Source organism: Acinetobacter sp. YH12252 (genome assembly GCF_013417365.1).
Taxonomy (GTDB): domain Bacteria; phylum Pseudomonadota; class Gammaproteobacteria; order Pseudomonadales; family Moraxellaceae; genus Acinetobacter; species Acinetobacter towneri.
Genome location: NZ_VPEA01000002.1, coordinates 1 through 115,343, shown reverse-complemented (window position 1 = coordinate 115,343; position 115,343 = coordinate 1). Strand labels below are relative to the sequence as shown.

The following is a 115,343-nucleotide window of genomic DNA, read 5'->3' as shown; positions in this document are numbered from 1 at the left end:
AATGGCTTAAAAATCAAAACACTTTTGCCAAATAGTCCAAGACACCCAAATATTTAAAATATTACAATTTGTGTCATTTATTACAGGCTTCAATCTATCAAGTTATGACGTTTATTAAAATCAGTTTTCCCGAATAAGAAATCACAATTAATCATAATTACAGATTCAAACAATTAAACCATATAAAATTCAACACCTTAAATAGGTTGATTATTCAAGTATTTACACCACCATTAGACTATTGTATATATTTCAGTTCTGTTAAAAAGCCCGATTTTTTCGAAAAAAATCACCATTTGAAAAAGTATTGACCCCAACTCAATCTGATTGAGGTTGCAAAATATGAAAAACGGCAAACATCCCAAACCCAATAAATAGCAGCATTAATACAGCCATATTCAGCAAAGCACTGCCTGTTAAAAAGTTGAGTAACACTCCACCAATCAAGCCACAAAAGAATTGCACACTGCCCATGACCGCACTGGCTGTTCCTGCACGTGCGCCTTGTTTTGCCATAGCTAGTGCCATGGCATTCGGGCCTGTAAAACCAATCCCAGACACGGCAAGAAATAAACCGATCATCACCAATGCCAAAGGTGCATACCCCAAACTACCTGCAAGCAGTAGAATGACCGCACCACTCAGTTGAATCATGCTGCCCAATTTTAAGCGTTGTAACACACCCAATTTGCCACTGATTTTTTTATTCAGGGTCGAAAACAGCATAATACCAATCGCATTGGCACCAAACACATAAGCAAAAGCTGTTTCACTCAAGCCATATTGATCCATCATGACTGCACTTGAACCGCTGATATAGCAAAACAATGCCCCACCAGTCAGACAGCCTGCCAACATTGGAAAACGAAAATCACGATCTTTTAAAATGGCAAAATATAAGGTCAGTACTTGCTGAAAGTTCAAATTTAAACGACGCTCTTTCGCCAAAGTTTCTTTAAAAAAGAAGTGCACACATAAACAGCAAATAATTCCAACGCAGGTCAGCACTACAAAAATAGCTTGCCAATTCATCCATCTAAGTACCCATGCACCCAGCGTAGGTGCAATAATGGGCGCAATGGTCATCACAATCATCATGCTCGAAAAAGCTTGAGCGGATGTTTGCAAATCCAAGCGATCACGAATAGCTGCTCGTGCAATTACCACACCCACACAGCCACCCAAAGCCTGCAAAATACGTGCAGCAATCAGTCCCCATTCATTTTGTGCAAACACACACAACATACTGGCGAGTGAAAATAGTGCCAAGCCAAAATATAAAGGCGGCTTACGTCCAATCCGATCACTCAGCGGCCCGTAAATCAGTTGACCCAATGCCAAACCTAAAAAGTAGGCAGGCAAACTGTTTGCGACCATTTGGGTCGATACGCCAAACTCGCTTGCCATAACGGGCAAGGCAGGCAAATACATATCAATCGATAAAGGTCCAAGCGAAGTCAATAACGCCAACAATAAAATCCACGCAGTCGAATATTGCCGCATGTTGGGTTGTTGCCTAGATGGTGGCGTACTGCTTGAACTTGGCAGCGTTTTCGATATGCTCATATTTTATGATGAAATGACAGATGTACAGACAAGCTTACACGCTCCATAGTATGATTTGTTGTGATCAAAGATGAATTTTCACATATTAGGCACTCTAAACATCTCATCTACAGTTACAATGTACGCAAACCTTCATCTTGCAGCATAAATCTCTGTTTAGACAGAAAAGTTTACTTAAAGGAATGATGTTGAAACCTTGGCTGATAAAGCTCAAACAAGCGACCTATAACACCACATTTATGTATAACATCCGCATGCTCATTGCATTTGCGGGAACTGCTTTTGTTCCCTATTTTATGGGGATGCAGCTTGCCACTATTCCTTTAACTTTAGGTGTGCTTGCCGCAGGTTTGAGTGATATTGATGACCGTTTTTCGGTGCGTATTGTCAATCAGCTCTATACCTATATTGGTTTCTTTGTTACCGCCACATCAATTCAGTTTTTATTTCCGCATCCTATTTTATTTGCTACAGGCTTAATCCTGTCGTGTATTGTCTTAATTTTGCTCGGTTCGCTCGGACGACGTTATGCCACCATTTCTTATGGCTGTTTGGTGGTGTCAGTCTATTCCATGCTTGGCGTCAACCTATTTGATGACTGGTACATGCAGCCGCTGCTTTTGGTTTCGGGCGCAATTTGGTACGGCTTAATTTCGACCATCAGCTTTTTACTGTTCCCTGTTCGTGCCTTACAAGACAAACTTTCACTCAGTTATTCTTCTTTGGGTGATTTTTTATTTGCCAAATCAAATCTATTTGATGTGGATATGACTGCACCGAGTTATCAACAAAGTATCATTGATTTATCACTTGAAAATGGCAAATTAATTGCGATTTTTAACGACTTAAAAACCGCTTTACTGACCCGTTTAAAAGGTGACCGCGGGCAAAAAGATACCCGACGTAGCTTACAGTATTACTTTGTCGCACAAGACATTCACGAACGTGCCGACTCTGCACATATTGATTATCAAAAACTGGCGAAAATATTTCAGCACAGCGATATTTTATTTCGTTTCCAACGCATTTTGTCGATTCAGGGCAAAGCCTGTAAAGATTTAAGCGAAAGCATTTTGCACCGTAAACCTTATGTGCATAACAAGCGTTTTAAACATGCTTTTGAAAATCTTAAACAGTCTTTAGAAAAACTGCGCAGTGAACAGCAATATGACCAAGTCTGGATTAATGCATTGTTTGCCCTATACCAAAACCTGAAATCTATTGATGCTCAATTGCGTAACCTTGAAACCGAACGCAATATTAAACTGGATAAATCAAAACATATTGAACAACAACTGAAAGATGACGACTTAAAAAGTTGGGATGATATTGTCATTCGGATTAAGCAGCATTTAACCCCCGAATCGGTTTTGTTCCGCCACGCCATTCGTTTGTCGATTGTGCTGTTGATTGGCTATATTTTTGTGCAAGTCACCAACATTCAATATGGCTACTGGATTTTACTGACCGCCCTGTTTGTGATGCAGCCTAACTTTAACACCACCAAACGGCGTTTACGTTTGCGTATTATTGGGACGTTAGCAGGGATTGTAGTCGGCTACACCATTTTATATTTTGTACCGTCCGTTGAAGGGCAATTACTGGTTTTAGTGATTAGTGGCATGTTGTTCTTTGAATTGCGCAGTAAACAATATGCACAAGCCACTGCCTTTATGACCATTTTGGCGCTGATGAATTTTAACCTAGAAGGTTTGGGCTATGCCGCAGCTGTGCCACGTATGGTCGATACCTTAATTGGTTGTGCGCTAGCATGGTTTGGCGTGAGTTTTATCTTCCCCGATTGGAAATTCCGTCGTTTATCACGCACGATTCGCCGCTCACTCACCGCGCAATGTGGCTATTTGGCAGAAGTGATTGAGCAATATAAAAATGGACGCAACAACGGTTTGAATTATCGTGTCGTGCGCCGTGCTGCTCATAATACCGATGCAGAAGTTGCTTCACTGATTTCAACACTCGCCACCGAACCTGATTTTGACCCCAATCAAAAAGCTCAAGCCTTTGAGTTCTTGTGTCTAAATCACACCTTTATTAGCTATATTGCTGCACTTGGTGCGCATCGTGACAAAATTGACGATCAGGAAGTCTTGCAACTGCTCGATCAAGCAATGGACGATATTCAAGGTGCTTTACTGAAAGATGAAACGCCAGATTTAAGTGCACACAACATGTTGCAAACCATTCGTCAGCGTTTAAGCCAAAACAAAGAAGAAGATCAAAAATCATTAATTATTTTGCAGCAATTATCTTTGATGATGAGTATCTTGCAACAATTAAGTCGCTTAAAACAAAGTTTAAGCCACGAACATGATCAGGACGCAACTGAACTGGCGTCTTTATAAACAATCCTGCAAACGGTCAGTGCCTACTTATTCGCCCTAAGCTGCACAAGTATTCACCGACCTTAGCATGATTTTGCGACAATATACTCACTGCATGACAGCAATTAATGCTAAACTTTTTATAGTTTTAAATTTGTTAGTTTCACTATGACCGCGAAAAGTTTATACGCCTATACCCTACAGCCTGTGATCTACGAAGTTTCTGAAGAAGAACAACGTCACGCACAACTGGTAATTTGGCGCAGTACCAATAAAATTGGCATGAAAGCATGGATTATTATGGGTGTGATTGTTGCCCTTTCCATTTTAGGCATTCTGCTATTAAAAAATTATTCGACAATTTTCTGCTGGGTTGCCATTGTCTGTGTGGTGCTCTACCTGCTCGTGCGTAAATACGGCTTGGAATGGTACGTTAAGCGAAAAATGAATGAATTTCCTGTTCAAGAAATTAAAGGGATTCGTTTAGGCGTACAGCCGCACGGTATCGTGATGCGTCAGCAAATGGGCGCTCAAGAAGGCGTGGGTGCAATTGGCTGGAAAGATGTGTATGAATGGTACAATACCCCTGAGTTTATCTTGATGAACTTCAAAGTAAAAGGTCAGCAAGGTGCTTATATTCTGCCTAAGCGTATGGACAGCAAGAACTTTTCGTTCAACACCATTCGCAAGCATTTGACTGAAGCTGCAGGCGAAGCCAAGCAAATCTAAATATCCCTATTTAAAAATAAACCTCTATCCCCTGTGATGGAGGTTTTTTTTGCTTAAAATTAAAACAATGAACGATAATGAGAATAAATAGCATTTGCATTAACTTCATCTCTGCATTATTCTGCATCACAATTCATACTCAACAACCAACGCTTATGCTGAAGAAAGCCTTTTTCCAAATTCACTGGTTCCTTGGTATTACTGCAGGACTGATCTTGTCACTCATGGGCGTGACAGGTGCGATTTATTCCTACGAACAAGAAATTCTAAAATGGATGAATCCGAACAGTTATCAGGTACAAGTTGAGCAGAAAGCCAAACTAAGCCCTGCAGAAATTTATCAACATTTTCAGCGTACCCAACCTGACTATAAAATTAATAGCATCACCGTTGCAAAAGACCCAGCTGCATCTTCAACCATCAATATTGCGAAAGAAGGTGCAAAACGTGGACAAAATATCCTGATTAATCCTTACTCGGCAGCAGTGTTGCCTGAAATTCGGGGACGTGAATTTTTCCAGTTTATTCAGCAATTACACCGCAACTTAACCGTAGGGCCTATTGGTAAACAAATTACAGCCGCATGTACCCTCATGTTGTTGTTCTTTGTGTTAAGTGGCATTTACCTACGCTGGCCGAAACGCCATTCATTTAAACAATGGTTTGCGCTCAAACCTCAATTAAAAGGACGTAATTTTATTTGGGACTTACATGCCGTAGTGGGCACGTGGGTCGTGATTTTCTATCTAGTTTTGGCATGCACAGGACTGTATTGGTCGTATGAGTGGTGGCGCAATGGCATGTTTAAAGTCATGGGTGTGGAAAGACCACAAGCGCAATTGCAAGCAGATGGACGCAATAAAACTGTAAATCCAAATGCTCAAGCACTCCATCAAGCTGCGCAAATGCAGACTGCGGAACATCGCCCAAATACCACAAAACCAGCCAAACAAAATACACTGGATCAGGCACAAATCAATCTTGCATTGACTCAGGCATGGCAGCATTTCCCGCAGCAATTGGGACAGGATTATTCCAGCATCACTTTTAATGTGCCTAAACCTGCCAATAGTGAAATTGAAATTAACTTTGTCGATGTCATTCCACAACATGAACGTGCCCGCAATAACGCAACTTTTGATTATCAACAAGCACGTATTACTCAACTTGAATTATATGTAGACAAACGGCTTAATGAAAAAATCATGAGCAGTATGCTGCCTGTGCATCGCGGTAGTTTCTTTGGGCCTGTTTATCAATTTTTAGCCATGCTTTCTGCATTGATGATGCCGCTGTTTTTCGTCACAGGTTGGATGTTGTATTTAAAACGTCGTAAACAAAAGCGTTTGACTCTTGCTGCACGTCAAAACCAGACTCAATTTCAGATCGACCCAAATGCTGCACACTGGCTCATTGTCTATGCCAGCCAAACAGGTACTGCCGAACAATTGGCATGGCGCACCGCTACTAGTCTGCAAGAAGCACATCAGCCTGTCACAGTCAAAGCCCTGCAACATCTCAGCCTTGAAGATCTTAAAAACACCACCCAACTGTTATGTATTGCTAGCACTTATGGCACAGGTGATGCACCCGATTTGACCTCAAGTTTTGTGAAAAAAATCCTACCGCAAACCTGTGACCTGAGTCATTTGCGTTATGCAGTACTGGCTTTAGGTTCACGTGAATATGCAGATCATTACTGCCGTTTTGGACATACGATTGCTGCATGGCTGCAACGTAATCAAGCACATGCCTTGTTCAATACCATTGAAGTAAATAATGCCAATCCTGCAGACATACAGCGTTGGAATCAGGCTTTGGTACAGGTCACACAACTTGACTTACCAAGTATGCATATCGAAAAAACTTTTGATACATGGACCTTACAGCAACGTGACTTGCTAAATCCCAACAGTTTAGGCGCACCCGCCTTCAATATTGAACTGTTAGCACAACATGATGTGCATTGGTCTGCAGGTGATATTGCAGAAATTCAGCCTGAAAACAGCACTGCACGGATTCACGCCTTTTTAAAACAGCATCAACTCGATGCCAATACAATTCTTGCTGATGGTCAGCAAACCTTAGTACAGGCTTTGGCAGATAAAGACCTCACCGCGCCAATTCAGACATTTAAAACTGCGGATGAATTATTGGCACAACTTTCACCCTTGCCTAGTCGTGAATATTCAATTGCCAGTATTCCTTCACAACAGGTTTTAAGACTTGTGGTGCGTCAAAAATTCGATGCTCAAGGCGAGCTTGGCTTAGGTTCAGGTTGGTTAACTGCACATGCTGCACTTGGGCAAAATATCGCATTACGCATTCGCAATAATCCATCTTTCCATTTAATTGATGATGACCGCCCAATTATTTGTATTGGCAACGGTACAGGGCTTGCAGGATTAATGAGCTTATTGCATGCACGTACCCGCCTGAATTACACCCAAAACTGGTTGTTTTTTGGTGAACGTCAGCAAGCGCACGATTACTTTTATCAGCACACCATCGAGGCTTGGCAAAGCACAGGTATGCTACAACGCCTTGATTTGGCCTTTTCCCGTGATCAAGCCGAAAAAGTCTATGTACACCATAAGTTACGCGAACAGGCTGAAGAATTAAAACGCTGGATTGAACAAAATGCCGTGATTTATGTCTGCGGTAGCATTCAAGGCATGGCCAGTGATGTCGACCAAGCCTTAAAAGATATTTTGGGTGAGACTCAACTGGAACAATTACGTCAGCAAGGACGTTATCGCCGAGATGTGTATTAGGATTTGTTGACACTTTTTAAATGGCTTGCGCTGTAGCTCTATAGCTAAAACTTGGCAATTCACCCAAGTTTTATCCATAGCCTCAGCCGAAACATAATTCAGTTGAGGCAAAATTTTTCAGCAGCTTCGGCTATACTGTTTGTACAGCATCACAGTACAATAAAATTATGCAAGGCATGCAAGCAAGTCACGTACAAACACAATTTAGTCTATTTAAAAGAATATTGAGTAGCCTAATTGGATTAATTTTAGTATTGGATGGTGCCTATCTCATCAGCTTAAAGAAAATTCATTTCGGCACCGTTTTACCTGTTTTAATAGGCATGATGCTGCTGTGTTATGCCATTTTCTATACTTGGATTCAAAGCTACTTAAAACAACATACACGCTTAGATTGGCTGTGGAAATTCGGTTGGGGCGTATTTTGGCTGTGGTGCATCAGCCTGCTGATCTTTTTTACTTATATTCATTTCAGTACACAGCAGCAAAATACTGTAACCAACAATGCTAAAGTGGTGATTGTACTCGGCAGTGGCATTGAAAATGGACAACCATCGCCCACGCTCGCCAAACGACTGGATACTGCAGCCGCGTATGCCTTGGAGCATCCTCAAAGTTATTTCATTGTTAGTGGTGGCCCTGCATTTGCGGAACAACTCACTGAAGCACAGGTGATGTCTAATTATTTGCAACAACGTTATGCAATTGCAGCATCACACATTATCTTGGAAACCCAAAGCACCAGTACGGCATTTAATTTGAAAAACAGTCAGCCCTTGCTGCATACATTAGGCACAGATAAAACCCAACCGATTATAATTGTCACCAGCGACTTTCACACACCACGTGCAGCAGCCATTGCCAAACGACAAGGATACACACAGTTCAGCATGCTCAGTGCAACGACACCACTCTATACCCGCTATAACGCATGGTTACGCGAGTATTTTGCTTATATCAGTGGTTGGCTGCTGAATGAGTATTAAAAATAAAATCTAGCAAGCAGATCGCTTAATTCAAACGTATCGAGCGTGGTAAAGGAATTTGCATATCTTTAAAAAATTCGGGTTTTTGCATATACACCTGATACAAATAATTTTTTAGATCAAGCAATAACTTTTCAGGGGCAACCAATACATTCTGCCCTTCTGGGCTTAGATTCATCGAAATATTGGTGGCTTCCTGACGTAAAAATGGAATCACTTTTTCAATAAAATCTTTCAGTGAAATTTCTTCGACTTGATAATTGGCCCAATTGTCTTTAATTAACAGTTTTGCCAGACTTTTATTTTGCCACATTGCAAAAGCACGTTGCCCTGTAGGCGTGGCACAGAGCGCCCAGCCATCTTCATACAATGCAAAAACATGCCCCTGAGACACAATGGTCTCAATAAATTGCTTGTAAATATCTTGTGCATTATAAGTTTGCGTTGCTTGCTTAGATGCAGCTTTACGTTGATAAGGATTTCGCATAAGTCACGGATATTAGTATTATTATTAAATAAAAATTTTAGGCGAATTTATTGCAATACGCAAGTAATATAAGATAAATGAGGATGAAAGGATATGGTGGGCGCTGACGGGATCGAACCGCCGACATTCTGCTTGTAAGGCAGACGCTCTACCAACTGAGCTAAGCGCCCTGAAGATTAAAAAATAACATCGTTATTTTTTATGATGCAAGACAAGCAAAGAACGTCGTCTTGAACTTTGAAATACATTTTTCACATCAGGGAATGAAAAATGGCGCAGCGGACGGGGCTCGAACCCGCGACCCCCGGCGTGACAGGCCGGTATTCTAACCAACTGAACTACCGCTGCAACGGTAATTGCGTAAGCAATTAAGGTCTTTTTTGTATGTATGCCAAGCATAAATACTAAAATATGGTGGGCGCTGACGGGATCGAACCGCCGACATTCTGCTTGTAAGGCAGACGCTCTACCAACTGAGCTAAGCGCCCTGATAAGATCAAAACAATATTTTGTTCTGATTTTGCAAAACTGTCAAACTTTGCATCATTTCAGTTTAAGTCTATCAGGCAACCTAAACTTTTCTTTTGAATGGCGCAGCGGACGGGGCTCGAACCCGCGACCCCCGGCGTGACAGGCCGGTATTCTAACCAACTGAACTACCGCTGCATCGCAAAAGAATCTGGTGGGCGCTGACGGGATCGAACCGCCGACATTCTGCTTGTAAGGCAGACGCTCTACCAACTGAGCTAAGCGCCCTCAAAAGCAATTTTATGTAAATGGCGCAGCGGACGGGGCTCGAACCCGCGACCCCCGGCGTGACAGGCCGGTATTCTAACCAACTGAACTACCGCTGCACTTACACAAAGTCACTATTGTGGTACAAACAATGTTTAAAGAATCTTAAGTGGCGCAGCGGACGGGGCTCGAACCCGCGACCCCCGGCGTGACAGGCCGGTATTCTAACCAACTGAACTACCGCTGCACGTAAGAATCTATAACGTAAAGGCTTGGTGGGCGCTGACGGGATCGAACCGCCGACATTCTGCTTGTAAGGCAGACGCTCTACCAACTGAGCTAAGCGCCCTTAACGTCTTTATCGTTTGTGAGGTGCATTATAGAGAATCTTTACCGCCTGTCAAACGCTTTTCGGCTTGTTTTCAGTTTTTTGTGACTGAGTGATTAAAAAATAGGTGATCAGCTATAAAAACAAACAAATTCTGCAAGTTATTTTAGTTTTCAAGCAAAATTAATGTGCTTTTCAACTTGTTAGCGTTGCACTCTACCTGCTCAATGTATTGGTTTTTTATGTTGCGATGAATACAACTTTATTCAATTGACTCGCACCATCAACGCACCATCAACCAAGCAACCCTAAGCTATTTAAATCTAGCTTGTGTTCAGAAATATAAACCAAGGCTTTTTCTGGAATCAGTTCAAACAATTCTAAAATATCGTGGTTACGCATCCGAATACAGCCATGCGATGCAGGAATGCCCATCGGTTCTGTGTCTGGTGTGCCATGTATATAGATATAGCGCTGAAAAGTATCGCAGCCAATGCCTTGATTAAAACCTTCTTGCAAACCACTGAGCCATAAAATGCGGCTTAAAATCCAGTCCCGTTCAGGAAATTGTTCAGCTAAATCTAAATTGTAAATTTCACCTGTCGGTTGACGCGCAATAAATACTGCATTTTCAGGTTCATTTTCACCAAATTTTAAAGCGACTTCATGCCAGCCACGTGGTGTTTTACCACTATTTTCAGTTTCACCAATGCCATTCACACCACTCGAGATGACGTAGAGTTTCTGATGCTTCGGCAAATATAAAGTTTGCTCGGCTAAATCAATCAAAATATCTGCTTGTGTGTATAAAAAAGACATTGCGCTACCCTATTCTTCTTCTTTCGTGGGCGGCTGTGGTTCAGGACGTAACCACAACCAAATACACACCACCAACATGGTGGTATTGGTAAAAATTTTGACCGCAACGGGCGCAGTTGTGAACAGCATGATCACGGCACTAATACTCATCATGATCGTTGCAAACCATTTGGCTTTACGCGGTACAGTACCATTGGCGCGCCAATCTCTGAGTGTACTGCCATATTTAGGATGATTCAGTAACCAGTTGTCCATTTGCGGCCAACCGCGTGACGATGCCCAAGCTGCTAAAATCAAAAAAACTGTAGTAGGCATACCCGGCAACAATGCACCAATAAAGCCAAGGAGGACAAAGATCACCACTAAACTTCGCCATAACAAGCTTTGCATACCACTGTCCTAAACTACGAATTGCGGTAGTATAAAGCGTTTTTTAATTTTCCGTTGTAATTCTGCATTTTTCAGCATGGATTCATAATGATTGAGTTGCATCAACCCGAGCTTCTGCCCGAAGTATGGCTGACCTACAAAACCCCGCTTATCCGTCAGTTGGCTTCTAGTGTGGCAAGTCCGAATATTTTATGTGCTGTGCCTGAGCAATTGCCCATTCAACATACTTTTGAATTCCATTCAGATACTTTTTGGCAACACCATTATCACGCTTATCAATCACGTTTAGCTTATTTAGATTCACATCCCGAAGCGGTGTACGATTTTTTAAATCAACTGAAAAGTACCCGTTTAGGCTTACGCTTTGAAATGTTGATGTGGTTTTGGCTGCGTGATCGTGACTATCATCCCTTCGAATTATTGGGGCACAGTATTCAAATTATTGATGGTGCTAAAACTGTGGGTGAACTGGATTTTTTACTGCACAACCATGACACGCAGCAGGTTGAACACTGGGAAGTCGCATTAAAATACTACTTAGCCGAAGCGGATTGCTCTTTGGCACACTGGTATGGTTTAAACCGCTCCGATACTTTGGCGCGTAAACTGAATCATTTTAGTCAAAAGCAATTTCAATTTAAGCAAGCCTTGGATGTGCCGATTCAACGCCGTTTTGCTGTACTCAAAGGACAATTGTATTTCGCCATACATCACTTGGCACAATCATCTACAACACTTGTGCCATACTGGGTTAATCGCGCTCGTCGTTTAGGTCTTTGGGGGAGTGATATTCCTGCACAAACAGAACAGTTTTATCGCCTGCAACGTCATGAATGGATTTGTCAAAATGCTCAAGCCAGTAGCCATCCTAATCAATGGTGGGGAGATGGCTTGTATTATCGGGCGGCACATTCACAATTTTATATGTATCGTGCTGCACCGCTGATTAGCTATCCACCATTAACACGCTGAATACCAGTTTCAACATTTTATTACGTAAGCACCATAAAAGTTGCCTATTTATTATTCTGTTTATTTCCTAAGCTAAAAAATACATCAAAATAATCTATCTAGAACATATTGGAGATGATCATGAAAAAAATTCTAGTGACTTCACTGCTATTAACCTTTGTTTTAACGGGTTGTAATACAATTAAAGGCGTGGGCGAAGACGTATCTTCTGCAGGTCATGCGGTGAGTAACACTGCTGAAAAAACCCAACAAGAAATTCGCAAATAATTCTGAGTATTTCAGGAATATCTTCACAAAAACCACAAAAAACCTTGTTCTCGGACAAGGTTTTTTCACGCTAAAATTTCACTTTTGTTGCATTATTCCCCTATTATTAGCACTTACTCTTGATAAACGTCTGAAACTCTCATGACCTCTTCTGCTACTCTGGATTTAAGCCTTCAGCTTTTACGCCAACCGTCTGTCACTCCTGTCGATCACAACTGTCAAAACCTCATGGCAGAACGCTTAGAAAAAATTGGATTTAAGATTGAATCTATGCGTTTTGACGATGTAGATAACCTCTGGGCGCGTAAAGGTACAGAAGCACCTGTCTTTTGCTTTGCAGGTCATACAGATGTTGTACCGACAGGCAATTTAGACGCATGGAATACCGATCCATTTGTACCTGAAATTCGTGATGGCAAACTTTATGGTCGTGGCAGTGCCGACATGAAAACAGCATTGGCAGCCATGGTGGTTGCCTCTGAACGCTTTGTCGCCAAACATCCTGACCACAAAGGCTCAATTGCCTTTTTAATCACCTCAGATGAAGAAGGCCCCTCTATTAACGGCACCGTAAAAGTTGTAGAAACGTTGGAAGCACGTCATGAAAAAATGACTTGGTGTTTGGTGGGTGAACCTTCAAGTACCCATAAATTAGGCGATATTATTAAAAATGGGCGTCGCGGTTCGCTTAATGGTATCTTAACGGTAAAGGGTAAACAAGGTCATGTGGCTTATCCACACTTGGCAATTAACCCGATTCATACCGCGTCTAAAGCGATTTCGGAACTTTGTGAAACGGTGTGGGATCATGGCAATGAATACTTCCCTGCCACCTCATTTCAAATTTCAAATATTCAAGCAGGAACAGGCGCGACCAATGTTGTCCCTGGCAATATGACGGTGACCTTTAACTTCCGTTATTCGACTGAAGTGACTGCAGATGAACTAAAAGCTCGCGTCTTGGAAATTTTAGATCGCCATCAAGTGGATTATGAAATCGAGTGGACGCTTTCAGGTTTGCCATTTTTAACCCCTGTAGGTGAATTGGTTAATGCTGCACGTCAAGCCATTCGCAATGTCACAGGTGTTGAAACAGAATTATCGACCAGTGGCGGTACATCTGATGGTCGCTTTATTGCGCCGACAGGTGCACAAGTGTTGGAGTTAGGCGTACTCAATGCCACCATTCACCAAATTAACGAGCATGTTGATGTGGCTGATTTAGAGCCATTGGCAGAAATTTATGAACAGATTTTGGAAGGATTACTAACTTAAATCCAATAAGATTAGTTGCATGAAGCAGAAAAGGAACTCTATTTGAGTTCCTTTTCTATTTTACAACGGAGAAAATTGCGTTTAGATCGTCAAATTTTCTTGAATGTATTTCAAATTAGGCACATGAAAGACCTGCTCACCCATACGGACATATTGGAATACCGCAGGATCAGTCGTGGTTTGCTGGTCATCATCTACCACTTCAGAAATACGCAAGCGCAGGGTTTTAGGCATTTCATTGCACATCAAAGCAAAACGCTGCTCCATTTCATCGCCTTCAATAACCAGTGCCACGCCCATTTTTTTCTCTGGGTCATTGACCGCATAAACAGGCAATTGCGATTCGTGCCATTCCACAGTTTTAACTTGAGTGGCGTTATCCAGCGCTGACAACACAATATTTTGAGGTATCAGCATCGGTTGTTTACCATGACATTCAACAATATAAGCATCAATAAAACCGGTAGATACGGTAATTAAATGTTGCAGCTCTTGCTGACTGATTTGCCCGAGTAAATTTGGACTATTCGTCTGACTCATCGTTTACCCCTGACTAACTGCTAATAATTGTTCAATATTGGCAAGCAATTCTGCCTCTTGGAACGGTTTACCCATGTAGTGCGTCACACCCAAGCTAAACGCTCGTTCGCGGTGTTTTTCACCTGTACGTGACGTAATCATGATGATCGGCAGATTGCTATGCATGTCGTGGTGGCGTACAAGGTTAGTCACCTCAAAACCATCCATACGTGGCATTTCAATATCCAGTAACATCAAGTCAGGTTTGACGTTTTCAAGCTGCTCCATGGCATCGACACCATCTTTGGCAGTCACGATGTCATAACCTTGACGCTCAAGCATACGTGAAGTTACTTTACGTACGGTGACTGAGTCATCCACAATCATAATTAAGCGGCGTGTATCACGACGTTGGCTATCACGTTGATCGCTGGCTTGTTTAGTACGTTGCGTTGCAAGAATTTGACGGGCAATGTTCTGACCATCCAAAATCAAACAAACTTGACCATCACCCAAAATAGTTGCGCCTGCAATTGCACCAATGCTTGAGAACTGTTGTCCAATTGGTTTCACAACAATTTGACCACGCGAACCAATCAACTGATCGACTAGTAAAGCAATGGTTTGACCTGTGCTGCCTTTAATTAACAGAACAGGTAGTGAATGACCCACATGGCTTAAACGCGGTAATGGCTGATTGCCAACGAACTCAGATAAGTAACGTAACTTGTAGTTCTGGTTGTCAATTTGGAAGAAATCTTCATTGCTGTTGAAGTAAGATTCCAAAGTGGTTGGTGCAATACGTACAATACGGTCAATTTGCGCCAACGGTACAGCAAATTGTTGATCACCAACTTTAACCATTAAGGCATCGGATACCGCAACCGTCGTTGGTACACGAATACTAAAGGTTGTGCCTTGACCTAATGTTGAATCTACAGAAACGTGACCGCCGAGCGCCTTAATCTCACTTTGCACCACGTCTAAACCAACGCCACGACCTGAAATTTGTGTAACCGATTGTGCTGTTGTAAAGCCTGGGTGGAAAATGTATTGCAGAATTTCATTTTTATCTAAATTCTGATCGGCTTTGATTAAACCTAAGCTCAATGCTTTTTCTTTAATCTTAGCATCATCAATACCCTTACCATCATCCACAAAAGTCACCATAACATCTGTGCCTTGGCGAGTAATGTTCAGTTCAATTTTACCAACTTCAGGTTTATTGGCTGCAGCACGTTGTGCAGGGTCTTCAATACCATGGTCAACCGCGTTGCGCAGCATGTGTTCAAACGGTGTCACCAAACGCTCTAGAATGGTACGGTCTAATTCACCTTCAGTGTTATAAACCACCAATTCTGTTGGACGGTTTAAGGTCGATGAAGTCTGACGCACAATACGTTGTAAACGTGGCAATAAACGTGAGAATGGTACAAGGCGTGTGCGCATCAAGCTTTCTTGAATTTCGGCCTGAATACGTGATTGTTGTAATAACAAACCTTCAGCATCACGAATTTTTTCAGCCAAGGTGCTCTTAAAGTCCACCAAGTCCGATGCAGATTCCGCCAGAGATTTAGACAACTGATTCAACGATGAATATTGATCCATCTCTAATGGGTCAAAGTCTGCATAACGTGAGTTTTCAGAACCGTGCTTGGCAATAATTTGCGATTCCAGCTCGCCTTCCATTCGACGTAACTGATCGGCAAGACGTTTAATCGCCAATTCCATCTCATTCAACGTACCGCCCAGTTGCCCAAGCTCCATTTCAATACGTGAACGGTTAATCGAGTTCTCGCCTGACAAGTCAATCATCTTCTCGACTAAATCGGCCGAGATACGAATCATCTCATTGCTATTATCCAGCTGTGTGGTTTCGCCCCACTCACCCGACATTGCAGGCGGCTCTGTACCATCACCCTGAACAAACCCATAACTACGGCTTGGCGATAACAAGTCGGTATGCGTTAAACGCTCAGGCAATTGTGCAGATACATCCACAAACTGCATTGCCGACAAGCTAGATTTTAAGCTGTCATAATTGCTGTAATCTGCTTTGAAAATTGCATCACGTAACCACGCTAACGTGGTTTGCAACAAGGCATCATAAACATTTGAGTTAAATTGATGCACCGCAAACTGTTCAAAGGCACTTTCAAGTTGATAGGCAATTTGCGCAACAGGCTCAATTTCAGCCATACGTGCACCGCCTTTTAAGCTGTGTGCCGCACGTTGTAATTGAAGCAAGATACTACGGTCACTACGCTGTTCAAACCATTGTTTCAAACGCTGATCTGCAGCATCCAAAATTTCTTCCGCTTCTTCTCGGAAAGTTTCAACCACAATTGAATGTAATTGCTCATCTTCAGATTCAGCACTTGCTTCAAGACTTGCAGTTTCTGTGATCGGTTCAAATGCCGCAGCAGCAGCGTCTTCAAAATGTGCATCATCAGCAATAACTGCGTCATCTTCAGCTAAATCTGCAGTTGTATCTTGCAACGCTTCTACCGCCAACTCAGGCTGTGCATCAACCTCTTCTACTGCCTCAATAGTCTGTTCAGGCTGCGCTGCGGTTGTCGCACTTGCAACTGACACATCTGCATCGCCTTGTGCCAAGCTAACAATGTTGCCTAAAATTGCAATCGACTCTGGCGCAGCATAGTCCACACGCTCATCACGAATGGTCTGAATACGGTCTGCAATATCATCTTGCACCAAACGAATAATTTGAATTAACGCAGGTGAAACAACAATTTGGTTGTTAATGATACGCTCGTAAATCGACTCAAGGTTGTGTGCAATTAAACCAATATGCGTCGCAGAAATCATATTTGCACCACCTTTTAAAGTGTGCAAATAACGCATTAAGTTGTTTAAAGCCGAAGTATCGCTGGCGTCTTTTGACCAAGTATTGACATCTTCATCCATACCCACCAAAAGCTCTTCTGCTTCTTCCAAGAAGATATCCAGCAAGTCAGGATCGAAGTCTTTGTTGGCATCATCGGCATGCATGTTTTGTTGATCTGATGCAATACGTTGTGACAATTGCGCCAAATTCACTGTGCCCGAATTTTCGCTAGCAACTGCAGCAGGCACCGCTTCAGGTTCTGCAACAACTGTTGTTTCTACAGCATTGTCGCTCACTGATGTTTCAGCATCTTCAAGTGCAATTGCATCAATGTCTTGCTGCACAAATGCAGTTAAGTCATTTAAGGTTTTCTGAATGTCTTCTGTAACCGTAACACGCTGTCCCGCAGCCAAGGTATCGAATAAATGAATAAACTCTTGGTGTGCCTGTGCAAATAACTCATAACCATATTCAGAGTTAAGCAGAATTGGTTTGGCTAAAACACTGTCGTAAGCAGCTTTAAGTTCTTCAGTAAATTGATGAATACCCACAGACGCACGGTTATCGGTATGCTCTACCAACAATTGCGCTTGTGCGCTGAGTTCTTCTAAATAGCTTGGGAATTGCGCTTGCGCCAATTTATCAAATTCAAATTCGGCATCAAGTAAACGATCAATATTCAGTTCGATTAGCTTCGATACTAAACCTTGAGGATTAGAGTCTTCTGTATCGCTGGTGCTAAAGCCGTAGCTATCCCATGCTTTATTAAAAGTTGCATAGATTACATCTAAACCATCACAGTGACCTTGACGAAGTACATGCAGATAATCCCGGACAAATTCTGCATATTGCACCAACAGCGCAGTTTCTTTTGATGTAGATTCAATTTCATCTTGTACAAATGTTTTAAACAAGTTTTCAACTTTAGAACTGGCTTGAAAAACTTGATCAATTTGCGCCATAGACGAACTGCCGCGCAGTGTATGTAAAGCACGAATTAAGCCATTATAGTCTTGTGAGTGAATCTGATCTTGCGCCAAGAACTGATCAATGGTCGCTAAATGCTCTTCAGCTTCTTCCACAAAAATAGCCAGAGTTTCAGCCAATAGGCTCGCATCAGCAGCCTCTTCTTGTGCAACTTCTGTCTGCGGCATTTCTTCAGCAGTTATTACATCTTCAGATGATTCAACTGCTGTGACTACTGCTGTTTCAACTGCAGCATCCGCCAATTCTAGTCCTGTCGGCATATCAGTTGCAGTCAGTTGATCCGCTAAAATCAGCAACTCTTCCAATGCAGGTTCAGGACTTTGGTTTTGCTGTAATTGTTGTCCTAAAAGCACTAATGGGCGTAAATCAAGATCAATTAAACCGACTTGTTTAAAAATTGGATAAAGCTTGTATTGATAAATATTTAAAACAGTTTTTGCGTATTTTTGAATATCAGTATTGAGTGTTACCGCACCCGAAAGCACACGGTTTAAAGTATCTTCAACCGTCCATGCCAATTCGCCCGCAGACTTCGCACCCACCATGCGACCCGAGCCTTTTAAAGTGTGAAAGTGACGACGAATAGTCACTAAAGTTTCTTGATCTGTTGGGTTCGCAAACCAAGTTGTAAATAATGGATTTAATTCTTCGAAGATTTCTTCAATTTCTTCGACAAAAATTTCAAGAATTTCCGCATCTTGCTCAAGATAACTATCTTCAGGAAGCGTCATTGTTTCGACTAAATTTTTTAATATTTCTTTCATAGCTAAGGCTTCTTACGTTTTCAGCACCAAAAGGCACTTCAACTTAATTGTAACCATCCTGAATGCCCCTAACCCAAAAGTTAAGTTCATCTTTGCGATGCTTTATCTCTGAATGATGGTGTACCCATAACTGTGTATAGGTACACCTTTCCCCAAGCTGGAATCCCGCTTATTCAGGTAGTTTAAAGTCAGTTACAGATTCACGTAATGATTCTGCCATGTTGGCCAACTCAGATACCGAACGTGCAGTATCGAAAGTTGCACTGGTCGTTTGCGAGGTAATTTCCTGTACAACGTTCATCGTGGTTGCAATGTGACCTGCAGAAGCAGACTGAAGTTTTGCAGCATCCGAAATGTTAGAAATCAATTTCGCAAGGTTGGTCGATACCGTTTGAATCTCATCCAGTGCAACACCCGCATCTTTAGATAAGTTCGCACCACGCACAACTTCTGATGTGGTTTGTTCCATCGAAATTACGGCTTCGTTGGTATCGGTCTGAATGGTTTTAACCAGTGTTTCAATCTGCTTGGTTGCAGATGCTGAACGTTCCGCTAGACGCTGTACCTCGTCGGCTACGACTGCGAAACCACGACCTGCTTCACCCGCCATAGACGCCTGAATTGCTGCGTTTAATGCCAAGATGTTAGTTTGGTCGGCAATATCGTTAATCAAGGCAACGATGTTACCAATCTCTTGTGAAGATTCACCCAAACGCTTAATACGTTTAGAGGTTTCTTGAATCTGCTCACGAATGATATCCATACCTTCAATTGAACGGTTTACAACGTCTGCACCATTCGATGCAATATGTACTGAACGTTCTGCTACCGCTGCTGATTCTTCAGCGTTGGCAGATACTTGGTCAATCGACATTGCCATTTCGTTAATTGCGGCAGATGCACCTGCAATTTCTTGCGCCTGATGCTCAGATGCTTCAGCAAGCTGGTTGGTAATGTTCTGTGTGGTTGCCGTATATTGTGCAACTTCGTGCGATGTTTCGTGAATACGCGATACAAGGTCACGTAATTGGTCAATTGCGAAGTTAATCGAGTCGGCAATTGCACCCGTGAAGTCTTCCGATACTGTTGCGTATGAACGTAAGTCACCATCTGCAAGGTCGGCGATCTCATCGAGTAAACGTAAAATCGCGTTCTGGTTACGGTCATATTCATCTTGTAGACGAACCACGCGAGTTTTATCGGCTTCACCACGTAAGTTCAAGAGTTTGAATACACAGAATAAGAACGCAAGTAATGCTGCAATTAAGCCAATTGCAGGAATTGCAATAGACCAACCTGAACCGCTAGACAATTTATTTAAATTGGTTAAAAGCTTATCTGACTGATCAAAAATAGAAGATGATGCCTGACGTACTTTTACAATTTGTGTTGAGTTATTTAAAACTGTTGCAGCAGCAGATTTCAATACATCTTCATATTCTGCTTGAATACCTTCTAATGAACTACGTAAATCTTCTTGAGTAATACGTTGTACACCAAGTTCCGCACTACCATTTAACTGTGCTGCCAAGTAAGCACCAAACGTTTCAGTATCGGCACTAAAGTCATCTGCAGATTCACGTGAACTGTCTGTACCTGTTAATACAGAACTGATTGAACGTAAAATACGTTCTGCAATGAATACTTGGTTCTTTGCAATAACCACCTGGCTACTTGGCATGTCTTGACGTGCCATTTGGTCAACCATCAAGTTATATTCAGCCTGAATACCCGGAATGGTTTCACCAATTGCAATGTTGGTGTCATAGAGTTGGTTAATGATTTTTTGTTGCGAAGCAATCAAATCAATATTTTCAGAAACCGATTTCCACTGTGTTTCCACTTCACGCAGTGTATCTGTGCTGGCATGAATATCCTTCACTGTTTCTAAGTGAGCAGCAAAGGCTTTTTGTGAATCTGTTAAGTTTTTAATAGATTCAGGCGTACCTGATGCAGTCGCTTCGGTTGCTTGACGTGAAATGGTTTGTGACAACAGACGTAAATCACCCAAACTACGGGTAAAATCGTTATTACGCGGCACGCTATAAAAAAGGTATAACAACAGGAAAAGCGATAAGATGATACAAAAAGCTGCGCCTAAAATAAGTGGCTTAGATTTTTCTGTTTCGCCAAATACACTCGCAAACTCTTCTGTTCGCGCCTGTAATTTTGCAAAAAAACCTGGACCACTTGCTTTACGAACGGTTTCTTCGCCTGAATTTTTCTTTTTAAGTTTAAAGCCCATGCAGCTTCTCCCCGATTGACGCCTTCATTTTTTAGGTGCGCGACAGTTAATTTATAAATTTTATAGATGCGTTCATGTATTTTGGGTTTTGCAATAAACGACTAAATAAGAAAACATGCCATTGTTGGTTATGTTGGTGAAAATACCCCTGACAATATTCTTGTAAATTACTATCTAAATCATTGTGTTTAGAAAAGAAACTTTTCTTATTAAAGTGCTGTATACCCAAAACTTGATCTACAACTAAACCGACATAATGGTCATTATGACTAATACACATTACTTTTTGAGTAGGTGAATATTGGCTGCTTTGCCCAGAAACATAATGTGCCAAATCTGAAACTGAAAGTAATCTTCCGCGAATATTCGCTAAACCTACTACCCAAGGTTGGGTATTTGGCACTGGCGTATATTTCGGTGGATAAATAACCTCAGAAACTTCTCCTAATGGAGCAACGAAATATTGCCCCATCATCTCAAAAGCAATGCCTGACCAGCGGTTTACCTCATTTTCGGTACTAACGTAGTTTTTGTTTCCACGTTTAGATAACCGAAGCAATTCAATAAAACCATTTGCAGCCATAGCTTATCCTGCATTAAGGTGTTGATTAATCACATCAATTAATTGTTTTTCGTCAACAGGCTTAGTTAAGTAATCGCTTGCACCTTGGCGTTTTCCCCAAACACGATCAGTTGCCTGATCTTTGGTACTCACAATTACAATTGGAATGTGTTTGGTGGTGTCACCACGCGAAATTTGACGTGTTGCCTGAAAGCCATTCACGCCTGGCATAACCACATCCATTAATACTAAATCTGGTAATTCAGCTTGCGCCATGGTCACGCCATCTGCACCATTCGCTGCTTCAATGACTTCAAAACCATGCTTGGTCAAGATTTCTCTAAAGCGGAATGTTTCTGTAGGTGAATCATCTACAATAAGAATACGAGCCATTATTTTCCCCAATAAATCTAACTAACTAATAATTATGCGGTCACGTGGTTACGAATGGCGTTTAATAATTCATCTTTACTAAATGGTTTAGTCAGATACTCATCAGAACCCACGACACGTCCTTTAGCTTGGTCAAATAAACCATCTTTACTTGATAGCATAATGACAGGAATGTTTTGGTAGTTTTGCGAGTTTTTAATTAAGGCACACGTTTGGTAACCATCTAGGCGTGGCATCATAATATCTACGAATACGATATCTGGATTTGATTCTGCAATTTTGGATAAAGCTTCAAATCCATCAACTGCGGTAACCACTTCACAACCTTCACGCTGCAGAAGTGTTTCAGCTGTACGGCGAATGGTTTTTGAATCATCAATCACCATGACTTTTAGATTTTGGAATTTATCGTCCATTCAATGACCCTTCCCATTTTTGTTTGTACAAGCAACTGAGTAGAAAAATCTTACACATTGATCGTATTTTTAACATATCTTTACTTGTAGTTTCAATGAACATATTTAGTGTAAATCTACACTTTTACACCATTATCACCAAACCGCTCACACTTTCTTGTGACCATTGATATTTTTTATCGGTTGTATTTTTTTAATTCCTAATTTTGATCTAATATAACACTATTATTACGTGTAATTTAAGTAATTTAGTCAACTTTATTGTGGGGGACAACGTGAGCACTTTTTTTGCAAAATCACTCGCTGTCAAATTAAAACAAAATAAGCAGTCACTTAAATTGGGCATGCTTGCTTTACTGCTCTTGTCCTCTGCCCCACTCATGGCTGACAGCCAGAACAAAGCGGTGTGGTATCGCTATTATGATCAACATGGCGTTGCAAATATTAGTAGTAATGTGACACCTAATCATATTCGTCATGGCTATGAAGCATTAGACCGTAACATGCAAGTGATTCAGCGCGCACGTCCATACAACACTGAAATGGATATTAAAAAAGCCCCACAACGTGCTGCTCAAGCGTATCAAATGGAATCTGATCAGCGTTTAAAAAAAGCCTATACCAATAGTCAAACCGCAATCACTAAACGTAATAACGCTTTAGCGCATATTAAAAAGCAAATTATTTTCCAACAAGAACAACTCAAACAGCTGCAAAATGACCGTATTACTTTTAAACGTCAAGAAATGGAGTATTTACGCAAGGTCAAACCTGTGCCTGCACAACTAAAAACCAATTTGGACAATAACTTAAAAAACATCGAGCTTAAAAAAGATATGATTCAATCTTTACAAACAAGCTATCGAAATACACAAGCAGAATACGACAGAATTATTACTCGCTTAAAAGCACTTGAATAGTTGATTTGAATTACCTTGTCATTTTGGCAATCAATAAGGACAAATATGCATGCACATTGCACAGCGTATCGCAGTTAGGTTTAATCGGCAGCATTTACCCATTTTTCGTATCGGTGCAATCGGTTTATGTATTTTGCTGAGTGCCTGCCAAAAAACAGAAACTGAAAATAAAACAACAGTATCAGAAAAAATTGAACTCATTCAGCAAGATTTAGTGACACCACAACAAGGCAGCGCAATCAGTAAAACTGCCTTTACAGGCACAGTGCGTGCTGTGAATCAAAGCAGTATTCAAGCACAGGTGACTGCCACAGCAACCTCAGTCTATGTCAAAGTGGGAGATAGCGTACAACGTGGTCAAACCTTGCTACGCTTAAATAATCAGGATAATGCTGCGCGTTTAGCACAAGCTCGCGCCAATTTAGCTGCAACGCAAGCGCAAGCCAACCAAGCCCGCAACATGATGCAACGAAAAAAACGTTTGCTCGATCAGGGTTTTATTTCACAAGTGGAATATGAGCAAAGTCAGTTAGATTATCGTGCGCAAATGGAAAATGTACGCGCCCAACAAGCCAATGTCGATATTGCACTAAAAGCCGATCAAGATGGCACGATTACCAGTCCAATTCATGGTGTCATTACCCAACGTCAAGTTGAGCCTGGGCAAACTGTGGCTGCAGGACAAACCTTATTTGAAGTCGTCGATCCGAACCAATTAGAAATTCAAGCGAAATTACCAAGCGACTTACAAGCCGCACTCAAAATTGGTCAAAAAATTGAATATCAACTCCAAGGACAAGCAAACACATTTAATGCACAAATTAGCCGTGTTTCTCCTGTTGCGGATTTAGCCAGTCGTCAAATTGAATTTTTTGCAACCCCGCTTGATCGTCTTCCCTCTTTAAGTATTGGGGCATTTGTGGATGGTTATATTTTAGCGAACACGACAATTTCAGGGCAAATCATCCCACTCAATACCATTCACGATATCCAAAACAAACCTTATGTTTGGGTGATTCGAGATCAAAAAATTGCCCGCGTGGATATCACAGTTTTAGAACAGCGCTATAGTGACAATACTGCTGTGATTCAAGGCTTACAGAGCAGTGATCTAGTCAGTCGAGTGGTGTTCAACCCCGATCAAATTCAGCAGCAGGTGATCATTCAAAATAACCCTCAATAAATTGAATTTCATCTCAATGCAGTAGTGCAGATGTCCAATAAATAAAAAATCAGGATCGTTGTTATGTGGTTTACCCGAGTTAGCGTCAAGTATCCCGTTTTTACCATCATGATGATGTTTTGTCTAATGGTGCTTGGCTTGGCTTCATGGCAACGTATGGGCGTGGAAGAATTTCCTGACGTCGATTTTCCGTTTGTAGTGGTTTATACCAGTTATCCGGGTGCATCACCTGAAACAGTTGAATCTGAAATCACCAAGAAAATGGAAGATCAGATCAACACCATTTCTGGACTCAAACAACTGGTTTCACAATCCAGTGAAGGGTTATCTACTATTATTGCCGAGTTTAATTTAGATGTTCCTTCGGCAGTGGCGGCACAAGATGTACGCGATAAAATTTCGTCTGTCAGTGCAGGCTTTCGAGATGAAATTCAAGACCCTGTGGTGGAGCGCTACGACCCAACTGCCAATGCAGTCATGTCGATTGTGTTTGAATCCTCACAAATGTCTTTGCGTGATTTAAGTTCCTATTTAGATCAACAAGTTGTACCGCAACTGCGCACTGTGTCTGGTGTCGGAACTGTTAATTTATTGGGTGATGCACAGCGACAAATTCGTATTGAGGTAGATCCACAAAAGTTAATGAGTTTTGGACTGGGTGTGGATCAGGTCATCAACACGCTCAAAGCTGAAAATATTGAAGTACCTAGCGGCACACTCAAACAAGCCAATAGTGAATTGGTGGTCGAAATCCAATCCAAAGTCATTCACCCTCTGGCTTTTGGCGATTTAATTATTGCCAATAAAAATGGTGCGCCAATCTTTTTAAAACAAGTTGCCACAATTCAAGACAGTCAAGCAGAGCTGGAAACCAGTGCATTTTTAAATGGGCAAACTGCAGTTGCTGTCGATATCTTGCGTAGTTCAGACTCTAATGTCATTGAAGTGGTAGATAACACTTATAAAACCTTAGAACGTATTCAAACCCAACTGCCTGCTGGCATGACTGCAAAAGTCGTGGTGGATTCTTCTAAAGGGATTCGTGGCAGTATCCGTGATGTAGCGCGCACCATTATTGAGGGTGCGATTCTGGCAGTCCTGATTGTACTGTTGTTTCTTGGTTCATTCCGTTCTACCGCCATTACAGGATTGACCCTGCCAATCGCCCTACTCGGCACACTCACCTTTATTTGGGCATTTGGCTTTACCATCAACATGATGACCTTACTGGCGCTCTCGCTCAGTATTGGCTTATTGATTGATGATGCAATTGTGGTACGTGAAAATATCGTGCGTCATGCAGATATGGGCAAAGACCATGTCACGGCTGCTTTGGATGGTACTAAAGAAATTGGCTTAGCAGTTTTAGCAACCACCTTAACCATTGTGGCGGTATTTTTACCTGTGGCATTTATGGGCGGCATTATCGGACGCTTTTTCTATCAATTTGGTGTCACCGTCAGTACTGCCGTACTGATTTCCATGTTTGTCAGTTTTACGCTGGATCCAATGCTTTCTGCACACTGGGCAGAAAAAGCAAATCCGAATAAAAAACCTGGACGGGTAAAACGCTTCTTAAACTGGATTTCTAACAAACTCGACAATTTAAGCCATCATTATGAAAAACTTTTAAAATTGGCACTACGATTTCGCGTTATCACCTTATTGATTGCCGTGGGTTCATTATTTGCTGCACTCGGATTATCCAAACTGATTGGCACAGAGTTTGTACCTGTACCTGACAAAGGTGAAATTCGGATTAAATTTGAAACACCTGTGGATGCATCGCTTGAATATTCACAAGCAAAATTAAAACAAGTAGATCAAATCATTCGTCAACACCCAGAAGTACGCGCGACTTACGGGGCCATTAACAGCGTGACAGATCGCGGGAAAAATCATGTTAATTTACGTGTAACTGTCAGCCCGCGTAATGAACGTCAACAAACGCTAACCGAACTCAATAACGAATTTCGCCAGCGTCTACAAAGTGTTGCGGGCATCACCATCACCTCTGTCGCCTCTGCCGATGAAACGGTTTCTGGTGGGCAAAAACCTGTGATGGTGTCTATTAAAGGCCCTGATTTAGCAGAATTACAAAAAATCTCTGACCGCTTTATGACCGAAATTGCTCAGGTGAATGGTATTGTCGATTTAGAAAGCTCGCTAAAAGCTCCTAAACCTACATTAGGTGTTCATATTAACCGTGTCCTTGCCAGCGATTTAGGGCTATCGGTAAATCAAATTGCCAATATTATCCGCCCACTGATTGCGGGGGATGATGTCACCACTTGGCAAGATGAACGTGGCGAAACCTACGATGTCAATGTTCGCCTTACAGAAAACCATCGTAGCTTGCCGAGCGATGTGCAAAATATGTATTTAACTTCACAAAAAACCGATGCCAATGGACAAAATATTTTAGTGCCTCTAGCAAGTGTGGCGAAGTTTGAAGAAAGTTTAGGTGCAGCGCAAATCAACCGCCGTGATTTGGCCCGTGAAGTTTTGGTCGAAGCTAACACTGCTGGACGTCCTGCAGGGGACATTGGTGCCGACATTCAAAAAATTCAGGATAACTTTAAATTACCCGCAGGTTATAGCTTCGACACTCAAGGCGCCAATGCTGACATGGCTGAATCTGCAGGTTATGCACTGACTGCAATTACCCTGTCTATTGTGTTTATTTATATTGTTTTAGGTTCGCAATTCAACAGTTTCATTCACCCCGCAGCAATTATGGCTTCCCTACCTTTATCGTTGATTGGAGTATTCTTGGCACTGTTTATTTTTAACTCGACCATGAACCTGTTTTCTATTATCGGTATTATTATGCTGATGGGATTGGTCACCAAAAATGCGATTTTACTAATTGATTTTATTAAAAAAGCCATGGATCAGGGCGATTCACGTTATGATGCAATTATAGCTGCAGGGAAAACCCGTTTACGCCCTATTTTAATGACCACCAGTGCAATGGTGATGGGGATGGTGCCACTCGCACTTGGCTTGGGTGAAGGCGGCGAACAAAGTGCGCCTATGGCACACGCAGTCATTGGCGGTGTAATTACATCCACCCTACTCACCTTGGTGGTCGTACCTGTCATTTTCACTTACTTAGATGATTTTAAGAATTTTATGTTACGCCAAACGCGTAAACTGATTTCTTAAAATCTCACGCAAAGTCACACAATCGTTCGGGCTAAATTTTAACGCAAGTTTAGCCCGATTTTTATTGTATAATCTGGCTTTGAAAAAACTCCATTTAACGCTTCACTTTTTAGGACAGTTTCCATGCGCGCGAGTCGCTTTTTATTTGCTACGTTAAGAGAAACCCCAAACGATGCCGAGGTGATTTCTCACCAGCTGATGTTACGTGCGGGTATGATTCGTAAATTGGCTTCAGGTTTATATACTTGGCTGCCAATGGGTGTGCGTGTGCTAAATAAAGTTGAAGCAATTGTTCGTGAAGAAATGAACCGCTCAGGTGCTTTAGAAACATTTATGCCTGTTACACAACCTGCTTCTCTTTGGGAAGAGTCAGGTCGCTATGTTCAATATGGCCCAGAATTACTGCGCTTCAATGACCGCCATAACAACCCTTTTGTACTTGGCCCAACCCATGAAGAAGTAATTACCGACCTAGCACGTAATGAATTAAAAAGTTATAAGCAATTACCTATTAACTTTTATCAAATCCAAACCAAATTCCGTGATGAAATTCGCCCTCGTTTTGGGGTGATGCGTTCACGTGAATTTATGATGAAAGATGCATACTCTTTCCATAACGATCAAGCATCTTTACAAGAAACTTACGATGTCATGTACGACACTTACTGTCGTATTTTTACACGTTTAGGTTTAGATTTCCGCCCAGTACAAGCCGATACAGGCTCTATTGGTGGTTCAGGCTCGCATGAATTCCACGTTCTAGCTTCAAGTGGTGAAGATGATATCGCCTTCTCTACAGAATCTGATTATGCAGCCAATATTGAAATGGCTGAAGCCATTTTGGTGGGCGAACGTGCTGCTGCAACGCAAGAACTCAACATTGTAGAGACACCAAACCAAAAAACCATTGCGGAAGTTTCTGCATTTTTAGGTACAAATAGCAACCAGTCAGTCAAAGCGCTATTGGTTCAAGGTATTGCTGATGAGTCAGGTCAAGTGCCTGTGATTGCATTATTCCTGCGTGGTGACCATGAACTCAATGAAATTAAAGCAGAAAAGCATCCCCAGATTGCTGCACCACTTACTTTTGCAACCGATGCACAAATTGCAGCGTTAGGTTTAACTGCTGGCTTTGTTGGTCCACAAGGTTTGGTCGAAAAAGGCATAACTGTGATTGTAGACCGTGCTGCATCGGTATTGTCTGACTTCGTTGCAGGTGCAAACCAAGTTGATCAACACGCAACAGGTGTGAACTGGGAACGCGATGCACAATATACTGAAGTTTATGATTTACGTAACGTCGTTGAGGGCGATCCATCTCCAGATGGCAAGGGAACGTTACAAATTAAACGCGGTATTGAAGTCGGTCATATCTTCCAGCTTGGTACTAAATACTCAGAAGCGTTAGGCTGTAAAGTATTAGGTGAAGATGGCAAACCGTTTACTGTTACCATGGGATGCTATGGGATTGGTGTTACCCGTGTGGTTGCCTCTGCCATTGAACAGAACTTTGATGATAAAGGGATTATTTGGCCTGCAGCCATCGCACCATTTGAAATTGCGATTGTGCCAATGAACGCACATAAATCACCACGTACATTAGAAGCAGCAGAAGCACTTTATGCTGAACTTCAAGCTGCAGGTTATGATGTATTACTGGATGATCGTAATGAACGTCCTGGGGTGAAATTCTCTGACCTTGAGCTTACAGGTATTCCGCACCGTATTGTGATTGGTGAGAAAGGTTTAGATGCAGGTACTTTTGAATATAAAGGTCGTGGTGATGCTGAATCTAGCAACCTGACGAAAGAAGAATTACTCATCAAAATTGCTAAAGAAAGTTAAACACTAAGCATAAAAAATCCCGCACAAGTTGCGGGATTTTTTTCATTTGGGATTAACAGAATTTCATACCACCATAACAGTTAGGGGTGACGTTCTGGTTTTGTAAAACCTTATCCGTTAATGTAATCGTAGCAGGGTTCTGAGTAGTATATTGCCCCACATTAATATTTAATTTTTTCTCTACAGGTATTCCAGCTAAAGATCCTAACGCAGCAAAAAAACCAACATCAATTGGTTCAGATTTATTAAGTAAATAATCACTAATTGCTGTAGCTACTTGTGGTAATACCGCCGAAATATCAACTTTATCTGTTGTTGCTAAATATCCCAGTTGTATAGGTTCTTTAAAAGACATCCACCACCCTTGTTGTGCAACATCGCCCTGATCAGCCCCCTGCCAATGCACAGGTTTACTTTGCAAAGATAAATAGCCCCCCGTACCATTGAGTGGAATATTGTGAATCATATTTAAAGCTTGAACAAAAGTAATATCCATATTAAGTTCATCCAAACTCGAACCTGCTGCCATTTTAAAGAATGAGTGCGTACCAACCGTACCTAATAAAGCTGGGAATTCCACATAGAGCTGATCAGCTGCGAACTTAGGGTCCCCTTGGACACTATCTGGCAAACGCTTACCTGACTCTGCAGCAGCTAAAGGAATAGAAGGAATAGATGAGCGAATACCACTCACTTTGGCAGCAGTCATACGTTGACCCGTAACCACCGTTTCTGGCATAGTAAAATCTACTTTCATAGAAGGAACTGTAATCCCTGTATGCCCTTCTGTTCTAACACCATTTGTAAATGGCTTACTATGAAACTGTCTTGTTTGCCCCAAAGCCGTTAAACGACCAGAAATAATTTCATCCTCGGTCATACCAAATGTCGTTTGCTCAGTAAATGAATGACCTCGAGTTTGTGCCATTTTCATATAACCACTAAAACTTTTAATCCCGTCATTTGGGTTTTGTACGTTATCTGTACCCAAAGTCAGTAGACCTAAAATTTCTTCAGCACCTAAGCGAAAACCAACCACTTCACGTGTTGACGCACTATTTCCACTAATCGCAAATTCAATAAATGGATTGGTAATTTGCGCACTGGTACCCGCACGTTCACCATTAAACTTTGGACTATCTGTTGAATCATAAGATTCATTCAAACCACTTAACGAAATATTAGAAATATCAATATCACATCCCGCTTTACCACCAATCGCATTATTTACACCGCCACAACCTAATTGTAGCGTTTTAATATTGGCATTAAGCTCCATGAGTGCATCAACACTCAGCTTATAAAAGTTCAACCCTTGTGATTGATCTGTCGCAGTCATCAGGTTCAAAAGTGCCTGACCTTGTACATGAGATAACTGATCATCATTTAAAGCCTGCATCGCTTGAGCAGAATTGAATGAAAAGGCTGTACTTAAAATAGATGCAACTAAAATTGTTTTTTTCATTTTATTTCTATCCTTTAGCGTGGCGTAATGCCCAATGTACTGCGCATGGTTCCACCTGTAAGCGCGACAGATGCGATTTTCTGCATATTGCCATTGGTAGACATTGCAAAGTCTGTTTTAAAGGGTTGAGCAATATCATTTTTATAATTAAATTTTACTTGATTGTCTAAAGTAACCGTATCTGCACTAACGACGACTTTTCCTTTAACACCTAAATGCCCTTCCATACGATTCAAGTTAATTGAAGAAGTTTGAACAGTTTCATGATTCACTTGATCTTCATTAATCAAACTAAAATAACTACCTAAATTATTCGGATCTGCCTGTTCTGTGCTATCTAGACTTCTAAACTTAAAGTTCGCATCAAAAGACAAAAAATTTGAGTTCGGATTAGTAGCGGTTGGATCCATTCCAGGAATTACCAACAATTCACCATTTCCATCTAATTTAAACGCAATTGTGGTTAACACATCATCTTTCTTAGAGAAATTGTCGTAGGGTACAAAGCTACCGCATTTCGTTGATTCTGTGACGCAATTGTATTTTGAACCTGGTAATTGCCCAATCGCTAACTCTGCTTTTGCTGCAACCAATAAATGATCTGCACGAATATAAATCCCATCATCTTCATAACCAATCACACCGTCGGACTGAATTAATGCATCAATATTTCTTAAACCAGCATAATAGTTAACAGTTTCTCCTGCATGCAGGCTGTTTTGCCCATCAATTAGGATAATAGAAGTGGTACTGGGCAAGCCTGTTTTTGAATCTATGCCATAACCTTCGGTAGAAACCATGGCGTTATAACCAATTCCCGTTTTATTCGTTCCATCATAAGGTGACAAATATTGTTTACCCGACAAGGCCACATTGGCATTTAAATTATAAATTGGAATTCCAATACCCCAAGAACCACCATCCCCTGTCAATTCATTTAAAGAGTTATCAGAAATAATTCTCGCTTTGGCCGCAATAGACTGAAAGTCCATACCACGAACAGCAATGAGTGAGAACTGATCACCTTCAAGCTCACTCGATAGCAACTGGTTTAAAATAGGACTGGTTGCACCAATGGTATTTTTAATATTTTCATTGACTAAAAAATTGAGATTTTTCGCTTGTACGGTATTAATATAAATATCGCCAAAATCGATATAGGCATTTTTATTGTGTAAATTACCTTGTGCATCACGGGTAGTTAGCGGTCTTAAATTCGAAAACTCAACCGCATAACTGCCTTTTCCTGTGTGCCCAATTTCTAAAGTTGTTGGTAATTGTCCTGCGGTCAAACCTGTCGTATTTTGATTGGTAAAATCAGCAGATAAGCCCAAATGCAAACCACCTTGCCCCACCACAGTATCGTAGCCTGTAACTGCGGTATTTTTAGTTTCAATTACACCATTGACCTTATTCGAAACGTCAAAATTGGCAACATTTTTTTGCTGCCCATTAAAAAACAATTTCGCATTGCTCACTGCACCAGATGCACCAAAGCGAATTAAATTTTTATCATCATAACGCAAGTCAATATTGACCCCAGGATTGGTTGCATTTTGTCGGCTACTTGCAACATCACTCAGGTCTTTCACTCGTCCAAGATTAACAAAATGGTCGGTGGTACCATTTTTAGTGGTAAAGACCAATCCCTCATCGGCATCAATATACATATAGCCGTCAGTCGCAAAATTAAAGTTAAAATCATGCAAAGATAATTGATGCTTACCTAAACCATGACTAATATTGGCATTCTGTAACTGGAAGTTTAAATGTGCCGTTTCATTTTGATTGAATAAACCTGCTTTGGTTTCTAATAATACTTTTAAAGGTGATTTCGTTTCTAAGCCGAACTGACCCAAACTTTGTGTTTCTTTAGTACAACTATTTCCGACACAGTTCTTTTTGACTAAGTTTAAATCTGCAGTCGCTTGAAAAGCGTCAATACTCGCATCTATACGCACACCTGCGCCAACATCAGTTTTCCCCACATCTAAAGCAAGCTTACTGATAATAGGCTGGTTATTCTGTCCTTGAATTTCTACATTATGTAAGCCTAAACCCTGTTGAGTTCCAGCCACTAAATCAGGATCATACCAATTGACTTGATTAATCGTGGCTTTAGACATTTCATGGGTGATTACAATACCATCTTGCCCACTTACATCAGACAAATGCTGGTCTGCAATCAGCTCTAAAGCATACACTTGTTGCGCACAAAGTACGCTCAATGTTAATAAATTCAACTGCATTATTTTTTTCATTTTTATTTCCCTATACTGTACTTAATCCTATATTCAACAACGACTTGCTGCTGAACCTGTACAGTTGTAGCTAAATATTTTCACATTGCCAGACATGTGCATATTGCCGTGAATATTTAAGCCCATAAATCCTTTTTCGGCGCCCCGATCAAACAATGGTACATCCAAAGATACCTCACTACCGATCGTTCCATCTGCTAAAATTTGTTTTGAATTATATTTCTCATAAACTGTTGAATTTGCATAACCCTCACCTTCAAGTTTAGAACCTGTTTCAATCGCCATGGTTGCAAAACCCAAATTTCTTATTTTCAACGGCTTATCATCATAAAACTTAAGCTGCATAGCCGTTTGTGGGTCATTTTTATGATTAATAATAGTCGTGCCATCTAAAGAAAACTTATCAATTTGTAGGGTGCCTTGAATTTGCTTAAATACCAGCCATTTTTTATTACCGTTATTATCTTCATGGTTATTGGGTGCAATCGCTAAACGACAGAGCACATTATTGTCAGCACAATTTTCACTATAGCGATAATAAACTTCTGTAGGTTTAGTCCCGCCATTAAATTTTGAAATATTGCTGAGTTCTAAATTTTCAGCATATTCATGGTTTAACGACAACGTCCAACTGAGATCTGCACCCCCTTGACCTGTTGCTTGGGTTAATTCATGATTTTCCAGTGCAATTAAATTGGCATGGGTCAAAGGACTACACATCAATGCAATACAAGACAGTTTTTTCAACATGATGATTCTCCTTTTATAGACCTGTTGTTTTAAATTTAAGGTGCTGAATCAGCACACCATCTATTGCAACTGAACCTAGATTCTTAGCAGTACCATCTACACCCTTAAATACAACACCTGTGGCATTATCATGATCCTTGGCACGCAACATATTATTTGGCAAGCGTTCTACAGTACCAATTGCAATACTACTATGCGTCGCATTACGTCCTTGATACATCGCAGTACTGTCATTGACATTGGCTTTTAGCGGTGTGCCACAGCTCACCACATTACAGGTTGAACCTGTAAATGCTGTAGAACCTAAATACCCACCCTTTCCGTCTTCATAATTTTGATAAATTTTATTGTAAATTTCAGGAACATTCGGAATACGTGTGACTTCCAGCACAATATTATTGCCCTCAGAACCAACCACAAAAGGCTGATACATATTCCCTAAAACTAAATTGACATTTGGACTATATAAGTACAAACCCTCTGTATCATGAAAAACTGGTGCTAATGAACCATCTATTGCTGGTGTGACCGCCGTTCCATCCAAAGTATCTGATTTTGCTGCTGTACTAATGCGGATCCCTTTACTATCTAAGTTTGAATCTGTGAAACTTAAATTCGCAGGATTATCATTAGTATTTAAACGCAATACACTTGCCATACCCAATGTTTGATGATGATTTGGATTATCAGAATCTAAAGTCTGAAATAGTCGAGTCTGCGAACCATTTAAACTTAAACCATTGGCAATAAACTGAGTACGCAAACGGTACTCTTTATCTAAGCCAGATTTTGGTGCACCTGTAGATGGATCAACTTCAGCACTTGAATTTAATTGACGTGAGAAAATATCAGTCCAAAAACCCAGTTTAATATTATTATCGCTTTCTGTTGCTGCAATAGTCGCAAGTGGTGCCTCAAGCGCCAAATAACCCACTTCTTTTTCAACATTTTTAAATTGTTTTACTTTTTCAGTACCCGCACGGAATAACCATGGATTATCTGCAGAGCCCCAGTTAAAGCCCTGATTGCTATAACGACTGCTTAATGAGTTATCACTTTTAGATAATGCTAAACCATAAATAAAGACATCGGCTTTAGTTCGGAGTGAGCCCACTGAAGTTTGTGCTGCAGCTTCTTTAGCTGCTTGAGTTGCATTATTTACCGCTAATAATTCTAATTCTTTGATTGCATTTGTAGCTGCTGAATATGCAACTTTATCCCCTTCATAGTCCAGCCGCTCTTGAGTTACAGTTTCTACAGTTTGATCAACCTTAGGATCAATATGATTAACTCTTGTAACCCCTTGCGTCCACTCAGTTGAAGGTACAGAATCAGTACTTCTACTGCCATATAAAATTTCAATCATTTCATAAGTATTTTTCAAGGCAGCTTTTTCCGAAGCACCTTTCAACCCTAAAGTACTTAAACGTTCTTTTGTGGTTCCATCATCGACAACACCTAATGGCCTCACATTACCATTATAATAATCATCATAACGCTGTTGATAATATTGTTTCATCCGGTCAGATTCAAAGTATTCTGCCACTAGACTTTGACGCACACCAACAGCAATTTCATCTTTCACCTCTGTTTTTGTAGATTCATAATTTTGTGTTTTATAATTATTGAAAGTCGTTGTATAGGTGCTTTGGTACAGTGTTGATGAAGTTGAAACACCTGCCAAATATTCAGCGTCATAAATCTGATTATAAACTTTCTTATATGCATGTTCTGAAATATTCTGATAATTCTCCCCAGTCGGGATAATACGAATAAAACCCGTATCATATTGGCTAGGGTTGTCTAAGCCACGTGTATAGCTCGACCCTGTTGATAGATCATTCGGTTGCTGGAACACCATCTTGAAGTCATCAAGAACTAACGCAACGCCTTCACCTGTCGTATTAGAAAGGGAGTCATCTGAGAGTGCTTGCAAGGCATAACTCGGATTTGCCAAGAACATACCTACGGCAATAGCTAAGCAATGCTTTGGAAAAGGGAAAGTAATTGCGTGTTCAGTCATCTCGACCTTCCTTTTATCTGATGCTCCGCATCTTTCTTTTATTTATCTATGACTTGGCTATTTATTAGGGTGTTTTTATCCTTAAAAACGTGATTATGCCAAACCAATCTCAAATTTAATTATGCTGAATATTAATACAAATGCAAAAAAAAACTGGCTAAACAGCACAGCTTTCCGATGAATGAAAAAAGCGAACCTTTCAGCTCGCTTCCTTTTAATCTAAATTAGTCTAGCAGTTATGCTTTAGGTAAAGTCACACCTGTTTGTCCCTGATACTTACCACCACGGTCTTTGTATGAGGTTTCACAAACTTCATCTGATTCAAAAAATAGCATTTGCGCCACACCTTCACCTGCATAAATACGTGCAGGCAAATTAGTCGTATTAGAGAATTCTAAGGTGACATGCCCTTCCCACTCAGGTTCTAACGGAGTGACATTGACAATAATACCGCAACGCGCATAGGTCGATTTACCTAAACACACTGTCAATACATTGCGCGGAATACGGAAATATTCAACGGTACGCGCCAATGCAAACGAGTTTGGCGGAATGATGCACACATCTGACTCAATATCGATAAAACTTTTTTCATCAAAGTTTTTTGGATCGACAATTGCGGAGTGAACATTGGTAAAGACTTTAAATTCACGTGCACAACGTACGTCATAACCATAGCTAGAAACACCATAAGAAATGAGTTTTTCGCCATTTTCATCAAAGCGAACTTGGTTTTCTGCATACGGTTCAATCATGCCGTGTTTTTCGCTCATTTCGCGAATCCAACGATCAGACTTAATTGCCATTTATTTTCTATCCAAAATATGAATGTTTAACTGTGCTGTACTTTAACTGAAATCTAAGTTAATGAAAACCAGCCGTTTCCCTCACATCGCTTTTTTAAGTGCAATGATTAGGGGCTGTTGACAATTCGTCTATGTTTGCGACAACGCATATTTTTTAGCTGATATAAGGCATGGGACAGGAAATTTAGTCATTCTAAATGACTGGCACATAACGCAATAGCAGCAAAAAATATGCTTGTCCCCTTGCGCAGCAAACAAAGCAATGCTTTGTTCTCGCTCATGTGGCTAAAACTTTCTCAGATTGCGTTATGAAACTTGGCAATAGACCCACTATTCCCTGCGTTTCATGCCTGATCTGCTCAGTTTTAGCCTACAGCGCAAGCCATTTATGAAATGTCAACAGACCCTATTTCCAGTAGATACAACTTTTAGATACAACGTTGGCTTTATAGACTCAACAAAGCCGAATAACTTAAAGGAATTGAAAAGCTCAGCAACACAATAGAAGCTGTTTTTTGTAGATTGCACTGATTGAGCCAGCTAATTTTATTTTTAGCGAGCACCGAACCAATAAATGTCCAGAAAAAAGCAATCGGCACGATTAAACATAAAAATGCCAACATGTGTGCCACATAATAGTCTGCTTTTACCCATGCAATCGTTGGGAAAATTGCAGAGGCGAACAACAATGCTTTAGGATTCAGTAAAGTCGCTAAAAATAGCTCACTCGCACGGATCGTAGGTTGATTAAAGCTTTGCTCGACTTTAGCCGTGCGCCATAATTTAATCGCCAAGAAAATAATATAGCCTGCACTGAATAATTTTAGAATGGTGGGCAATAATGGGAGATGGGTAGACACCGTACCAATTAAGGCACCCCAAAGTGTAATAGAGATCAAATAACCCAATGCTTCTGCTGGAATTAATCGGAAAGATTTGCGGATACCAACCTGAATACCCGATGATGCAAGCAAGGTATTGGTTGGCCCTGGTGTCAATAAAATTGTGATCACCAAACCGATAAAAAACCATGAAATCATGCATTGACCTCACTACTGAATGAGCGCAGATTAAAATAGTTCATTGCAATTGGCAAAAAGTATTTTGTAAGACAAATTCTTGATCAGTTTAACATTTTAAATTTATTATTTTATTCAATCACTTATATAAAAAATATTTTTTAATTAAATGGTAACTTATAAGTCATTTTATCTTAACATTTTTAAGGTATTTAGAGATTAAACACCATTAAATCAGATGCTTGTGTATTTTTTAATCAAAAAAAATAGCTCACTGAAGTGAGCCAAATTTTCAAAATATTGTGACTTAGCTTTTAAAGATGAATCAGTCAAAATTTAAAGAATGATAACTTAATGACTGCAACTGCAATCATTCCAAGCTGAGATCCCTCACTAGAAAATACGATTCTGATCTTTTTCAGCTTTAGGCAGTTTTTTTGCAATTTGCTGAGCAATCGCAATGTAACTATCGGCAGCATCATCGCCTGCAATCACTGACGGCGTGCCTGCATCCACATTTTCACGAATACTGACATTCAATGGTAAACGTCCAAGCAACGGAATGTCATATTGTTCTGCCAGTTTATCGCCACCACCTTGACCAAAAATTTGTTCTTCGTAGCCGCAGTTTGAGCAGATATGGGTCGACATATTCTCAATTACGCCCATGACAGGAATTTGCACACGATTAAACAGCTCGATGCCTTTCACAGCATCCATTAAGGCAACATTTTGTGGTGTAGTCACAATCACCGCTCCCGTTACAGGAATACGCTGTGCAAGGGTCAGTTGAATATCCCCCGTTCCTGGTGGCATATCAATCATCAACACATCTAAATCTGGCCATAAGGTTTGATTAAAGAGCTGCATTAATGCACCTGTGGCTTTTGGTCCACGCCACGCTACAGGTGTATTGTGGTCACCTGTTAAATGTCCGATGGATAACACAGGCATCCCAAAAGCATCCAACGGTACAAACTGCTCGGCTTCAATCATTGGGGTTCTGCCTGCATTGCCGAGCATGGTCGGAATACTTGGACCATAAATATCGGCATCCAATACGCCAACTTTTAAGCCGAGCTTTTGCAAAGCTAAAGCCAAATTTACAGTAGTGGTAGATTTTCCAACCCCGCCTTTGCCTGAAGATACCAAAATTACGTTTTGAATACGCGGATGTTTCGGCACATCGCGCTGTTGTGGCGCAGCTTTTTGAATCGGTGGATTATTCGGATCGGCTTCTTGCATTGAACTTTGACCTGCAGCATCGACCACTGGTGGTAAATGAGATGCTGTGGTCTGTGTGGTCGATGTAGCGCAGCTTTCACCTTCAGTATGTTGATGCCCACAACTTTCTTTTTTCTGTCCCGTTTTCTGCTGAATCACATGCATATTCAGTTCTTTAATGCCGCATTTTTCTAAAGCATCGGCTAGCTCATCATGAATTTGTTGTAAATGTTGTTTTTCTTCAGGATAAGTATTGATGGTGATTTGCAGAATATCACCTTGCACATTCACTTGAGAAATACGATCTTTTAAAGCATGTTCAGATTCAGGCAATATATAACTTTGTAGCACGTGCTGAATAGCTTCCTCATTCACCGTATGCGAAGGTGAAAAAACTGATTTAAGTGAAGAAAGCCAAGACATAGATTTACTCCAAAGTTTGGAAATACCGCGATTTTGATAGTGTAACGATAATTCAGTATAAGGTTAAGTCGTGCTATCACTGAAATACTTAATTCTGAGTATATTGCTTGGTTTTTGACATGATTTATCTTCAAATGCAGACCAAGAGCTTGTTTCGATATTGTATTTAGCCTTCTAAGCGGATTTGAAAAGAATTCCTGGAATCCCTTGTGCATCTATGTGCTATCTAAGGTAAAATTGCCCGAATTGCATCGTCCCTATTTGAGAGAGTTATATCCGTGCGTCAAATTTTAGTCACTAACGCCCTACCATACGCCAATGGTCCGATCCATATGGGTCACTTACTCGGTTATATCCAGGCAGATATCTGGGTTCGCGCCATGCGTGCAATGGGACATGACGTGACTTATGTCTGTGCGGATGATGCGCATGGTACAGCAATCATGCTGCGTGCCGAAGCCAACGGGATTAGCCCTGAACAGCAAATTGCCAATGTGCAACAAGAACACATTCGCGATTTTGACGGTTTTGGTGTGCATTTTGATCATTATGATTCAACGCATAGCGACACCAACCGCGCACGTGCCAGCGAAATTTATGTCAAAAACCGTGATGCAGGCAATATTGCTGTGCGTCCTGTTACGCAATTATTTGATCCTGAAAAAGGCATGTTTTTGTCTGATCGTTTCATTAAAGGCACGTGCCCGAAATGTAAAGCGGAAGATCAATACGGCGATTCTTGCGAAGTTTGCGGCACTACCTATAACGCGACTGAGCTGATTAATCCAAAATCGACTTTGAGCGGTGCGACGCCTGTAGAAAAATCGTCAGATCACTATTTCTTTAAATTGCCAAATTTTGGTGAGTACCTGCAAAAATGGACCCGTGATGAAGGTCGCTTGCCTGTTTCAATTGCCAACAAATTAGATGAATGGTTTGAAAATGGTTTAAACGACTGGGATATTTCACGTGATGCACCCTATTTTGGTTTTGAAATTCCAGATGCACCAAACAAATATTTCTATGTCTGGGTAGATGCGCCAATTGGCTATATGTCGAGTTTTGAAAACTACGTTAAAACCAAACGCCCTGACTTAAATTTTGAAGATTACTGGAAAAAAGACTCAGACAAAGAGGTGTATCACTTCATTGGTAAAGACATTGTCTATTTCCACGCCCTATTTTGGCCTGCAATGTTAGATGGTGCAGGTTATCGCACACCAACAGGTTTATTCGTAAACGGTTTCTTGACTGTGAATGGTCAAAAAATGTCGAAATCTCGCGGTACATTTATTAAAGCAGAAACCTATTTACAGCATTTAAACCCTGAATATTTACGCTATTACTTTGCATCTAAACTATCTGACAAAGTTGAAGATTCTGACTTAAATTTGGATGATTTTGTTCAGAAAGTAAACTCTGATCTTGTAGGTAAAGTGGTGAATATTGCTAGCCGTTGTGCCAAATTCATCAACACTAAGTTTGACAATAAATTGTCTAATGCCTGTGCAGAGCCTGAATTGGTACAAAGTTTTATTGATGCGGGTGACTCAATTGCTCAAGCATACGAAGCGCGTGAATTTTCAACTGCTATTCGTGAAATTATGGCATTGGCCGATAAAGCCAACCAATATATTGATGAGAAAAAGCCTTGGGCTTTAGCCAAAATTGAAGGTGAAGAACAACAAGTACATGATGTATGTTCTGTAGGGATTAACCTGTTCCGTCAATTGGCCATTTACTTAAGTCCTGTGTTGCCAACGCTTGCAGCACAAGTACAAGATTTCTTAAAACTGGATAGCTTCGATTTTGCATCACGCCAACAGATTTTAGTGGCACATGAAATTGCACTATTCCAACCACTCATGCAACGTGTAGACCCGAAAGCTGTGGCTGCTATGGTAGATGCATCTAAGGATTCTTTAGCTGCTCCTGCTGAAGCACCAAAAGCTGAAAAGAAAAAGGAAAAAGCCAAAGAGAAAAAAGCAGAGCCTAAAGTAGGTGAAGCAGAAATCATTGGAATTGAAGACTTTATGAAAGTCGATTTACGTGTTGCAGAAGTTTTAGAGGCAGCAACTGTTGAAGGTTCTGATAAGCTTCTTCAACTGACTTTAAATGTTGGTGAAGCTGAACCTCGTAACGTGTTTAGCGGTATCCGTGAGTTTTATGCACCTGAAGATTTAAAAGGCAAATTGGTGGTAATGGTCGCTAACCTTGCTCCACGTAAGATGCGTTTTGGTATTTCAAACGGTATGGTACTTGCTGCAGGAAATGGTGAAGGTGTCTTTGTTATTTCAGCAGAATCAGGTGCTAAACCGGGGGATAAAGTGTCTTAAGATTTCGATCTTAGATAAAAAGCCTCTACTGATGTAGGGGCTTTTTTAATTTTAAATAGATAGCTTATTTTTAACGTAATTTTAGAAAATCTTGAATGATTTGTTGAAAATTTTTATCTTCTACACCTTTCATCGATTGAGCGATTTCATCCCAAGTTTTTTGATTAAGATCAGGATCAATTAAATTAGGTTCAAATACGCCATCTTGCATCATTTGATATTCCGCCTTTAAAATTTTCTCATCTAACCAATTAAGGTTTAGATTTAACCATTGAACTAATTCAATAAAATCCTCAGCTAAATCATTTCCAACTTTTTCTACCATATGAGTTTGTAAATCAATTGGATATTTTTGAGTTCTAGCTTTCTCCAATACACCGAATACTGTTGTTAACAACCAAGCACCTGAAAAGCATGCAACTTCACTAAGTTCACCTCTTAAACCATAATCTTTTCGGATACTTTTTTTATGTGAGAAATACCTGATATGCAGCAATCTTGCTCTACGAACATAAGTATCAAGAATTTCGTTCTGAATATAATTCTTACTAAGAGTGACAAACTCCTCAAACGTATATAGTTGAATATTTGTATTTTGACATGCCTCAATTGCTCCAGACTGAAATCCAACTTGTGAAATAATAAATCCTTTATCTGCCCCAATATCATCAACAATTGTTCTTAAGGCTAATACTTTTTCTTTTGGAATTTTTGTCTGCCAATATTTAGCTTCTATCACCCACTTAATATTAGTCCCTAAATATTTTGAAGTTACATAAACATCTAAATCATGTTCTGTCCTTACGCCTCTGATTGTTTTGTTTGTTTCAGCTTGCACACCTAAACTTCTAAAATGTTCTGCAATTTTTTCCTGAAAATTGAACCAATCTTTTTCCATAACGTCATTATTCATATCAAATTTCAATTATTTATAAATTGTATCAATTGATCTATTAACCCAACACAAAAAATTCTATCATGATAGAAACAACCTATCCCTTTAAAACTTATAAGAAACTTATGAAGACTTTAAAACCCCTATTCATAGCACTAGCGCTAAACATAACAGCCATCACCACCCAAGCTGCCGAATCCACCATCCCACAACAAAAACAAGTTGCTGGTTACTACCAATATCAAGCAGGTGACTTACAAATCACAGCCCTGCTCGATGGTACAAACTTTATGTCACCAAGCTTGTTTAAAGACATTTCACAACAACAAGTTCACGAGATTTTAAAGAAATACTATGCAGATCAAGAGAAAGGCGTACAAACCTCAGTCAATGCCTTCCTCGTTAATACAGGAAAATCTCTAGTATTAGTGGATAGCGGTGCAGCGAGTTGTTTTGGTGCTCATTTAGGTTCAGTTTTAACCAACCTAAAAGCATCAGGCTATCAACCTGAACAAGTCGATACCATTCTACTCACACATCTACATCCCGATCATGTCTGTGGAATCAGTAAAGATGGCGTTGCCAATTTCCCAAATGCGACAGTCTATGTATCTGATGATGAAGCAAAATATTGGCTAGATCCCAAACAAGCGGCAAAATTACCAAAAGATAAACAAGCCAATTACTTAGGCACGGTTGAGAAAATTAAACAAGCCATTGCACCATATCAAACCAAGCAACGCTTTAAAACGTATAAACTCGGTGATGACATTCATGGTTTTAAAGTCATTAATACGGCAGGACATACACCAGGGCATTTTAGCTATGAGCTAAAAACCAAAGATGAAAACGTGGTGTTTATTGGAGATATCGTACATTCACATACTGTGCAATTTGATAAGCCTGAAACGGCAATTGAATACGATATAGACCCGAAAAAAGCGGTTCAAACACGTTTAAAGCAATTTGCTAATTTCGCTAAAAATGGAAAAACCATTGCCGCTCCACATTTACCGTTCCCAGGGATCGGTCATATCTATTCTCAGGATGAAAAGAGCTATCAATGGATGCCAATTCATTTTAAAGATTAATGATTCTATAAAACCTTCTCCCTTTAGGAGAAGGTTTGAATGAAGGCACTCTACATATATTAGTCACTTCATCCCAAAAATTAACTTTAATCCCAATACTGTCATGACCGCCCCTGCTGCACGGTCAAAAATAGCCTTAAACTTAATATAAGCCTGACGCGGTTTTTCTGCAGACAAAGCCACTGCAACCAATGAACACCAACCTGCATCAATAAAAAAACACAGAATTGGCAGCACCACATAAAAATAGTTCGGAATTTCTTTAGGCAACAAAGCCGTAAAAATACTCGCCAAGACAATTGCAATTTTAGGGTTAGATAACTGCGTAATTAAACCTGTAGTAAACGCACGGCGCAGTGACATTTGCTGTCCATGTGCAAGATTGGTTTGAATAGGCGCTTTGGCATGCTTCACAATTTTATAAGCCAAAAACAACAAATATAAACCACCACAAATTTTAAGCAGAAAATATGCTGAAGGCACTGCCAATAAAATAGCCTGCAACCCCATCACCGCCAATAAACCAAAAATTGCGGCACCCGTACCCGTGCCTAAAGCCGTAAATAAACCATGCTTACGTGAAATGGCTATCGAATTTTTTGCCACATAAATAAAGGTAGGCCCAGGACTAATTGCCCCCAACATTAATGCCAAAGCAATAGAGCCTAAAATCAATAATGATTCCAAGATAGACCTCAAGATTAGAATAATTTTCAATTATTTATTTTACTTAAAAAACCATAATAGAAGATATAATTTTTTTGATTTATGTTTATAAATTTAAGGATTTTTCAAGCAATTTGATATTTATTAAAAAAACCAAAAATAGAGTAAAAACTCAATTTAATTTCAATATCAAACAGTTAAAACATAGCATATGAACAGTAAAATTTTATTGTGCATCCATTTTTTCTATTAAAGTTTTTTTCTGATAATAATTTATCATCGATTTTTAGCAGAACTTTCATATATTTTTAAAACATATAATCCCATAATAAAATTATGGCTTTAATTTTCTTTAGAACTACAACCGAGGCACATCAGATGCAAAATAAAAGACTGAAAACATTAGACCGCTCTAAATCACATCTTTGGATTGTAGGTGGAGGCATAGCTGGTATGGCTGCTGCTGCTTTTGCGATTCGTGACGCTAAAGTGCCAGCCGAACATATCCATATTTTAGAAGAATTGAATGTTTCTGGTGGTTCGATGGATGGTGGACATAATCCGCTTAATCCGAACCAAGCATGGGTCACACGTGGTGGACGTATGCTAACTGATGAGACTTATTTGTGTACTTGGGATTTATTTTCAAGCATCCCATCTTTAGAAAATCCAGACATTTCTGTTCGCGAAGAATGTCGTGAATTTAACGAACAAGTTAAAACCAATGCTCAAGCACGTTTGATCGACTCAAATCATATTATTGCAGAAGCTCAAAAATTGGGATTATCAACGCTCAACCGTGCTCAAATGTTACGTCTACTGGCATTAAAAGAAGATCGTATCGGTAGTCGCCGTATTGATGAATTTTTTGATGATGCATTTTTCCAAAGTAATTTTTGGCGGATGTGGCGAACCACGTTTGCCTTTCAAAAATGGCATAGCGCAGCGGAATTACGCCGTTATTTTCTACGTTTCATTCAAGAATTACCACGTATCCATACCTTAGCAGGTGTGAAACGAACTAAATACAATCAATATGATTCAATGATTCATCCTCTACAACGCTGGTTGGTGGAACAAGGCGTTGATGTTCGTTTCGGTAGTTATGTCACAGATGCAGACTTTGTCGAAGATGCCCAAACGAAGGAACGTAAGGCAACCCAACTTTATGTCAACATTCCAGAAGGCACTGAACAAATTCAACTGGGTGAGCATGATCTTGCGCTCTTTACTTTAGGTTCGATTACGGCTGATTCACGTTATGGCGATAAATTCGATGTTCCTGAGCTGATTCGTGATCGACAAGATCATGGCTGGCGTTTGTGGGAAACATTGGCTCAAAAAGCTCCTGATTTTGGTCGTCCAATGACCTTCTATGGCAACATTGATGAGCATAAATGGAAATCCTTTACGCTCACCATGCATGATGATGTGCTGCTAAAACGGATTATTGATTACACAGGAAATGAACCGGGTACAGGTGCACTCATGACTTGGTTTGAATCTGGTTGGCATCTATCTGTGGTCGTTCCAGCTCAACCGCATTTTGCTGACTTACCAGAAGGTAAATTCACCTTATGGGGTTATGGTTTTGAAATTGACCATATCGGCGATTACATTAAAAAACCGATGAGTGAAGCGACGGGTCAAGAAATTTTAATTGAGTTGATTCATCAACTTGGTTTCGATGACATTTTGGATCATGTGTTGGCACATACTGACATTACCACAGTAATGATGCCTTATGCTTCTGCCCTATTTGCATGTCGTAAAGCAGGTGATCGCCCATTGGTCATTCCAGAAAATGCAGTCAACTTTGCTTTCTTAGGTCAATTCGTAGAGCTTGAAGATGATGTGGTTTTCACTGTGGAATATTCCGTACGTTGTGCCATGATTGCCATTTATCAGCTCTTAAGTGTCGAACGTGAAATTCCAGAGATTTACAATGGTTTACTCGATCCTAAAGTTGGCTTAAATGCTTTGGAAGCAGTTTTTCATTAAATTTTACAAAGCCATAGGGTAAATTGCTGCCCTATGGTTATTCAACTTACTTTGATAAAACGATCTTTGTACACGACAAAAAAAGATGGTGGTGTTTCAAAAAGTATGCTGAAACAAAGCAGGTTGAATTTTGATAAAATAGAGAAATGCGAATAACTCTAGAAATCAAATGTCCAACCTGCCTCACTGACAGTATAAAGAAAAATGGCATCAAAGTAGATGGGAAACAAAACTATCAGTGCAAAGACTGTAAACGTCAGTTTATTAGTGACCATGCTCTGAGCTATCTAGGATGTCATTCAGGCATTACTCGAAAAATATTACAGTTGATGATCAGAGGTAGTGGTATACGAGATATCGCTGAAGTTGAGCGAATCAGTATCGGTAAAGTTTTACGTACTTTAACCGAATCAACCTACCAAATTCAGCCTAAACAAAGTCATTATGAATCTCTCGAAGTAGATGAATTCTGGACTTTTGTTGGAAATAAAAATAATAAACAATGGCTTATTTACGCCTACCATCGAGAAACAGGTGAGATTGTTGCTTATGTTTGGGGTAAGAGAGATTTAGCTACAGTCCAAAGGTTGAAGACAAAGCTTAAACAATTAGGTATTCACTACACCCGAATTGCAAGTGATCATTGGGACAGTTTCATAACTGCTTTTAAAAACTGCAAGCAAAGTATTGGTAAATTTTTTACTGTAGGTATTGAAGGTAATAATTGCAAAATAAGGCATCGAATTAGGCGCGGTTTTAGAAGGAGTTGTAATTTTTCAAAAAAGATTGAAAACCATTTTAAAGCTTTCGACTTAACCTTTTTTTACATCAATAATGGCTTCATTTAATGTCAGCATACTTTTTGAAATACCACCCCTAATTTATTTAATGCTTTCTGCATATCGTCAAAGGATGCCATAAGGTCACCCTTATCCATGATTTTTAAAACTTCTTCTTCAGTTACTTTTTGGTTGTAATAACCATTAAGAATGGGTTGCAATCGATGCAACACCGCAAGAAAAATCAAGATCTTGTTTTACGATATTATGATCACGGATTTGTTTCCATGATTTTACTTTAATCTAATTGTGGTAGTGATTGAATTAATGGGATTTGCATGAGTGAATTGTGTCATTAATATTAGGCTAATGAAAAGCTTATTCATAAATAATTCTTAGTAAGTATGTTGTATTTCATATATATTCCTATTTTTTATGATCAAAAACATATAGAATTAGTATCATAAATGAAAAAAATATACATATTATTAAAGAAAGAGCCATACTATCTATGAATACAAATGAAATTTTTTTAATAAAAGCATCTAACTCAAGTGGAATCCTATTATTCTTATAGTCTATGAACGTGAGAGCTAAAAAGCTTATAAAAGTAAATAATATAAAAGAATATATGGCAGCAAAAGTTTTATTCTTATTTTTAATTTTCTCCAGTATTTTACCAATAATAAAAAATCCAATAATTGTACAGATAACAGCATTCAGTGTTAATGATAGTAAACCATTTACTTCCATAGAATTCCTTAGTTTTCATATCCAGAATTAATTAAAATTTAACTTTGTACACGACAAAAAAAGATAACTCATTGAAATAATGGCATAATACTTGTTTTCTGACGACGAATATGATGACACATTTCAATGAGTTACATCTCATCTTAAACAAATATCTAAAGTGGAACAAGTCACATGTAAAATTTTTTACACTGATTATGCTTGCATTAATTGTAAAACAGACATGTAATCTTTCTTCTGCATCTAAAGCCTTACCCATCACGTGCTTACCACAATCATTTTATCGACGTATACAACGCTTCTTTGCAGATCAGTATTTCGATTATCGTCAAATTTCTCAGTTAATTTTCAATATATTTTCATTCGATAAAGTCCAATTAACTTTGGATAGAACCAACTAGAAATGGGGAAAACGAGATATCAATATCTTGATGTTAGCCATCATCTATCGTGGAATAGCGATACCTATTGTTTGGACATTGCTCAATGAACCAGGCCATGTGGAACAGATTTCCCCCGCTGCGGGTTCAGAGTTCAGTGTACTTAAACCTGACAATCCCACAGGAAATTTTACCAAAGTCGTTCAACGTATAGCGGTACGTATCACCATTGATCCGAATCAAAAAGGGATCGAAAATCTACGCCCTGGTATGTCGGTGATCACGTCGGTGGATACTGACTCATAAACCAACACTGACATTCTCAATCAAATACATTTACAATGTGGTCAAATTCATTTCTCTTTCGCAAAAAATGTTTGATCACATTGCTTTTCCTACCCCTTATCAAACATTAGAACTTCCCCAGCCTGTTCAACTGACCATCAAACGCCTTGACCTGATTCATCCCCAGATTTCGGGCAACAAGTTTTTTAAACTCAAATACAACCTCTTGGCAGCACAACAGCAAGGTTTTTCTCAAGTCCTCACTTTTGGCGGTGCATTTTCCAATCATATTGCAGCAACGGCTTATGCAGCTCAACGCTTTGGCTTTCAAAGTATTGGCATCATTCGTGGTCAAGAACTTGCGACCCAAGACTTAAATCCTACCCTACAAACAGCGCAAGATTTTGGCATGCAACTGCATTTTGTTAGCAGAGCCGAATATCGTCTGCGCCATGAAGTGGAATATTTACAACAACTTCAACAGCAATATCCTCAAGCCTTTATTATTCCAGAGGGTGGAAGCAATTCCCTTGCCATTCAAGGGACACAGGAAATCCTCTCCCCTGATGATTTAGAAAATTATGACGTAATTTGTTGTGCTGTGGGTACTGGTGGAACAATTGTGGGCATCATTGAAAGTAGCTCGGAACAACAGCAAGTTTTAGGATTTTCAGCCTTGAAAGGTGATTTTCTCAAACAGGACATTCAACAATGGACCGATAAAAGCAATTGGTCTTTAACCGATGCCTATTGTGGTGGCGGCTATGCCAAAACTACACCTGAATTATTGAAATTTATTCAAAATTTTGAGCAAAAATATCAAATTCCACTCGAACACATTTATACAGGTAAAATGATGATGGGAATTCTTGATTTAATCCAGCACAATCATTTCCCTGCCCACACTCGAATCCTGGCCATTCATACAGGTGGGTTGCAAGGAAAGCTTAAAGCATATTAAAACCCCCACAAATCTTTTATAATTGCTCGCTTTTCGTCTACCGAGTAATACTCATGGTTCATCAGGTTGATGTTGTTGTTTTAGGTGCGGGTGCATCAGGCTTGATGTTGGCTGCAGAGGCTGGTAAACGTGGGCGTTCGGTTGTGGTACTGGAAAAAGCCAATAAAGTGGGAAAAAAAATTCTGATGTCTGGTGGTGGTAAATGTAATTTCACCAATTTAGAAGTCGAGCCAAACCATTATATTTCACATAATCCACATTTTGTCATTTCTGCACTCACCCGTTATACCAATTGGGATTTTATTGGTTTAGTCTGCGAATACGGCATTGAATATGAAGAACGCAAACACGGACAATTATTCACTTTAAACGGCGCTAAAGAAATTTTAGCCATGCTCTTAGCCGAATGTGAAAAAACCAAATTGGTCGATATTCAAACCAATTGTGAAGTCAAAGCCGTGAATGCGGTAGATGATCAAGGTTTTCAAATTGCAACGACTTTGGGTTATTTCCAAGCAAGCGCTGTGGTCGTAGCAACTGGCGGTTTATCTATTCCAACTTTAGGTGGCTCTGGAATTGGCTATGAAATTGCTAAACAGTTTGGTCATCGTGTTTACCCGACCCGTGCAGGTTTAGTGCCTTTTACCTTCTCAGACAGCTTTAAAGAAGTCACTACACGTTTAAGCGGTAATGCGGTGGATGCGACTTTATCAAATTCATTGACTAGTTTTACCGAAGCATTGCTATTCACCCATCGCGGTTTGAGTGGGCCGAGTGCCTTACAGCTTTCTAATTATTGGGATGTCGGACAAAGTTTTAAAATTAACTTTTTACCTTACTTAGAACTCTATGACTTTTTTAAAAATAAAAAGCAAAGCAGTCCTAAAGTTTTACTGCGCACCTTACTCAGCGAGCATCTGCCAAAAAGTGTAGTGGCTGAATTACAGCAACTGATTTGGCCTGCACTCTCTGAAACGGCAATTGGCAATATCAGTGATGAAAAGCTAGAACAGATTGCAGCACGTTTAAATGCCTTTGAAGTCAAACCATCAGGCACAGAAGGTTATCGTACTGCCGAAGTCACTTTAGGCGGAGTCGATACCCAAGAAGTTTCCTCTAAAACTATGGAAAGTAAAAAACAAAAAGGCTTGTATTTTGTTGGGGAAGTTTTAGATGTAACGGGACATTTGGGCGGCTATAATTTCCAATGGGCGTGGTCATCTGCACATGCAGCATCGGAGTATGTTTAAGTTTGCTTTTAGATGAAACATGCAAACAAATGAATGTGATAAAAATGATTCTAGTCTAAACAGAATAATATTGATCTTGCCGATCAAATTGCAAAATGACAAAAGCCAGTTTTTTCTAAACTGGCTTTTTCTTTAACACCGTCACGTACTATAAAGACTTAGCAATACGTGAATCCTGTTATTTTATTCTAAATAATCGGTACGAAATAATACCAATTTTGGCGTATTTGCCAAACGTGATTCAGTTTGCTGCATTTTAAGCACAGCATTTTGTTGATGCATAGGTAACGAATTTGCCACTTGAACTTTTAAACTGATACGTAATTTGTTTAGCATATTGATTTCTCTCATTATTGTCATCCTTGCGCGAATTTTAAGACTCAAATATTTCAGCTTGGTTAAAACCCAAGTTTTTTATTTTTCCCTTAAACCCTCATCAAGCTTTCCAAGTTATTGATCTGATTTATCCAAATCAGTCTTTGGCTCATTCCTGCCAAAGTTGATTAATTTTTAACATAATTTAAGAGCTTGGTCTATCCTCTTTTGGATGATTTTTCTCAACATTTTCAGTTGGTTTTGCGGTGGCTTCTGGCTTGGCAAAAACAAATTTATAGGCTGCAACAAAAAAGCCGATGGTGATGCCAGCAATCACGATTGGGGCAAAAAACTTATCGGGTGCTGATTTGGACATTAGTCTTTCCTCTTTTTTAATGAATACCGAAAAGAAATCGACCAATACGGTGATTGGTCGATCATCTTAGCGATTCAAATCAAAATTTGAACAGGTTATTTCGGGTCATTTTTTGGATGTTCATCAACATCTGGTTCAGCCTCACCTGTCGAACCAAATGGGTTGTTGACTGGTGGATGTTCAGGATCAACCTTTAACGTATCTGGCACTGCATGATCAGTTGCCGCTTCAGGTATTGTAGTCACATCACTTACAGACGCTTGCGGCTGCTCAGATACAATAGGTGTCATCACACTTGATGCTGACGTTGCCGTTTCTGTCTTGTGCAAAGGATTCGGTTGATTTGCCTCACGTTTAGCTTTATCAATCAAATCAGTTAACACACGTTCTGCAGGTTGACGACCACCTAAACCAAAGGCAAGTGCGAAAGCCACTGCAACAGAACCAAGAGTTAAACCAAAGGCCAAGTTCACAATAGAGTCTGCAATACCCATCGCGCGTAAGCCCATGGCTACCACCAAGCCCATAATTAAAATACGGACTAAGTTTGCCAACCAACGCGAGCTGTTATATTCACCGCGCTGTACCACTTTGGCGACCAAATTCGCTAGCCAGAAACCCACCACCAAAATGACAGCACCCAACAGGATATCTGCACCAAATTGGATAAACATGGCAATCAAGCCGCTGACTTGATCAAAGCCCAAACGGTTCGCCGCTTCAGATACCGCAAATAGCATGGTAAAGAATACGATCAGATAACCAACCACACATGAAATTTTAGTTGTACCTAAAAAGCGTTGTAAGTCGAGTTTGGCAGGAATACCATCGACTCCTGTGCCTGCAACCACTTCCACCACAATATTGGCTACAAAACGCGACACCACATAAGCCAAAATAAGAATCAGACCTGCCGCAATAATATGCGGGATCGCATTCATAATTTCATACAGCATGGCTGTCGCAGGCTGCGAAATGGCTTCAATTCCAAGTGCCTCAAAACCAATAATCAAGGCGGTGATGATCACCAAGGCGAAAACAAACGAACCGAGTAATTTAGGTAAATTTGAATTTTTAAAAATGCCAACTTTTTCAGCATGCTGTTGAATATTCAGGCTGCCTAATAAACCTTCGACAATGCCACGAACAATTTTTGCCAGAATGTATCCGACAAAAACAATCACGCCTGCAATGAAGATGTTCGGTAAATACAGCACAACTTCATTCACCATGTTTTGCACAGGGAACAACAGACCGTTTAAGCCTAAAATTGACAGCACAATTGGCAAGAACAGCAATAAAATCAGCCAATAAACAATTTCACTGATATTTTGACTTAAGCCACTCACACCCACATCGGCACTGAGTTTTTCATCCAACTGGGTACGTGCCAACAGTTTTTGCATCCCCACTTTGACCAGATTTGCCAAAATCCACCCAATAAAAGCAACGGCTACAGCAGCCAGTAAAGAAGGAATAAACAATAAGAACTGCTGAATCATATTACTGAATGGCCCACTGACACTGGTCAGATTCAACACATTCAGCGCACCAATGACCGCAATAATTAAAATCACCCAAAACACGACCCGCGACACAATCACTTCAATATTTGAACGATGCCCCGTTGCATTTGATAATTTTTGATCGGTACCTAATTTTTGTAGAACCTTTTTAATTCCACCCGCAACCAATAATGCAATCACCCACCCGACAAGTAAAATTGCGACTGCAGCTAAAATGGGTTGAAATTGCTCCCAATAATACATGGCATCAAAACCTCTGCCATGTAGGTTCCCATTAAAATAATCATTCATCTTGTTTAATCCTCATGGTGATTAGCTTCATTTTTAGGTTTGCACCACGGCGCAAAACTGCTTTTTATCGATTCAAATTATTGAGTAAAGCTCTATTCACCATAGAATTTGCATATTTTTTATTCAACCTTAGGATGCAGAATCGCAACAATTCTACAAAGGAGGGACAATAAACCTTGCGAAAATCCACAAAAAAGCCCTGCATCTAGGCAAGGCTGAATTTGTAAATATGAATTTTTGACGCTTAGGCTAAGCTACCGATCTGTTGCTGTTGCAGTATTACTGTCCTCTGCACGTGCTTCATCTCCAGCTGTGCCCGTTGTCGTGCTATTTGGCGTTGCTTGTTGTACGGTTGGATTAGGATGTCCAGGAGGTGCTTCGCTCGGACTCGGATTGCGATCCGCCATCATGTAAATCAGCAATGCCAATAAAAAGATTCCCACCAGTAGAAGCATATAGACTGGAATACGTTTTTTTCGCTTAATGTCTTCAGCTGAGTTTACATGAGGTGGTTTATTGAAATCATGTGGCATGTTCCCCTCACTTATGTATTTATCTGATGAATTTTTATACTAACAAGCTCCTCACGCTTATTGTGTGACAATACATAGCAAGATGGTGAAAAGATGTAATATACCTCAAGTACCACCTATGTTGCCCAATATCGACAAAGCTGCCTCTCACGGGGAAATGCGCTATAATCACGTACCGTTTTTTTGTGTACTTTGAACTTTATGGCGTATCGTCAACAAAGTGTATCGCTTGATCTTGACACTGACGTCACTCATCAATGTGCCTTGCACTATACCCGTGATGGGCATCTCATTGGTATTATTGAATTTAGCAAGCCCAGCTATCTGCTCAAATGGGGCGATTTGGAATATTTCCGTCGTCGTACCGAAGAATTTTCGGTCATGCCATTTCCAGATTGTGTGAATGCCATGATCATTGATATTCGCAACATTGCTGCATTTCTGGATAATGAAGTGCCAATTTTACCGTGGCGCTTACTTGAAGAAGAATGTCCTGTGCGTTTGGTGGTTCCTCAAGAGCGCTTAGAGCATTATGCAGGTTTTTTTGAACCGACTTGGCTAAGTAGCGATGTCGATAGCGCGATTCAGGAAATCCGCGAATATATGGATATGTTTGTGCACTAATTTCTTTGAAGAGTCACTTTCAAGCATTGCGTTCAAAAGTTGCTTTCAAAATTGAATCGCACCAAGCAAAAACCTCATCTGCAGCGTTGTAGATGAGGTTTTTATATGAATGGTGAAGATCACCTCAACAACCAATTTTTAGCGAATTGTGAAAATACATTTATTTTCAAAACTCGATTTAGGCAGCCACAAAACCTGCTTAAAACGCACCTGATCTATGCCAAAACTTCGCATTTTCTTAGATGTATAGCGCCAACCGACACAGTCTTGATATTTTTCATATTCAGGTGCCTGCCCTGCAATGGTTGAGCTTTGCTGAACTTTAATTTTCTGAAAAAAAGCGGTTTCCTTTGCACGGATTGGGCCAATATATTCATTATACATTTGTTCCATTTCGGCACTTTCAAATTGCATTTTTTGCAAACTGCCACCATGCCAACCCAACTGACTACGCAAGTTTAAATATTTTACTTTGCCCGCAGGAAATACATAATTGGCACAAGAAGAAAAGCAATACTGTCCAACTTCAACATTCAGTTGATGGCCAAAGACCAAATTACCCAAATCAATACCTAAGCTGATCTCGCCACCACGACTGTTGATTTTTAAGGTATCAATTTTGTCTGACTGTTTAAGTAATTCCGCTGCACGTGCGTTGGCTTCAGGGCTAAGTGGCCCATCATAAATGAGTACGTGATCTTGCACAGCAACCTGAGTTTCCACCGTTTCAGCCTGTACGGTTTGTGCGACTATAAACATCAGCCCTGCGCTGGCTATATATTTGAACAGTTGATATTTGAATAGTTGCATCACATCCTCACCAATAATTTTCAACTGCAATATTGCCTTCCCCACGGCGGTTCATGCTTAAACCACGCGCTTTTAAGGCTTCTTTGGTGTCATCGACCATGGCAGGGTTACCGCATAACATCACATGGCTGGTTTCAGGGTTGAGTACACTACCCGCAGCCTGTTCCAGTTCGCCATTCGCAATTAATACAGGCAAACGATCATGCAAAGCAGCTTGAGGGTCGCGAGTGATAATTGGGATAAACTCAAAGCCTGTATGCCCTTCGCCAAAAGTTTCGGCAATTTCGTGAATTTTATCGACATAAGCTAATTCGGCTTCGGTGCGCACACTATAAACCAAATAGATATATTGATATTTTGTCCACGTTTCAAAATCTTGCAGCATGGATAAAAACGGTGCAAGACCTGTACCTGTGGCCAACAACCATAAATCGTGTGGCGCAGGCAACTGATAACGCGCCAAGGTCAAAAAACCATACGGAATTTTTTCCAAGTACAGCTCATCGCCCACTTGAAGGTGCTGCAAGTTAGAAGTAAATGCACCAGCTGGCACGACAATCGAGAAAAACTCTAAAGTTTCATCAAAGGGTGATGACACCACCGAATAAGCACGTACCACCAATTCATCGCCCACTTTTAACCCGATACGTGCAAACTGTCCTGCGGTAAATTTAAAATGCGCAGGACGGGTCATGGTGAAGCTAAACAAGGTGTTGGTCCAACGATGAACCGAAAGCACTTTTTCTAAAGTAAATTTTTCAATTGACATGATTTGAGCGTGGCATGAAAGACTGTGCTCATGTTAGCATGTTGGGGTAATTTATGAATATTTTTAAATGTTAAGGCTTGATTCATGCGCATGACTTTACGCCAGTTGGCGGTTTTTGTAGCAGTTGCCCAAGAAGGGACAGTAACCAAAGCCAGTGATGCCGTTAAGCTCACCCAAAGTGCTGCAAGCATGGCCTTAGCAGATTTGGAAGATGGCTTGGGTGCTCCACTGTTTGACCGTTTGGGTAAACGTCTACAACTAAATGATTTGGGTCGTTTTTTATTGCCACAAGCCTTAGAAATTTTGGGGCGTTGTGAAGCGTTTGAGCAAGCTGCTAAAGGCGAACTACAAAGCATCGATTTGCGTTTAGGTGCAACCCTCACCATCAGTGACTATTTGATGCCTGATTTAATGGCAGACTTTTTGCAAATTCAGCCGCAGGCGCATTTACAATTACAAGTGGGCAATACCCGCCAAATGATTGAAGCTGTGAATCAGTTTCAGCTAGATTTAGCCTTGATAGAAGGCTCTTGTCACTTACCCCAACTCCAATGTATTCATTGGCGTGATGATGAACTTGCAGTGTGCTGTGCGCCAAGTCATCCTCTAGCGCAGTTAAACCGTGCTTTAAGCATTGCAGATTTTGAAGATGCCGAGTGGATTTTACGTGAAGAAGGTTCAGGTACCCGTGAAGTGTTTGACAATGCAATTTTAAAAGACCTGCCTGATGCCAATATTCGTTTAACTTTGGGTCATAACGAAGCGATTTTAAAAATTGTCGCAGGTGGGATTGGTATGTCGTGTATTTCACGATTGGCGATTGAACCTTTACTAGAAAAAGGTCAATTGGTGATTTTAGATACACCTTTCTGGCAACTGACGCGCCCGTTATTCATGTTGGTGCATCGTCAGAAATACCAAGGGCCTGGCTTAAAGGCATTTATGAAGTTTTGCGACGCGAAATAGTTTATAAAAGAGTACCGATGATGGTACTCTTTTTTTAGCGATTAAACTGACTCTCACACGGTATGCCGTCACCATCACCGTCCATTTTAGTATTTGGACAATTTCGTATAAAGAATAATGCTTCTTCGTAAGACGTCATTTGACTACAGTGCTCACGCCCATCACAAGTAAAGTTCTGTTCAACAACAGGAACTTCTACTACTTTTTGTACTGATAAAGCTTCAGGCTGGCTATTTTGCCAAGCTTGGTACTTATTAAATACTGCATAAGCCAAGACGAATATAATCAATATACCCATATAAGTCACAAAATTGGATGAGTTATTTTCAGACTTCTGCTGTCTTTTTTGAATCTGCTTTGTCGTATGAATTGCCCTTGATTGAGGCGTATGCCTTTCGACTGCAACCTTAATATCTAGACGGACGATATTATCTGCTTTGAACTTGCCATTTTCTTCTACTTTACGAAATTTTAGATTTTCTCCCACTTTTGGTGGCAGATTTTTATTGGGAAAATCTTTAATATGAAAAAACAAATCTTTAGGCTCTCCTTCTATTTGAATAAAACCAAAGCCTCGTTCTTCGTTATAAGTTTTTATTTTCCCTTCTAAAAACATAAATTACTCTTTTCACGTTAATTTTTGATTATTGTACAAAAAAGAGGCGAGAATGCCTCTTTTCTGTGCATGAAAACATTTAAAACTAACGCTTTAAGTTTGATAACAATGCAGACGTAATCGACGTATTCGCAGCAACCGCTTTGGCTTTTTTTGCTTTTTTGGATTTATCTTCTACAGGTTCAATATTAATGGCTTTATAACGATCGCCATTTTGAACCACATTAAATTTAACGCGATCATTGCGCTTTGGCTCGCCTTCAGCCGCAGGAAAATCCGAGATATGGAAAAACACTTCACCTTCAGGTGCGGCAATAAATCCATAGCCTTTTTCGGCATTATATTGTTTGATTTTCCCTTGATATTGTTCAGATTTCATGGCTTAACCTTTTACGAGCTGCACTTTATATGAGTATATAAAAAAGAGGCAGTTAATGCCTCTTTTTCACCGACATTCGGCTTAATCTTTTTGCACTGAACCAAAAATTTTATCGCCTGCATCACCCAAGCCAGGCACAATATAACCATCTTGGTTTAAACCTTCATCTACCGATGCAGTAAAGATCACCACATCTGGATGCGCGGCTTCTACACGTTGAATGCCTTCTGGCGCTGCAACCAAAACCATCACACGAATGTCTTTACAACCACTGGCTTTGAGCAAATCAATCGCTGCCACTAAAGATGAACCTGTGGCAAGCATAGGGTCAATAATCATCGCAATACGGTTTTGTACATCTGGTACTAATTTTTTGTAGTACGTACGCGCTTCTAAAGTTTCTTCATCACGTTCCAAGCCAAGTACAGACACTTTGGCACTTGGAATCAAGTTTAAGAAACCATCTAACATGCCAATACCTGCACGTAAAATAGGCACAACCGTAATTTTTTTACCCGCAATACGGTCTACAGTGACTGCACCATTCCAACCCGCAATTTCGTGCTCGACCATAGGCAAATCTTTGGTCGCTTCATAAGTCAGCAACATGGTGACTTCTTGTGCCAATTCACGGAAGTTTTTGGTGCTGATATCAGCACGACGTAATAGCCCTAATTTATGACGAATAAGCGGATGTCGGATTTCATGAATAGCCACGGGAGAACACCTAAAAGGAAAGAAAAGCAAATATCATTTTATTATATGCTGTTTTTATTGTGTATATAAACCAAAAAGCCCTCAATTTATGAAGGCTTTTTGACTGAAAGTTAAACTTCTTTCAAATTATTGCTGTGACAGCATGAAATGGATTGGTGACAAAATTTCAGCTTCAAGTGCAATTTTGATAATTGGGTCTGGATAAACACCAATCACCAATACCGCTAAAGCTGCAGCCAATACCATAATACCGCCCACTTTTTGACCCCAATGATCAACAGCGTCCATTTTTGGTTCATCTGGCGGTGTCATATACATCACCACCATAACGCGCAAGTAGTAGTACAAACCAATACCTGAACCTACGATGATCATCGCAGCTAAGAACCAGTGCTGAGTCGTAACAGCAGCCATCACCACCAAGAACTTACCAATGAAGCCTGCAGTGAGTGGAATACCTGCTAGAGAAAGCATCATGACAGTTAATACAGCAGTCAATACAGGACGACGCCAGAACAAACCACGGTAGTCTGCTAAGCTTTCTGCTTCAGCTACGTTGTTATACGGGCTAGACATTAATGCCACTGCACCGAACGCACCAATGGTGGTCAATACATAAGTGATCACATATACGCTGACATTGCCCAAACTTGCATAGGTCATGCTGATTAAACCAATCAACAAATAACCAAAGTGCGCAATAGATGAGTAAGCCAAAATACGCTTCAAGTTAACTTGACGTACAGCTAGGAAGTTACCCACCAAAATTGAAAGCACAGCAATAATGGTCATGATGGTTACAATTGAGTCGATCAGGATTGCACCTGAACCCAAAATGTAACGTACAAACAAACCAATGGTTGCTACTTTTGCTGCAGTCGCAAGAAAGGTTGCGATTGGTGCAGGCGCACCGTCATAAACGTCTGGCGTCCATTTGTGGAATGGTGCCAACGACAATTTAAATGCAACAGCAAAGACAATTAAGCCTAGACCTAAAACTACCAATGGCTGTTGGATATTTTGCATTAATGCTTGTACAGAGTCATAGAAAGACAATGAACCAGTGTATGCATAAATGTACGCCATACCCATGAGCAACATTGCAGATGCGGTTGCAGACAAGACTAAGTACTTCACGCCTGCTTCTAAAGATTTAGAACGTTGGTGAGTGTATGCCAATAAGCCATAAACAGGAATTGACATTAACTCAAGGCTAATGAAGAACGACGCATAGTGCGAGCTTGACACCATCAACATAGCGCCCGCCACTGAACACAACATTAAGATGTAGAGTTCTTCGCGGTTGTCTTTATAGGTCTCAATATACGCATGTGACAAAGTAGAACATGCTAATGCAGCGATCAGAATCACCAGTTGATATAACAAGGTGAACGGATCAATCATAAACATGCCCATCACGCTGGCAGGAGCAAAATTCCCGCCAAACATCATGAGTAAAAGGTAAGCAGCAGCGAGGTTCAAGCCCACCACTGATGCTGTAGCAATTAAGTTATGGTTACGCTTAATTGCAGTAAGGATCATCACGATAATCGCAGTTAAAGCCACGATCATCACAGGAGCTAAAGGCATAAGCTCAGAAAATGACATTGTGAAGTTCATGGCTTATTGGATCTCCACATTTTCGAGTTGAGCTGTTACTTCTTGCGTAACTTCAACTACTTCTTGAACTGGGATGTAGCTATTTGCTAACCACGCCATACTTGAATTTGAAATATCAAGGAAGGTTTGTGGATACAGACCAAGCCATACTAGACCCAGCGCACAAATTGAAAGAATCACAACTTCACGTGCATTTAAATCTTTTAACGGATTTGCATAGTGCTGTTTTTGCTCTTCATTTGGTACACCAAACAAAGCTTTGTGAATCAGGATTAAACCGTAAACACCTGCAAAAACTAAGCTGATTGCCGCAATAATTGTGAAGGCTGGGAACTGTTCAAATGAACCCATCAAAATCAGGAATTCACCAATAAAGTTACCTAAACCAGGAATACCGACTAACGCAGCCACAAAGAACATCAGGAAGAATGAAAGGTATTGGAATTGACCACGAATACCGCCCATTAAACGCATGTCACGTGTATGTACGCGCTCGTAAATTTGACCACACATAATGAACAATGCAGCAGATGACAAGCCATGTGCCAACATCATGATCATTAAGCCTTGGTAAGTCAGGATATTACCTGCATAAATTGCAAGTAATACGAAGCCCATGTGCGAAATTGAGGTATAGGCAAGTAAACGCTTCATATCGGTTTGCTGGAAAGCACACCACGCGCCGTAGAACACCCCAATTAAACCCAAAATAATGGCGATGTCTGCAAACTGAGCAGAAGCCGCTGGGAAGAATGGAATCACGAAACGTAATAAACCGTATGCCGCAGTTTTAATCAAAATACCTGCAAGGTCGACAGAACCCGCTGTAGGCGCTTGTGCGTGTGCATCTGGTAACCAACCGTGTAATGGGAAAACTGGAAGTTTTACCGCAAAACCGATGAATAAACAGATCATGAAGGCATAAGCGACTGCTGGTAATTGTGCGTCAAGTGTATTCGCTACAGCCAATAAATAGTTGTAGTTGAATGAAATAGTACCTGACATCATGTATCCATAGATCACTAGACCTAAGATACCAATCAACATGATTAAACCAGCAACTTGCGTGTAGATAAAGAATTTGGTTGCAGCGTAAACACGTGAACGACCGTTTGAACCTTTATGACCCCATAACGCAATCAGGAAGTAGATTGGTACAAGCATCATCTCCCAGAAGAAGAAGAACAGGAACAAGTCAATCGCAAGGAATACGCCAATTACCCCACCCAAAGACCATAAAAGGTTAAGGTGGAAGAAACCGACGTTCTTTTGAATCTCACCAAATGAACAGCCTACCGCTAAAATACCCAGTAATGCAGTTAAACCCACCATGAGTAAAGATAAGCCATCCACCGCTAAGTGAATGTTGATGCCTAGGGTTTGAATCCAAGGCAGCATAAATTCAGCCGACCAAGTTGGAACTTGAGCGCCTAATTCATAGTTATAGCTAGCACCTTGCCACAATGCGACAGTTAAGCCCAAAGTAACAAGCATGCCCACTAAAGCAATGTAACGCGGTAATTTATCGTCGAGTTTATCGACCAACCAGCAAATAAAACCTGCAATGAACGGAACAAGGATCAGCGCGGGTAGAATTAAATTGTTTGGAGTATCCATCTTATTTCCCCACGACCTGAATCACGATCAAGATCATTAGTAAGACCACCACACCAAGTGCCATACTTGATGCGTACTCACGCAATGAACCTGTTTGACGTGAACTTGTGAAGCTATGACCACCTTTCACCAGTGCAGGCAGTACCAACCACATACCATCAACTGGATCACGACCTAATAGTTTGGCAATCAGCAAGAATGGTTTTACAAATACGATGTCATACAACGCATCGAAACCAAGTGCATTACGGCAAATGTTGGCAAGGCCTGCGCCCAATGAAGTTTGCGCAAAACCTTTTACAGCATTGTAAGCAAAGGCAAATAACACCACACCTACTGCTAAACCAGCCAAAGCCACACCAATTGCAACATACTCTGCACCATGTGCGCCTGCTTCTAATGCTTCAGGAATCACAAATGCTGGGATTTTTGCAGCATCAAGAATGCTCATCACTGGTGCTTTTAATACAATCGCTAAACCAGTTGAAAGTACTGCAAGCACTGCCAATGGGAACCAGTAAGTTGCGCCTTTGATCTCGTGATACGGTGTGTTTTCTTTACCAAAGAATACAACCCAAATTAAGCGGAATGTATAAATTGACGTTAAGAATGCACCTGCTACACCCACCCAATATAAGGTGTTATATAGCGGAATACCTGCGATATGACTTTGCGTCCAAACTGCTGCCAAAATAGCGTCTTTTGAGAAGAAACCAATGGTCAAGAATGGAATCGCTGCCAATGCACCGCCACCAATCGCGAAACATGCAAACAGGAATTTGTTCTTGTAGAACAAGCCACCCATTTTGAAAATGTTTTGTTCGTGATGGTAAGCCAAAATCACCGCACCAGAAGACAAGAATAATAATGCCTTGAAGAATGCGTGAGTTAACATGTGGAATAGACCCGCTTGGTATGCTTCTGCACCAACTGCCATAAACATATAACCCAGCTGACTCATAGTTGAGTAAGCCAAAATACGTTTGATGTCGGTTTGAACCAATGCTGCAAAACCAGCAACTAGCAAGGTCACAGCACCTGTAATTGAAATGAATAACATCACTTCAGGTGCAAGTTCAAATACGCTGAACATACGGCAGCATAAGTAAACACCCGCAGTTACCATGGTTGCAGCGTGGATTAATGCAGATACAGGTGTAGGACCTGCCATCGCATCGGCTAACCAAGTTTGCAACGGAATTTGTGCAGATTTACCCGCAGCACCCAAGAACAACATTAACGCTGTCCAAATGGTGATCGACGAGCTTTGAGTCATTACATTGGCTGCATTTTCTACGATGTATTGTGTGTTCAACGTACCAAATTGTTGATACAACAAGAACAACGCGATCAGTAGGAAAACGTCACCCACACGTGTTACGGTAAATGCTTTGATTGCTGCAAAACCGTTTGCAGGGTTTTGGTAGTAATAACCAATCAGCAAGTAAGAGCACAAACCTACACCTTCCCAACCTAGGAACAATAACGCCAAGTTATCGCCAAGTACCAACAACAACATGCTCGCAACGAACAAGTTGAAGTAAGAGAAGAAACGTGCAAAGTCTTCTTCACCACGCATATACCATGATGCAAAGATGTGAATTAAGAAACCCACGCCTGTAATCATGCCCAGCATGAGCAAAGATAAACCGTCTAAGTGCAAGCTAAACGCAGGTGCAAAACCACCCACATTGAACCAAGTCCATAAATGTTGAGTCGTTGCAACCGAACCGTTGTTCACAAAGTCCATGCCTGCAATTAGCGCAAATAATGCAGACAGACCCACTGAACCTACGCCAATAATCGCAGCAACTTTTTCAGGTAAGTTGTTACGCCCTGCCGCTAAAAGGATAAAACCAATGAGCGGAAACAATACTGTTAGATATAAATAACTCATCCGCGCATCTCACTAGCAGCATCCACATCCAAATGATGGAAGCGATGATAGAACTGAAGGACGATCGCAAGACCGATACACGCCTCTGCCGCAGCAAGTGTCAAGATCAGGATAAACATGATCTGACCATCTGGTTGTACCCATGCACTACCAGCCAAGACAAACGCCAATGCCGCAGCGTTCATCATGATTTCAAGGCCCATTAAAATAAATAGTAGGTTGCGTCGCACCATCACACCGTAAAAACCGAGTGCAAAAAGAATGGTCGCGACAATCAAACCATGTTCTAAAGGGATGTTGCCCATTATTCTTTTTCCTCTTCTGCACTTGGTTCACGTTTACCGATGTGGAAGCCTGCAACCAAAGCTGCAAGTAATAACATTGCGGCAACTTCAACCAACAATAAGTACTGAGTAAAGAGTGCTTGACCCACTGCTTTTGGACCCACCATTTCGGTGCCCATAAGCGCGCTTGGTGCAGTGTAGTCTGAGCTTAATGACCACACTAAAACCAAACCAATTAGGAAGCTCATCAAAGCTGGGTATGCCCAAGTTGATGAAGTCAACCATTTACGCTCTTGCTCAACAGTTTGCTGACCAAGGTTGAGCATCATCACCACGAATACGAACAAGACCATGATCGCACCCGCATAAACAATGATTTCCAAGGCGCCAGCAAATGGTGCACCCACGATCATGAACATGCCTGCAACCGCAAGTAATGACACGATCAAGCTTAATAAAGCATGTACTGGGTTCGCGTTAGTCACTACACGAACCGTAGAAACAATGGCCACGAGTGCCATCAAATAAAACGGCCACATCATGGTAATAGACTCCGTACATCAATAGGTGCGCTTTCACGTTGCGCTTGACCTTTGTCTTTACCTGTAACAGCCATACCCGTTACACGGTAGAAGTTGTAGTCAGGATATTTACCAGGACCTGAAATGAGTAAGTGTTCTTTCTCATACACCAAGTCTTGACGCACATATTCACCTAACTCAAAGTCAGGTGTTAACTGAATTGCAGTCGTTGGACATGCTTCTTCACACATACCGCAGAAAATACAGCGTGAGAAGTTGATACGGAAAAACTCTGGGTACCAACGACCATCTTCCTGTTCTGCTTTTTGCAGTGAAATACAACCAACTGGACAGGCAACTGCACAGAGGTTACATGCTACACAACGCTCTTCGCCATCTGGATCGCGTGTTAACACAATACGACCACGGAAGCGTGGAGGTACAATTTCTTCGGCTGGTACTTCCGGATACAAAATGGTGTCACGTTTACGTGTCACGTGTGAGAAAACCATCCACAGTGAACGTACAATTGACCCAAACCCAGCTAGAAACTTAAACATATTGTTCTCCCTGCTGTCTTAGGCCGAATGATTCATAAGAATCACAGCACCAGTTACCAAAAGGTTAACAAGCGCCAATGGCAAGCAAATTTTCCAACCAAAGTTCATCACTTGGTCATAACGTGGACGCATTAAAGAACCACGAGCCAAGACAAACATCATCACAAAGAATGCTGTTTTGATAATGAACCAGAAAGCTGCTGGAATGAATGGAATTTCAAGGTTAAACGGCGCTAGCCATCCACCGAAGAATAGAGTCACGATAAGCGCAGAGATCAGTACCACGTTGACATATTCTGCAACGAAGAACATCCCCCACTTCATACCGCCATATTCGACGTGATAACCTTCAGCCAATTCTTGTTCTGCTTCTGGTTGGTCAAATGGGTGACGGTGAGTTACCGCAACGCCTGCAACCACGAAAATCAAGAAACCTAAGAATTGTGGAATCACAAACCAAACATCACGTTGCGCTTCAACAATTTCACGCATGTTGAATGAGCCTGCAATAGCAACCACACCCATGAGTGAAATACCCAAGAACACTTCATAAGAAATGGTTTGAGCGGCTGAACGTAAACCACCAAGCAATGCGTATTTGTTGTTTGATGACCAACCACCAAATAACACCGCATACACTGCGATACCTGCCATTGCCATAAAGAACAACAGGCCAATGCTCATGTCTGCCACACCTAAATAAGGTGATACAGGAATAACCATGAACGACAGTACCGCAGTTGCCATTGCAACTGCTGGTGCCATACGGAACGTAAGTTTGTCGGCAAATTTTGGTGTCCAGTCTTCTTTGAACATGATTTTCAGCATGTCGGCAACAATCTGGAACATACCGCCTGGACCTACACGGTTCGGACCATAACGGTCTTGCCATAAGCCCAGTAAACGACGCTCAATAAAAGACATGAGTGCAGCAATCAATACCACAACCAGTAAGATGACAATCGCTTGAATGACTGAATAGGCAATTGGCCAGTTCTCAGCCCACAGCGGCGTCTGACGGATTAATTCTTGTTGCATGAATTACACTCCTACCGCGACTGAAACAGGCTCTGCAAGAGATACCGTTGGTGCAAGACCAATTGGGTAGCCAATATAACCTGTAGGTAAATATTCAATCACTTGTACTGGCAACACGATAGATGTTTCGCCTGCTTGTACAGTAATTGTTTGACCATCTTGTAGATTCAAACGCTGCGCATCCTGCGTACCTACAGCAAATACTGCTTCAGGAATACGTGATTCCATTGCAGGAGTTTTCACCGTAAATTCCCCCGATGCAAAAATGTGATGCATTGGAATTAAACGGAAGCTGTCTGGATTTGCAAGTACTGGTGCAGGTGCAACATAGCTACGTGCAGGACGTTTCGCCAAACGGTCGAATAAACGAATACCTGCGTCACCACCTTTTAAGTGACCACCCACGTTGTCTTGGAATTTGTTCCAAGCTTGTGGCGAGTTCCAACCTGCAGACCAAGCAAATGGTACAAGTGCCGCTGGCGTTTGATTACCCACATAACCTTCCATAGAGAATGTTAATGCTGAATCTACATCGACAGGTTGTTTTGGTTCGTGAATGGATAACGGTGCACGCATAGCGGTACGACCTGAGTAACGACGTGGTTCACGCGCAACTTTTAAGCCATGTACACGGAAACCTGCATCTGGTGCAACATCTTGAATTGCTTCAAGTGCTGGAACATTCTTCACTACAGATTCAATCACGTCATCTAAAACAGTCCAAGCAATTGCTTTGCCTTTTAAGCCTGTTTCAAGTGCGTGTAACCAGCGCCAAGATTCTTTAATCGCCAATTCAGGTTTGTAGTAGCTTGGGTCATAAACTTGGAAGAAGCGTTGTGCACGACCTTCCTGACTCACCACCGTACCATCACCTTCCGCGAAGCTTGCTGCAGAAAGTACGATATTGGCTTTTTGCACAGTTGCGGTTTCAGCATGATCTAGCACGATGACATCTTGTGCTTTCGCTAAAGCTGCATTGACTTGTACTGCAGGTAAACGACGATATAAGTCATTTTCAACCACAATCACAGCATCGTAATCTTGCGCAAATGCTTGCTCTAAGCTTTGACCACCAAAAATAGCCAAGCCCATTGAGTTCACTTCTGGCACAGTTAAGCTTAAACCTGCGTTTTCACCCAAGTTTTGTGCCACTTGTGCAGCCGCTTCCATAATGGCAGCGTCTTGTAAGCTTGTACCTGAAATCACCAATGGTTTTTTCGCAGCTTTTAACGTGTCAGCAATGGTTTGTGCAAATGCTTTCGCATCGTCATCTAAACCTGTGATCACGTCACCTGCAACCGCAGCAGCAATAGCAAAACCTAAACGTGCGATATCATTTGGAGAAGCAACCACTTCACCTGTTGCGACATCAGCTAAACGAGTTTGCGTTGCAGCCAAAATGTAAATTGGTGATTTTGCATCTTGCGCAATACGTTGCACAGGTTCAGCCAACCAATCTGGCGTACGACGCTCTGCCGCCATTTCTTTGGCTTTGTTTTTCGCCGCTTGACGAACAGACAACGCCATACGTGGTGCAGTTTGGGTTAAATCTTCACCCAAAATTAACACAGCATCGTAGTCTTCAATTTCACGCATACCTGGGTTATAAATTCCTTCGGTTTGCATGATTGAAGCAGCAAGTTCAACCAAGTTTTGCTCTTTTTGCGATAAACCTGTTGAGTAGTTGTCTTGACCCACCAACTCACGCAAAGCAAAGTTTGATTCAAGCGATGCACGCGGTGAACCAATACCCAAAACTTTTTTGCCTTGAACTTTGGCAATAATCGTATCAAGAGCAGTATCTACAGAAACGGTTTCTACGCTCGCACCGTTACGGAACTGTGGCTGACGTGGACGATCTTCACGGTTCACGTAACCTGTACCGAAACGACCTTTATCGCATAGGAAGTATTGGTTGACTTCACCGTTAAAGCGGTTTTCTACACGACGCAATTCGCCATAACGCTCACCCGGAGAGATGTTACAACCTGAAGAACAGCCTTGGCATACGCTAGGCGCATACTGCATGTCCCACTTACGGTTATAACGCGCAGAGTGAGTTTTGTCGGTGAATACACCTGTTGGACAGACTTCAGTCAAGTTACCTGAGAATTCAGATTCCAAAGTACCCGATTCAGGACGACCAAAGTAAACACGTGATGCGTTGGCATAGACACCAAAGTCTGTACCGCCTGCATAGTCTTTGTAGTAACGCACGCAACGATAACACGCGATACAACGGTTCATTTCATGCGCGATGAACGAACCAAGCTCTTGGTTATAGTGAGTACGTTTAGTAAAGCGGTAACGACGACGATCGTGCTGTGTCATTACAGTCATATCTTGTAAATGACAGTGACCACCTTCTTCACAGACTGGACAGTCGTGTGGGTGGTTGGTCATCAAGAACTCTACAATTGAAGCACGGAACTCAGTTGCTTCCTTGTCTTCAATCGAGATATAGGTATTGTCAGCAGCAGGTGTCATACATGACATCACCAAGCGACCACGAGTATCTTCAGGGTTCGCATATTGGGTCACGGCACATTGACGGCAAGAACCGACAGAACCTAAGGATGGATGCCAACAAAAGTACGGAATGTCGATCCCAAGGCTCAAACATGCTTGCAGCAAGTTTTCCGAGCCATTGACTTCGTACGATTTTCCATCGACATGAATTGTAGCCATAGTCGAATTCCTTAAGCTTGTTCTACGTTGCTAGCTTGAGCAGCAGGACGGCTATTTGCCACTTTTGCTTCAAACTCGCCACGGAAATATTTGAGTGCGCCCATTAATGGCTCCATCGCACCTGGTGCGTGAGCACAGAAGGTCTTACCAATCCACAATTTTTTGGTGAGTTCTTGAAGATGTTGAATGTCTTCTTCTTTCCCTTCGCCATTTTCAATTGCTTTGAGTGCTTTTACAGCCCACGGTAAACCATCACGACATGGGGTACAGAAACCACATGATTCGCGCGCAAAGAATTCTTCTAAGTTACGGGTTGCAGAAACCATACATTGGGTTTCATCGACCACCATAAGCAAACACGTGCCTAAACGTGAACCTGCCTTCATGATGCTTTCTGCATCCATAGGCAAGTCAATGTGTTCTGCTGCCAAGAAGTCGGTAGATGCACCACCCGGTAACCATGCTTTTAGCTTCAAGCCATCACGCATGCCACCCGCATAGTCTTCAATTACTTCACGTGCAGTCGTACCAAATGGAAGCTCCCATAGACCTGGGAATTTCACCTTACCAGAAGCACCGTAAATTTTTGTGCCAGGGTCTTTCGATTTACCTGCAGATAAACCGATATACCACTCTGCACCACGCAACATGATTGCAGGTAAGTTGTTATAGGTTTCTACGTTGTTGACAATCGTTGGACGACCCCATGCCCCTGCAACTTGCGGGAATGGTGGTTTAGTACGTGGGTTAGCACGACGACCTTCAAGCGAGTTAATCAATGCGGTTTCTTCACCACAGATATAACGACCTGCGCCCGTGTGCACGTATAGTTCAAAGCCCCAGTTAGTACCTAAAATGTTTTCGCCCAAATAACCTTTGGCACGAATTTGCTCAATCGCTTCATTTAAGTACTGTGCAGCTTCGATGTATTCGCCACGAATAAAGATATAGCCGTGGGTTGCTTCAAGCGTGTACGCAGCAATCAGCATACCTTCAATCAGTTGGTGTGGAAGTTTTTCCATCAACAAACGGTCTTTGAAAGTACCCGGTTCCATCTCATCGGCATTACAAATCAGGTAACGTGGACCTGAATTGTCGTTTGGTGCCATCAGTGACCATTTGATCCCTGCTGGGAAGCCTGCACCACCACGACCTTTCACTGTCGCAGCTTTAATGACTTCAAGCACATCTTTAGGCGGCATAGAAATCGCTTTCTTAAAGCCTGCATAGCCTTCTAGTGCTTCGTAATCATCTGCATTACGCACGTGCTCTTGCTTGCTTAAACGCCAAGTTAATGGATGCGTTTCTGGGTTACCGTCACCATAAATTGGTCTTGGTTCGGTATTCATACATACTTCTCCAATAACTGTTGCACCGATGTCACCTCAACTAAACCGTGAGTATCTTCATCAATCATCAAGGTTGGACCCTTATCGCAATTTCCTAAACAGCAAATTGGCAATAACGTGAAACGACCATCTGCAGTCGTTTGACCAAACTGAATGCCTAATTCACGCTGGAATGCTTCTGCAAGTGTTTCTGCACCCATCAAAAAGCATGCAATCGAGTCACACAATAAAATCACGTGACGACCTACAGGCTGGCGATAAATACGGTTATAGAATGTTGCGACACCTTCTAAATCAGCAACGCTGATGGTTAGAAGCTGTGCAATCGCATTGAGCTGCGCATCATCTACCCAGCCATTACGGCGCTGTACACACTTCAAGGCATCTAAAGATGCTGCACGTGGGTACGGATAATGACCAATGTGATGTTCAATTTCATGGATTTCTTCCGCAGTTAAAATCCCTTCAACATTCACACGTGGCTTTTTATCAGTCAAAATCATCATAATGCGTTTACCCCTTAGCGATCCACGTCTGCCATTACGACGTCAATGGTCGCTAAATAAATGATTAAGTCAGATACCAGACTGCCGTTAATCACAGAAGGCATTTGCTGTAAATGCGTGAAAGTTGGTGTACGAATACGGGTACGGTAACTCATCGTCGACTTATCTGAAGTCAAGTAATAGTTAGATGCACCTTTCACCACTTCTGCCATTACAGATGCTTCACCAGCAGGCATTACAGGACCCCAAGACACGCTTAAGAAGTGCGTAATCAGGGTTTCAATATCTTGTAATGTCTTGTCTTTTGGTGGTGGAACAGCCAATGGATGGTCTGCTTTATATGGACCAGATGGCATGTTATCTAGACATTGTTTGATGATTTTCAATGACTCTTCGATTTCACGGAAGTGAACCAGTACACGAGCGTAAGCATCGCCTTCGTACTCTACAGGTACTTCGAAGTCATAGTTTTCATAACCACTGTATGGACGGTATTTACGCACGTCAAAGTCGATACCTGTTGCACGTAAACCAGTACCTGTCACACCCCAAGCCAAGGCAGATTTCGCATCATACTGCGCTACGCCTTGCGTACGACCCATGAATACCGAGTTGCGTAATGCCGCAGTGTAGTATTCGTTCATACGTTTTGGCATCCACTCTAAGATTTCACGAATCAGGTGTTGCCAGTTGTTTGGTAAGTCGTGTGCGGTACCACCGATACGGAACCATGCTGGATGCATACGGTAACCCGTAATAGCTTCAATCGCATCGTAGATTTTTTGACGGTCTGCGAACATATAGAATACAGGGGTCATACCGCCCGCATCCTGAATTGCAGTACCAATGAACAATAAGTGGTTATTGATACGGAACAATTCCGACATCATGACACGGATACATTGTGCGCGGTCTGGCACAGTAATGCCTGCCAGTTGTTCCACACCCATGACATACGGCATGTTTTGCGCACAACCACCCAAGTAGTCCACACGGTCTGTATAAGGAATGAATGAATGCCAAGTTTGACGCTCAGCCATCTTTTCCACACCACGGTGGTGATAGCCGATATCTGGCACACAGTCTTTCACTTCTTCACCATCCAACTGCAAAATTACACGGAACGCACCGTGCGCAGATGGGTGGTTAGGACCCAAGTTCAGGAACATGAAGTCTTCGTCTTTATTACCGCGCTTTAAGCCCCAATCTTCAGGCACAAAGCGAAGGTGTTCTTGCTCGAAGTCTTGTTTGGCTTGGTTCTGCATATACGGTGTATATTCAGTTGCACGTGCAGAATACTCTTTGCGTAACGGATGACCTTCCCAATATGTTGGCAACAAGATACGACGAAGCATTGGATGCCCTTCGAAGTTGATACCAAACATATCGTAAGCTTCACGCTCGTACCAGTTGGCATTTGGCCAAATGTTGGTTGCTGTTGGAATATTGAGATCACTCTCATTCAACGCAACTTTAATACGAATGTCCGTGTTACGCTCTAGCGATAACAAGTGATAGAACACAGTAAAGTCAGACGCAGGTAGACCATCGCGGTGAGTGCGCAAACGCTCATCTACCGCAGACAAGTCGAACAACATCACGTATGGACGTGACACTGTACGCAAGAACATTAAAACTTCTTGTACACGTGCGCGCTCAACCCAGACTGTTGGAAAATCTTCAAAAGTCGTTTGCACATAGAAGTTCTCACCAAATTTGGTTTTGAGCTCTTCTACAATTGCAAATGCTGGGCGTGAATCAACTGCTGTTGATTCTGGCATAGCAATGTCAGTTTCAGCCATTGGCTTGGCTTCCTATTTAATACAAATTCAGTCAACCTAAACGACAACTACACCCGTCGGGTGCATCAATATTTGTACGTTTAAATTATTTAATTTCATCCATAGAGCGTAAGTTTTTCACCGCAATACGCTGCGCATTCTTACGGTCACGTTCTGGCATCATCTTCGGCTTATATACTGGCTTAAGATCATCACCAATCACCGCAGACAACGGACGACGCTCTAATTGAATTTGGTCTTGTAATAACATCAATGCTTGGATTAATGCTTCAGGACGTGGTGGGCAACCCGGAATGTACACATCCACAGGAATGATTTTATCCACACCTTGCACAACTGAATAAATGTCGTACATACCACCTGAGTTTGCACATGCGCCCATTGAGATTACCCACTTAGGCTCAAGCATTTGCTCGTACAAACGTTGAATTACAGGTGCCATTTTCACAAAACACGTACCTGCAACAATCATCAAGTCTGCCTGACGCGGTGAAGCACGAATAACTTCTGCACCAAAACGTGACAAGTCATGCACACCTGTTAAGGTAGTTGCATACTCTACGTAGCAGCACGATGTACCAAAGTTAAACGGCCAAACTGAGTTCTTACGTCCCCAGTTTACTGCTGTATGTGCCAAGTCCTCTAAACGAGTCATGAACACATTTTTATTCACTTCTTCTTCAAGCGGATCGGTTACGATCTGACGCTCTTGAAGTGGATATTGATCAGCATCGGGATTCGCACGGGTTAAGGTATATTTCATCCCGAGTTACTCCTTGTCAGATGAGGTAGTCGCAGATTTTTTTACACGACCAGAGGATTGAGCTGGAATTTGACCGGTAGGGTCCGTTACCAATTCTTCAATTGAGTTAAAGCGTGTGATTTCTGCAAGATCCATATTTGGCGAACCAATTTTAGGTTTAATCCCTGCTGCTTTACGCTTATCAGATGGAGCCCAGTTCAGCGCACCAGTTGATAATTCATAAATTAAGCCAACGAGTAAAACTAAAATAAATACAGCAGCCGTTGCAAAGCCCACCCAACCTACTTCACGAACAGAAGCTGCCCATGCGTATAGATAAAGTGCTTCTAAGTCGAAAACAACGAAGAAAATTGCAACCAAATAGAACTTTGCAGATAAGCGGATACGTGCTCCACCAGCACCTACAACACCCGACTCAAACTGCTCTTGCTTCGCACGCCCCCATGATTTACCCCCAAGGAGTAAAGGAACGGTCAGCATAAAGACGCATAAAAATGTAACGCCGATCACGAAGGCAATAATTGCCCATTCGTATGGAGTAATGGCACTCATGCGGGGATAACTCCTGGCAGGCCTATTTATTAACAAAGAATGTATGTATTGGCCTTCAAATACACCAAACACAAAATTAATCACGCCAATTGTACCTGATTTATGATTTCACTTGCTAGTTCATAAGTCTTAGTCTTTCGGATGATTTTTTATTCAAATACTTGATATTTTAGAATTCCACTACTCCGTAGGGCTCTTAATCGCTTTAACAAATAGATAAGTCAGTTGTGATTATTTTTTCCAAAACACCAATTGAGCGGTTCGTTGCAAAGTTTTTAAATTTATAGAGAGATCATCGCAACTTCAGGTTTCAGCTTAGTTTAAGCCGCACAAAATTTTGTGTAGTTTTTGCAACTTAGACCCTGAGTTTCTTTAATTTTTCACCCAGAGTGTGCTATTCCTAGTAAGCATTAAAAATTTGAATAATAAGGAGTAAACACATGAGCTTAGACTATACCCACAAACCAAATTACTTTATGTTTGCGCAATTATTTATTCGTCATTTGCAAAATTATTTTGAAAAACATCCTGACGCACAAAATGCAATTTTTGACCTGCGTGATATTTACGAGTTATTTCGCCAAGACAAAGCATCTGCCACCATTAATTTAGACGGCATTATGAATATTGCAGATGAATACCGCCTTGAAACCTTACAAGGCGATCAAAAATTAATTAGCCGTTATGCGATTGATCCACAAAATAATTCTTTGTTGGTAGATTTTAACCGCGAGGCTTTAGACAGCTTAAAACAAGGCAAAGCAATTTTACCACCTGATGCAACGCTACAAGAATAAAGCCGTATAGAATCTGCATTAAAGTGTGTTGCTTAAAACAGCCAACACTTTCATAAAGCACAAAAAAGCGAGCATCTGCTCGCTTTTGAGTATTGAGAGCCACAAGCCCTCCATCTAGAATAATTTAGCTTTTACGTGACAATAAAAACTCGGAAATTTGCTGTAACTCTAAGACGGTATCAGTTTTAAAATATGCCAACGCAGCAAAGGCTTGATCGTGCAATTCTTGTGCATAAGCTTGTGCTTTTTCCAAGCCCATGAGTGCAGGATAGGTCGATTTTTCAACTTGTTCATCTTTCCCTGCAGTTTTACCTAGTACTTCAGTATCCGAAATAATATCTAAAATATCGTCTTGTACCTGAAAGGCTAAACCAATCGCCTGTGCATATTCACGCAATTGCGGAATCGCTTTATCTCGTCCATCAAACACGGTCACAGCTGCCATCATCACCGCTGCAGAAATTAACGCCCCTGTTTTATTACGGTGGATATTTTCCAAAGTCGCCTGATCCACCTGTTTACCTTCAGACTGCAAGTCTAAAACCTGACCACAGACCATTTTTGAAGAAGCGGTGGCTAAAATTTGCATCTGTTTGAGCACAATGCCTTGATCTACTGCAACAGCCTGATCAAACAAACGACTGCCTAAAATTTCAAATGCCATCGACTGTAAAATATCGCCTGCCAACAATGCAGTATCTTCACCATACGCCGCATGGCAAGTTGGTTGCCCACGACGCAACAAGTCATTGTCCATACATGGCAAATCATCATGTGCCAATGAGTAGCAGTGAATTAGTTCAATCGCAACCGCAGCGCGGCGTACCGCAGCAAAGTTCTGATTCGGTCTTAACGCTGCGGTGGCATAACACAAGGCAGGACGAACACGCTTACCACCCAACATGACGGCATGATGCACGGCAGACTTTAACGGTTCTGGCAATGCAAAAGCCTCTAAAGCGGTAAGCAAGTCTTGCTGAATACGTTGTTGGGCTGCGGTTAATGCATGCGCCTGTAAATCGTGAAGTGATGACACATTCGCCTCGAGTTGTTGGTTCATGTCTAATAAGCAGTAAGCTGCCTGTGTTGCAGCATTGTACCTGTAATTCAAAGTTTTTTAAGCCTTAACTGAACTGATATAACATTTCAGCCATAAATAAGCCCCTATCGAAATAGAGGCTGCATTTAGTTAATTAGGGTCTGTTCGAAGCAAAACTTATTCTAATGTTTCCGCAGGTACACGCACCCAACCTTCCATTAATACACGTGCACTACGGCTCATCACAGCTTTTTTGACTTGCCATTGTCCATTTTCCTGCACGGCTTGCGCACCCACACGAAGCGTACCTGATGGATGTCCAAAACGTACAGCTTCACGCTCACCCCCGCCCGCAGCCAAGTTGACCAATGTTCCCGGAATGGCTGCAGCTGTACCAATCGCGACTGCTGCTGTGCCCATCATGGCATGGTGTAATTTACCCATCGACAATGCACGTACCAATAAATCGGTATCTTCAGCCTGAATTTGTTTACCACTTGAAGATACATAACTTTTTGGCGCAGAAACAAAGGCAATTTTTGGCGTATGTTGGCGTTTTTCAGCTTCAGCAATTTCCTGAATCAAACCCATTTGTTTAGCACCATAAGCGCGAATGGTTTCAAAACGTGCCAAAGCTTGTGCATCACCATTGATTGCATCTTGCAGTTCTGTGCCTGTATAACCAATTTCTTCTGCATTTAGGAAAATTGTTGGAATACCCGCATTAATAAAGGTCGCTTGGAATGTTCCAATATCTGGCACATGCAAAGTGTCCACCACATTTCCAGTTGGGAACATTGCCCCACCTTCTTCGCCATCATCGGCAGGGTCTAAGAATTCAATTTGTACTTCTGCGGCAGGAAAAGTCACGCCATCCAACTCAAAATCACCCGTTTCCTGCACCTGACCATGCGTCATTGGAACATGCGCAATAATGGTTTTTTCAATATTTTTCTGCCAGATACGTACAGTACAAATGCCATTTTCTGGAATTTTACTGGCATCAACCAAGCCATTGCTGATCGCAAATGCACCGACTGCAGCCGTTAAGTTACCGCAGTTGCCACTCCAATCTACAAATGGCTGATCAATCGAAACTTGCCCAAACAAATAATCGACATCGTGATCGGGTTGAGTGCTTTTGGCTAAAATTACGGTTTTACTGGTACTCGAGCTTGCACCACCCATTCCATCAATTTGTTTGGCATAAGGGTCTGGACTGCCAATCACACGTAATAAAATTTGATCTCTAATTTTGCCTGGCTGCTGTGCCGCTGCAGGTAAATCATCAAGTTTAAAAAATACGCCTTTACTGGTACCGCCGCGCATATAAGTCGCTGGAATTTTAACTTGTGGTGCAAAACGCATGAATTTTATTCCCTTGTTTTTTGATTGTTATGGCCATATAAAAAGACCCTTTTGCATCATAACGGTTTTTATTCAAAAGGTATCGCGGTCTTGACTTAAGTATAAAAAAACAACATTTGGTAAATTTCACCCTAACCAGTCATCTTGATTTATAAGGCAAAAATAAAATTAATATATTGATTCACTTATCTTTTATACAAATAAAAACCATAAAATATTTTAATATTTATTATAAATTTATTTCATTATTGCCTAGCTACTAGGCTAATGAAATTTGATCTATTACAATCTTGTCACTTTTTCCTTGTCGGGCTGAATACTTTGAACAACGAGTCTTCACAACTTCAGCGTGGCTTAAAGAACCGCCATATTCAATTGATTGCCATGGGTGGCGCAATTGGTACAGGCTTATTCTTAGGTTCCGCGCAGGTCATCCAATCTGCTGGCCCTTCTATTATTTTGGGTTACGCCATTGGTGGTCTTATTGCATTTTTAATTATGCGCCAATTGGGGGAAATGATTGTTCATGAGCCCGTTGCAGGATCATTCAGTCACTTTGCCTATAAATATGCAGGTAAATTCCCCGGCTTTTTAGCAGGTTGGAACTATTGGATTTTGTATATTTTGGTGGCAATGGCAGAACTCACCGCAGTTGCCAAATACATTAACTATTGGTGGCCGCATATTCCTGCTTGGACATCGGCACTGTTCTTTTTCATTGTGATTACCATTATTAACTTGGGCAATGTAAAGTTCTATGGTGAGTCAGAATTCTGGCTAGCAATCATTAAAGTCGCTGCTGTGGTTTCGATGATTGTGTTTGGTTTATATCTCTTACTTTCTGCAGATGCCAATTCAACCGCATCATTCAGCAACCTTTGGGCGCATGGGGGGTTCTTCCCGAATGGCTTTGAAGGTTTGTTCTTTATGCTGGCATTCCTCATGTTTGCCTTTGGCGGCATTGAGTTGATTGGTATGGCAGCCGCAGAAGCGCAAGATCCTGAAAAAACCATTCCAAAAGCCATTAACCAAGTAGTGTTCCGTATTCTAATTTTCTATATCGGTTCACTCACCATTCTATTGTCTTTAGTGCCTTGGAATCAGTTAGATTTAGGTGGTTTAGATAAAAGTCCATTCGTGATGATTTTTAGTCAAATGGGCATTGAATGGGCAGCGCACTTACTGAATTTCGTGATTTTGACTGCGGCACTTTCTGTGTATAACAGTGGGATGTATGCCAACAGCCGTATGCTGTTTGGTTTAGCCAAACAAGGTAACGCACCAAAAATTTTCCTAAAAGTGAATAAACAAGGTGTGCCAATTCCAGCAGTATTATTCTCTGCGGTATTAATTTTCGGCTGTGTATTGTTGAACTACTTTGTACCTGAAGAAGCTTTAAGCCACCTCATGTATATTGTTGTGGGTGCATTGGTTTTAAACTGGGCGATGATCAGTTTGACTCACCTTAAATTTACCAGCACACTGAAAAAATTAGCGATTCCAACTAAGTTCCCTGCGCTATGGTCACCATTTAGCAACTATTTGGTTTTAGCGTTTATTGCAGTGGTACTTTATATTATGTGGACTCAAGGCTTTAAAGAATCAGTCATTATGATTCCTGTATGGGTGGTCTTGATGTACATTTTATTTAGAGTGCTTAATGCGAAAAAACCTTAATTTGCATAGTACGCATAGTACAGATTTCTAAAAATTGAAAAGTTATTGCTTCGGCAGTAACTTTTTGCTTTTAAGCCCCCCCTTTTAATAGCCCATAAATAAAGTGCTGCACTTAAAATAATTTAAATTCCAACCTATTGTTTTCAGTTGATATTTCAACTTTTTGTAGCAAAAACTACATCATTTACATTCTAAATGATAAAAAGACTCTACATGAGAAGAGTTCTTAGTTATCATTTGAGCACAAAATTTGTCGTGTGAATAAACTATGAATGCGTACGCTGCTCAACCTGCCAATGTCTTGACGATCCAACAGCTCAGTAAAAAGTTTGGTTCGCGTTTTGCAGTGCAACAAGCAACATGGTCAGCGATGAGTGGACAAATTGTGTGTTTATTAGGTCATTCAGGCTGCGGCAAAACCACAATGCTACGTCTGATTGCAGGCTTGGAAACACCAAGCAGCGGCACAATCCAACTGGAACAAAATACCTTGTGGAGTGAGCAAGCACAGATTCCTGCGGAAGCACGCAATATTGGTTTAGTGTTTCAGGATTATGCACTTTTCCCACATTTAAGTGTGTTAGACAATGTTATGTTTGGCTTAAAGAAATTTCCCAAAGCGCAGCGGGAAACCATTGCCAAACAAGCTTTAGCGCATGTTTCCATGTTGCATCATCAAGACAGCTATCCATATACACTTTCGGGCGGCGAACAACAACGCGTTGCCTTAGCACGTGCCTTAGCACCAGAACCGCAAGTTTTGTTGATGGATGAACCTTTTTCAAATTTGGATCATCGTCTGCGTGATCAAATTCGTCAAAATACCATTCAACTCCTCAAACAAACTGCAACGACTACGGTTATCGTGACACATGACCCAGAAGAAGCATTGCAAATTGCCGATCAAATTATTTTGATGCATCAAGGGCAAATTATTCAAATTGGTTCACCGAAACAACTTTATTTACAGCCGAAAACGTTGTTTGCTGCACGATATTTTTCTTCGTTGAATGAAATTCCAACGCGCATCAAGCAGCAAGAAATTCACACTGTATTTGGCAAGATTGATTTACCAGAACATGTAAACGCTCAAGACTCAATCGTTTGCTGCTTCCGTCCGCATCACTTGCGTGTCAGCCAAACACCAAGTGAAAATGCGTTGCCCGCAAGCGTTGTGTCATCCAGTTTTATGGGACATGCGCAACAACTGCGTCTAAAACTACGCGATCACGATCTCACTCTTTTGGCGCAAGTCAGTCATCTTCAAGATATTCAGCCCGCTGAACAAGTCTATGTTTCTGTCAATTTAAACAGCTGTTATTACTTGGCGTCTGATGAACAATCACCCACTGCTTCATCTTCTACTCAAGCTGCTGTTCAGGTTTAGATTTCAATTTAAATTTTTTAATTAGGAATACTGTATGAAACCATTGTCGAAACTATCATTACTTGTTACAGGTTTACTTGCATTTGGTGCAAGTGTCGCACAAGCAGCGGAAGTCAATTTATACACCACACGTGAACCTGTGCTCATTCAAACTTTATTGACTGAATTTACCCAAAAAACTGGGGTAAAAGTGAATACGGTTTTTATTAAAGATGGTTTATTAGAACGTGTGAAAGCAGAAGGCCGTCGCTCGCCTGCCGATGTGATGCTGACTGTAGATTTTGGGAACTTGGTTGATTTGGTTGAAAGTGGTCTAACTCAGCGCGTGAGTTCTAAAACCTTAAATAGTGCAATTCCTGCCAATTTACGTGCTGCCAATGGTCATTGGTATGCCTTGTCGATGCGTGCACGTGCCGTCTATGCCTCTAAAGACCGTACACCGCTTAATGCGATTACTTATGAAGATTTAGCCAATCCAAAATGGAAAAATAAAATCTGTATTCGCTCAGGCAACCATCCATATAACACTGCTTTAATTGCGGCTTATATTGCCCATCATGGTGAAAAACAAGCCGAAACTTGGTTGCGTGGTGTGAAAGCCAATTTAGCTCGCCCAGCCAGCGGTGGTGACCGTGATGTGGCACGTGATATTTTAGGTAAAATTTGTGATATTGGCGTTGCCAACACCTATTATGTCGGCACGATGCGTACAGGTGATACGGAACAAAAGCGCTGGGGCAATGCGATTAATGTTGTGTTACCACGTTTTAAAAATGGTGGAACGCATGTCAACGTATCGGGTGCAGTGGTTTCTAAACATGCACCAAACCGTAAAGAAGCGGTACAGCTGCTCGAGTTTTTAGCCTCGGATCATGCGCAAGCCATCTATGCACAAAACGGCTTTGAATACCCTGTCAAACCTGGGGTAAAAATTGACCCGATTATTGCTAGTTTTGGCAAACTGAATATTGATTCAATTCGTTTAAGCGATATTGCACGTCACCGTAAAGCCGCCAACTTATTGGTCGATAAAGTCCAGTTTAACCGCTAAAATTTTCTGCTTTTGTCTTACAGTGCAGCGCTTTGCACTGTAAGATGCTCAGCTGTTCCCTCCCCTTATTTAGTACCTCTATTGCAATGCTTAAAAATAAATTTAATTTTTTATTTTCGCTCAGTGGGTTATTGACGCTACTCGCCTGTTTACCTGTGCTCACTTTAATTTGGACAGCATTACAAGGTGATAGCGAAATTTGGGGGCATCTGCTGCGTTATGTAATTCCACACACGTTGGCAGAAACAGGGATTTTATTGTTGGGTGTGGGGATTCTCACCATCCTGATTGGTACAGGCAGCGCATGGATTGTAACAGCGTATCAATTCCGAGGTCGTGCATTTTTAGATTGGGCCTTACTGCTGCCTTTAGCTGTACCAACTTATATTATTGCGTATAGTTATATCGACATTTTGCATCCTATTGGTCCTGTGCAAAGCATTCTGCGTGATTGGTTTAATTTAGAATTACAACAGTTTTGGTTTCCCAATATTCGTAGCGTTTGGGGCGGCATCTTCTTACTTAGCTTTGTGCTGTATCCGTATGTGTATTTAAGCACCCGTGCAATGTTTCTGATGCAATCGGCCAGTTTAATTGAGGTCGCACGTACATTAGGATTAAAACCCGATCAAGTGTTTTTACGTGTTGCGATTCCATTAGCACGTCCTGCGATTGCTGTGGGTACTAGTCTGGTTTTAATGGAAACCATTAATGATATTGGTGCAACAGAATTTTTAGGCATTAAAACCTTAACTTTGTCGATTTATTCAACCTGGACCAATCAGTCCGATTTAGCCAGCGCCGCACAAATTGCCATTTTCATGTTGATGATTATTACCTTATTGGTCTTGGTAGAGCGTTTAGGACGACGTAAACAGCGGTATATGAACTCGGCTCAACGCAGCCGTTTAATGCCTGCACAATCGGTCAAAGGGCTTAAAGCGCTTGTGTTACTAGGCTTGGGCTTAATTCCTGTTTGTATTGGCTTTTTAATTCCAACCAGTCATTTATTGGTCGAATCCTATAAACGTATTCAATATGCAGGGTTCTCAGATTATCTGATCCAAGCATCCATCAACACACTAATCCTTGCCAGTCTTACAACTGTGGTAACTATTTTGATTGGCTTCTTTATTGTTAGTGCTGCACGTTTTAGCAAACATAACTGGTTTAGCCGCATTTCTAGCTTAGGTTATGCCATTCCAGGAACCGTTTTAGCGATTGGTCTCATGCTGGCTTTGGGTAAAATTGATCATACCATTGCCGACTTTTTAGAATTTAAATTAGGGATACACACAGGTTTATTATTCCTCGGCACTAGTTTTACCCTTATTTATGCTTATGCTGTGCGTTTTTTAGCTATTTCAGTAGGTGGCATTGAGTCAGGCTATAACCGTATTCATGGTGTTTTTGATGATGCTGCACGCAATTTAGGGCAAAACAACTTTGCACTGTTGTGGCGTGTACACCTGCCATTATTACGCCCTGCTATTATTTCTGCAGCTTTATTAATTTTTGTAGATTGCATGAAAGAGCTACCTGCCACTTTGTTGCTCCGTCCCTTAAATATGGAAACACTCGCTACCCAGCTATATGCAGAAGCGTCTAGGGGCACTTATGAAGATGGCGCAGTAGCAGCTTTACTAATTGTATTGGTTGGGCTGATTCCTGTCATTCTTTTGGCAAAGCTTGGAAAAACCACACGTTAATGCACCCCATTTTGTTGCAAAATATGCCTTGCAACAAAATGAGTTTAGATAAAAAAGTATTTTTTTTAACCAATTAAAAACATTTAAACAAGAGATTGATTTTTAAATTTTATTATTTAATTTCAATCACTAACAAGCCAAAAACCCACGCCAATTAGAACAAATACTCTATTCAGCGTGTTTTTTATACTGATTAGTTTTTTCTAGAGCATTTACTCTTATTTTAATTGTGATATTTTTGTCACATGGAGTAACAAATGGTCTCGGTTTGCACAAATCGAAATCATCCTAAATGAAAGCTTAAAGCATCAACAAAAACTGTCATAAAAGACTTTATAGCCCAAGGGAAATGTATAATGAAATTAAAAGCACTAAGCACAGCAATGATTTTAGCAACTGTACCAATGACAGGTGCTTTTGCTGCAGCTCTAGATCGTTCTGGTCAATCTATTGCTGCGTTCTTACAACCGGGTAACTACTTTGAAGCAGGTATTTCTGTATTAGATCCAAATGTTTCAGGTAAAGTAAAAGATAATTGGGTTCCACAAGGTCAACCTGCTCAGGCTGCACCAACGATCGGTCTTGAAAACTCCAATTTAGGAGATATGGGAAGTGATTATTACTTCCCTCACGCTGCCTTAAAACTCCAATTAACTGATCAATTTTCTTTTGGTTTAATCTATGATCAACCATTTGGCGCGGATGCAGCTTACTCAAGCTCGGATAAAGGTTCTGCATTATTAGGCGGCGGTGGTTTATTCCATAGCGGTGGTGAGGTAACTGCCGTAGAGGTTGATACGCAAAATCTATCAATGATAGTAGGCTTCCAACCTACTGAAAACTTTAATATTTATGGTGGACCTGTCTATCAGACTGTTAAAGGTGATGTACAGTTACGCGGGTTTGCATATGGTGGACCTGCAGCATTTGGTGGTTATAATGCTCAAATTAAAGAAGACTCCGCTGTAGGCTGGTTAGCTGGTTTGGCATACCAAATTCCAGAAATCGCATTAAAAGCATCTGTAACCTACCGTTCTGAAATTGATCACGAAACAACTATGGTTGAATCTGCAATTCCAGCAGGTACTCTTCCTGGTGTAATTAATCTAAATGCTGGTAAAGGAACAACTGAAATCACAACTCCTCAATCAGTAAACTTAGATTTCCAAACTGGTGTTATGGCAAATACAGTCGCATTTGCTAATTTACGTTGGGTAAATTGGAAAGATTTCTCTATTCGCCCTCATGCATTTGGTAAAGCAGCAGAAGCTCTTGGTTCACTAGGTCAAGGTCCTAAAGGTGGTTTCGATTTAGTCAGCTATACAGATGACCAAATTTCTGCAACTGTAGGCGTTGGTCGCAAATTAAATGACCAATGGGCTGGTAACGTGTCTGTAGGATGGGACTCTGGCGCAGGTAACCCTGTATCAACTCTTGGTCCTACTGAAGGTTATTGGAACGTTGGCTTAGGGGTTCAATACTCACCTGCTACAAACTACTTTATTGCAGGTGGTGTAAAATACTTCATGTTAGGTGATGCAAAAGCCCAAACTGGTGCTCAAGCAGGCGGTTCTGATTATGTTGCAGAGTTTGAAGACAACGATGCATGGGCATACGGCTTAAAAATTGGTTACCGCTTCTAATCTCTTAGTTTTCAAAGGAGCCACCCTTCAGGGTGGCTTTTTTTGCACTTAAAACCTCCAGTTTTTATACAAGTGTTAACCAAATGTTCAAATTTAAAACAATCAAACTTATACTTACTCGAACATCCGTCCAAAAAATTATTCAATAAAATTCAATGAATTAAAATTAATTAATAGTACATTTACTCTAATCAAGTACAATTTATAACTTATTCAGTTCATTTATTCTGCAAAGTTGAGCATTTACTCTTTTTTTAAATATGTTACTTTTCCTGCACTTTTTGTTACATAAAGCATCAGGGAACGACCATGAAGCTCAATAAAATCTATTCGGCTATTTTACTTAGCACTCTCCCACTTACATCTGCGCTTGCTGCTGGTTTAGACCGTTCTGGTCAATCTATTGCTGCATTTTTACAACCGGGTAATTATGCAGAAGCAGGTATTTCGGTTCTTGATCCGACTGTTAAAGGTAAAGATATCAGCGGTAATAAAGTTGAAGATATGGGAGATGACTACTATTTCCCTTCTGCAGCCATTAAAGTTCAAGCAACGGATAAAATTTCCCTAGGTCTGTTATATGACCAACCTTATGGTGCTGATGCAACCTATCAAGTTGATGGTTCAGATTTCTCTGACGGTACTGAAGGAACAAAAGTTGAAGTCCGTACGCATAATTTAACTGCATTAATTGGTTATCAACCTACTGAAAACTGGAATATTTATGCAGGCCCAGTATGGCAAACTGTAGAAGCTGAAATTAAACTATATGGTGCAGCTTATAAAGCATTAAGTGGATATAATATTAAAATTGAACAGGAAGAAGCTTTTGGCTGGCTGGCAGGATTTGCTTATCAAATTCCTGAAATTGCTTTAAAAGCTTCGATTACATATCGATCAGAAATCAAACATAATGCATCTTCTACTGAAACCTCTAAACTTCCATTTGGTAAAATTGTTAATAGTCCAGTAGAAGCAATTACCCCTCAATCAGTTAACCTTGATTTACAAACTGGTATTGCAAAAAATACATTAGCATTCGCGAACTTACGTTGGGTGCATTGGGATAATTTTGTAGTTAGCCCAGAATTATTATCACATCCATTAATTAGTCAAAACCTAATTGACTATTCTGATGATCAATATTCAGCAACTGTGGGTTTAGGTCACAAATTCAGTAGCAAATGGTCAGGTTCTGCATCTGTAGGTTGGGATTCTGGTGCAGGTAACCCTGTAACTACTTTAGGCCCTGTTGAAGGCTTCTGGAGCGTAGGTTTAGGTGGTCAATACAGCCCTGCTGAAAACTATTTTATTCAAGCTGGCGTAAAATATTTCTGGTTAGGTGATGCCAAAGCAAAACGTGGTACAGATATCGTGGGCGATTTTGAAGATAACCATGCACTCGGTTATGGCATGAAAATAGGTTACCGTTTCTAATTTTTTGATAGATTCCATAAAAGAAAGGGCACTTATTAAAGTGCCCTTTCTTTTAGCTTAAAAACTTAAGCGGGAATATCACGCACTGAAGCATTACGAATAGCTTCTTTTAACGCATCATAACCACGAATTGGCGGGAATTGTGGGAATTCTGCAATCACATTATCAGGAGCATCAAATAAGAAACCATGATCCGCCTCACCTAGCATCGTGGTGTCGTTATACGAATCACCTGCAGCAATTACACGGAAATTTAAACCGTGTAATGCTTTAACCGCCTGGCGCTTTTGGTCGGGTTGACGCAATTTGTATGCTGTAATCATGCCATTTTCATCTGTTTCTAATTTATGACAGAAAATGGTTGGCCAGCCCAATTGCTTCATCAACGGATGTGCAAACTCATAGAACGTGTCTGAAAGAATAATCAATTGGAAGTGTGTGCTCACCCACTCTACAAACTCTTTCGCGCCCGGGAATGGCCCCATGTCTGCAATCACGGCCTGAATATCATTTAAGCCCAAGCCATGCTGCTTTAAAATATTTAAACGCTGAGTCATCAACACATCGTAGTCTGGAATATCACGTGTAGTTGCTTCAAGTTCTTTAATGCCAGTTTTTTTAGCAAAGTTAATCCAAATTTCTGGAACTAACACACCTTCAAGATCAAGACATACGATTTCCATGGGTTCTCCCAAAATACCTGTAAAAATTTTTCCCTATCATAGCCGAAGATTTGGTATTTGCCTTGTTCTTTTTTAAATCTATTTCATTCATAAGCATTTATTTTTTAGTGATAAGACCTTTTTAGGAATTCCATTAAAATAATTCGCTCAAGAACAAAGATTAGCCCTCAAGCCGACTGTAGGAAGATTTATGCGCACCATTCCCACCATAGACATTGTTGATGCACTCGCGACTGAATATGCCGATAAATCACCGAGTGACATTTTAAAACTTGCCTTAAGTCAGCAAGGCGAAGTCGCGATTTCATTTTCAGGTGCGGAGGATGTAGTGCTGATTGATATGGCATCCAATTTAGGTGTGCCATTTCGTGTATTTAGTTTAGATACAGGACGTTTGCATCCTGAAACCTATCAATTTTTAGAAACTGTACGCAAATATTATAATATTGAGATCGAAATTTGCTTTCCTGAAACTGAAGCAGTGCAACAATTGGTTCAAGAAAAAGGCTTATTTAGCTTTTTTGAAGATGGGCATCAAGAATGTTGTGGGATTCGTAAAGTTCAACCTTTACGTAAAAAACTGGCAACACTAGATGGCTGGATTACAGGTCAACGTAAAGACCAAAGTCCAGGTACACGCCAAGATATTCCTGTCGTACAAGCAGATGCAGGATTTTCAGGTCCAGATAAACAATTAATCAAATACAATCCACTGGCAAACTGGTCAAGTAGTGACGTGTGGAATTACATTCGCATGATGGAAATTCCATACAATCGTTTGCATGAAAAAGGTTTTATTTCAATTGGCTGTGAACCTTGCACCCGCCCTGTTCTTCCGAACCAACATGAACGCGAAGGGCGTTGGTGGTGGGAAGAAGCAACGCACAAAGAATGTGGTCTGCATGCAGGAAATCTCAAATAATCTCCACCCTATTACCCTATTAAGGTCATTAAAAATCACCCACCTACTGTGATTTTTATTGACGGATGATGGCGCAAAAACCTTTATATTTGTTTGATAAAAAAGATATACTGAAATTAAATCTTATATAACTCTAAAAAGCCTATTCAGCAAAGAACAGGCGTAGAAATTGCAGTGAGGCAATCCACAATATGCGACCATTACACCCTATTGATTTTATTTTCCTGTCACTCGAAAAACGTCAACAGCCCATGCATGTGGGTGGATTATTCCTATTCCAAATTCCAGAACATGCGCCAGACACTTTTATTCAAGACTTGGTTGCCGATATTCGCAATTCAAAGTCGATGCCTATTGCACCATTTAACAATAAGCTCAATGGTCTATTTTGGGATGAAGATGAAGAGTTCGATCTCGATCATCACTTCCGTCATATCGCCTTGCCAAAACCAGGCCGTATTCGTGAATTATTAACTTATATTTCACAAGAACACAGTTCACTGATTGATCGTGCCAAACCTTTATGGACTTGCCATATTATTGAAGGCATTGAAGATAATCGTTTTGCAATGTTCTTTAAAATTCATCATGCCATGGTAGATGGCATTGCAGGCATGCGTTTGGTGGAAAAATCCCTTTCGCACGACGAAAATGCAAAAAGAATTGTACCGCCTTGGTGTGTGGAAGGCCCACGTGCTAAACGTCTGAAAGAACCGAAAGTCAGCCGTTTAAAGAAAATTTTTGGTGGGGTTAAAGGTCATGTTGAAGCAACCCCTCGCGCAGTTTATGAAGTATCACAAACCGTTGCTAAAGATATGGGACGTAACCCCGATTATGTTTCTAGCTTCCAAGCACCAAGCACCATCTTAAACCAACGTGTGAGCGCCTCACGTCGTTTTGCCGCTCAATCTTTTGAGTTTGCACGTTTGCACCGTATTGCCAAAGCTTTAGGCGTAACCATTAATGATGTGGTGCTGGCAATTTGCTCAGGCGCATTGCGTGAGTACTTACTCAGCCAATATGCATTACCTAAAAAACCTCTTATTGCAATGGTGCCTGCCTCTATTCGTGATGACGATTCTGAAGTATCCAATCGAATCACCATGATTTTAGCCAACTTAGGTACGCACAAAGAAGATCCGCTTGAACGTTTAAAAATTGTGCGCCGCAGTGTACAAAATGCCAAGCAGCGTTTTAAGCGCATGAATGCCAATCAAATTATGAACTATAGTGCTTTTGTTTACGGCGCTGCTGGTTTAAATATTTTGTCAGGCATTATGCCAAAGCGTCAGGCCTTTAACTTGGTGATTTCCAATGTACCTGGCCCACGTGAACCTTTGTATTGGAATGGTGCAAAGCTAGATGCACTATACCCTGCTTCAATCGTGTTAGATGGACAAGCTTTAAACATTACCATGACCAGCTATTTAGACAAATTAGAAGTTGGTTTAACTGCTTGTCGTCATGCCTTACCGAAAATGCAAAACTTATTGCAACACTTAGAAGATGAAATTCAGCGCTTTGAACAGATTATTGATGCGCCTGAAGGGGTCAATAAAATCGTGGATTGATACGTCAATCCATCAGAAAAATAATTCAATAGAATCAATTAAGGGGCAATTGCTGCCCCTTATTTTTGAATAGTACGACACTGTTTTAATAATTGCTGACAAACTGCGCTAACCATTGCAGTGGTAATTTGAGTTTCTTTACCTTGCTCATCCACAATATAACCGTTATGTGTCACTTTACGATCTAATACTTTTAAACTCTTTTGAATCACAACTTTACTCATACCCATGACATACCTCATTTGCTAAACCGAGGGAGATGTTCGGCTTTGGCTACTCTGTATGCTTAGTATTGAGAATTCACTCAAAAAAGTAAAATTTCAGATGTAACAACTGTTTAGCGATATCCTGTTACAATTTCAGCTCAAAATGATATCGTATTGCTCTTGCGTATATAAATTTTCCACCTGAAATTTAATCACACGGCTGACAAAGTGCTCTAAATCCGCCACTGCTGGCGCTTCGGCAGTTAACAATCGGTCAATCACCGATGGGTGCGCAACGACAGTAAAGCCACGTTGTGATTCAAATGCGCGTGCGTATCTTAAAATTTCTCGAAAAATTTCGTAACATACTGACTCTGCTGTTTTGACATATCCCCGTCCCTGACAAGTTGGACAGGCTTCACAAAGTAAATGTTCTAATGATTCACGGGTACGTTTACGGGTCATCTCGACCAAGCCCAATTCAGACACTTGGGTAATTTTGGTCTTGGCATGATCTCGTTCAAGCATACGCTCAAACTGACTCAAAACTTCATCACGATGCTGTACTTCTTGCATATCAATGAAGTCGATAATGATGATGCCACCCAAATTACGCAAACGTAACTGGCGGGCAATGACCTGTGTCGCTTCCATATTGGTTTTAAAAACAGTGTCTTCTAAAGTCCGACCACCGACATAAGAACCCGTATTCACATCAATGGTGGTCATGGCTTCGGTCTGATCAATCATCAGATAACCGCCTGACTTTAATGCCACACGGGTTTGCAACGCTTTTTGAATATCTTCTTCGACATTGTATAAATCGAATAGTGGGCGCTCGCCTGGGTAATGAATCAGGCGATTGTGCATATTGGGCACAAACTCATCCACAAATTCTTTTAATTTGGCGTGAATTTCACGAGAATCGACATAAATTTTGGCGGTGTTATCATTCGCCAAATCACGAATTACGCGTTGCGGTAACGGCAACTCTTCAAAAATCAAAGAAGGCACAGCTATGCTTTTTTGTTTACGCTGAATGTATTCCCACAATTTTGCCAAGTAACACATATCTTGCACTAAGGCCGCTTCATCGACGCCTTCGGCTGCTGTGCGTACAATCACTGAGCCTGGTAATTTATGCTCAGCCTGAATGGTTTCAATGATCCCGCGTAGACGCTCACGTTCTTCACTCGATTCAATGCGTTGTGATACGCCAATATGACTGCCATACGGCATTAGAACCAAATAACGCGAAGGAATGGAAAGATCAGTGCTCAGTCGTGCGCCTTTAGTACCGAGCATATCTTTCATCACTTGCACGGTTAGAATTTGCCCAGGCTGCAATAATTCAAAGACATTCGGTGTAGGTTGGCTGCGCGGCCAAATCATGTCATTGATATGCAAAAAAGCAGTACGCGATAAACCAATATCGACAAAAGCGGCTTGCATGCCTGGCAGCACGCGCACCACTTTGCCTTTATAAATATTGCCCACCAAACCACGCTTGGCTGTACGCTCAACGAATAGTTCATTGACCGTGCCGTTTTGAATTAACGCCACCCGACACTCCATCGGTGTGACGTTAATCAACAACTCGTCAGACATAATAAAACTCAAAACATTATAAAAATTTTTGTGCAGCAGTTAATTTAGTGCCTTAACTGTCTGTAATAACTGTACGGTTTCATAGAGTGGCAGGCCGACAACATTGCTATAACTGCCCTCAATACGCGGAATATAACGTGCTGCGATGCCCTGAATCGCATAAGCACCCGCTTTTCCAATCGGCTCACCTGTTGCCCAGTAGCTTTCCATATCATCTAGGCTAAGCGATTGAAATTCAACCTGTGTACGTACCACTATACTGGATTTTTTCTGTTTTGTACGCACACAAACCCCTGAAAAAACATCATGTTTTCGACCAGAAAGTTGTGACCAAATGGCAAAGGCATGTGCTTTGGATTCTGGCTTGCCCAAAATCTGCCCATCTACGCCTAGACTGGTATCGGCAGCAATCACAATAGCATCAGGAAATAGCCGTAAAACCGCATCGGCTTTGGCACATGCCAACCGCTCAACATACGCGGCAACATCTTCGCCCGCTAAAATAGATTCATCGATGTCTGGACTGTAAATTTCAAATTCCAGCCCAAGCTGTTGCAGGAGTTCCCGACGGCGCGGTGAACTTGAGGCAAGAATTAAATGCGCCATTTTCGCAAGAAATAATACAGCACAGGCCAGAGCAAAATACTACTCAGCAAAGGTTGCCAATGACGGGCAAATGGGAACTGAATCCCACCCATGACTTGCATCACCCAAATCAGGGCGAGGTGAGCCAAAATTGCGATTACACTAATGACCCATAAATTCGCAAACGTCATAATACGGCGCTCACGAGTCAGGAAACGCGCCACAAAAGTAATCACCACAAAACTTAGGGCATTCATGCCCAAAGGTGCATCGAGGAGCAAGTCTGCAAACAAGCCTGTACCAAAGGCAAACCAAATACCACACCAAGTTGGTTGCCCAAGCACCCAAAACAAGGTCACCATCAACATAAACAATGGTCGCCAACCCGAGCCTGTATAAGACAGCGGATACACCATGAGTACAGATGCAGCAATTACAGAAAAAATAATCGGAAATAGTGGATCTTTATTCTTGTTTTGTCCGAGTCGGGTTTGTCCAATTTTAGCGATTGGCATTTGGCTGCTCCTTCGCTAAAGATTCTGAGAACAGCACCACCACATGATGACCACCCGCCAATTGTGCTGCAGGCATCACATCAATTTGTGCAAACTCACCAGAATTATGTCGGCTGATTTTGGCAATGCTTCCAACCAAATATCCTGCAGGGAAATGCTCGCCCAAGCCTGAGCTATAGACTTTCTCTCCAACCTGAATATTGGCACTGGTCGGTACATATTCCATTTTCAAACGCCCTAAATCGCCCGTACCCGACACAATGGCTCGCATGCCTGTATGTTCCAAACGCACTGAAAGTGAGTGTTCTTTGTCAGAAAGCAACATGACACGGCTACTGTGTGGATACACAGCAATGATCTGCCCCATAATGCCTTTATCATCCAAAACGGTTTGCCCGACTTTGAGCTGATTTTGTGAACCACGGTTAATCACAATAATGTGGCGCAAAGGATCGGCATCGGTACCAATTACTTCAGCAATTTCCATGCGTCCATCAATGATTAGAGGCGTATCGAGTAGACCACGCAGGCGGGTATTTTCTGCAGAGAGTTCAGACAATTTTTGCAAACGGACTTGAGCCTGTAATAGCTCTGCCTGCATCGCGGTATTTTCACGACGCAATTGAGCCTCAGACTTACTTTGTTGACTTAGCCATTCTCGCGACAATACAGGATAGCTTGCAAGGGCATAAATTGGATTATATGCCGCATACAAAACATCACGTGCAGGTTGAATTACATGCGGGACACGCCAGTTAAAGAACAGGATGACCAAGCAAGTAATGACCGCAATTATAAAAGAGCGAAAAGATGGCGGTTGTCTGGAAAACAGATTTGTTTGCACCGCCGAATCCTATGTATTAGCCAACAAATAACATATCGTGGTTTGGATTATCAAAGAATTCCAAGACCTTGCCACCACCACGGGTAACGCAAGTTAATGGTTCTTCTGCGACTACCACAGGCAAGCCAGTTTCTTGTGCCAAAAGCTTGTCTAGGTTACGCAATAACGCACCGCCACCGGTGAGCACAATTCCACGCTCTGCAATATCGGAAGAAAGTTCTGGTGGAGTTTGTTCCAGTGCAGATTTTACTGCCGATACAATGCTTTGTAACGGATCAGAAATGGCTTGGGTAATTTCATCAGAAGTTACAGTAATGGCACGTGGCACACCTTCTGCCAAGTTACGACCACGCACTTCAATTTCCAGTGGTTTAGCACCTTCATCTGGCAATGCCATGCCAACTTCTTTCTTAATGGTTTCTGCTGTGGTTTCACCAATCACACAACCATGTGCCTTACGCACGTAGTTAATGATTTGCTCATCAAATACATCACCACCAATACGCAATGAATCTGAATAAACACAACCTTGTAATGAAATGATCGCGATTTCTGTCGTGCCACCGCCAACATCTACCACCATTGAACCACAGGCTTGCTCGACTGGCATACCTGCGCCAATTGCTGCTGCCATTGGCTCTTCAATTAAACGTACATCACGTGCGCCTGCGTTAAACACGGCTTCACGAATCGCACGGCGCTCTACCAAAGTAGATTTGCATGGTACACACACCACTACACGCGGTGCAGGTGGGAATAAACGTTTTTCATGCACTTTGCCAATAAATTGGTTCAGCATGGTTTCAGTCACTTCAAAATCAGCGATGACACCATCTTTCATTGGGCGAATTGCAGAAATGTTTGCAGGGGTACGACCCAACATTTGTTTGGCATCAAGACCGACTGCGGCAACAATTTTCTGTGAACCGCTGTGACGAATTGCCACAACTGTCGGTTCATTTAATATAATGCCTCGTCCTGGCGCATAAATAAGTGTATTTGCTGTACCTAAATCAATGGCTAGGTCTGGCGAAAACAAGCCAATTAGTCGTTTTAGAATCACGGAGTCGTTCTCGATTAAACTTTATGTGGACGCAAGTTGGCAACTTTAACTAAATGTGGTGCGTTGAACAAGTCAATCGCTTATTATAACGCACGATATTTTGAAATTTTTTATTAATACTGATTTTAGGTGATGTTATGTCTACCTCGGATGCTCAGCATTCTGCAGATTTAAATGCACAAACAGTTTCAGCAATTGCCCATCTTGCTCGTCTTAAACTCAATGATACGCAATCTGCTGAGTATGCTCAAAGTCTAAATAAAATTTTAGGCATGATGGAAAGCTTAAAAGGCATAAATACCGATGACGTTGAGCCTTTAAAAAGCCCATTTGACCACCCTCAACCATTACGTGAAGACGTCGTAACCGAACAGAATCATCGTGAGCAATATCAAGCTGTTGCCCCTGCAGTTCAGGATGGCTTGTACCTTGTTCCACGTGTGATTGAATAATTTATTCGGCTGTTACATTTTGACTTCATAAAAAGGTAAAAGAATTTTTCTCATGACAGATTTACATCGCTTATCGATTCGTGAAATCTCTGAGGGTTTAGCGGCAGCCAAATTCTCCTCTCGCGAACTAACAGAACATTATTTAAAACGTATTGCCAAAATTGATCCGCAAGTGCGCTCTTATGTCACCGTGACCAATGAAGTAGCACTGGCACAGGCGGATGCAGCCGATGCATTACGTCAGGCGGGTCAAGCGACAGCACTGACAGGTATTCCTGTTGCACATAAAGATATTTTTTGTACCCAAGGCATTAAAACCTCTGCGGGTTCAAAAATGCTGGACAATTTTATCTCACCTTATGATGCAACTGTGGTGGCACAAGGTAAAAACGCAGGTTTGGTCACTTTAGGTAAAGTGAACATGGACGAATTCGCAATGGGTTCAACCTCTGAAAGTTCGTTCTATGGCGCGACCAAAAACCCGTGGGCACTTGACCATGTACCAGGTGGCTCATCAGGTGGTTCGGCTGCGGTAGTCGCGGCTGATCTTGCGCCATTTGCTACAGGTACAGATACAGGCGGTTCAATTCGTCAGCCTGCGTCTTTCTGTGGTTTAACTGGTCTAAAACCAACTTACGGACGTGTTTCACGTTACGGCATCATTGCTTATGCATCGTCTTTAGATCAGGCAGGCCCAATGGCACGCTCTGCAGAAGACTGTGCATATTTAATGAATGTAATGGCTGGTCATGATTCCAAAGACTCAACCTCTATGGATAAAGCGGTTGAAGATTATGTGGCGAACCTGAATGCAACAACGCTCAAAGGCTTACGCATTGGTATTCCGAAACAATACTTCAATGTGGCTGGTTTAGATGCTGCGGTGAAAGCACGTGTTGAAGAATCACTAAAAAAATTAGAAGAATTGGGCGCAGTATTGGTTGAGATTGATCTCAACATGACTGAAAGCTACGTGCCAACTTACTATCTGATTGCCCCTGCAGAAGCATCATCTAACCTTTCTCGTTACGATGGTGTGCGTTATGGCTACCGTGCAGAAAATCCTCAAGATATTTTAGACCTTTACAAACGCTCGCGTTCTGAAGGTTTTGGTGCAGAAGTGCAACGTCGTATCTTGATTGGTACGTATGCTCTTTCTGCGGGTTATTACGATGCCTATTACGTGAAAGCACAAAAAGTCCGTCGTTTAATTCAGCAAGACTTCTTAAAAGCCTTTGAACAGGTCGATGTGATTGCAGCACCAACTGCACCAACAACTGCCTACAAAATTGGCGCGTCTTTAGACCCTGTTGAAATGTATTTGGGTGATATTTACACCATCGCAGTGAACTTAGCGGGCTTACCAGCAATTAGTGCGCCTGTTGGTTTTGACCAAGATCACTTGCCTGTGGGTTTACAATTGATTGGCAATTACTGGTCTGAATCACAACTGTTATCTGTGGTACATCAGTATCAACAAGCGACCGATTGGCATACTCAACGCGCTGCAATTGCTGAGGAGAACGCATAATGGCGAAGAATACTGCTAAACCAAAATCAAACCTGATTGATGGTTGGGAAGTCGTGATTGGTATTGAGATTCATACTCAGCTTGCAACCAATTCTAAAATTTTCTCAGGTTCATCAACCGAATTTGGTCAAGACCCAAATACGCAAGCCAGCCTTGTTGATTTAGCTATGCCGGGCGTCTTGCCTGTGTTGAATAAAGAAGTGGTGGATTTGGCAATCCGTTTTGGCTTGGGTATTGATGCCTACATCGACCAAGCCTCTGTATTTGCACGTAAAAACTACTTCTACCCGGATTCTCCAAAAGGCTACCAGATCAGCCAGATGGATAACCCGATTGTAGGCTTGGGTCATATCGACATCCAACTTGAAGATGGCACAACCAAACGCATTGGCGTAACCCGTGCACACCTTGAGGAAGATGCAGGTAAATCGATTCACGACCAATTTGAAGGCATGTCAGGTATTGACCTCAACCGTGCAGGCACACCTTTATTGGAAATCGTATCTGAACCAGATATGCGTTCGGTTGAAGAAGCGGTTGCTTACATTAAAGCGATTCACACACTGGTTCGTTGGTTAGGTATTTCTGACGGCAACATGGCTGAAGGTTCGTTCCGTGCGGACTGTAACGTGTCGTTAAATCGTCCGGGTCAACCCTTCGGTACACGTTGTGAACTTAAAAACCTGAACTCATTCCGCTTTATTGAACAAGCGATCAATGTTGAAATTGAACGTCAAATGGAAATCTTGGAATGGGATGGTACGATTGACCAAGAAACACGTTTGTTTGACCCTGTGAAGATGGAAACGCGTTCAATGCGTTCAAAGGAAGAAGCCAACGATTACCGTTACTTCCCTGATCCAGACTTGTTGCCTGTGATTATTCCTGATGCGCAAATTGAAGCCATTAAAGCGACTATGCCTGAGCTTCCTGCTGCACGTCGTGCACGTTTCGTGGCGGACTTTGGTGTAACTGAGTACGATGCTCACGTGCTCACATTGACTCGTGAAATGTCAGAATTTTACGAAGCTGTGGTTGCTGCGGCTGGTGGTGCGGCACAAGGTAAGATTGCTGCAAACTGGGTAATGGGCGAATTCTCAGGTGCTTTAAACAAAGCAGGCTTAGATTTGGCGGATTCTCCTGTATCTGCGGAAAAACTTGGCGGTATGATCGCACGTATTGTGGACAACACGATTAACGGTAAGATCGCGAAGCAAGTGTTCGGCTTTATGTGGGACGAAGGCAAATCTGCGGACGAAATTATTGCTGAAAAAGGCTTGAAACAGGAAACTGATACAGGCGCGATTGAAGCAATTATTAAGGAAGTTCTCGCTGCCAACGAAAAAATGGTTGAAGAGTATAAATCTGGTAAAGAGAAAGCCTTTAACGGTCTTGTTGGTCAAGTGATGAAAGCAGCGAAAGGTAAAGCGAACCCTGCGCAAGTGAATGAATTGATGAAGAAATTGATTGGTTGATTAATTGACTAATTCTTTGTTTTTATGAGATAAACCTCACTTCGTGTGGGGTTTATCACAATATACTTTTAAATCATAGAATGACTTAACATGCCAATATTTGAAATTAAAGATCAACAACAATTACAAGTTGTAGAAAAAACCAACTTCTTATTAGAAAAAGATCTGCAAAATTTAATTGAAAAGAATTTAATCCCTGTTTTTAATTGCAAGTTTATTGCTAGTGAGTTTTCAACTGGTGCAATACATGCAGGGCGCATTGATACACTCGCATTATCTGAAGACAACAACCCCGTCATTATTGAATATAAAAAAGTAGAGTCATCCGAACTCATTACTCAAAGTTTATTTTATCTACATTGGATTCAAGACCACAAAGGTGATTTTGAAGTCGCAGCTAAAAAAGTTTTAGGGCAAAACATTGAGATAGATTGGTCTGATATTCGCGTTATTTGTATTGCACCAAACTATAAAAAGTATGATTTACATGCAGTACAAGTGATAGGTGCAAATATTGAACTATGGCGTTACCAGCTATTTTCTAACCAAAGCCTATATCTCGAAGAAGTATTTCATACAGCCACATCAAATGCTCACGCTTTAACACATTCAACCGATCAGCCTACAAAAAATCCTGTGATGGTTGCTGCAGGAAAAAAAGCTGCAATTACCAGAAGTATTGGACAATATTCAATAGATGACCACTTAGCAAATAAGCCTAAAGAAATCATTGATCTGATCGAAGCTTTACAGGAGCTTATGATGCAAATTGATGAATCTATCGAGGAAATTCCTAAAAAATATTATATTGCTTATAAAAGCACTCAAAATATCCTAACTGTAGAAGTCCGAGCAAAAAACTTAAAAATTTATTTAAAATTAAAGCCTGAAGATATACCTACAAATACATCAAATTACCGTGATGTTTCCAATATTGGGCATCATGGAGTTGGCGATGTTGAATTTACAATTTGCACAATTGAAGAATTAAATGCAATACGGTCTTATATTGAACTTAGTTATAATAAAATCGGTGGATAACCCTTTTTATTCATACAATAAGAGTTTTTTTAATAGCAAAGGCGATTTATAAGTACACCTAGTTAGCAAACTTACTTGCAGCTTAGGACGTGTGCAATACTTAATGTACTTTTAATCTCTACTTGCTAATAAGCATTACTTAGCAAGTGCACAAATAAAAATTTAATGTGAGGCAATCACCTCACTTCATGCCTCTCAACATATTCTTAGCCCCTGCATGATTATAATTATTGGCTAAATTCTGCAAAATACGTTTTGCCTGTGCATCTGAATTTGGAAAACGACTGCGATAACTCGACACACTGGTTAAACAACGTGCCACCAACATGCCAGATTCTGTATAAATACGCGTACCCTCTGCGCCCTGTAATTTGCCATAGTTATAAGCACGTTGCGCATTATTACAGGCATTAATTTGATTACGCCCACTGTTTAAATCACGACGTGCCGCCACATATAAACGTGTCTGTTGCTGTTGTGGTGTCTCAACCACGCGTGGTGGAGCTGTTTTTACTGGCGCAACTACAGGCTCTTTTTTCTCTTCAGGTTTTTCTTTCATTTCAGCAACTTTGGTTGCATTTGTTGTTTTTGGATTACTTTGAGCTGCTTTAGGTGCAGCCTTTGCAGGTGTAGAAACCGCGCGGTAAAAACGTCGTGCTTCATCTTCAGACATTATTTTAGTGACCAAACTCACTACTCGCGCTTCACCACGCTGTTCCAACTGGCGCTCTGCCACAGGTTCAATAGATACAATCCAACTTTCGCCCTGATTACCTACACAGCGGTATGCCCCAATCCCCTGTTTTACATCTCGATAAGTATTGAGTAGTTTTTTAGACCATGCATTTTTGACTAAACTCATTGAGCTTTTATAGGCCAGCGTTAAGCGTCCATGTTGTGACTGACAATAGCTGCCCATATATTTACGTGGAATCATAGATTCAGCAGGCTGATCTTTGCGCTGTGGCCCCCAATAATAGACATATTCTTTAGCGGCACCACTGGGCTGATTTAAGTTTTTTTGAACAATCAGTTCTTGTGCAGATGCAAAATGCTTCACCGAATTTGGGCTAAATTGATCAACTGTTGCACAACCAAATAATAGGCTGCCAATTCCCCCAATCAAGAGTAATTTTTTGCAGGTCACGTCTCAATTCTCAATTGTTTTTATATCAATGAAAATATATGAATTGGGGCAAAATAACAAATACAACACCTTGATTTTATAGTTAATTAATCATAATTTTATTTGAATCAAGTTTGATATTTTTATAAAACAATCCAATTCATCACAGTTTTTTATGATTTTGAATACTAACACTCATATTATTTTTTATACAACTGTTCAGATCTATTTATATTTAGCAATCATGGCTCTGAACATGTGAACGCGACATCCACAACAAATCATGGATGTCGCCACCACAACTAGTGATCCAATGTCGATTCAAATGCTTTTAAACGCTTATAGATAGACAAGAGCTCAATAATGGTTGGCCAAGATGCAATCAGATACTGAAAAGATTCACGGACTTTGCCAAATACGTTGGCAATTTGCATCATCAAACCCAATGTAATAGCCCCTGCGGCAATACTTGGGAACAACACAAATAAACCATAAATATTGTCCAATTGCATGTACCAAATGCGTACCAAGTTAAAATAGGCATAGTGGAAATATAAACGGAAATAGTTCAAACGCACTTTGCTAAACAGTTCTTTTAAACTCAGCGGATCAGCACGTTCAGCGTGATCTTCACCATAAACCAATTCTTTACGATAAGCCGCCTCAACTTTTTGGTTATTAAATTCCAGACCTGGTAACTTCGCACCCACCACAATTAACACCACTGTACCAAATACTGCCCAACCCACTGCAGCCCAAACTAAGGCATACGAAATTTCCCCCACTATAGGCAGGGCTTTGACATGCACAGACAAACTAAACAGCACAGGTAAAAATGCCAACAAAGTCATTAGGGCTTCGACTAAATTTACCCCTAAAGTTTCCATGGTTCTGGCAAAGCGCATGGTATCTTCTTGAATACGCTGTGAAGCCCCTTCAATATGTCTGAGTTTTTCCCAATGTGCGGTGTAATAATTATTCATTGCCGTACGCCAACGAAAAACATAGTGACTAACAAAAAATAAATTCAAAACCATTAAGGTCACTGCCACCATGGCGATGTATAAAAAGGTCAGCACACCTGCATAGAGTTCATTGACATCTCCACCGCCACTACTGAGCATTTTTTGAATCAGGTCATAAAATGGGTTGTACCAAGCATTCACCACAACATTGACTTGTACCCCAAACCAAATATTGAACAGGATGAATGCCGATCCCCATACCGACCAACGCTGCCACGGGTTATTAGATTTAAATTTCCAAAAGGTGGCAAAAATAGTGGTTGATACAAAAAACCAGAAATAAAACCATAAAAATGCAGGTGACCAAAAACGACTGACATCGATGGGTAATGTTGCTTCGGCATAGCCTTGCGGGAAGCCAATCCAACTACCCCATGCGCTACCGCCCGAGTACCATAAAGCCAGATTGATCGCGAACCAAACAAGCAATGAAATAAAAAACCACTTTGGATTTGGAAAAAATGACTTAAACATGCAGACAAAAAGCCTTTATTTTTTAAATTGGAATGTAAAACCCAGTGCCTTCACCACTTAAAAAAGCGTGAATGGATACTTTAACTTTTATACTTTATACGCTGTTTTTTCAGCAATAATTTTATTTTTATACTGAAAACTGTAAATTTCATCAATCGGCTATATTTTACTGCGCTGTTCATTTGCCATTCATCTAAGAAATTACATCAAATTTCAATTTCTTATATTTTTAAAATGTCAAATTATGAAGTATTGGGCAAATTTATTGCGATTTTTTGACCAACAATTCAAGTACAAAATATTTAAACCCGACACAAATTTACGATTTTGTGTAGATTATTCATCAATTTACTATATAATACAGTTGATTAAAAATAACTCATTTAGGGTGCGGTATGGAATCTCCAACAGAAAACATTGCTATTGAGCTACTTGAACCTATTGTTCTACGTAAAGAAAACTGCGCACCAATTGAATTCGAGCAAGGTACAATTTTAAAAGTTTTATTGGTTAATCCTAACTCCTACTTGGTTACCGTAGACGACGAATTTAACTTTACTGTCTCTTTAGAAGATGAAAATAAGGTGTGGCGTAAACTTTAATTACTGAGTCGCCACAAACTTTAATGATTGAATGTACGCAAAGCACATTCAATCATTAGATAAAGCTTGATAAATACGCTACTGCTTTCATGGCTTATAAAAACTAAACTTTCATTACACCTATCAATCACAGCATCCTTTTAATTTTTCAGAAGTCCACTTCGGGTATGGCTCTCTGAAAATGTTGCCTAAGATTCAGTTTTCAATCCTCTGTATATCATTGTAGATTTTGCAACAATCTCATCAAAATCACCTTTATATTGGGCAAAATGAGATAAAAATTAGCTTTAAATTTTCATCTTATTTTCTCTATAAAAATCAATAAAATATACCAATTGATCAAACCAAAACAACAACAGCAATGACTTTAAATTCACTTTTACAACTAAGCAAAACCAAAATTAATCAAAAATTATGATAAGATCATGCTTCTTGTAAAATACATTTTTTTATAAAGATGAGTTGCTTAAGCAATTTTTACTGTCTTTAGTGTGTTTTATTTTTTCTATTTTTTTAATTCACATCCTATTTTGACAAGATCTACTTGATCTCTAAATTTAGGATTGTATTTGCTTATTTTTATAATGCGGATATTTAAAATCCTGAATTGTGTCACTCAAAATTGGAGAAGTAATTAAGAACTCAAAAACTAATGGAGATAGCAATGGATCGAATTGCAATTATTGGCGCTGGCCCAAGCGGCATGGCCCAATTAAGAGCGTTTCAGTCAGCAAAGGCCAAAGGTCTACAAGTTCCTGAAATTGTATGTTTCGAAAAACAAAATGATTGGGGTGGACTCTGGAACTATACTTGGCGCACAGGTATAGATGAACATGGCGAACCTGTCCACGGCAGTATGTACCGTTATTTATGGTCAAATGGCCCTAAAGAAGCGCTAGAATTTGCCGATTATACTTTTGATGAACACTTCAAAAAACCAATCGCGTCTTATCCGCCACGCGCAGTGTTGTGGGATTATATTCAAGGTCGTGCAGAAAAAGCACAGGTGAAAGACTTAGTCCGCTTTAATACCGCCGTTCAGCATATTCATTATGATGATGCGACGCAAAAATTTACGGTTGATGTCGAAGATTACGCACAGCAACGTCATTATTCAGAACAGTTTGATTATGTTGTGGTGGCCTCTGGGCACTTTTCTACCCCGCGTGTCCCTGTTTATGAAGGCTTTGATCAATTCCATGGTCGTATTTTACACGCGCATGATTTCCGTGATGCACTGGAATTTAAAGGTAAATCAGTGCTGTTGGTGGGCAGCAGCTACTCTGCCGAAGACATTGGTTCGCAATGTTATAAATACGGCGCCAAACAAATTTACAGTTGCTATCGCAGTAAAGCCATGGGCTTTAAGTGGCCCAAAAACTGGTCTGAAAAACCACAATTACTGCGTGTAGATGAAAATACTGCTTATTTTGGTGATGGAACATCGGCCAAAATTGATGCCATTATTTTATGTACGGGCTATTTACACCACTTCCCGTTTATTGAAGATGGCTTGCGCCTCAGAACGCATAACTGCCTTTATCCACTAGGTTTATATCAAGGTGTGGTTTGGGAAAAGAATCCTCGTTTGTTCTATTTAGGCATGCAAGATCAATGGTACACCTTCAATATGTTCGATGCGCAGGCATGGTTTGTCCGTGATGTGATTTTAGGCAAAATTGCATTGCCAAGTACAGATGAAATGCAAAGCCATACCCAAACCTTGCATGAAAAAGAACAACGCTTAATGAGCGATGAACAATCTGCACGTTTCCAAGGGGATTACATCAAACGCCTGATTGCGCAGACCGACTATCCATCTTTCAATATTGATGCAGTACACGATATTTTCATGCAATGGAAAAAGCATAAAAAAGAAAATATTATGGGCTTTAGAGATAAAGTTTATCGCTCAGTGATGACAGGAAAAATGGCTAAACCGCATCACACACCATGGCTTTATGCACTAGATGATTCTTTGGAAAGTTATCTAGAAGATGAAGCTCAACGTGAGGCAATGTAAGGCGTAATCTAAAAGATCAAAGTAACGAAAAAACAGCTACAAGCCTCAAAAGTTTTGCTGATGAGGCTTGTGGTTTAAAGATTTATTTCAACTTAGCGTTATTTTAGAAATAGCGCTGATTATAAGTCTGACTTAGCACGTTTTAAGGCTTGTTGCCAACGCGCTAAATGTTCTGCACGCTCTGCTTCATTCATTTGGGGTTCAAATACCCGATCTAACTGCCAAGATGCTGAAATTTCAGATAAGTCAGAAAATACACCCGCCTTTAAACCTGCCATAGCTGCTGCTCCCCAAGCGGTTGATTCCAACATTTTAGGACGTAACACAGGCACATTTAAAATATCGGCTTGGAATTGCATCAACATATCATTTTGACTAGCACCACCATCGACTCGAAGCTCTTTCAGTGGATGATCTAAATCGGATTGCATCGCAGTGAGTACATCCGACACCTGAAATGCAATGGATTCCAAGGCAGCACGGGCAATATGTGCCTTGTTGGTGCCACGTGACATTCCACATAAAAGCGCTCGCGCTTCACTGTCCCAATGTGGCGCACCAAGCCCTGTAAATGCAGGAACTAGCACTACACCATCGCTAGAAGTTACACTATTGGCAAGTTGTTCCACATCGCTGCTTTTTTGGATAATACCCAAACCATCGCGCAGCCATTGCACTACAGCACCTGCCATAAAAACACTGCCTTCAAGGGCAAAATGGGTTTGATTTTGACATTGCCACGCCAAAGTAGTGAGTAACTTATTTTGGCTAAATTGCACCTGATTGCCTGTATTAAACAACATAAAACAGCCTGTGCCGTAGGTATTTTTTGCTGTACCAACTTCAAAGCACGATTGCCCAAACAACGCCGCCTGCTGATCGCCTAAAATACCTGTAATTGGGATATTCGCGCCCAATAAACCCGTTGCGGTATCTGCAATATAGCTGTCGGATGCAATAATTTTGGGTAAGACCGATGCGGGAATTTGAAATAATTCCAGTAATTCTTCATCCCAAGTTTGGCGATGTAAATTCATCAACATCGTTCTTGAAGCATTACTCGCTTCAATGACATGCTCTGCGCCTTGGGTCAAATTCCAAATTAACCAACTGTCGATGGTGCCAAAAGCCACGTGCCCCTGTTGTGCCAATGCTTTTAACCCATCGACATGCTCAAGCAACCACACCAGTTTGCCTGCACTAAAATACGGATCGATACGCAGACCTGTTTTTTCCTGAATCAATTGCATCTGGTTATTTTGAATCAACTGATGACACCAATCAGCCGCACGACGATCTTGCCAAATTATGGCAGGTGCCAGTGGTTTGCCTGTGCGTTTATCCCACACCACTGTGGTTTCACGTTGATTGGTCACGCCAATCGCGTGAATGTCTTTAGCCAAAACACCTGCAGTCGCCAGAGCCTGTTGCACCACAGCAATTTGATTTGACCAGATTTCTTGAGCATCTTGCTCCACCCAACCTGAATATGGGGTCTGGATATGGGTTTCTCGTTGTGCCGTTGCCTGAACTTGTCCGTGTTCATTAAAGATGATGGCACGACTAGAAGTTGTGCCTTGGTCGAGTGCTAGTAAATAACTCATATTTTTTATTGTGTTTGACTTGAAAAATAAAATATTAGCGCAATTATGTAACTAAGCGCATCGAAATGTGTAATTGTGCAGAAAATACATCGTAATTTTTGCCAGCTATGCTATGATTGCGCTGTGATATGGGGGTGTTATTGGCTTCGACGCTGATGATGAAGCTCATAGATGCATGCCGAGAGCGCATTTTCTCTCGTAAATCAAATTTGCATTAAAATAGTCGCAAACGACGAATCTTACGCTCTAGCTGCCTAAGGGCCGCTTGTCCGCTTCACTGAATACTTGTGGTCAGTGAACCCGACTGAAGCGCACGCACACAAGTCCGTATAGAGTTGAGCCTCGGGACTTTATACCAAACTTAGAGGATCGCACTTTGAACCCTGTTCGTCGGGTCTTAGAGTGTTAAAACAATAGACGATATCTAAGCATGTAGTATTCTCGAGTGTAGTGTTGGCGGACGCGGGTTCAACTCCCGCCACCTCCACCAAATTCTTAAATTCATATGAAGTTACATAACTAAATATGACTAAAAAAGCCTTAAACATCAGTGTTTAAGGCTTTTTCTATGGGTTTTGCGTCCAATGCTATCCAGAACAAATTGACCCAAATTTGAATAAATTGGGTCAAAATTGCGTCAATTTGACCCACAACTTTTAGATCTATAATGACCTGAAGCGAAGTACATCTCTCAAACAACCCTTGTCATAAATTTGTAATGTTTGTTGCTTATAAATTCTTAGAAATTTCAACTTTATATTTTAAGGTTCAGGAATGTCAGCAAACATCAGCTTAAAGTATCTAAATTCATTGATCAGTGATGCTCAGACTAAAGGCAATAAAATTGAGAAAATATTATTGGGCTATAAGGCTTATTATTTTTTCATGTCAGATAGTGATTTCCATAAGGCAGTGACTAGCTCTGCACTCTCGCCAAGCAAACGTAAATATAAAGACCATAAAATTAAAGTGACCCAAGACGACTATCAAATTGAGGTAAAACTTCACGAAAAATGATCAGGATTGCTCACTTTTGCACAATACAGGTTCAAATCCACTTTTAGGATTTAAGCCTTTTTATTGGACGGTTTATTCATCTCCAAACATTTTTCGCTTTCATCCCCCAAACCGAATAACTCTCCCGCACAATAACAAAATAGATTATATTCTCCTTAATTGATAAAAAATTATGCGGAGTACACATGCAGGTATTTCCCTTAGGCAAGCGAACGATTTCCGTGATTGTGGTCATTGTAGCTTTGGTTTTATTGTTAATTTACGTAGTCTTACGCACAGGCCCATTTGCCCCTGTCAACGTCACCCTCACGCAAGCCAAATACCAATCCATTCAACCTAGCCTGTTTGGCATAGCTACCGTTGAAGCGCGTTATAACTATAAAATTGGCCCAACTGCAGCAGGTCGCTTAAAAAACTTAAAAGTAGATATTGGCGATAACGTACAAGCAGAACAACTGTTAGGCGAAATGGATCCTGTCGATTTGGAAGATCGTTTATTGGCTCAACGTGCGATAATCCAAAAAATTACCGCTCAGCAACAAGACACTCAAATCCGTCAAAATTTTGCGCAGCAACAAGTCAAGCGTTATCAACAACTGGCCAAAATCAATGCCACCAGCCAAGAATCTTTAGCCATTAAACAACAAGAGCTCGATTTGGCAACGGCGGCACTCAGCGCGATGCAACAAGAACTCAATAAAGCACGTGCAGACCTGAATACCTTACAAGCACAGCGTGATAATTTAAATTTAGTGGCCACAGCTGCAGGTGTCGTCACTGCACGTTATGCAGAACCGGGTTCAACGGTGGTAGCAGGTCAAACCGTACTAGAAATTGTCGATCCTAACTCCATTTGGATGAATGCCCGTTTCGATCAATCCAGTGCGATTGGTTTAGCTGCTGACTTACCAGCTCAAATTCATTTACGTTCACGGCAAAATAATGCTTTGGCAGGTCATGTGTTATGGGTAGAACCTCGTGCCGATGCCATTACCGAAGAAATTTTAGCTAAAGTGGTTTTTAATCAACCTCCAACGCCTCTTCCGCCTTTGGGTGAGTTAGCAGAAGTCACCATCAGCCTCGCACCATTGGCACGCAGCTTAACCATTCCCAATGCGGCAGTTCACCGTATCAATAACCAAGTAGGCGTGTGGAAAGTTGTGGCCGAAAAGCCGCAATTTGTTGAAGTTCAATTAGGACGTTCAAATTTAGCGGGCGATGTGCAAGTGCTCGCAGGCTTATCCGAAAATGATCAAGTGGTGCTGTATAGTGAAAAACCCCTACATGCCAAAAACCGTTTACGGGTTGTCAAGCAACTTGCAGGAGCAGCTAAATGATTAGTCTGGCAGGTCGTGATATTTTCCATTCATGGGGTAAATTTGTATTTACTGGCTTTGGACTCGGCTTGCTGATTGGTGTGACCTTAATTATGGCTGGCGTGTATCGCGGCATGGTAGATGATGCCAAAGCCCTGCTGAATAACAGTGGTGCTGACCTATGGGTAGTGCAGCAAGATACACTTGGCCCTTATGCAGAACCTTCAAGTGTGCGTGATGATTTATATCGCAGCGTGATGAATATGCCCGGGGTGGCGCATGCTTCAAATATTACTTATTTAACCATGCAAGTGCATCATCAAGATAAAGATATTCGCTCGATGGTGGTCGGGATTCAAACAGGTGAACATGCGTGGAATAACTTGGGGTGGCCGCCACATTTATTGGCAGGACGTCAATTGACCCGCGGGCACTATGAAGCCGTAGCCGACATGAGTACGGGATTAAAGTTGGGTGATCGTATTAAAATCCGTCGTAACACCTTTACCGTGGTGGGTTTAACCCGACGCATGGTGTCTTCGGGTGGTGACCCGATGATTTTTATTCCGCTGAAAGATGCACAACAGGCGCAATTCCAAAAGGACAATGCTGCCATTTTACAAGACCGTAGACGAATTGCAGTAAACCCAATTTATAACCGCCCTGCTTATCCTGACTTGCTTGAAAGCGTACTCAATGCACAAAGTAGCAACCGTTATGTGAATGCTATTTTAGTCCGTTTAAATGCAGGTGCTTCAGCTGAAGAAACAGCAGCACATATTCAGCGTTGGCAACAACTAACAGTCTATACCCGCCCGCAGATGGAACACATTTTAATCAGCAAAATGATTGCCACATCCGCCAAACAAATTGCCATGTTTTTGGTGATTTTGGCCTTGGTCAGCGCCGCGATTGTGGCATTTATTATTTATACCCTGACTATGGACAAAATTCGTGAAATTGCGGTCTTAAAATTAATTGGCACACGCAATCGCACAATCGCTTGGATGATCTTGCAACAAGCACTCGCGCTTGGATTAATTGGGTTTGCTGTTGGTAAAATCAGTTCAACCTTTGCCGCACCATATTTCCCGAAATATGTCTTATTGGTTCCGCAAGATTCTATTTTTGGATTTATTGCGGTGATGCTGATTTGCATGTTAGCCAGTTTGGTTGCAATTCGGATGGCACTGCGCATTGACCCTGCCGAAGCAATTGGGGGATAACATGACACACGGCATTTTAATTGAAGGTTTAAAAAAGCGTTTTGGACAAGGTGACAATGCCTTTTATGCCTTAAAAGATGTCAAAATGCAGGTTGCACCCGGTGAAGTGGTTGGGCTGATTGGCCCCTCAGGTTCGGGTAAAAGCACCTTGCTCAAATGTTTAGGTGCCGTGATTGATCCTACCGAAGGACGCATGACTTTGGGCGATGAGGTGATTTTTGATCAACGTTGGTTAGTCAAAGACTTAAGTGCCTTACGCCGCGATAAAATTGGTTTTATGTTCCAAACCCCGTACTTAATTCCTTTTTTAAATGTTTTGGATAATGTAGCGCTGCTGCCGATGTTAGCAGGCGTAGCCAATGACATTGCCCGCGCCCGCGCATTGGAAATTTTAACGGCGCTCGATGTGCAGCATCGGGTACATGCCATGCCTGGGCAATTGTCTGGTGGTGAACAACAGCGTGTCGCCATTGCACGTGGCTTGATTAATCAACCGCCTGTGATTTTAGCCGATGAACCCACTGCACCATTGGATAGTGTACGTGCGATGACCGTGATTCGCTTATTACACGAAATGGCAGAAAAATTTCAAACTGCAATTATTGTAGTCACACATGACGATAAAATCATCCCTACCTTTAAACGCTTGTACCACATTCGAGATGGTGTGACTTATGAAGAACAAGGAGAAGGACGTCCTTTTAAGTAGGCTCTAAAGTTTTCAGCGCTGGAAACTGATGTTTTAGCTCAATATCAAAAGCAATAAAATATCTGCATTTCAAGTTACATGCGACACAATGCTAAAAAACGGTTGATGTGGTATTCTGATAGCATCAGAAATGCAAAAATATAATACTTACTAGCTTCATACTGTTCTTGGAATTTAATCAAAATACGCATATATTGATTAAATAGAGCAATTTATTCTTAATCCAAGAATTGACGCGCTAACCATGAAACTTAATCACCTAGAGGTTTTAGATATGTCAACTAGAAACCGAACCAATGAAAGTGAAATCGCTACAGCTGCAGCTGACGTTTTGCGTGAACGCTTCATTGCAGTAGCTCACAGTGATCGAGTACTTTATGTGGAAAATGATGCCTTAGTCAGCAAAACCCCGAATGGCAAACCAGTTTTAATCAAACAGTTATCTGGTCGGAACCCTGATCTAGCCCGCCAGTTTAATGGTCGCAGAACCTTTAAAATTAGAAAACGTAACATAGAGGCTACTGCAGAATAATTTATGTTGCCAAAAACACCTCGAATCAGAATGTTTGCGGGTCCAAATGGATCGGGCAAAAGTACGATGATTAATGGTTTAGATAGCCGTTTATCTAAATTGTTTTTGAATGCTGACAACCTTGAGCGCGATCTTAAAGCCACACCCATTCTTGATCTAAGTCAATTTGATATACGCATTAATGCAAACATATTGGTTGATTATCTTACTCAAGCAAGTCGACCACTAAAAAATGCAGATGGTACTCTAAGCAAAAGTCCTCTCCTCTCAGTAGATCCTGTGATTGATGGAAGCTTAATCGACTTAAGCGGGAACACGATTGATTCCTACCTCGCAGCCCGAATTCTTGATGTCATCCGTAAAGAGTTACTTACGCTTAAGGTTGGATTTACATTTGAAACCGTAATGTCTCATGAGAGTAAAATCGAGTTTTTGCGAGATGCTAAAACGCAAGGCTATCGTACCTATTTATACTTTGTGACGACTGAGGACCCTGATATTAATGTGGACCGAGTTAAACAACGTGTGAAAAATGGTGGTCATCCAGTCGAAGAAATTAAAATCCGTGAACGCTATTTCCGCACTATGCACATGTTGATTGATGCGATTGAAGTATCTGACCGAGCGTATTTATTTGATAACTCAAGTAATGCGACCAAGAATATGGCTTCTTATATCTGTGAAGTGACTAACGGAGATACATTGATCATTAATCCAGATTTTAAAGGAGAGTTTCCGATCTGGTTTGAAAAATATGTACTTGTTCATTTGGTTGATGAAGAATAAAAAAACCGCGCTTGAATCATTCAAACGCGGTTTTTTAAATATTCACAGGTCAGTAAACTGAACCCATCGGCATCTTACTCAGCCAACATTTTACTCAGTATTCATAGCCATTGTTGATTGACCATTGCTGCAATTTGCCATAATAGATTTCATCACTGAACAGCAGGTCTGCTTTAGAGGCAGCATTACTTTCTTCGGTTGGGCAGAAACCATCATCACAATCGGCATCGACAACCCAGCAACCACGCACAAATAATACTTTATTGCCTTCTTGCTCCAGTTGTTTCTGAACGCGATCAATCGCTTCATGTAAGTCATCTGCGCCTAAATATGCGGTCAAATACGCATAAGAGCCTGTTTCATCGGATGCTTTACGGAACTCTACACCCACACAAAATAAATGTTTTTTCATTCTTGGCTCCTTGTCATCTTATACAACTAAGCTAATCTTTAATTTGGTCTAGGTCTAGTGCTTTTTCTTACACTTAACAATACGTTACCTATTCACAATACTGCAGTTCAAAGTAAAAACATAGTATCCAAATATTAGACTTAAGCCATAATCGCTGTATAAATGAGGTAGAACGCAACACCAATAACTGTCGTAGCAAATACCTTTTGTACAGTATTGCTATTCATGCGATGTACCAAAGTACGTCCAAGTAACATCCCGACAATACACGCCAGAACAAAGGTGATGGTGACTGCCATTGGGTACTGAAAGCCATCTAAAACGTGTGCTGAAATACTCACGCCACCAATCAGGAAAATAATCATCAAAGAGGTTGCGACGATACTGCGCATATCCAAATCGGTAAATTTACGCAATAACGGCACAATAATAAAACCACCGCCCACACCCAACAAACCCGTCAGCAAGCCTGCAATTACACCAACACCACCAAGCAAAGACGCCGTTTTAACATTCCAAATTAAGCGTCCTGTGTTTTGGTTTACCTTACACGGTGGATTAGTTTGGTCGTTGACCTTATTAAAGAAAATACGATACGCCACAATAAACATGACCAGACTGAACGCCAGTGTTAACCACATGGGCGGCACAATACCTGCCAAATGCACCCCATAACGTGCAGATGGAATACTGATTAGGGCAATCCACAATGCAGCACGATAACGTACAATACGTTTGAACAAGCCTTCAACTGTGCCAACCAAAGCCGCCAAAGTGACTGCCAATAAACCGACAGGTGCAGCCTGCGCCACAGTCCAGCCCTGACTTGCCATAAGTGCAGGAACGGCAAGAATACCGCCCCCTGCCCCAGTTAAACCCAGCAAAGTACCAATCGCCAAGCCTTCTAGGATTAACATCCACATGCGTATTTCCCCCTATTCCATCACTATGTTGTGCTGTGCAAACATCACTTGCCACAAACTTTGTTGGCAGGCAAAGCCACATCAATATGTTTTGGATAAGGCAGGTTTAAATTCTGCATGAGGGTAATAAATTCCGCTTTGGTGCGCCCTTGTCCTAAACGCGAGTTATTGCGTTTTTCCTGCCCAACGGTAGAAGACACACGCCCTTTGTAGTCATGCCCTGGGTACACCAAAGTGTCATCAGGTAAGCTAAAAATTTGTAGATGAATGCTGTCATATAAAGTCGCTGGGTTGCCTTCCTGAAAGTCAGTACGACCACAACCATCAATTAACAACGCATCGCCAGTGAATACCATGCCATTGACCACATAGCTGGTACAGGCGTTGGTATGACCCGGGGTATAACGTGCTTCAATCAATAATTCACCCGCACGAATGGCGCTGCCATCGGTAATGAAAATATCGCCACACACCACACCTGAATTACGATGTAATACAGTTTTACAACCAAAACGTGTTCTGAGTTCGTTGGCAGCAGTAATATGGTCAGCGTGTACGTGCGTATCTAAGCTATACACCAATTGCAAATCATGCTGTTCTAGAAAAGCAGCATATTGCTCAACCTCTGAAATTACAGGGTCAATCAGCACCGCTTCACGGGTTTGTTCAGATGCCAATAAGTAAGTATAGGTCGAGCTGTCAGCTTCAAAAAATTGATGAAAGATCATGAGATAGATACTGAGTTTTATATTTTGTTATTCTTAATTTTGCAAATATAGTGCCAACTTAATCTCTTTTAAATATATTAATAAAATACAATATATTAAGAGATATTGTTTAATTTAGATCATCCTCCATGTTTCACATCTGTTGCATTTTATGTTTCAATTGAATCACCAATGAAACAAAAGATGAAACATTATGAATGGGATACATGACTTTGAACAACAAGCCAGTCTTGAAAGCTTTTTGTTTCATTTACAACAACTTTGTCCAGACAGTTTGCTCTATGTTTATGACGACATTGCTCAAACATGGATTTATGAATATGCACAAGATGCTTCTGTTTCTGCAGCTACGGGTAAAACATTAAAAAATCAATTATTGAAATTAAAACTACAATCACAATCAGCATCACAACCACAGACAGGTCTGCTGCAACTCCCGAATAGTGCTAAGGCATGGCACTACCACAGCTTAAATATTCGTGTCCATACAGCCGATTTCACAGGATGTTTATTCTTTCTGCAGCCTAGCGTTGCAACAGTGTCATCACAAACACTCACCCCATCTGCCCAAGCACAAAATAGTTTGGCGGAGTTTTTCCATAGTGATTCGCCACAAATGCAGCATATGTATTCCATTATTGAACGGGTAGCGATTACTGAGTTTCCTGTTTTGGTGCGTGGTGAATCTGGTAGTGGTAAAGAGTTGGTGGCGCAAGCAGTACATGCACGCAGCCAACGGCATGCACAAGTCTTTATTGCGATTAACTGCGCGGCTTTAAATGCCAATATTTTAGAAAGTGAATTGTTTGGGCATGTGAAAGGTGCATTTACAGGGGCAATTCGTGAGCATAAAGGTGTGTTTGAACGTGCTGCAGGTGGTACTTTATTTTTAGATGAAATTGCAGAAATTCCACTGGAACTGCAAGCCAAATTATTGCGAGTATTAGAAACGGGCGAATTCACCCCTTTGGGCGGTGAAAAAGCGATTAAATCGAATGTCAGAATTATTACCGCAACCCATCGCGCTTTACGTGAAGAAGCGCGTTTAGGCAGATTTCGCCAAGATTTACTTTATCGTTTACGGGTGATTCCAATTTTTGTGCCACCACTACGTGAACGTAAACAAGATATCCCTAAAATTGCAGCATTTATTTTGCAACAACAAGCCCAGTTTCAGGTCACGCCACATTTGACCGAGCAAGCACTGAAGGTATTAATCAATTACGACTGGCCGGGCAACGTGCGTGAATTAAAGAATACCTTGCTGTATGCATTGACCATGTCAGCAGGTAAAACGGAAATTGATCAACACGATTTACCCGATGAAATTGTGCATGCTAGTTTGAAACTCGCCACAGCTACCCCAACGCCACAACCTATTGAGCTGCCCATCAAAACCAACAATAAAGTAGATAAAGACACACTGCAGGATTTACTGGAAAAATATCAGGGGCAAACTGAATTGGTGGCACAAGCCTTGGGCATTAGCCGAACCACCTTATGGCGTTATCGAAAAAAATATCATTTATGAGGCGGAAGTTTGCTGAATAAAGGACGCTTTGCTTTGATCTGCATATTCATAAATGGTGTCTAAATCTTTTTGAATGGCAGCTGCGACTCGGCTAGGCATCAACTGATTCAGTTTGACAAAGACTTTTTCAGGATAACCGACCTGATAGGATTGACGGTCTGTTTGTAAAAATTGATACAGTTCTTGTGCCACAAATTCAGGTGAATCCACTTTTGTACCCATTTTGATATTCATTTCAATCACATCGGGATTATTCATACTGGTATTGGTCGCGCGTGGGGAGAAATATCTAAAACGAATGGCAGTCTGACAATACTCTCGCGCCAACGCTTCAGTTGCACCACGCAAGGCAAACTTACTGGCGCAATAACTCACATAGCCAGGATAGCCGATGCTGCCAAAAGTCGAGCCAATATTGATGATCTGACTCGGCTGACTGTCCGACATATATGGAATCACATCCTGAATCAGTTGCAGCGGATAAGCCACATTGACCAACATCATTTGCTCAATGGTATCCTGTGATTGCTGCGCAAACAGACGAAAATCATTCATGCCTGCATTGTTAATATAACCCCAGTTACGGATAAGCCAAAGATTTAATCACATGAATTTTAGGCTTATTCTTTTGGCAAAGTTGATACGCACATAGTGAAGAAAATACGCCTGCTAAAAAACCAGCAATCGAACGATGTTTA

General features: G+C 41.1%; 98 protein-coding genes, 8 tRNA genes, 1 other RNA gene and 3 pseudogenes. 44 read left to right on the top strand and 66 right to left on the bottom strand.

The genetic code is table 11. From position 1 onward, the window contains the following. Positions 1-318: 318 nt before the first annotated feature. A complete protein-coding gene (locus FTV28_RS02985; protein WP_004977393.1) occupies positions 319-1,503 on the bottom strand; it encodes a multidrug effflux MFS transporter in 1,185 nt (394 codons plus the stop codon). Positions 1,504-1,754: 251 nt separating this feature from the next. On the opposite strand from FTV28_RS02985, the gene yccS reads away from it, so the two are divergent. The 4 genes from yccS to FTV28_RS02965 all read left to right on the top strand — a co-directional run bounded on the left by yccS (position 1,755) and on the right by FTV28_RS02965 (position 8,397). After that, positions 1,755-3,929, top strand: a complete 2,175-nt coding sequence (gene yccS, locus FTV28_RS02980) for a YccS family putative transporter (RefSeq protein WP_131261543.1) — start codon at positions 1,755-1,757, stop codon at positions 3,927-3,929. A gap of 147 nt (positions 3,930-4,076) precedes the next feature. After that, positions 4,077-4,637 (top strand): YcxB family protein, encoded by a 561-nt coding sequence (locus tag FTV28_RS02975; protein ID WP_004977388.1) that lies wholly within the window; start codon positions 4,077-4,079, stop codon positions 4,635-4,637. Between the two features lie 155 nt (positions 4,638-4,792). Beyond that, positions 4,793-7,411 carry a sulfite reductase flavoprotein subunit alpha gene (locus FTV28_RS02970; RefSeq protein WP_179989455.1) on the top strand — a complete coding sequence of 873 codons (2,619 nt, stop codon included), beginning with the start codon at positions 4,793-4,795 and terminating at the stop codon, positions 7,409-7,411. A gap of 167 nt (positions 7,412-7,578) precedes the next feature. Next, positions 7,579-8,397 carry a YdcF family protein gene (locus FTV28_RS02965; protein ID WP_154320468.1) on the top strand — a complete coding sequence of 273 codons (819 nt, stop codon included), beginning with the start codon at positions 7,579-7,581 and terminating at the stop codon, positions 8,395-8,397. Between the two features lie 25 nt (positions 8,398-8,422). Here the strand turns inward: FTV28_RS02965 and FTV28_RS02960 are convergent, their stop codons facing one another. The 11 genes from FTV28_RS02960 to FTV28_RS02910 form a co-directional block, all read right to left on the bottom strand. Continuing rightward, positions 8,423-8,884: a DUF2750 domain-containing protein gene (locus tag FTV28_RS02960; protein WP_004977378.1), complete on the bottom strand. Its 462-nt coding sequence runs from the start codon at positions 8,882-8,884 to the stop codon at positions 8,423-8,425. Between the two features lie 94 nt (positions 8,885-8,978). Further along, positions 8,979-9,054, bottom strand: a tRNA-Val gene (locus tag FTV28_RS02955). Between the two features lie 101 nt (positions 9,055-9,155). After that, a tRNA-Asp gene (locus tag FTV28_RS02950) sits at positions 9,156-9,232 on the bottom strand. A 64-nt stretch (positions 9,233-9,296) separates the two neighbouring features. Next, a tRNA-Val gene (locus FTV28_RS02945) sits at positions 9,297-9,372 on the bottom strand. A 101-nt stretch (positions 9,373-9,473) separates the two neighbouring features. Further along, a tRNA-Asp gene (locus FTV28_RS02940) sits at positions 9,474-9,550 on the bottom strand. A gap of 14 nt (positions 9,551-9,564) precedes the next feature. After that, positions 9,565-9,640: transfer RNA gene (locus tag FTV28_RS02935), tRNA-Val, on the bottom strand. A gap of 21 nt (positions 9,641-9,661) precedes the next feature. Beyond that, positions 9,662-9,738: transfer RNA gene (locus FTV28_RS02930), tRNA-Asp, on the bottom strand. 51 nt (positions 9,739-9,789) lie between these two features. Continuing rightward, positions 9,790-9,866, bottom strand: a tRNA-Asp gene (locus FTV28_RS02925). Between the two features lie 26 nt (positions 9,867-9,892). Beyond that, positions 9,893-9,968 (bottom strand) — tRNA-Val (locus FTV28_RS02920). A gap of 273 nt (positions 9,969-10,241) precedes the next feature. After that, entirely contained in the window at positions 10,242-10,766 is a 525-nt protein-coding gene (elsL, locus tag FTV28_RS02915) for a cell wall-recycling L,D-carboxypeptidase ElsL (protein WP_131261501.1), read from the bottom strand. A 9-nt stretch (positions 10,767-10,775) separates the two neighbouring features. Continuing rightward, the gene (locus FTV28_RS02910; protein ID WP_179989387.1) at positions 10,776-11,156 is read right to left on the bottom strand and encodes a YbaN family protein; all 381 of its coding nucleotides are present in this window, start codon (positions 11,154-11,156) and stop codon (positions 10,776-10,778) included. 87 nt (positions 11,157-11,243) lie between these two features. Here FTV28_RS02910 and FTV28_RS02905 point away from each other — a divergent pair, with 87 nt between their 5' ends. The 3 genes from FTV28_RS02905 to dapE all read left to right on the top strand — a co-directional run bounded on the left by FTV28_RS02905 (position 11,244) and on the right by dapE (position 13,670). Next, positions 11,244-12,128 (top strand): DUF1853 family protein, encoded by an 885-nt coding sequence (locus tag FTV28_RS02905; RefSeq protein ID WP_179989386.1) that lies wholly within the window; start codon positions 11,244-11,246, stop codon positions 12,126-12,128. A 120-nt stretch (positions 12,129-12,248) separates the two neighbouring features. Continuing rightward, the gene (locus tag FTV28_RS02900; protein ID WP_004968261.1) at positions 12,249-12,395 is read left to right on the top strand and encodes an entericidin A/B family lipoprotein; all 147 of its coding nucleotides are present in this window, start codon (positions 12,249-12,251) and stop codon (positions 12,393-12,395) included. Positions 12,396-12,536: 141 nt separating this feature from the next. Further along, entirely contained in the window at positions 12,537-13,670 is a 1,134-nt protein-coding gene (dapE, locus tag FTV28_RS02895; RefSeq protein ID WP_179989385.1) for a succinyl-diaminopimelate desuccinylase, read from the top strand. Between the two features lie 81 nt (positions 13,671-13,751). On the opposite strand, the gene FTV28_RS02890 is transcribed toward dapE, so the two are convergent. The 6 genes from FTV28_RS02890 to pilG all read right to left on the bottom strand — a co-directional run bounded on the left by FTV28_RS02890 (position 13,752) and on the right by pilG (position 22,404). Further along, entirely contained in the window at positions 13,752-14,210 is a 459-nt protein-coding gene (locus tag FTV28_RS02890) for a hypothetical protein (RefSeq protein WP_179989384.1), read from the bottom strand. Between the two features lie 3 nt (positions 14,211-14,213). Continuing rightward, on the bottom strand, positions 14,214-18,788 hold the full coding sequence (locus FTV28_RS02885; protein ID WP_179989383.1) for an Hpt domain-containing protein: 4,575 nt from the start codon (positions 18,786-18,788) through the stop codon (positions 14,214-14,216). Positions 18,789-18,957: 169 nt separating this feature from the next. After that, positions 18,958-21,033, bottom strand: a complete 2,076-nt coding sequence (locus FTV28_RS02880) for a methyl-accepting chemotaxis protein (protein WP_179988579.1) — start codon at positions 21,031-21,033, stop codon at positions 18,958-18,960. Between the two features lie 46 nt (positions 21,034-21,079). Then, positions 21,080-21,616 (bottom strand): chemotaxis protein CheW, encoded by a 537-nt coding sequence (locus FTV28_RS02875; protein WP_004975527.1) that lies wholly within the window; start codon positions 21,614-21,616, stop codon positions 21,080-21,082. Positions 21,617-21,619: 3 nt separating this feature from the next. Then, positions 21,620-21,988, bottom strand: coding sequence for a PleD family two-component system response regulator (locus FTV28_RS02870; RefSeq protein ID WP_004975526.1), 369 nt, complete (start codon positions 21,986-21,988; stop codon positions 21,620-21,622). 32 nt (positions 21,989-22,020) lie between these two features. Then, positions 22,021-22,404, bottom strand: coding sequence for a twitching motility response regulator PilG (gene pilG, locus FTV28_RS02865; protein ID WP_004975524.1), 384 nt, complete (start codon positions 22,402-22,404; stop codon positions 22,021-22,023). Between the two features lie 275 nt (positions 22,405-22,679). Here pilG and FTV28_RS02860 point away from each other — a divergent pair, with 275 nt between their 5' ends. From FTV28_RS02860 to FTV28_RS02845, 4 genes are all read left to right on the top strand, one after another. Further along, a complete protein-coding gene (locus tag FTV28_RS02860) occupies positions 22,680-23,324 on the top strand; it encodes a hypothetical protein (RefSeq protein WP_154320463.1) in 645 nt (214 codons plus the stop codon). A gap of 49 nt (positions 23,325-23,373) precedes the next feature. Further along, positions 23,374-24,507, top strand: coding sequence for an efflux RND transporter periplasmic adaptor subunit (locus tag FTV28_RS02855; protein WP_131261509.1), 1,134 nt, complete (start codon positions 23,374-23,376; stop codon positions 24,505-24,507). A gap of 63 nt (positions 24,508-24,570) precedes the next feature. Then, positions 24,571-27,675: an efflux RND transporter permease subunit gene (locus FTV28_RS02850; protein ID WP_179989382.1), complete on the top strand. Its 3,105-nt coding sequence runs from the start codon at positions 24,571-24,573 to the stop codon at positions 27,673-27,675. A gap of 123 nt (positions 27,676-27,798) precedes the next feature. Beyond that, positions 27,799-29,520 carry a proline--tRNA ligase gene (locus tag FTV28_RS02845; RefSeq protein ID WP_179989381.1) on the top strand — a complete coding sequence of 574 codons (1,722 nt, stop codon included), beginning with the start codon at positions 27,799-27,801 and terminating at the stop codon, positions 29,518-29,520. 52 nt (positions 29,521-29,572) lie between these two features. Here the strand turns inward: FTV28_RS02845 and FTV28_RS02840 are convergent, their stop codons facing one another. The 7 genes from FTV28_RS02840 to apbC all read right to left on the bottom strand — a co-directional run bounded on the left by FTV28_RS02840 (position 29,573) and on the right by apbC (position 39,491). Beyond that, the gene (locus FTV28_RS02840; protein WP_179989380.1) at positions 29,573-30,985 is read right to left on the bottom strand and encodes a hypothetical protein; all 1,413 of its coding nucleotides are present in this window, start codon (positions 30,983-30,985) and stop codon (positions 29,573-29,575) included. 14 nt (positions 30,986-30,999) lie between these two features. Then, complete coding sequence (locus FTV28_RS02835; RefSeq protein ID WP_178867161.1) at positions 31,000-33,246, bottom strand: DUF6160 family protein; 2,247 nt, start codon at positions 33,244-33,246, stop codon at positions 31,000-31,002. Between the two features lie 33 nt (positions 33,247-33,279). Beyond that, the gene (locus FTV28_RS02830) at positions 33,280-33,996 is read right to left on the bottom strand and encodes a hypothetical protein (protein ID WP_178867163.1); all 717 of its coding nucleotides are present in this window, start codon (positions 33,994-33,996) and stop codon (positions 33,280-33,282) included. 13 nt (positions 33,997-34,009) lie between these two features. Continuing rightward, positions 34,010-36,019 carry a hypothetical protein gene (locus FTV28_RS02825; RefSeq protein ID WP_179989379.1) on the bottom strand — a complete coding sequence of 670 codons (2,010 nt, stop codon included), beginning with the start codon at positions 36,017-36,019 and terminating at the stop codon, positions 34,010-34,012. A gap of 236 nt (positions 36,020-36,255) precedes the next feature. After that, entirely contained in the window at positions 36,256-36,825 is a 570-nt protein-coding gene (gene dcd, locus FTV28_RS02820; protein WP_004975507.1) for a dCTP deaminase, read from the bottom strand. A gap of 446 nt (positions 36,826-37,271) precedes the next feature. Further along, positions 37,272-37,865, bottom strand: a complete 594-nt coding sequence (locus FTV28_RS02815; protein WP_004975506.1) for a LysE family translocator — start codon at positions 37,863-37,865, stop codon at positions 37,272-37,274. 372 nt (positions 37,866-38,237) lie between these two features. Then, a complete protein-coding gene (gene apbC, locus FTV28_RS02810; RefSeq protein WP_179989378.1) occupies positions 38,238-39,491 on the bottom strand; it encodes an iron-sulfur cluster carrier protein ApbC in 1,254 nt (417 codons plus the stop codon). A gap of 278 nt (positions 39,492-39,769) precedes the next feature. On the opposite strand from apbC, the gene metG reads away from it, so the two are divergent. Continuing rightward, a complete protein-coding gene (gene metG / locus FTV28_RS02805) occupies positions 39,770-41,827 on the top strand; it encodes a methionine--tRNA ligase (RefSeq protein WP_179989377.1) in 2,058 nt (685 codons plus the stop codon). A gap of 70 nt (positions 41,828-41,897) precedes the next feature. On the opposite strand, the gene FTV28_RS02800 is transcribed toward metG, so the two are convergent. Beyond that, positions 41,898-42,740, bottom strand: coding sequence for a restriction endonuclease (locus tag FTV28_RS02800; protein ID WP_179989376.1), 843 nt, complete (start codon positions 42,738-42,740; stop codon positions 41,898-41,900). Positions 42,741-42,847: 107 nt separating this feature from the next. Between FTV28_RS02800 and FTV28_RS02795 the strand changes: the two genes are divergently transcribed. Then, the gene (locus FTV28_RS02795; protein ID WP_179989375.1) at positions 42,848-43,813 is read left to right on the top strand and encodes an MBL fold metallo-hydrolase; all 966 of its coding nucleotides are present in this window, start codon (positions 42,848-42,850) and stop codon (positions 43,811-43,813) included. A 63-nt stretch (positions 43,814-43,876) separates the two neighbouring features. On the opposite strand, the gene FTV28_RS02790 is transcribed toward FTV28_RS02795, so the two are convergent. Further along, positions 43,877-44,500: a LysE family translocator gene (locus FTV28_RS02790; protein ID WP_096901823.1), complete on the bottom strand. Its 624-nt coding sequence runs from the start codon at positions 44,498-44,500 to the stop codon at positions 43,877-43,879. A 357-nt stretch (positions 44,501-44,857) separates the two neighbouring features. Here FTV28_RS02790 and FTV28_RS02785 point away from each other — a divergent pair, with 357 nt between their 5' ends. The 6 genes and pseudogenes from FTV28_RS02785 (at position 44,858) to FTV28_RS02760 (ending at position 50,888) form a co-directional block, all read left to right on the top strand. Continuing rightward, positions 44,858-46,480, top strand: a complete 1,623-nt coding sequence (locus FTV28_RS02785) for an oleate hydratase (protein ID WP_179989374.1) — start codon at positions 44,858-44,860, stop codon at positions 46,478-46,480. Positions 46,481-46,626: 146 nt separating this feature from the next. After that, the gene (locus FTV28_RS02780; RefSeq protein WP_178882874.1) at positions 46,627-47,328 is read left to right on the top strand and encodes an IS1-like element ISPa14 family transposase; all 702 of its coding nucleotides are present in this window, start codon (positions 46,627-46,629) and stop codon (positions 47,326-47,328) included. A gap of 797 nt (positions 47,329-48,125) precedes the next feature. Then, positions 48,126-48,512 (top strand): annotated as a pseudogene (locus FTV28_RS02775) (IS4 family transposase); the annotation flags it as partial. After that, a pseudogene (locus tag FTV28_RS02770) lies at positions 48,507-48,698 on the top strand (HlyD family secretion protein); the annotation flags it as partial. The pseudogenes FTV28_RS02775 and FTV28_RS02770, both read left to right, overlap by 6 nt. A 67-nt stretch (positions 48,699-48,765) precedes the next feature. Next, positions 48,766-49,638 (top strand): 1-aminocyclopropane-1-carboxylate deaminase/D-cysteine desulfhydrase, encoded by an 873-nt coding sequence (locus FTV28_RS02765; RefSeq protein ID WP_179989373.1) that lies wholly within the window; start codon positions 48,766-48,768, stop codon positions 49,636-49,638. 53 nt (positions 49,639-49,691) lie between these two features. Further along, on the top strand, positions 49,692-50,888 hold the full coding sequence (locus FTV28_RS02760; RefSeq protein WP_104852353.1) for an NAD(P)/FAD-dependent oxidoreductase: 1,197 nt from the start codon (positions 49,692-49,694) through the stop codon (positions 50,886-50,888). Between the two features lie 183 nt (positions 50,889-51,071). Here the strand turns inward: FTV28_RS02760 and FTV28_RS02755 are convergent, their stop codons facing one another. From FTV28_RS02755 to FTV28_RS02740, 4 genes are all read right to left on the bottom strand, one after another. After that, the gene (locus tag FTV28_RS02755; RefSeq protein WP_004975492.1) at positions 51,072-51,239 is read right to left on the bottom strand and encodes a hypothetical protein; all 168 of its coding nucleotides are present in this window, start codon (positions 51,237-51,239) and stop codon (positions 51,072-51,074) included. Between the two features lie 169 nt (positions 51,240-51,408). Next, on the bottom strand, positions 51,409-51,579 hold the full coding sequence (locus FTV28_RS02750; protein WP_004975491.1) for a hypothetical protein: 171 nt from the start codon (positions 51,577-51,579) through the stop codon (positions 51,409-51,411). A 95-nt stretch (positions 51,580-51,674) separates the two neighbouring features. After that, positions 51,675-53,396: a mechanosensitive ion channel gene (locus FTV28_RS02745; protein WP_179989372.1), complete on the bottom strand. Its 1,722-nt coding sequence runs from the start codon at positions 53,394-53,396 to the stop codon at positions 51,675-51,677. 254 nt (positions 53,397-53,650) lie between these two features. Then, positions 53,651-53,929 carry a hypothetical protein gene (locus FTV28_RS02740; protein ID WP_004975487.1) on the bottom strand — a complete coding sequence of 93 codons (279 nt, stop codon included), beginning with the start codon at positions 53,927-53,929 and terminating at the stop codon, positions 53,651-53,653. 201 nt (positions 53,930-54,130) lie between these two features. Here FTV28_RS02740 and FTV28_RS02735 point away from each other — a divergent pair, with 201 nt between their 5' ends. Further along, complete coding sequence (locus tag FTV28_RS02735) at positions 54,131-54,553, top strand: hypothetical protein (protein ID WP_004975486.1); 423 nt, start codon at positions 54,131-54,133, stop codon at positions 54,551-54,553. 138 nt (positions 54,554-54,691) lie between these two features. On the opposite strand, the gene FTV28_RS02730 is transcribed toward FTV28_RS02735, so the two are convergent. Continuing rightward, the gene (locus tag FTV28_RS02730; RefSeq protein ID WP_179989371.1) at positions 54,692-55,363 is read right to left on the bottom strand and encodes a hypothetical protein; all 672 of its coding nucleotides are present in this window, start codon (positions 55,361-55,363) and stop codon (positions 54,692-54,694) included. A gap of 7 nt (positions 55,364-55,370) precedes the next feature. After that, on the bottom strand, positions 55,371-56,132 hold the full coding sequence (locus FTV28_RS02725; protein ID WP_154320449.1) for a ferredoxin--NADP reductase: 762 nt from the start codon (positions 56,130-56,132) through the stop codon (positions 55,371-55,373). Positions 56,133-56,216: 84 nt separating this feature from the next. Between FTV28_RS02725 and gigC the strand changes: the two genes are divergently transcribed. Next, entirely contained in the window at positions 56,217-57,098 is an 882-nt protein-coding gene (gene gigC / locus FTV28_RS02720) for a LysR family transcriptional regulator GigC (RefSeq protein WP_004975482.1), read from the top strand. 34 nt (positions 57,099-57,132) lie between these two features. Here gigC and FTV28_RS02715 read toward each other — a convergent pair whose 3' ends face one another. The 16 genes from FTV28_RS02715 to ndhC all read right to left on the bottom strand — a co-directional run bounded on the left by FTV28_RS02715 (position 57,133) and on the right by ndhC (position 74,007). Next, positions 57,133-57,714 (bottom strand): cold shock domain-containing protein, encoded by a 582-nt coding sequence (locus tag FTV28_RS02715; RefSeq protein WP_154320448.1) that lies wholly within the window; start codon positions 57,712-57,714, stop codon positions 57,133-57,135. Positions 57,715-57,799: 85 nt separating this feature from the next. Further along, positions 57,800-58,093, bottom strand: coding sequence for a cold-shock protein (locus FTV28_RS02710; RefSeq protein WP_004975478.1), 294 nt, complete (start codon positions 58,091-58,093; stop codon positions 57,800-57,802). Positions 58,094-58,174: 81 nt separating this feature from the next. Next, a complete protein-coding gene (gene upp / locus FTV28_RS02705) occupies positions 58,175-58,810 on the bottom strand; it encodes a uracil phosphoribosyltransferase (RefSeq protein WP_004975475.1) in 636 nt (211 codons plus the stop codon). Positions 58,811-58,936: 126 nt separating this feature from the next. After that, on the bottom strand, positions 58,937-60,430 hold the full coding sequence (nuoN, locus tag FTV28_RS02700) for an NADH-quinone oxidoreductase subunit NuoN (RefSeq protein WP_154320447.1): 1,494 nt from the start codon (positions 60,428-60,430) through the stop codon (positions 58,937-58,939). Positions 60,431-60,433: 3 nt separating this feature from the next. Beyond that, the gene (gene nuoM, locus FTV28_RS02695) at positions 60,434-62,047 is read right to left on the bottom strand and encodes an NADH-quinone oxidoreductase subunit M (RefSeq protein ID WP_004975471.1); all 1,614 of its coding nucleotides are present in this window, start codon (positions 62,045-62,047) and stop codon (positions 60,434-60,436) included. Between the two features lies 1 nt (position 62,048). Continuing rightward, on the bottom strand, positions 62,049-63,944 hold the full coding sequence (gene nuoL / locus FTV28_RS02690; RefSeq protein ID WP_096901802.1) for an NADH-quinone oxidoreductase subunit L: 1,896 nt from the start codon (positions 63,942-63,944) through the stop codon (positions 62,049-62,051). After that, the gene (gene nuoK, locus FTV28_RS02685) at positions 63,941-64,249 is read right to left on the bottom strand and encodes an NADH-quinone oxidoreductase subunit NuoK (RefSeq protein ID WP_004975463.1); all 309 of its coding nucleotides are present in this window, start codon (positions 64,247-64,249) and stop codon (positions 63,941-63,943) included. The genes nuoL and nuoK overlap by 4 nt, the downstream gene beginning before the upstream one ends. Continuing rightward, positions 64,249-64,767 (bottom strand): NADH-quinone oxidoreductase subunit J, encoded by a 519-nt coding sequence (gene nuoJ / locus FTV28_RS02680; RefSeq protein ID WP_171062597.1) that lies wholly within the window; start codon positions 64,765-64,767, stop codon positions 64,249-64,251. Before nuoJ ends, nuoK begins: the two co-directional genes overlap by 1 nt. Next, a complete protein-coding gene (gene nuoI / locus FTV28_RS02675) occupies positions 64,767-65,309 on the bottom strand; it encodes an NADH-quinone oxidoreductase subunit NuoI (RefSeq protein WP_004975460.1) in 543 nt (180 codons plus the stop codon). The genes nuoJ and nuoI overlap by 1 nt, the downstream gene beginning before the upstream one ends. 18 nt (positions 65,310-65,327) lie before the next feature. Continuing rightward, the gene (nuoH, locus tag FTV28_RS02670; protein WP_004975457.1) at positions 65,328-66,347 is read right to left on the bottom strand and encodes an NADH-quinone oxidoreductase subunit NuoH; all 1,020 of its coding nucleotides are present in this window, start codon (positions 66,345-66,347) and stop codon (positions 65,328-65,330) included. Between the two features lie 3 nt (positions 66,348-66,350). Next, entirely contained in the window at positions 66,351-69,035 is a 2,685-nt protein-coding gene (gene nuoG / locus FTV28_RS02665; RefSeq protein ID WP_179989370.1) for an NADH-quinone oxidoreductase subunit NuoG, read from the bottom strand. Positions 69,036-69,046: 11 nt separating this feature from the next. Then, on the bottom strand, positions 69,047-70,384 hold the full coding sequence (gene nuoF / locus FTV28_RS02660; RefSeq protein ID WP_004975453.1) for an NADH-quinone oxidoreductase subunit NuoF: 1,338 nt from the start codon (positions 70,382-70,384) through the stop codon (positions 69,047-69,049). Beyond that, on the bottom strand, positions 70,381-70,890 hold the full coding sequence (gene nuoE, locus FTV28_RS02655) for an NADH-quinone oxidoreductase subunit NuoE (RefSeq protein ID WP_004975451.1): 510 nt from the start codon (positions 70,888-70,890) through the stop codon (positions 70,381-70,383). The genes nuoF and nuoE overlap by 4 nt, the downstream gene beginning before the upstream one ends. 14 nt (positions 70,891-70,904) lie before the next feature. Then, positions 70,905-72,692, bottom strand: a complete 1,788-nt coding sequence (gene nuoC / locus FTV28_RS02650; protein WP_004975450.1) for an NADH-quinone oxidoreductase subunit C/D — start codon at positions 72,690-72,692, stop codon at positions 70,905-70,907. A gap of 85 nt (positions 72,693-72,777) precedes the next feature. Beyond that, positions 72,778-73,455 carry an NADH-quinone oxidoreductase subunit B family protein gene (locus FTV28_RS02645; RefSeq protein WP_004975447.1) on the bottom strand — a complete coding sequence of 226 codons (678 nt, stop codon included), beginning with the start codon at positions 73,453-73,455 and terminating at the stop codon, positions 72,778-72,780. Positions 73,456-73,461: 6 nt separating this feature from the next. Then, complete coding sequence (gene ndhC, locus FTV28_RS02640) at positions 73,462-74,007, bottom strand: NADH-quinone oxidoreductase subunit A (RefSeq protein WP_004975445.1); 546 nt, start codon at positions 74,005-74,007, stop codon at positions 73,462-73,464. Between the two features lie 440 nt (positions 74,008-74,447). On the opposite strand from ndhC, the gene FTV28_RS02635 reads away from it, so the two are divergent. Then, positions 74,448-74,804, top strand: coding sequence for a hypothetical protein (locus tag FTV28_RS02635; RefSeq protein WP_096901797.1), 357 nt, complete (start codon positions 74,448-74,450; stop codon positions 74,802-74,804). Between the two features lie 124 nt (positions 74,805-74,928). Here FTV28_RS02635 and FTV28_RS02630 read toward each other — a convergent pair whose 3' ends face one another. Then, the gene (locus FTV28_RS02630) at positions 74,929-75,840 is read right to left on the bottom strand and encodes a polyprenyl synthetase family protein (RefSeq protein WP_026438338.1); all 912 of its coding nucleotides are present in this window, start codon (positions 75,838-75,840) and stop codon (positions 74,929-74,931) included. A 180-nt stretch (positions 75,841-76,020) separates the two neighbouring features. Then, positions 76,021-77,211, bottom strand: a complete 1,191-nt coding sequence (gene prpF, locus FTV28_RS02625) for a 2-methylaconitate cis-trans isomerase PrpF (protein ID WP_131261531.1) — start codon at positions 77,209-77,211, stop codon at positions 76,021-76,023. Between the two features lie 321 nt (positions 77,212-77,532). On the opposite strand from prpF, the gene FTV28_RS02620 reads away from it, so the two are divergent. The 6 genes from FTV28_RS02620 (at position 77,533) to FTV28_RS02595 (ending at position 86,115) form a co-directional block, all read left to right on the top strand. Beyond that, positions 77,533-78,888, top strand: a complete 1,356-nt coding sequence (locus tag FTV28_RS02620) for an amino acid permease (RefSeq protein ID WP_171287414.1) — start codon at positions 77,533-77,535, stop codon at positions 78,886-78,888. A 268-nt stretch (positions 78,889-79,156) separates the two neighbouring features. Continuing rightward, the gene (locus FTV28_RS02615; protein WP_179989369.1) at positions 79,157-80,275 is read left to right on the top strand and encodes an ABC transporter ATP-binding protein; all 1,119 of its coding nucleotides are present in this window, start codon (positions 79,157-79,159) and stop codon (positions 80,273-80,275) included. A gap of 34 nt (positions 80,276-80,309) precedes the next feature. Next, on the top strand, positions 80,310-81,326 hold the full coding sequence (locus tag FTV28_RS02610) for an extracellular solute-binding protein (RefSeq protein ID WP_179989368.1): 1,017 nt from the start codon (positions 80,310-80,312) through the stop codon (positions 81,324-81,326). Positions 81,327-81,412: 86 nt separating this feature from the next. Then, complete coding sequence (locus FTV28_RS02605) at positions 81,413-83,035, top strand: iron ABC transporter permease (RefSeq protein WP_179989367.1); 1,623 nt, start codon at positions 81,413-81,415, stop codon at positions 83,033-83,035. A gap of 356 nt (positions 83,036-83,391) precedes the next feature. Continuing rightward, positions 83,392-84,678 carry an OmpP1/FadL family transporter gene (locus FTV28_RS02600; RefSeq protein WP_179989366.1) on the top strand — a complete coding sequence of 429 codons (1,287 nt, stop codon included), beginning with the start codon at positions 83,392-83,394 and terminating at the stop codon, positions 84,676-84,678. Positions 84,679-84,987: 309 nt separating this feature from the next. Next, entirely contained in the window at positions 84,988-86,115 is a 1,128-nt protein-coding gene (locus FTV28_RS02595) for an OmpP1/FadL family transporter (RefSeq protein ID WP_179989365.1), read from the top strand. 65 nt (positions 86,116-86,180) lie between these two features. Here the strand turns inward: FTV28_RS02595 and thrH are convergent, their stop codons facing one another. Then, the gene (gene thrH, locus FTV28_RS02590; RefSeq protein ID WP_179989364.1) at positions 86,181-86,798 is read right to left on the bottom strand and encodes a bifunctional phosphoserine phosphatase/homoserine phosphotransferase ThrH; all 618 of its coding nucleotides are present in this window, start codon (positions 86,796-86,798) and stop codon (positions 86,181-86,183) included. A 190-nt stretch (positions 86,799-86,988) separates the two neighbouring features. Between thrH and FTV28_RS02585 the strand changes: the two genes are divergently transcribed. After that, positions 86,989-87,720 carry a phosphoadenylyl-sulfate reductase gene (locus FTV28_RS02585; RefSeq protein WP_179989363.1) on the top strand — a complete coding sequence of 244 codons (732 nt, stop codon included), beginning with the start codon at positions 86,989-86,991 and terminating at the stop codon, positions 87,718-87,720. Between the two features lie 191 nt (positions 87,721-87,911). Further along, complete coding sequence (locus FTV28_RS02580; protein WP_004975420.1) at positions 87,912-89,291, top strand: wax ester/triacylglycerol synthase family O-acyltransferase; 1,380 nt, start codon at positions 87,912-87,914, stop codon at positions 89,289-89,291. A gap of 59 nt (positions 89,292-89,350) precedes the next feature. On the opposite strand, the gene FTV28_RS02575 is transcribed toward FTV28_RS02580, so the two are convergent. The 6 genes from FTV28_RS02575 to FTV28_RS02550 all read right to left on the bottom strand — a co-directional run bounded on the left by FTV28_RS02575 (position 89,351) and on the right by FTV28_RS02550 (position 94,112). Further along, a complete protein-coding gene (locus FTV28_RS02575) occupies positions 89,351-89,521 on the bottom strand; it encodes a PA1571 family protein (RefSeq protein WP_004975418.1) in 171 nt (56 codons plus the stop codon). Positions 89,522-89,650: 129 nt separating this feature from the next. After that, on the bottom strand, positions 89,651-91,105 hold the full coding sequence (gene rng / locus FTV28_RS02570; protein ID WP_104852376.1) for a ribonuclease G: 1,455 nt from the start codon (positions 91,103-91,105) through the stop codon (positions 89,651-89,653). Positions 91,106-91,144: 39 nt separating this feature from the next. Further along, positions 91,145-91,711, bottom strand: a complete 567-nt coding sequence (locus FTV28_RS02565) for a Maf-like protein (protein WP_004975413.1) — start codon at positions 91,709-91,711, stop codon at positions 91,145-91,147. After that, positions 91,699-92,205, bottom strand: a complete 507-nt coding sequence (mreD, locus tag FTV28_RS02560; RefSeq protein WP_154320436.1) for a rod shape-determining protein MreD — start codon at positions 92,203-92,205, stop codon at positions 91,699-91,701. Before mreD ends, FTV28_RS02565 begins: the two co-directional genes overlap by 13 nt. Next, a complete protein-coding gene (mreC, locus tag FTV28_RS02555) occupies positions 92,192-93,049 on the bottom strand; it encodes a rod shape-determining protein MreC (protein WP_167846190.1) in 858 nt (285 codons plus the stop codon). The genes mreD and mreC overlap by 14 nt, the downstream gene beginning before the upstream one ends. Positions 93,050-93,065: 16 nt before the next feature. Then, positions 93,066-94,112 (bottom strand): rod shape-determining protein, encoded by a 1,047-nt coding sequence (locus FTV28_RS02550; protein WP_004975408.1) that lies wholly within the window; start codon positions 94,110-94,112, stop codon positions 93,066-93,068. A 137-nt stretch (positions 94,113-94,249) separates the two neighbouring features. Between FTV28_RS02550 and gatC the strand changes: the two genes are divergently transcribed. The 4 genes from gatC to FTV28_RS02530 all read left to right on the top strand — a co-directional run bounded on the left by gatC (position 94,250) and on the right by FTV28_RS02530 (position 98,611). Beyond that, the gene (gene gatC, locus FTV28_RS02545) at positions 94,250-94,564 is read left to right on the top strand and encodes an Asp-tRNA(Asn)/Glu-tRNA(Gln) amidotransferase subunit GatC (protein ID WP_004975405.1); all 315 of its coding nucleotides are present in this window, start codon (positions 94,250-94,252) and stop codon (positions 94,562-94,564) included. Positions 94,565-94,616: 52 nt separating this feature from the next. Continuing rightward, a complete protein-coding gene (gene gatA / locus FTV28_RS02540) occupies positions 94,617-96,095 on the top strand; it encodes an Asp-tRNA(Asn)/Glu-tRNA(Gln) amidotransferase subunit GatA (RefSeq protein WP_179989362.1) in 1,479 nt (492 codons plus the stop codon). Further along, the gene (gene gatB / locus FTV28_RS02535) at positions 96,095-97,570 is read left to right on the top strand and encodes an Asp-tRNA(Asn)/Glu-tRNA(Gln) amidotransferase subunit GatB (protein ID WP_179989361.1); all 1,476 of its coding nucleotides are present in this window, start codon (positions 96,095-96,097) and stop codon (positions 97,568-97,570) included. Before gatA ends, gatB begins: the two co-directional genes overlap by 1 nt. A gap of 90 nt (positions 97,571-97,660) precedes the next feature. Continuing rightward, positions 97,661-98,611 carry a DUF5655 domain-containing protein gene (locus FTV28_RS02530; protein WP_179989360.1) on the top strand — a complete coding sequence of 317 codons (951 nt, stop codon included), beginning with the start codon at positions 97,661-97,663 and terminating at the stop codon, positions 98,609-98,611. A 181-nt stretch (positions 98,612-98,792) separates the two neighbouring features. Here the strand turns inward: FTV28_RS02530 and FTV28_RS02525 are convergent, their stop codons facing one another. Both FTV28_RS02525 and sbmA read right to left on the bottom strand, forming a co-directional pair. Then, complete coding sequence (locus tag FTV28_RS02525; RefSeq protein WP_179989359.1) at positions 98,793-99,758, bottom strand: hypothetical protein; 966 nt, start codon at positions 99,756-99,758, stop codon at positions 98,793-98,795. A gap of 281 nt (positions 99,759-100,039) precedes the next feature. Beyond that, positions 100,040-101,236 carry a peptide antibiotic transporter SbmA gene (sbmA, locus tag FTV28_RS02520; RefSeq protein WP_179989358.1) on the bottom strand — a complete coding sequence of 399 codons (1,197 nt, stop codon included), beginning with the start codon at positions 101,234-101,236 and terminating at the stop codon, positions 100,040-100,042. Positions 101,237-101,631: 395 nt separating this feature from the next. On the opposite strand from sbmA, the gene FTV28_RS02515 reads away from it, so the two are divergent. Both FTV28_RS02515 and FTV28_RS02510 read left to right on the top strand, forming a co-directional pair. Beyond that, on the top strand, positions 101,632-101,838 hold the full coding sequence (locus FTV28_RS02515; protein WP_004975391.1) for a hypothetical protein: 207 nt from the start codon (positions 101,632-101,634) through the stop codon (positions 101,836-101,838). Positions 101,839-102,502: 664 nt separating this feature from the next. After that, positions 102,503-103,861: an NAD(P)-binding domain-containing protein gene (locus FTV28_RS02510; protein ID WP_179989357.1), complete on the top strand. Its 1,359-nt coding sequence runs from the start codon at positions 102,503-102,505 to the stop codon at positions 103,859-103,861. Between the two features lie 119 nt (positions 103,862-103,980). Here FTV28_RS02510 and glpK read toward each other — a convergent pair whose 3' ends face one another. Then, entirely contained in the window at positions 103,981-105,465 is a 1,485-nt protein-coding gene (gene glpK, locus FTV28_RS02505) for a glycerol kinase GlpK (protein WP_179989356.1), read from the bottom strand. Positions 105,466-105,595: 130 nt separating this feature from the next. Here glpK and ssrA point away from each other — a divergent pair. From ssrA to FTV28_RS02470, 7 genes are all read left to right on the top strand, one after another. Next, positions 105,596-105,955, top strand: a transfer-messenger RNA (tmRNA) gene (gene ssrA / locus FTV28_RS02500). Positions 105,956-106,239: 284 nt separating this feature from the next. After that, the gene (locus FTV28_RS02495; RefSeq protein ID WP_004975383.1) at positions 106,240-106,482 is read left to right on the top strand and encodes a hypothetical protein; all 243 of its coding nucleotides are present in this window, start codon (positions 106,240-106,242) and stop codon (positions 106,480-106,482) included. Between the two features lie 185 nt (positions 106,483-106,667). Further along, positions 106,668-107,819: an efflux RND transporter periplasmic adaptor subunit gene (locus FTV28_RS02490; RefSeq protein ID WP_179989355.1), complete on the top strand. Its 1,152-nt coding sequence runs from the start codon at positions 106,668-106,670 to the stop codon at positions 107,817-107,819. Continuing rightward, a complete protein-coding gene (locus FTV28_RS02485) occupies positions 107,816-109,024 on the top strand; it encodes an ABC transporter permease (protein WP_136144179.1) in 1,209 nt (402 codons plus the stop codon). Before FTV28_RS02490 ends, FTV28_RS02485 begins: the two co-directional genes overlap by 4 nt. Position 109,025: 1 nt before the next feature. After that, positions 109,026-109,733 (top strand): ABC transporter ATP-binding protein, encoded by a 708-nt coding sequence (locus FTV28_RS02480; protein WP_096902281.1) that lies wholly within the window; start codon positions 109,026-109,028, stop codon positions 109,731-109,733. A 274-nt stretch (positions 109,734-110,007) separates the two neighbouring features. Next, the gene (locus FTV28_RS02475) at positions 110,008-110,265 is read left to right on the top strand and encodes a hypothetical protein (protein WP_004975373.1); all 258 of its coding nucleotides are present in this window, start codon (positions 110,008-110,010) and stop codon (positions 110,263-110,265) included. Between the two features lie 3 nt (positions 110,266-110,268). After that, a complete protein-coding gene (locus tag FTV28_RS02470; protein ID WP_225543583.1) occupies positions 110,269-111,051 on the top strand; it encodes a hypothetical protein in 783 nt (260 codons plus the stop codon). 94 nt (positions 111,052-111,145) lie between these two features. Here FTV28_RS02470 and FTV28_RS02465 read toward each other — a convergent pair whose 3' ends face one another. From FTV28_RS02465 to FTV28_RS02455, 3 genes are all read right to left on the bottom strand, one after another. Beyond that, entirely contained in the window at positions 111,146-111,463 is a 318-nt protein-coding gene (locus FTV28_RS02465) for a hypothetical protein (RefSeq protein WP_104852389.1), read from the bottom strand. 140 nt (positions 111,464-111,603) lie between these two features. Beyond that, on the bottom strand, positions 111,604-112,386 hold the full coding sequence (locus FTV28_RS02460) for a sulfite exporter TauE/SafE family protein (RefSeq protein ID WP_104852390.1): 783 nt from the start codon (positions 112,384-112,386) through the stop codon (positions 111,604-111,606). Positions 112,387-112,430: 44 nt separating this feature from the next. Beyond that, the gene (locus FTV28_RS02455; protein ID WP_179989354.1) at positions 112,431-113,114 is read right to left on the bottom strand and encodes an MBL fold metallo-hydrolase; all 684 of its coding nucleotides are present in this window, start codon (positions 113,112-113,114) and stop codon (positions 112,431-112,433) included. A gap of 193 nt (positions 113,115-113,307) precedes the next feature. Between FTV28_RS02455 and FTV28_RS02450 the strand changes: the two genes are divergently transcribed. Continuing rightward, positions 113,308-114,645 (top strand): sigma-54-dependent Fis family transcriptional regulator, encoded by a 1,338-nt coding sequence (locus FTV28_RS02450; RefSeq protein WP_179989353.1) that lies wholly within the window; start codon positions 113,308-113,310, stop codon positions 114,643-114,645. On the opposite strand, the gene FTV28_RS02445 is transcribed toward FTV28_RS02450, so the two are convergent. Together FTV28_RS02445 and FTV28_RS02440 are read right to left on the bottom strand one after the other, a co-directional pair. Beyond that, positions 114,640-115,200, bottom strand: a complete 561-nt coding sequence (locus FTV28_RS02445; protein WP_257222787.1) for an SDR family NAD(P)-dependent oxidoreductase — start codon at positions 115,198-115,200, stop codon at positions 114,640-114,642. The two genes, FTV28_RS02450 and FTV28_RS02445, sit on opposite strands and share 6 nt — an antisense overlap. A 25-nt stretch (positions 115,201-115,225) precedes the next feature. Next, positions 115,226-115,343: pseudogene (locus FTV28_RS02440) on the bottom strand (IS982 family transposase); the annotation flags it as partial.

What these genes read in the sequence shown, in the direction of transcription:
- FTV28_RS02485 (WP_136144179.1), top strand. Translation starts at nt 107,816, where the DNA reads ATGATTAGTCTGGCAGGTCGTGATATTTTCCATTCATGGGGTAAATTT.
- FTV28_RS02885 (WP_179989383.1), bottom strand. Translation starts at nt 18,788, where the DNA reads ATGAAAGAAATATTAAAAAATTTAGTCGAAACAATGACGCTTCCTGAA.
- FTV28_RS02800 (WP_179989376.1), bottom strand. Translation starts at nt 42,740, where the DNA reads ATGAATAATGACGTTATGGAAAAAGATTGGTTCAATTTTCAGGAAAAA.
- FTV28_RS02840 (WP_179989380.1), bottom strand. Translation starts at nt 30,985, where the DNA reads ATGAAAAAAACAATTTTAGTTGCATCTATTTTAAGTACAGCCTTTTCA.
- elsL (WP_131261501.1), bottom strand. Translation starts at nt 10,766, where the DNA reads ATGTCTTTTTTATACACACAAGCAGATATTTTGATTGATTTAGCCGAG.
- FTV28_RS02870 (WP_004975526.1), bottom strand. Translation starts at nt 21,988, where the DNA reads ATGGCTCGTATTCTTATTGTAGATGATTCACCTACAGAAACATTCCGC.
- FTV28_RS02575 (WP_004975418.1), bottom strand. Translation starts at nt 89,521, where the DNA reads ATGGGTATGAGTAAAGTTGTGATTCAAAAGAGTTTAAAAGTATTAGAT.
- nuoJ (WP_171062597.1), bottom strand. Translation starts at nt 64,767, where the DNA reads ATGTGGCCGTTTTATTTGATGGCACTCGTGGCCATTGTTTCTACGGTT.
- FTV28_RS02785 (WP_179989374.1), top strand. Translation starts at nt 44,858, where the DNA reads ATGCAAAATAAAAGACTGAAAACATTAGACCGCTCTAAATCACATCTT.
- FTV28_RS02890 (WP_179989384.1), bottom strand. Translation starts at nt 14,210, where the DNA reads ATGAGTCAGACGAATAGTCCAAATTTACTCGGGCAAATCAGTCAGCAA.
- dapE (WP_179989385.1), top strand. Translation starts at nt 12,537, where the DNA reads ATGACCTCTTCTGCTACTCTGGATTTAAGCCTTCAGCTTTTACGCCAA.
- FTV28_RS02765 (WP_179989373.1), top strand. Translation starts at nt 48,766, where the DNA reads ATGTTTGATCACATTGCTTTTCCTACCCCTTATCAAACATTAGAACTT.
- FTV28_RS02755 (WP_004975492.1), bottom strand. Translation starts at nt 51,239, where the DNA reads ATGAGAGAAATCAATATGCTAAACAAATTACGTATCAGTTTAAAAGTT.
- FTV28_RS02470 (WP_225543583.1), top strand. Translation starts at nt 110,269, where the DNA reads ATGTTGCCAAAAACACCTCGAATCAGAATGTTTGCGGGTCCAAATGGA.
- FTV28_RS02750 (WP_004975491.1), bottom strand. Translation starts at nt 51,579, where the DNA reads ATGTCCAAATCAGCACCCGATAAGTTTTTTGCCCCAATCGTGATTGCT.
- FTV28_RS02465 (WP_104852389.1), bottom strand. Translation starts at nt 111,463, where the DNA reads ATGAAAAAACATTTATTTTGTGTGGGTGTAGAGTTCCGTAAAGCATCC.
- FTV28_RS02845 (WP_179989381.1), top strand. Translation starts at nt 27,799, where the DNA reads ATGCGCGCGAGTCGCTTTTTATTTGCTACGTTAAGAGAAACCCCAAAC.
- nuoM (WP_004975471.1), bottom strand. Translation starts at nt 62,047, where the DNA reads ATGGATACTCCAAACAATTTAATTCTACCCGCGCTGATCCTTGTTCCG.
- nuoI (WP_004975460.1), bottom strand. Translation starts at nt 65,309, where the DNA reads ATGTTTAAGTTTCTAGCTGGGTTTGGGTCAATTGTACGTTCACTGTGG.
- FTV28_RS02610 (WP_179989368.1), top strand. Translation starts at nt 80,310, where the DNA reads ATGAAACCATTGTCGAAACTATCATTACTTGTTACAGGTTTACTTGCA.
- gatB (WP_179989361.1), top strand. Translation starts at nt 96,095, where the DNA reads ATGGCGAAGAATACTGCTAAACCAAAATCAAACCTGATTGATGGTTGG.
- rng (WP_104852376.1), bottom strand. Translation starts at nt 91,105, where the DNA reads ATGTCTGACGAGTTGTTGATTAACGTCACACCGATGGAGTGTCGGGTG.
- nuoK (WP_004975463.1), bottom strand. Translation starts at nt 64,249, where the DNA reads ATGGGCAACATCCCTTTAGAACATGGTTTGATTGTCGCGACCATTCTT.
- FTV28_RS02835 (WP_178867161.1), bottom strand. Translation starts at nt 33,246, where the DNA reads ATGAAAAAAATAATGCAGTTGAATTTATTAACATTGAGCGTACTTTGT.
- FTV28_RS02825 (WP_179989379.1), bottom strand. Translation starts at nt 36,019, where the DNA reads ATGACTGAACACGCAATTACTTTCCCTTTTCCAAAGCATTGCTTAGCT.
- pilG (WP_004975524.1), bottom strand. Translation starts at nt 22,404, where the DNA reads ATGGACGATAAATTCCAAAATCTAAAAGTCATGGTGATTGATGATTCA.
- FTV28_RS02480 (WP_096902281.1), top strand. Translation starts at nt 109,026, where the DNA reads ATGACACACGGCATTTTAATTGAAGGTTTAAAAAAGCGTTTTGGACAA.
- nuoN (WP_154320447.1), bottom strand. Translation starts at nt 60,430, where the DNA reads ATGAACTTCACAATGTCATTTTCTGAGCTTATGCCTTTAGCTCCTGTG.
- FTV28_RS02510 (WP_179989357.1), top strand. Translation starts at nt 102,503, where the DNA reads ATGGATCGAATTGCAATTATTGGCGCTGGCCCAAGCGGCATGGCCCAA.
- nuoG (WP_179989370.1), bottom strand. Translation starts at nt 69,035, where the DNA reads ATGGCTACAATTCATGTCGATGGAAAATCGTACGAAGTCAATGGCTCG.
- FTV28_RS02715 (WP_154320448.1), bottom strand. Translation starts at nt 57,714, where the DNA reads ATGTTTTTAGAAGGGAAAATAAAAACTTATAACGAAGAACGAGGCTTT.
- FTV28_RS02635 (WP_096901797.1), top strand. Translation starts at nt 74,448, where the DNA reads ATGAGCTTAGACTATACCCACAAACCAAATTACTTTATGTTTGCGCAA.
- FTV28_RS02580 (WP_004975420.1), top strand. Translation starts at nt 87,912, where the DNA reads ATGCGACCATTACACCCTATTGATTTTATTTTCCTGTCACTCGAAAAA.
- FTV28_RS02725 (WP_154320449.1), bottom strand. Translation starts at nt 56,132, where the DNA reads ATGTCAATTGAAAAATTTACTTTAGAAAAAGTGCTTTCGGTTCATCGT.
- nuoC (WP_004975450.1), bottom strand. Translation starts at nt 72,692, where the DNA reads ATGGCTGAAACTGACATTGCTATGCCAGAATCAACAGCAGTTGATTCA.
- mreD (WP_154320436.1), bottom strand. Translation starts at nt 92,205, where the DNA reads ATGCCAATCGCTAAAATTGGACAAACCCGACTCGGACAAAACAAGAAT.
- FTV28_RS02735 (WP_004975486.1), top strand. Translation starts at nt 54,131, where the DNA reads ATGGCGTATCGTCAACAAAGTGTATCGCTTGATCTTGACACTGACGTC.
- apbC (WP_179989378.1), bottom strand. Translation starts at nt 39,491, where the DNA reads ATGTCTTGGCTTTCTTCACTTAAATCAGTTTTTTCACCTTCGCATACG.
- FTV28_RS02645 (WP_004975447.1), bottom strand. Translation starts at nt 73,455, where the DNA reads ATGAAATATACCTTAACCCGTGCGAATCCCGATGCTGATCAATATCCA.
- FTV28_RS02605 (WP_179989367.1), top strand. Translation starts at nt 81,413, where the DNA reads ATGCTTAAAAATAAATTTAATTTTTTATTTTCGCTCAGTGGGTTATTG.
- dcd (WP_004975507.1), bottom strand. Translation starts at nt 36,825, where the DNA reads ATGGCAATTAAGTCTGATCGTTGGATTCGCGAAATGAGCGAAAAACAC.
- FTV28_RS02450 (WP_179989353.1), top strand. Translation starts at nt 113,308, where the DNA reads ATGAATGGGATACATGACTTTGAACAACAAGCCAGTCTTGAAAGCTTT.
- thrH (WP_179989364.1), bottom strand. Translation starts at nt 86,798, where the DNA reads ATGGAAATCGTATGTCTTGATCTTGAAGGTGTGTTAGTTCCAGAAATT.
- FTV28_RS02970 (WP_179989455.1), top strand. Translation starts at nt 4,793, where the DNA reads ATGCTGAAGAAAGCCTTTTTCCAAATTCACTGGTTCCTTGGTATTACT.
- FTV28_RS02875 (WP_004975527.1), bottom strand. Translation starts at nt 21,616, where the DNA reads ATGGCTGCAAATGGTTTTATTGAATTGCTTCGGTTATCTAAACGTGGA.
- nuoL (WP_096901802.1), bottom strand. Translation starts at nt 63,944, where the DNA reads ATGAGTTATTTATATCTAACAGTATTGTTTCCGCTCATTGGTTTTATC.
- FTV28_RS02495 (WP_004975383.1), top strand. Translation starts at nt 106,240, where the DNA reads ATGTCAGCAAACATCAGCTTAAAGTATCTAAATTCATTGATCAGTGAT.
- nuoH (WP_004975457.1), bottom strand. Translation starts at nt 66,347, where the DNA reads ATGCAACAAGAATTAATCCGTCAGACGCCGCTGTGGGCTGAGAACTGG.
- prpF (WP_131261531.1), bottom strand. Translation starts at nt 77,211, where the DNA reads ATGCGTTTTGCACCACAAGTTAAAATTCCAGCGACTTATATGCGCGGC.
- FTV28_RS02475 (WP_004975373.1), top strand. Translation starts at nt 110,008, where the DNA reads ATGTCAACTAGAAACCGAACCAATGAAAGTGAAATCGCTACAGCTGCA.
- FTV28_RS02880 (WP_179988579.1), bottom strand. Translation starts at nt 21,033, where the DNA reads ATGGGCTTTAAACTTAAAAAGAAAAATTCAGGCGAAGAAACCGTTCGT.
- FTV28_RS02585 (WP_179989363.1), top strand. Translation starts at nt 86,989, where the DNA reads ATGCGCACCATTCCCACCATAGACATTGTTGATGCACTCGCGACTGAA.
- FTV28_RS02910 (WP_179989387.1), bottom strand. Translation starts at nt 11,156, where the DNA reads ATGCAAAGCTTGTTATGGCGAAGTTTAGTGGTGATCTTTGTCCTCCTT.
- FTV28_RS02795 (WP_179989375.1), top strand. Translation starts at nt 42,848, where the DNA reads ATGAAGACTTTAAAACCCCTATTCATAGCACTAGCGCTAAACATAACA.
- FTV28_RS02960 (WP_004977378.1), bottom strand. Translation starts at nt 8,884, where the DNA reads ATGCGAAATCCTTATCAACGTAAAGCTGCATCTAAGCAAGCAACGCAA.
- FTV28_RS02745 (WP_179989372.1), bottom strand. Translation starts at nt 53,396, where the DNA reads ATGAATGATTATTTTAATGGGAACCTACATGGCAGAGGTTTTGATGCC.
- FTV28_RS02985 (WP_004977393.1), bottom strand. Translation starts at nt 1,503, where the DNA reads ATGCGGCAATATTCGACTGCGTGGATTTTATTGTTGGCGTTATTGACT.
- glpK (WP_179989356.1), bottom strand. Translation starts at nt 105,465, where the DNA reads ATGAGTTATTTACTAGCACTCGACCAAGGCACAACTTCTAGTCGTGCC.
- FTV28_RS02730 (WP_179989371.1), bottom strand. Translation starts at nt 55,363, where the DNA reads ATGCAACTATTCAAATATCAACTGTTCAAATATATAGCCAGCGCAGGG.
- FTV28_RS02515 (WP_004975391.1), top strand. Translation starts at nt 101,632, where the DNA reads ATGGAATCTCCAACAGAAAACATTGCTATTGAGCTACTTGAACCTATT.
- gigC (WP_004975482.1), top strand. Translation starts at nt 56,217, where the DNA reads ATGCGCATGACTTTACGCCAGTTGGCGGTTTTTGTAGCAGTTGCCCAA.
- FTV28_RS02855 (WP_131261509.1), top strand. Translation starts at nt 23,374, where the DNA reads ATGCACATTGCACAGCGTATCGCAGTTAGGTTTAATCGGCAGCATTTA.
- FTV28_RS02455 (WP_179989354.1), bottom strand. Translation starts at nt 113,114, where the DNA reads ATGATCTTTCATCAATTTTTTGAAGCTGACAGCTCGACCTATACTTAC.
- FTV28_RS02615 (WP_179989369.1), top strand. Translation starts at nt 79,157, where the DNA reads ATGAATGCGTACGCTGCTCAACCTGCCAATGTCTTGACGATCCAACAG.
- FTV28_RS02815 (WP_004975506.1), bottom strand. Translation starts at nt 37,865, where the DNA reads ATGATTTCATGGTTTTTTATCGGTTTGGTGATCACAATTTTATTGACA.
- gatC (WP_004975405.1), top strand. Translation starts at nt 94,250, where the DNA reads ATGTCTACCTCGGATGCTCAGCATTCTGCAGATTTAAATGCACAAACA.
- FTV28_RS02780 (WP_178882874.1), top strand. Translation starts at nt 46,627, where the DNA reads ATGCGAATAACTCTAGAAATCAAATGTCCAACCTGCCTCACTGACAGT.
- FTV28_RS02900 (WP_004968261.1), top strand. Translation starts at nt 12,249, where the DNA reads ATGAAAAAAATTCTAGTGACTTCACTGCTATTAACCTTTGTTTTAACG.
- FTV28_RS02975 (WP_004977388.1), top strand. Translation starts at nt 4,077, where the DNA reads ATGACCGCGAAAAGTTTATACGCCTATACCCTACAGCCTGTGATCTAC.
- FTV28_RS02965 (WP_154320468.1), top strand. Translation starts at nt 7,579, where the DNA reads ATGCAAGGCATGCAAGCAAGTCACGTACAAACACAATTTAGTCTATTT.
- FTV28_RS02490 (WP_179989355.1), top strand. Translation starts at nt 106,668, where the DNA reads ATGCAGGTATTTCCCTTAGGCAAGCGAACGATTTCCGTGATTGTGGTC.
- FTV28_RS02830 (WP_178867163.1), bottom strand. Translation starts at nt 33,996, where the DNA reads ATGTTGAAAAAACTGTCTTGTATTGCATTGATGTGTAGTCCTTTGACC.
- FTV28_RS02740 (WP_004975487.1), bottom strand. Translation starts at nt 53,929, where the DNA reads ATGCCACATGATTTCAATAAACCACCTCATGTAAACTCAGCTGAAGAC.
- nuoF (WP_004975453.1), bottom strand. Translation starts at nt 70,384, where the DNA reads ATGAATACCGAACCAAGACCAATTTATGGTGACGGTAACCCAGAAACG.
- gatA (WP_179989362.1), top strand. Translation starts at nt 94,617, where the DNA reads ATGACAGATTTACATCGCTTATCGATTCGTGAAATCTCTGAGGGTTTA.
- FTV28_RS02595 (WP_179989365.1), top strand. Translation starts at nt 84,988, where the DNA reads ATGAAGCTCAATAAAATCTATTCGGCTATTTTACTTAGCACTCTCCCA.
- FTV28_RS02460 (WP_104852390.1), bottom strand. Translation starts at nt 112,386, where the DNA reads ATGTGGATGTTAATCCTAGAAGGCTTGGCGATTGGTACTTTGCTGGGT.
- ndhC (WP_004975445.1), bottom strand. Translation starts at nt 74,007, where the DNA reads ATGAGTGCCATTACTCCATACGAATGGGCAATTATTGCCTTCGTGATC.
- FTV28_RS02710 (WP_004975478.1), bottom strand. Translation starts at nt 58,093, where the DNA reads ATGAAATCTGAACAATATCAAGGGAAAATCAAACAATATAATGCCGAA.
- FTV28_RS02445 (WP_257222787.1), bottom strand. Translation starts at nt 115,200, where the DNA reads ATGAATGATTTTCGTCTGTTTGCGCAGCAATCACAGGATACCATTGAG.
- FTV28_RS02530 (WP_179989360.1), top strand. Translation starts at nt 97,661, where the DNA reads ATGCCAATATTTGAAATTAAAGATCAACAACAATTACAAGTTGTAGAA.
- FTV28_RS02760 (WP_104852353.1), top strand. Translation starts at nt 49,692, where the DNA reads ATGGTTCATCAGGTTGATGTTGTTGTTTTAGGTGCGGGTGCATCAGGC.
- sbmA (WP_179989358.1), bottom strand. Translation starts at nt 101,236, where the DNA reads ATGTTTAAGTCATTTTTTCCAAATCCAAAGTGGTTTTTTATTTCATTG.
- nuoE (WP_004975451.1), bottom strand. Translation starts at nt 70,890, where the DNA reads ATGATGATTTTGACTGATAAAAAGCCACGTGTGAATGTTGAAGGGATT.
- FTV28_RS02850 (WP_179989382.1), top strand. Translation starts at nt 24,571, where the DNA reads ATGTGGTTTACCCGAGTTAGCGTCAAGTATCCCGTTTTTACCATCATG.
- FTV28_RS02565 (WP_004975413.1), bottom strand. Translation starts at nt 91,711, where the DNA reads ATGGCGCATTTAATTCTTGCCTCAAGTTCACCGCGCCGTCGGGAACTC.
- FTV28_RS02905 (WP_179989386.1), top strand. Translation starts at nt 11,244, where the DNA reads ATGATTGAGTTGCATCAACCCGAGCTTCTGCCCGAAGTATGGCTGACC.
- FTV28_RS02600 (WP_179989366.1), top strand. Translation starts at nt 83,392, where the DNA reads ATGAAATTAAAAGCACTAAGCACAGCAATGATTTTAGCAACTGTACCA.